The organism is Allobosea sp. GW821-FHT10B12 (assembly GCF_059415545.1).
In genome coordinates, this window is the sequence record NZ_JBWKNL010000002.1 from 779,535 (window position 1) to 894,562 (window position 115,028).

General features: G+C 67.1%; 97 protein-coding genes (2 of these 97 cut by a window edge). 50 read left to right on the forward strand and 47 right to left on the reverse strand.

Annotation, left to right across the window (positions count from 1 at the left end):
* Positions 1–66: the beginning of a UDP-glucuronic acid decarboxylase family protein gene (locus tag AC07O0_RS09030; protein ID WP_494622077.1), read on the reverse strand. Its footprint begins 918 nt before the window's first position; 66 of the gene's 984 nt are visible here — the first part of the coding sequence; its start codon is at positions 64–66; its stop codon lies off the left edge, out of view.
* 423 nt (positions 67–489) lie between these two features.
* On the opposite strand from AC07O0_RS09030, the gene AC07O0_RS09035 reads away from it, so the two are divergent.
* The 7 genes from AC07O0_RS09035 (at position 490) to AC07O0_RS09065 (ending at position 16,893) form a co-directional block, all read left to right on the forward strand.
* Positions 490–1,689, forward strand: a complete 1,200-nt coding sequence (locus AC07O0_RS09035) for a polysaccharide biosynthesis/export family protein (RefSeq protein ID WP_494622079.1) — start codon at positions 490–492, stop codon at positions 1,687–1,689.
* Between the two features lie 35 nt (positions 1,690–1,724).
* Positions 1,725–3,134, forward strand: a complete 1,410-nt coding sequence (locus AC07O0_RS09040) for a mannose-1-phosphate guanylyltransferase/mannose-6-phosphate isomerase (protein WP_494622081.1) — start codon at positions 1,725–1,727, stop codon at positions 3,132–3,134.
* Positions 3,135–3,394: 260 nt separating this feature from the next.
* Entirely contained in the window at positions 3,395–3,634 is a 240-nt protein-coding gene (locus tag AC07O0_RS09045; RefSeq protein WP_494622083.1) for a hypothetical protein, read from the forward strand.
* 3 nt (positions 3,635–3,637) lie between these two features.
* On the forward strand, positions 3,638–4,495 hold the full coding sequence (locus AC07O0_RS09050) for a methyltransferase, TIGR04325 family (RefSeq protein WP_494622085.1): 858 nt from the start codon (positions 3,638–3,640) through the stop codon (positions 4,493–4,495).
* 288 nt (positions 4,496–4,783) lie between these two features.
* Positions 4,784–6,676, forward strand: a complete 1,893-nt coding sequence (locus AC07O0_RS09055) for an amino acid adenylation domain-containing protein (RefSeq protein WP_494622087.1) — start codon at positions 4,784–4,786, stop codon at positions 6,674–6,676.
* The gene (locus AC07O0_RS09060) at positions 6,669–14,630 is read left to right on the forward strand and encodes a hybrid non-ribosomal peptide synthetase/type I polyketide synthase (RefSeq protein WP_494622089.1); all 7,962 of its coding nucleotides are present in this window, start codon (positions 6,669–6,671) and stop codon (positions 14,628–14,630) included. The genes AC07O0_RS09055 and AC07O0_RS09060 overlap by 8 nt, the downstream gene beginning before the upstream one ends.
* A 64-nt stretch (positions 14,631–14,694) precedes the next feature.
* Complete coding sequence (locus tag AC07O0_RS09065; RefSeq protein WP_494622091.1) at positions 14,695–16,893, forward strand: condensation domain-containing protein; 2,199 nt, start codon at positions 14,695–14,697, stop codon at positions 16,891–16,893.
* 26 nt (positions 16,894–16,919) lie between these two features.
* Here the strand turns inward: AC07O0_RS09065 and AC07O0_RS09070 are convergent, their stop codons facing one another.
* Positions 16,920–17,618, reverse strand: coding sequence for a 4'-phosphopantetheinyl transferase family protein (locus tag AC07O0_RS09070; RefSeq protein ID WP_494622093.1), 699 nt, complete (start codon positions 17,616–17,618; stop codon positions 16,920–16,922).
* Complete coding sequence (locus AC07O0_RS09075) at positions 17,615–19,117, reverse strand: lipopolysaccharide biosynthesis protein (RefSeq protein ID WP_494622095.1); 1,503 nt, start codon at positions 19,115–19,117, stop codon at positions 17,615–17,617. The genes AC07O0_RS09070 and AC07O0_RS09075 overlap by 4 nt, the downstream gene beginning before the upstream one ends.
* An 88-nt stretch (positions 19,118–19,205) precedes the next feature.
* On the opposite strand from AC07O0_RS09075, the gene AC07O0_RS09080 reads away from it, so the two are divergent.
* From AC07O0_RS09080 to AC07O0_RS09120, 9 genes are all read left to right on the forward strand, one after another.
* The gene (locus tag AC07O0_RS09080) at positions 19,206–22,067 is read left to right on the forward strand and encodes a right-handed parallel beta-helix repeat-containing protein (protein WP_494622097.1); all 2,862 of its coding nucleotides are present in this window, start codon (positions 19,206–19,208) and stop codon (positions 22,065–22,067) included.
* A 181-nt stretch (positions 22,068–22,248) separates the two neighbouring features.
* On the forward strand, positions 22,249–22,905 hold the full coding sequence (locus AC07O0_RS09085) for a methyltransferase domain-containing protein (protein ID WP_494622099.1): 657 nt from the start codon (positions 22,249–22,251) through the stop codon (positions 22,903–22,905).
* Complete coding sequence (locus AC07O0_RS09090; protein WP_494622101.1) at positions 22,902–23,780, forward strand: glycosyltransferase family 2 protein; 879 nt, start codon at positions 22,902–22,904, stop codon at positions 23,778–23,780. Before AC07O0_RS09085 ends, AC07O0_RS09090 begins: the two co-directional genes overlap by 4 nt.
* A 934-nt stretch (positions 23,781–24,714) precedes the next feature.
* Positions 24,715–25,272 (forward strand): methanogen output domain 1-containing protein, encoded by a 558-nt coding sequence (locus tag AC07O0_RS09095; protein ID WP_494622103.1) that lies wholly within the window; start codon positions 24,715–24,717, stop codon positions 25,270–25,272.
* A complete protein-coding gene (locus AC07O0_RS09100) occupies positions 25,247–26,419 on the forward strand; it encodes a sensor histidine kinase (RefSeq protein ID WP_494622104.1) in 1,173 nt (390 codons plus the stop codon). The genes AC07O0_RS09095 and AC07O0_RS09100 overlap by 26 nt, the downstream gene beginning before the upstream one ends.
* Positions 26,416–27,078: a response regulator transcription factor gene (locus AC07O0_RS09105; RefSeq protein WP_494622106.1), complete on the forward strand. Its 663-nt coding sequence runs from the start codon at positions 26,416–26,418 to the stop codon at positions 27,076–27,078. Before AC07O0_RS09100 ends, AC07O0_RS09105 begins: the two co-directional genes overlap by 4 nt.
* Positions 27,079–27,338: 260 nt before the next feature.
* Entirely contained in the window at positions 27,339–28,019 is a 681-nt protein-coding gene (locus AC07O0_RS09110) for a LuxR C-terminal-related transcriptional regulator (protein WP_494622108.1), read from the forward strand.
* 297 nt (positions 28,020–28,316) lie between these two features.
* Positions 28,317–29,066 carry a LuxR C-terminal-related transcriptional regulator gene (locus AC07O0_RS09115; RefSeq protein ID WP_494622110.1) on the forward strand — a complete coding sequence of 250 codons (750 nt, stop codon included), beginning with the start codon at positions 28,317–28,319 and terminating at the stop codon, positions 29,064–29,066.
* A gap of 31 nt (positions 29,067–29,097) precedes the next feature.
* On the forward strand, positions 29,098–29,910 hold the full coding sequence (locus AC07O0_RS09120; protein ID WP_494622112.1) for a glycosyltransferase family 2 protein: 813 nt from the start codon (positions 29,098–29,100) through the stop codon (positions 29,908–29,910).
* 101 nt (positions 29,911–30,011) lie between these two features.
* Here the strand turns inward: AC07O0_RS09120 and AC07O0_RS09125 are convergent, their stop codons facing one another.
* Complete coding sequence (locus AC07O0_RS09125) at positions 30,012–30,239, reverse strand: hypothetical protein (protein WP_494622114.1); 228 nt, start codon at positions 30,237–30,239, stop codon at positions 30,012–30,014.
* 252 nt (positions 30,240–30,491) lie between these two features.
* Here AC07O0_RS09125 and AC07O0_RS09130 point away from each other — a divergent pair, with 252 nt between their 5' ends.
* Positions 30,492–31,406 (forward strand): alpha/beta fold hydrolase, encoded by a 915-nt coding sequence (locus tag AC07O0_RS09130; RefSeq protein WP_494622116.1) that lies wholly within the window; start codon positions 30,492–30,494, stop codon positions 31,404–31,406.
* A gap of 31 nt (positions 31,407–31,437) precedes the next feature.
* On the opposite strand, the gene AC07O0_RS09135 is transcribed toward AC07O0_RS09130, so the two are convergent.
* The 9 genes from AC07O0_RS09135 to AC07O0_RS09175 all read right to left on the reverse strand — a co-directional run bounded on the left by AC07O0_RS09135 (position 31,438) and on the right by AC07O0_RS09175 (position 40,788).
* Positions 31,438–32,718 carry an aspartate aminotransferase family protein gene (locus tag AC07O0_RS09135; RefSeq protein WP_494622118.1) on the reverse strand — a complete coding sequence of 427 codons (1,281 nt, stop codon included), beginning with the start codon at positions 32,716–32,718 and terminating at the stop codon, positions 31,438–31,440.
* A 24-nt stretch (positions 32,719–32,742) separates the two neighbouring features.
* Positions 32,743–33,804 (reverse strand): phosphotransferase, encoded by a 1,062-nt coding sequence (locus AC07O0_RS09140; RefSeq protein WP_494622120.1) that lies wholly within the window; start codon positions 33,802–33,804, stop codon positions 32,743–32,745.
* Positions 33,801–34,829: a histone deacetylase family protein gene (locus AC07O0_RS09145; protein ID WP_494622122.1), complete on the reverse strand. Its 1,029-nt coding sequence runs from the start codon at positions 34,827–34,829 to the stop codon at positions 33,801–33,803. The genes AC07O0_RS09140 and AC07O0_RS09145 overlap by 4 nt, the downstream gene beginning before the upstream one ends.
* Before the next feature lie 21 nt (positions 34,830–34,850).
* Positions 34,851–35,903, reverse strand: a complete 1,053-nt coding sequence (locus tag AC07O0_RS09150) for an ABC transporter substrate-binding protein (RefSeq protein WP_494622124.1) — start codon at positions 35,901–35,903, stop codon at positions 34,851–34,853.
* A gap of 177 nt (positions 35,904–36,080) precedes the next feature.
* The gene (locus AC07O0_RS09155; protein WP_494622126.1) at positions 36,081–36,923 is read right to left on the reverse strand and encodes an arginase family protein; all 843 of its coding nucleotides are present in this window, start codon (positions 36,921–36,923) and stop codon (positions 36,081–36,083) included.
* Positions 36,920–37,741 carry an ABC transporter permease gene (locus AC07O0_RS09160; RefSeq protein ID WP_494622128.1) on the reverse strand — a complete coding sequence of 274 codons (822 nt, stop codon included), beginning with the start codon at positions 37,739–37,741 and terminating at the stop codon, positions 36,920–36,922. The genes AC07O0_RS09155 and AC07O0_RS09160 overlap by 4 nt, the downstream gene beginning before the upstream one ends.
* A complete protein-coding gene (locus AC07O0_RS09165) occupies positions 37,741–38,640 on the reverse strand; it encodes an ABC transporter permease (RefSeq protein WP_494622130.1) in 900 nt (299 codons plus the stop codon). Before AC07O0_RS09165 ends, AC07O0_RS09160 begins: the two co-directional genes overlap by 1 nt.
* A 10-nt stretch (positions 38,641–38,650) precedes the next feature.
* Positions 38,651–39,736: an ABC transporter ATP-binding protein gene (locus AC07O0_RS09170; RefSeq protein WP_494622132.1), complete on the reverse strand. Its 1,086-nt coding sequence runs from the start codon at positions 39,734–39,736 to the stop codon at positions 38,651–38,653.
* A complete protein-coding gene (locus AC07O0_RS09175; protein ID WP_494622134.1) occupies positions 39,733–40,788 on the reverse strand; it encodes an ABC transporter substrate-binding protein in 1,056 nt (351 codons plus the stop codon). Before AC07O0_RS09175 ends, AC07O0_RS09170 begins: the two co-directional genes overlap by 4 nt.
* Before the next feature lie 284 nt (positions 40,789–41,072).
* On the opposite strand from AC07O0_RS09175, the gene AC07O0_RS09180 reads away from it, so the two are divergent.
* Positions 41,073–41,399, forward strand: coding sequence for a DUF3870 domain-containing protein (locus tag AC07O0_RS09180; RefSeq protein ID WP_092154409.1), 327 nt, complete (start codon positions 41,073–41,075; stop codon positions 41,397–41,399).
* Positions 41,400–41,417: 18 nt separating this feature from the next.
* Here the strand turns inward: AC07O0_RS09180 and AC07O0_RS09185 are convergent, their stop codons facing one another.
* The gene (locus tag AC07O0_RS09185; RefSeq protein ID WP_494622137.1) at positions 41,418–42,809 is read right to left on the reverse strand and encodes an aminotransferase; all 1,392 of its coding nucleotides are present in this window, start codon (positions 42,807–42,809) and stop codon (positions 41,418–41,420) included.
* Between the two features lie 401 nt (positions 42,810–43,210).
* Here AC07O0_RS09185 and AC07O0_RS09190 point away from each other — a divergent pair, with 401 nt between their 5' ends.
* The 14 genes from AC07O0_RS09190 (at position 43,211) to AC07O0_RS09255 (ending at position 58,036) form a co-directional block, all read left to right on the forward strand.
* Complete coding sequence (locus AC07O0_RS09190) at positions 43,211–44,134, forward strand: hydroxymethylglutaryl-CoA lyase (RefSeq protein WP_494622139.1); 924 nt, start codon at positions 43,211–43,213, stop codon at positions 44,132–44,134.
* A gap of 14 nt (positions 44,135–44,148) precedes the next feature.
* Complete coding sequence (locus AC07O0_RS09195; protein WP_494622141.1) at positions 44,149–44,895, forward strand: enoyl-CoA hydratase/isomerase family protein; 747 nt, start codon at positions 44,149–44,151, stop codon at positions 44,893–44,895.
* Positions 44,892–46,046 (forward strand): CaiB/BaiF CoA transferase family protein, encoded by a 1,155-nt coding sequence (locus AC07O0_RS09200; RefSeq protein WP_494622143.1) that lies wholly within the window; start codon positions 44,892–44,894, stop codon positions 46,044–46,046. Before AC07O0_RS09195 ends, AC07O0_RS09200 begins: the two co-directional genes overlap by 4 nt.
* Positions 46,043–46,834 carry an enoyl-CoA hydratase/isomerase family protein gene (locus tag AC07O0_RS09205; protein WP_494622145.1) on the forward strand — a complete coding sequence of 264 codons (792 nt, stop codon included), beginning with the start codon at positions 46,043–46,045 and terminating at the stop codon, positions 46,832–46,834. The genes AC07O0_RS09200 and AC07O0_RS09205 overlap by 4 nt, the downstream gene beginning before the upstream one ends.
* Complete coding sequence (locus AC07O0_RS09210; RefSeq protein ID WP_494622147.1) at positions 46,831–48,468, forward strand: AMP-binding protein; 1,638 nt, start codon at positions 46,831–46,833, stop codon at positions 48,466–48,468. The genes AC07O0_RS09205 and AC07O0_RS09210 overlap by 4 nt, the downstream gene beginning before the upstream one ends.
* Positions 48,465–49,457: an NAD(P)H-dependent flavin oxidoreductase gene (locus AC07O0_RS09215; RefSeq protein WP_494622149.1), complete on the forward strand. Its 993-nt coding sequence runs from the start codon at positions 48,465–48,467 to the stop codon at positions 49,455–49,457. Before AC07O0_RS09210 ends, AC07O0_RS09215 begins: the two co-directional genes overlap by 4 nt.
* A gap of 50 nt (positions 49,458–49,507) precedes the next feature.
* Positions 49,508–50,479: a Bug family tripartite tricarboxylate transporter substrate binding protein gene (locus AC07O0_RS09220; protein WP_494622151.1), complete on the forward strand. Its 972-nt coding sequence runs from the start codon at positions 49,508–49,510 to the stop codon at positions 50,477–50,479.
* A 74-nt stretch (positions 50,480–50,553) separates the two neighbouring features.
* Positions 50,554–51,984, forward strand: a complete 1,431-nt coding sequence (locus tag AC07O0_RS09225) for an NAD-dependent succinate-semialdehyde dehydrogenase (RefSeq protein ID WP_494622153.1) — start codon at positions 50,554–50,556, stop codon at positions 51,982–51,984.
* A gap of 31 nt (positions 51,985–52,015) precedes the next feature.
* Complete coding sequence (locus AC07O0_RS09230; RefSeq protein WP_494622155.1) at positions 52,016–52,411, forward strand: RidA family protein; 396 nt, start codon at positions 52,016–52,018, stop codon at positions 52,409–52,411.
* Between the two features lie 4 nt (positions 52,412–52,415).
* Positions 52,416–53,225 (forward strand): alpha/beta fold hydrolase, encoded by an 810-nt coding sequence (locus AC07O0_RS09235; RefSeq protein ID WP_494622157.1) that lies wholly within the window; start codon positions 52,416–52,418, stop codon positions 53,223–53,225.
* Positions 53,226–53,238: 13 nt separating this feature from the next.
* Positions 53,239–54,339 carry a mandelate racemase/muconate lactonizing enzyme family protein gene (locus AC07O0_RS09240; RefSeq protein ID WP_494622159.1) on the forward strand — a complete coding sequence of 367 codons (1,101 nt, stop codon included), beginning with the start codon at positions 53,239–53,241 and terminating at the stop codon, positions 54,337–54,339.
* A gap of 156 nt (positions 54,340–54,495) precedes the next feature.
* Positions 54,496–56,088, forward strand: a complete 1,593-nt coding sequence (locus tag AC07O0_RS09245; RefSeq protein ID WP_494622161.1) for an ABC transporter substrate-binding protein — start codon at positions 54,496–54,498, stop codon at positions 56,086–56,088.
* A gap of 123 nt (positions 56,089–56,211) precedes the next feature.
* On the forward strand, positions 56,212–57,153 hold the full coding sequence (locus tag AC07O0_RS09250; RefSeq protein WP_454027255.1) for an ABC transporter permease: 942 nt from the start codon (positions 56,212–56,214) through the stop codon (positions 57,151–57,153).
* Between the two features lie 10 nt (positions 57,154–57,163).
* The gene (locus tag AC07O0_RS09255) at positions 57,164–58,036 is read left to right on the forward strand and encodes an ABC transporter permease (RefSeq protein ID WP_494622164.1); all 873 of its coding nucleotides are present in this window, start codon (positions 57,164–57,166) and stop codon (positions 58,034–58,036) included.
* A gap of 34 nt (positions 58,037–58,070) precedes the next feature.
* On the opposite strand, the gene AC07O0_RS09260 is transcribed toward AC07O0_RS09255, so the two are convergent.
* Positions 58,071–59,021 (reverse strand): LysR family transcriptional regulator, encoded by a 951-nt coding sequence (locus AC07O0_RS09260; RefSeq protein ID WP_494622166.1) that lies wholly within the window; start codon positions 59,019–59,021, stop codon positions 58,071–58,073.
* A 141-nt stretch (positions 59,022–59,162) separates the two neighbouring features.
* On the opposite strand from AC07O0_RS09260, the gene AC07O0_RS09265 reads away from it, so the two are divergent.
* The 7 genes from AC07O0_RS09265 to AC07O0_RS09295 all read left to right on the forward strand — a co-directional run bounded on the left by AC07O0_RS09265 (position 59,163) and on the right by AC07O0_RS09295 (position 64,622).
* Positions 59,163–60,131, forward strand: coding sequence for a Bug family tripartite tricarboxylate transporter substrate binding protein (locus tag AC07O0_RS09265; RefSeq protein WP_494622168.1), 969 nt, complete (start codon positions 59,163–59,165; stop codon positions 60,129–60,131).
* A 7-nt stretch (positions 60,132–60,138) separates the two neighbouring features.
* Positions 60,139–60,945 carry an alpha/beta fold hydrolase gene (locus AC07O0_RS09270; protein ID WP_494622170.1) on the forward strand — a complete coding sequence of 269 codons (807 nt, stop codon included), beginning with the start codon at positions 60,139–60,141 and terminating at the stop codon, positions 60,943–60,945.
* A complete protein-coding gene (locus AC07O0_RS09275; RefSeq protein WP_494622172.1) occupies positions 60,938–61,516 on the forward strand; it encodes a hypothetical protein in 579 nt (192 codons plus the stop codon). The genes AC07O0_RS09270 and AC07O0_RS09275 overlap by 8 nt, the downstream gene beginning before the upstream one ends.
* A gap of 26 nt (positions 61,517–61,542) precedes the next feature.
* Positions 61,543–62,091: a carboxymuconolactone decarboxylase family protein gene (locus AC07O0_RS09280; protein ID WP_494622174.1), complete on the forward strand. Its 549-nt coding sequence runs from the start codon at positions 61,543–61,545 to the stop codon at positions 62,089–62,091.
* On the forward strand, positions 62,088–62,903 hold the full coding sequence (locus AC07O0_RS09285) for an SDR family NAD(P)-dependent oxidoreductase (RefSeq protein WP_494622176.1): 816 nt from the start codon (positions 62,088–62,090) through the stop codon (positions 62,901–62,903). The genes AC07O0_RS09280 and AC07O0_RS09285 overlap by 4 nt, the downstream gene beginning before the upstream one ends.
* 14 nt (positions 62,904–62,917) lie before the next feature.
* On the forward strand, positions 62,918–63,793 hold the full coding sequence (locus tag AC07O0_RS09290; RefSeq protein ID WP_494622178.1) for an amidohydrolase family protein: 876 nt from the start codon (positions 62,918–62,920) through the stop codon (positions 63,791–63,793).
* 208 nt (positions 63,794–64,001) lie between these two features.
* Positions 64,002–64,622, forward strand: coding sequence for a pentapeptide repeat-containing protein (locus tag AC07O0_RS09295; protein ID WP_494622180.1), 621 nt, complete (start codon positions 64,002–64,004; stop codon positions 64,620–64,622).
* Between the two features lie 136 nt (positions 64,623–64,758).
* On the opposite strand, the gene AC07O0_RS09300 is transcribed toward AC07O0_RS09295, so the two are convergent.
* Genes AC07O0_RS09300 through mdlC form a run of 3 tightly spaced genes read right to left on the reverse strand, consistent with a single transcriptional unit; the run spans position 64,759 to position 68,902 of the window.
* On the reverse strand, positions 64,759–65,775 hold the full coding sequence (locus AC07O0_RS09300) for a Bug family tripartite tricarboxylate transporter substrate binding protein (protein ID WP_494622182.1): 1,017 nt from the start codon (positions 65,773–65,775) through the stop codon (positions 64,759–64,761).
* A 41-nt stretch (positions 65,776–65,816) separates the two neighbouring features.
* Positions 65,817–67,271, reverse strand: a complete 1,455-nt coding sequence (locus AC07O0_RS09305; RefSeq protein ID WP_494622184.1) for an aldehyde dehydrogenase — start codon at positions 67,269–67,271, stop codon at positions 65,817–65,819.
* Between the two features lie 17 nt (positions 67,272–67,288).
* Entirely contained in the window at positions 67,289–68,902 is a 1,614-nt protein-coding gene (gene mdlC / locus AC07O0_RS09310) for a benzoylformate decarboxylase (protein ID WP_494622186.1), read from the reverse strand.
* Between the two features lie 80 nt (positions 68,903–68,982).
* Between mdlC and AC07O0_RS09315 the strand changes: the two genes are divergently transcribed.
* A complete protein-coding gene (locus AC07O0_RS09315) occupies positions 68,983–69,921 on the forward strand; it encodes a LysR family transcriptional regulator (RefSeq protein ID WP_494622188.1) in 939 nt (312 codons plus the stop codon).
* Positions 69,922–70,004: 83 nt separating this feature from the next.
* Here the strand turns inward: AC07O0_RS09315 and AC07O0_RS09320 are convergent, their stop codons facing one another.
* A complete protein-coding gene (locus tag AC07O0_RS09320; RefSeq protein ID WP_494622190.1) occupies positions 70,005–70,349 on the reverse strand; it encodes an STAS domain-containing protein in 345 nt (114 codons plus the stop codon).
* A 49-nt stretch (positions 70,350–70,398) separates the two neighbouring features.
* Positions 70,399–70,851: an ATP-binding protein gene (locus AC07O0_RS09325; RefSeq protein ID WP_494622192.1), complete on the reverse strand. Its 453-nt coding sequence runs from the start codon at positions 70,849–70,851 to the stop codon at positions 70,399–70,401.
* A gap of 131 nt (positions 70,852–70,982) precedes the next feature.
* On the opposite strand from AC07O0_RS09325, the gene AC07O0_RS09330 reads away from it, so the two are divergent.
* Both AC07O0_RS09330 and AC07O0_RS09335 read left to right on the forward strand, forming a co-directional pair.
* Complete coding sequence (locus tag AC07O0_RS09330; protein ID WP_494622194.1) at positions 70,983–71,435, forward strand: hypothetical protein; 453 nt, start codon at positions 70,983–70,985, stop codon at positions 71,433–71,435.
* The gene (locus AC07O0_RS09335) at positions 71,432–72,208 is read left to right on the forward strand and encodes a MinD/ParA family ATP-binding protein (RefSeq protein WP_494622196.1); all 777 of its coding nucleotides are present in this window, start codon (positions 71,432–71,434) and stop codon (positions 72,206–72,208) included. The genes AC07O0_RS09330 and AC07O0_RS09335 overlap by 4 nt, the downstream gene beginning before the upstream one ends.
* A 6-nt stretch (positions 72,209–72,214) precedes the next feature.
* Here AC07O0_RS09335 and AC07O0_RS09340 read toward each other — a convergent pair whose 3' ends face one another.
* From AC07O0_RS09340 to AC07O0_RS09460, 25 genes are all read right to left on the reverse strand, one after another.
* Positions 72,215–73,561, reverse strand: a complete 1,347-nt coding sequence (locus tag AC07O0_RS09340) for a serine/threonine-protein kinase (RefSeq protein WP_494622198.1) — start codon at positions 73,559–73,561, stop codon at positions 72,215–72,217.
* A 27-nt stretch (positions 73,562–73,588) separates the two neighbouring features.
* Entirely contained in the window at positions 73,589–75,205 is a 1,617-nt protein-coding gene (locus AC07O0_RS09345) for a sigma 54-interacting transcriptional regulator (RefSeq protein WP_494622199.1), read from the reverse strand.
* A gap of 22 nt (positions 75,206–75,227) precedes the next feature.
* Positions 75,228–78,095, reverse strand: a complete 2,868-nt coding sequence (gene tssH, locus AC07O0_RS09350) for a type VI secretion system ATPase TssH (protein ID WP_494622201.1) — start codon at positions 78,093–78,095, stop codon at positions 75,228–75,230.
* Positions 78,096–78,159: 64 nt separating this feature from the next.
* A complete protein-coding gene (locus AC07O0_RS09355; RefSeq protein WP_494622203.1) occupies positions 78,160–78,678 on the reverse strand; it encodes an Hcp family type VI secretion system effector in 519 nt (172 codons plus the stop codon).
* 309 nt (positions 78,679–78,987) lie between these two features.
* Positions 78,988–79,347 carry a hypothetical protein gene (locus tag AC07O0_RS09360; RefSeq protein ID WP_494622205.1) on the reverse strand — a complete coding sequence of 120 codons (360 nt, stop codon included), beginning with the start codon at positions 79,345–79,347 and terminating at the stop codon, positions 78,988–78,990.
* Between the two features lie 20 nt (positions 79,348–79,367).
* On the reverse strand, positions 79,368–80,864 hold the full coding sequence (locus AC07O0_RS09365) for a type VI secretion system Vgr family protein (RefSeq protein WP_494622207.1): 1,497 nt from the start codon (positions 80,862–80,864) through the stop codon (positions 79,368–79,370).
* Positions 80,865–80,899: 35 nt separating this feature from the next.
* Positions 80,900–81,943, reverse strand: a complete 1,044-nt coding sequence (locus tag AC07O0_RS09370) for a serine/threonine-protein kinase (RefSeq protein ID WP_494622209.1) — start codon at positions 81,941–81,943, stop codon at positions 80,900–80,902.
* Complete coding sequence (locus AC07O0_RS09375) at positions 81,940–82,626, reverse strand: PP2C family protein-serine/threonine phosphatase (protein WP_494622211.1); 687 nt, start codon at positions 82,624–82,626, stop codon at positions 81,940–81,942. Before AC07O0_RS09375 ends, AC07O0_RS09370 begins: the two co-directional genes overlap by 4 nt.
* The gene (gene tagF, locus AC07O0_RS09380) at positions 82,623–83,315 is read right to left on the reverse strand and encodes a type VI secretion system-associated protein TagF (protein WP_494622213.1); all 693 of its coding nucleotides are present in this window, start codon (positions 83,313–83,315) and stop codon (positions 82,623–82,625) included. The genes AC07O0_RS09375 and tagF overlap by 4 nt, the downstream gene beginning before the upstream one ends.
* Complete coding sequence (gene tssM / locus AC07O0_RS09385; RefSeq protein WP_494622215.1) at positions 83,312–86,905, reverse strand: type VI secretion system membrane subunit TssM; 3,594 nt, start codon at positions 86,903–86,905, stop codon at positions 83,312–83,314. The genes tagF and tssM overlap by 4 nt, the downstream gene beginning before the upstream one ends.
* Complete coding sequence (gene icmH / locus AC07O0_RS09390) at positions 86,902–87,627, reverse strand: type IVB secretion system protein IcmH/DotU (RefSeq protein ID WP_494622217.1); 726 nt, start codon at positions 87,625–87,627, stop codon at positions 86,902–86,904. The genes tssM and icmH overlap by 4 nt, the downstream gene beginning before the upstream one ends.
* A gap of 284 nt (positions 87,628–87,911) precedes the next feature.
* Positions 87,912–89,246, reverse strand: a complete 1,335-nt coding sequence (gene tssK / locus AC07O0_RS09395) for a type VI secretion system baseplate subunit TssK (RefSeq protein ID WP_494622219.1) — start codon at positions 89,244–89,246, stop codon at positions 87,912–87,914.
* A gap of 55 nt (positions 89,247–89,301) precedes the next feature.
* Positions 89,302–89,832, reverse strand: coding sequence for a type VI secretion system lipoprotein TssJ (gene tssJ / locus AC07O0_RS09400; RefSeq protein ID WP_494622221.1), 531 nt, complete (start codon positions 89,830–89,832; stop codon positions 89,302–89,304).
* Positions 89,829–91,244 carry a type VI secretion system-associated FHA domain protein TagH gene (gene tagH / locus AC07O0_RS09405; protein WP_494622223.1) on the reverse strand — a complete coding sequence of 472 codons (1,416 nt, stop codon included), beginning with the start codon at positions 91,242–91,244 and terminating at the stop codon, positions 89,829–89,831. Before tagH ends, tssJ begins: the two co-directional genes overlap by 4 nt.
* Positions 91,245–91,357: 113 nt before the next feature.
* Entirely contained in the window at positions 91,358–92,338 is a 981-nt protein-coding gene (gene tssG / locus AC07O0_RS09410; protein WP_494622225.1) for a type VI secretion system baseplate subunit TssG, read from the reverse strand.
* Complete coding sequence (tssF, locus tag AC07O0_RS09415; protein ID WP_494622227.1) at positions 92,302–94,050, reverse strand: type VI secretion system baseplate subunit TssF; 1,749 nt, start codon at positions 94,048–94,050, stop codon at positions 92,302–92,304. The genes tssG and tssF overlap by 37 nt, the downstream gene beginning before the upstream one ends.
* A 2-nt stretch (positions 94,051–94,052) precedes the next feature.
* Positions 94,053–94,460: a type VI secretion system baseplate subunit TssE gene (gene tssE / locus AC07O0_RS09420; RefSeq protein WP_494622229.1), complete on the reverse strand. Its 408-nt coding sequence runs from the start codon at positions 94,458–94,460 to the stop codon at positions 94,053–94,055.
* A 61-nt stretch (positions 94,461–94,521) separates the two neighbouring features.
* Positions 94,522–96,006 carry a type VI secretion system contractile sheath large subunit gene (gene tssC / locus AC07O0_RS09425; protein ID WP_494622231.1) on the reverse strand — a complete coding sequence of 495 codons (1,485 nt, stop codon included), beginning with the start codon at positions 96,004–96,006 and terminating at the stop codon, positions 94,522–94,524.
* A gap of 28 nt (positions 96,007–96,034) precedes the next feature.
* The gene (gene tssB, locus AC07O0_RS09430; RefSeq protein ID WP_494622233.1) at positions 96,035–96,538 is read right to left on the reverse strand and encodes a type VI secretion system contractile sheath small subunit; all 504 of its coding nucleotides are present in this window, start codon (positions 96,536–96,538) and stop codon (positions 96,035–96,037) included.
* Between the two features lie 46 nt (positions 96,539–96,584).
* A complete protein-coding gene (gene tssA, locus AC07O0_RS09435; RefSeq protein WP_494622235.1) occupies positions 96,585–98,222 on the reverse strand; it encodes a type VI secretion system protein TssA in 1,638 nt (545 codons plus the stop codon).
* 167 nt (positions 98,223–98,389) lie between these two features.
* The gene (locus tag AC07O0_RS09440; protein ID WP_494622237.1) at positions 98,390–100,051 is read right to left on the reverse strand and encodes a SpoIIE family protein phosphatase; all 1,662 of its coding nucleotides are present in this window, start codon (positions 100,049–100,051) and stop codon (positions 98,390–98,392) included.
* A 112-nt stretch (positions 100,052–100,163) separates the two neighbouring features.
* The gene (locus tag AC07O0_RS09445; RefSeq protein ID WP_494622239.1) at positions 100,164–100,487 is read right to left on the reverse strand and encodes a cupredoxin domain-containing protein; all 324 of its coding nucleotides are present in this window, start codon (positions 100,485–100,487) and stop codon (positions 100,164–100,166) included.
* Positions 100,484–101,632: a cytochrome-c peroxidase gene (locus AC07O0_RS09450; protein WP_494622241.1), complete on the reverse strand. Its 1,149-nt coding sequence runs from the start codon at positions 101,630–101,632 to the stop codon at positions 100,484–100,486. The genes AC07O0_RS09445 and AC07O0_RS09450 overlap by 4 nt, the downstream gene beginning before the upstream one ends.
* A gap of 10 nt (positions 101,633–101,642) precedes the next feature.
* Positions 101,643–102,539, reverse strand: coding sequence for a hypothetical protein (locus AC07O0_RS09455; protein WP_494622243.1), 897 nt, complete (start codon positions 102,537–102,539; stop codon positions 101,643–101,645).
* A 188-nt stretch (positions 102,540–102,727) separates the two neighbouring features.
* Entirely contained in the window at positions 102,728–103,234 is a 507-nt protein-coding gene (locus AC07O0_RS09460; protein ID WP_494622245.1) for a c-type cytochrome, read from the reverse strand.
* Positions 103,235–103,535: 301 nt separating this feature from the next.
* Between AC07O0_RS09460 and AC07O0_RS09465 the strand changes: the two genes are divergently transcribed.
* The 8 genes from AC07O0_RS09465 (at position 103,536) to AC07O0_RS09500 (ending at position 113,404) form a co-directional block, all read left to right on the forward strand.
* Positions 103,536–104,147: an OmpA family protein gene (locus AC07O0_RS09465; protein ID WP_494622247.1), complete on the forward strand. Its 612-nt coding sequence runs from the start codon at positions 103,536–103,538 to the stop codon at positions 104,145–104,147.
* A gap of 63 nt (positions 104,148–104,210) precedes the next feature.
* Positions 104,211–107,153, forward strand: coding sequence for a DUF2169 family type VI secretion system accessory protein (locus AC07O0_RS09470; RefSeq protein ID WP_494622249.1), 2,943 nt, complete (start codon positions 104,211–104,213; stop codon positions 107,151–107,153).
* Positions 107,143–108,210 (forward strand): pentapeptide repeat-containing protein, encoded by a 1,068-nt coding sequence (locus AC07O0_RS09475; protein WP_494622251.1) that lies wholly within the window; start codon positions 107,143–107,145, stop codon positions 108,208–108,210. Before AC07O0_RS09470 ends, AC07O0_RS09475 begins: the two co-directional genes overlap by 11 nt.
* 11 nt (positions 108,211–108,221) lie before the next feature.
* Positions 108,222–108,626, forward strand: a complete 405-nt coding sequence (locus AC07O0_RS09480) for a DUF4150 domain-containing protein (RefSeq protein WP_494622253.1) — start codon at positions 108,222–108,224, stop codon at positions 108,624–108,626.
* Positions 108,627–108,664: 38 nt separating this feature from the next.
* Positions 108,665–110,158, forward strand: coding sequence for a DUF3540 domain-containing protein (locus tag AC07O0_RS09485; protein WP_494622255.1), 1,494 nt, complete (start codon positions 108,665–108,667; stop codon positions 110,156–110,158).
* A 95-nt stretch (positions 110,159–110,253) separates the two neighbouring features.
* Positions 110,254–110,820 carry a DUF3540 domain-containing protein gene (locus AC07O0_RS09490; protein ID WP_494622257.1) on the forward strand — a complete coding sequence of 189 codons (567 nt, stop codon included), beginning with the start codon at positions 110,254–110,256 and terminating at the stop codon, positions 110,818–110,820.
* Positions 110,817–112,601, forward strand: a complete 1,785-nt coding sequence (locus AC07O0_RS09495; protein WP_494622259.1) for a tetratricopeptide repeat protein — start codon at positions 110,817–110,819, stop codon at positions 112,599–112,601. Before AC07O0_RS09490 ends, AC07O0_RS09495 begins: the two co-directional genes overlap by 4 nt.
* 107 nt (positions 112,602–112,708) lie before the next feature.
* Positions 112,709–113,404 (forward strand): transglutaminase-like domain-containing protein, encoded by a 696-nt coding sequence (locus AC07O0_RS09500; protein ID WP_494622261.1) that lies wholly within the window; start codon positions 112,709–112,711, stop codon positions 113,402–113,404.
* A gap of 583 nt (positions 113,405–113,987) precedes the next feature.
* Here AC07O0_RS09500 and AC07O0_RS09505 read toward each other — a convergent pair.
* Together AC07O0_RS09505 and AC07O0_RS09510 are read right to left on the reverse strand one after the other, a co-directional pair.
* Positions 113,988–114,803: an IclR family transcriptional regulator gene (locus AC07O0_RS09505; protein WP_494622263.1), complete on the reverse strand. Its 816-nt coding sequence runs from the start codon at positions 114,801–114,803 to the stop codon at positions 113,988–113,990.
* Between the two features lie 43 nt (positions 114,804–114,846).
* Positions 114,847–115,028 carry the final stretch of a cupin domain-containing protein gene (locus tag AC07O0_RS09510; protein ID WP_494622265.1) on the reverse strand. Its footprint extends 232 nt past the window's final position, so 182 of the gene's 414 nt are visible here — the last part of the coding sequence; its start codon lies beyond the right edge, outside the window; its stop codon occupies positions 114,847–114,849.

Sequence of the window (115,028 nt, forward strand, 5' to 3'; positions counted from 1 at the left end):
CAGGCGCTCACAGAGATGACAGCCGAGGAAGCCGGCGCCGCCTGTGACGAGAATACGCTTCTGCATGTCTGAGCTCCGCCGGATCGTGCACGGAAGGGAGCCGAAAGCTTTGTCGCAAGCGCCGCATTCGCAAAGGGCGCTTTGGGAGGTGAGCGCCCCCGCGGCATCAAGGAAGGGCTACTTCCCTCGCGACGCGAAATGGCGCCCCGACACGAGGACCGCAGCCACGTTCGACAATGGGATTAATCCGGTGGCGACGCCCCTTGGCCCGAATGCCAATGCGGAAAACCGGCCCGGTCCTGACATCCTGCCCGGCATTGCAGCGCCAAACTTCAGGCAGGACGGTCGGAGCTGGCCTTGGACGCGTCAAATCACCCTTCGAACTCTCGCCCCATCTCTGTAGCCCGGACGCTTGCCGTTCGGTCCGGACGCCTCCCGCTCTGGCCGCTTGCCCTGGCATTGATCGCCTCGGCCTTCCTTCTGATCTCGATGGCGTCGGCCGCGGAGCGCGATGCCGCCGACACGCTCTCGATCGGCGACAAGGTCACGATCTCGGTCTTCGGCCAGACGGATCTCTCAGGAGACTTCGTCCTGGACGGCTCGGGGGCGGTCAACATGCCTCTGGCCGGGCGGATCAGGATCGCCGGGCTCACGGCGCTGGAAGCGGAGGCGCGGATCCGCAGCGCGCTGATGGACGGTTATCTCCGCGACGCCGTGGTCAGCCTGCGGGTCGCCGAGCTCAAGCCGGTCTACATCATGGGCGAGGTGCGCTCGCCGGGAACCTATCCGTTCCGGCACGGTCTCAACGTCCTGGGAGCGGTGGCGCTAGCCGGCGGCTACCGCGTCGGCGATGAATCGCTTGCCGTCCTCAAATCCGAGCTCCTCCTCGCCGACGAGCGCGAAAATCTGCTCCACACCTCTCTCCAGACCCTGATGGCAAGGCGCATGCGGCTGGAAGCCGAGCGCGATGGCGTGAAGCAGCTCGTGCCCGATGCGCGAAGCGCCGGCAGCGTCCAGATCCTGGCCGGAGAGCAGGAGATCCTCGACTTCCAGCGCCGGGCACGCGAGGGCGAGCGCGACTTGCTGAGCCAGCAGGTCGCGCGTCTCCAATCCGAAAAGGCCGCTCTGACCGAGCAGGCCCGACTGGTCGAGCGGCAGGTCGAGCTGACGCGCGAGCAGTCGAGCGAATACAATAAGCTGGCGACGACCGGCCATGGCTTGCGTACCGTCCAGGTCGAGCGCGAGCGCGACTATGCCCGCACGCAAGGCGAAGCCGCGCGCCTGCGGGCGGAGCTGGCCAAGAGCGAAACGGCGCTCGGCGAGCTGACGCTGCGGCTACGCGAACTCGACACGACCTATATGCGCCGCGTCGTGCTCGAGCTGCAGGAAACCAGACAGAAGATCCTCGAAGTCGAGCGCAGCCTCCCGGTCGCGCGCGAGATCGCCGAAAGCCGGCGGCGCAGGCTGGTCGCGAGCCAGGGGTCGAGCGCGGCGGCAGATTGGGACATCCAGATCACGCGCCAGGCCGGCCTCACGCCGGTGACGATCCAGGCGAAGTTCGAAACCACTCTGCAGCCGGGCGACATTGTCCAGGTCGCCCCGAAGGCGCGCTCAATCGAGGGCGGCCTCCCCGGAGAAGCGGCAAAGACACCGATGCGCTCGCTGACGGGCCTTGCCAGCCAGCAATGATCGCCGCGCAGCTCCAGCGGAAAGGGTTCCCCCACATGCCTGCGAAGATACGTCCGATCATCATGTGCGGCGGCGCCGGGACGCGGCTGTGGCCGACCTCGCGCAACTCCCTTCCCAAGCAGTTCGCCATGCTGCTCGGCGAGCGCTCCACCTTCCAGGACACGGTCCTGCGCCTGCGCAACAAACTGTTCGACCCACCGCTCGTCCTGACCAACCACAGCCACCGCGTCCTGGCCGAAAAGCAGCTGGCGGAGATCAACGCCGAGGCCGAGATCGTGCTCGAGCCTGAGCGACGTGATTCCGGTCCCGCCATCCTCGCAGGCTGCCTGATCGCGGAAGGCCAGCAGGCGAACAGCGCCGTCCTCGTCGTCGCCTCCGACCATATCGTGACCAACCGCGCCGCCTTCCGCCACGCCGTCGCCAGCGGCCTGCCCGCCGCCCGCGCCGGGCGGCTCGTCACCTTTGGAATCCCGGCGCAACACGCATGCACGGATTATGGCTGGATCGAGCCAGGAATGATGCTCGAAGGAGAGGCGCGATGCGTCGATTGCTTCACCGAAAAACCTGACGGGGGTCGCGCCGCTGACTATCTGCGCCGAGGCTGGTTATGGAACTCCGGCAATTTCCTGTTCGGTGCGCGCAACCTGATCGAGGAGTACCGCGCCTTCGAGCCGGCGACGGTAAGCGCGGTCGAAGCAGCCGTCGCCGGTGGGAGCGACGAGGGCGGCGCCTTCGCGCTGGCGCTGGACGGCTTCGCCAGGGCGCAGAAGCGTTCGATCGACTTCGCCGTCATGGAACGCACTGACCGGGCGGCCGTGGTTGCGATGTCGTGTGGCTGGTCCGACATCGGGAGCTGGGATGCTCTTTGGGCCCTGAGCGATCATGACGGCAGCGGCAATGCTCGCCGCGGCAATGTCGAGCTGGTCGACGCGCATAACTGCCTGGTCTCGACCGATGGGCCGATGACCTCCGTCCTCGGTGTCGAGGATCTGATCGTGGTCGCGAACCGCGACGCGGTGCTGGTCGCCGATCGCAACCGCGCGGCCGAGGTCAAGCAGGTCGTCGAGCTCCTGCGCAGCAAGGGCTGCAGCCAGGCCGAGACGCATGCGAGCGTCCACTGCTCCTGGGGCTCCTATCAGATCGTCGATGCCGGCGATGGCTTCCAGGTGAAGCGCATGGTCGTCGCGCCGAAGGGGCTCCTGGTGCTGCAGAAGCATCGTTTCCGTTCGGAACATTGGGTCGTCGTGCGCGGCACCGCCACCGTGACGGTCGACGAGACCGTCGGTCGTTTCGGCAGGAACGAGCATATTTTCATCCCGCTCGGCGCTGCGCACCGGCTGGAGAACGGTGGCACCGAGCCGCTCGAGCTCATCGAAATCCAGAACGGCAGCTATTTCGGCGAGGACGATGCCATTCGCATCGACGAGGTTCGACAGCACATCTGAAGGCGATGCCGGGAACCGGGCGGAACGGGGAGCGAGGCGCTCCGCCGGCCAAGACGGAGGGGCCCTTGACGAGCTCGGAGAAACATACCCGAGACGATGGCAGCAGCGCACGCATCTCGCCCTCGCTCCCGGCGATCCGGCATTCTGCCTTCGCGAAGCATTGGCTCGCTGTCGACGAGGGAGGCGCGGAGCTGACCAAGGCAGTATTCGGTGCGCCCGCCCGGCGAGCGCTGCCGCGGCCTGCCCCGAACGAGACGCCAATGTCCCGGCCCTCGACGCCCTCTTCGGCCAGCGCGCCCGCCGCCCCGACCCGTTTGCGGGCGACGATGGCCCTCCTGCTGCTCGCCCTGGCCGTACTCTTCGCGCAACCCGCTGCGAGGCTGCTAGGGTTCGCAGCGCGGCCGGAAGCCTCTGGCACAGTCGAAACCTCGCGGCCCAGCAAGACCAGCCCGATCAAGCCAAACGCCCGCCCCCAGGCGAAACGCGCCGGCGAGGCCTGAGCGATGTCCATCATCGCCAGCCTGAAGCAGACTCTGCGCCTGACGGCCCGCCCGGCCTCGGCCAGCTGGCCGGGCGTCGTCGAGCTGCGCCAGAGACTTTACGAAGCCCGCTTTCGCGCCGGCAGATATCACTGCGGCTACAGCGGCAAGTACTCCGGCTTCGATGCTGCCGAGCGCGCGCTGCCGACCGGCCTTTCCGGCTTCGACCATGACGCGATGGCGGACATCGACCATTACACCACCATGGCCGGCGGCATCGAGCCGATGCCGGCGACCGAATATCCGGTCCTGTTCTGGCTGCGCGGCGCGCTCGACGAAGGCGCCCGGACGCTGCTCGATCTGGGCGGCTATGTCGGGCACGCGTTCCGCCAGTACGACCATTACCTCGCCTTTCCGGACGAGTTCCGCTGGACCGCCTTCGACCTTCCACACATCACCCGGGCCGGGCAGGCGCTCGCCGCGCAGCAGCCCACACCGCGCCTGTGCTTCACCAATACGGTCGACGACGGCTGCGGCATGGACATCCTGCTCGCGGCAGGCTCGCTGCAATACCTGCCCGAACACTACCTGCACGAACGGCTGAATGCCTGGCAGAAGCGCCCGCGGCACCTGATCGTCCAGCGCAGGCCGCTCCATGCACAGCACTCCTTCGCGACGATCCAGTCCGTGATCACCCGCACCGGACAGGTTTCGTTCTGCCCCTATAGCGTTCCGGCGCGCACCGGCTTCATCGACGGCCTGGTCGCGCTCGGCTACGAACTCGTGGATTCCTGGGAGAAGCCTCGCAGCCTTGACGTGCCCTTCCATCCGGAGTGCCATGTCGAGACCTATTCGGGGCTCTACTTCCGGCTGAGGCCCTGACGCCCGCGCACCGCGATTCACCAGCATCTCCAGCCCTTTCGGGCATGCCCCGCTCGGCTGGGCGCAGCGAGTGCCGGTCATCTGCGCGCGCTGCGCGGCAATTCTGGCGAGATGGCGTTACTCCACCTGCTCCAATTTTGTCGCGCGGTCTTGGCGCATAGCCTTTCCTGCATGACACAGACGATCGACAGGAAAACCGCCCGCCCGGCTTCGCGTCGTAGCCGGCCTCGGGCGTCCGCCGCTCCCGACTTCGCTGGAGCCGCCCGCTCGCAAATCCCCCGGCGAGAGATGCCACGAACCGCACCATCTGCGCCAACGACCCTGGTCGATCTCTTCGCCGCACAGGTCGCCACCCAGCCGCGCGCCGTCGCGCTCTCCCTGGGGCCCGCCCACCTCTCCTATGCCGAACTCGACGAACGCGCCGAGCGACTGGCGGAGCAGCTGACAGCGATGGGCGCTGGCCCGGGCGCGATCGTCGGGCTCTGCCTGCCGCGTTCGCTCGACCTGATCGTCGCACTGGTCGCGATCCTGAAGAGCGGCGCCGCCTATCTGCCGCTCGACCCGGCCTATCCGGGCGAGCGGCTCGCCTTCATGGTCGAAGATGCCGACGCCGCGATCATCATCACGTCCGGCCATGCCGACTGGCTGCCGCCCGGCCGGCAGCGGCTCCATCCACATCAGCCGTTCGAGGCGGATGCGCTCCACAACCCGCCGGCGCGACGCGCAGCGGCGGCCGGCGACCTCGCCTATGTGATCTACACCTCCGGCTCGACCGGCAAGCCGAAGGGCGTCGCCATCGAGCACGCCGCGGTCACACGCCTCTTCAGCGCTACACAGGGCTGGTTCGGCTTCCGGTCCAGCGACATCTGGACCTTGTTCCATTCCGTCTCGTTCGACTTCTCGGTCTGGGAGATCTGGGGGGCGCTGCTCCACGGCGGGCGTCTCGTGATCGTGCCGGAGAGCACGACACGGGACCCCGCCGCTTTTTTGCGGCTGCTCGCCGACGAAGGCGTCACGGTGCTCAACCAGACACCATCCGCCTTCGCCGCCCTCGACCGTGCCGATCACGACCGCGGCGGGCGCGATCGACTTTCGCTACGACTCGTCATCTTCGGCGGCGAGGCCCTGGACCCGCGCCGCCTCGCGGGCTGGTACCAGCGCCGCGGCGAGCACACGCATCTCGTCAACATGTACGGGATCACGGAAACGACGGTGCATGTCACCTATCGCCCCCTGTCCCCGGCCGAAACCGAGCAGAGATCGAGCCTGATCGGGCGACCGATCCCGGATCTCGAACTCCTGCTGCTCGACGCCGAGACCATGCATCCGGTACCGCGAGGCGAGATCGGGGAGATATTCGTCGCGGGAGCCGGGCTCGCCCGCGGCTACCTGAACCGGCCTGAGCTCAACGCCGCACGCTTCGTGCCGCATCCGGAAAGGCCCGGTGCCCGGCTCTATCGCTCAGGCGATCTCGCCCGCCAGGTCGACAGCGACGATTACGAATATCTCGGCCGGGCCGACCAGCAGGTAAAGATCCGCGGCTTCCGCGTCGAGCTCGGCGAGATCGAGACGGCGCTGATGTCACATCCCGGCATCAGGCAGGCCGCGGTGCTGCTCCGCTGCGATGACGGGCACGAACGGCTCGTCGGCTATCTCGTCGCGGGCGGCACCGAACGCCCCTCGCCTGCGGCGCTGAAGGCCCATCTCAGCGAGACCCTGCCGGAGCATATGGTGCCGGCAGCCTTCGTCTTCGTGCCCGATATCCCGCTGACCGTGAACGGCAAGCTCGACCGTGCTGCGCTGCCGGCGCCCGGCCGCGCGCGGCCGGAAACTGCCGCACCCTATGCTGCGCCCCACACCACGCAGGAGCGGCGGTTTGCGGACGCCGTCGCTGATGTCTTCCAGATCGATATCGTCGGCATCGACGACAATTTCTTCGATCTCGGCGGCAATTCCCTGCTCGTCGCCGAACTCCATAGACGCCTCGTCCGGGACCTGCCTTGGTTCGCCCTGGTCGACCTCTACCGCTACCCGAATGTGCGGGCGCTGGCCGGCCATCTGACGCCGCAAAAGCCCGGCGTGCTCGGCAGCCTCGCCGCGGCGCGCGAGCGCGGACTGCGCTCGCGCGGCCTGCCGGCATCCTTCCCCGACGGCGCGTCGATAGGCGGCTCGCATGACTGATCCCCTTCCCGAGCGCGCCATCGCGATCATTGGCATGGCCGGTCGCTTTCCCGGCGCGCCGAGCGTCGGCACGCTTTGGCAGAACCTGCTGAATGGCGTGGAATCCATCACCACCTTCGCTCCCGCCGAGCTCGAGGATGGCTTCGACGCGGCGACGCGCGCCTTCCCGAACTTTGTTCGAGCCAAGCCAGTGCTCGACGGCGTCGACCAATTCGATGCCCCCTTCTTCGGCATGCTGCCGCGCGAGGCCGCGCTCACCGATCCACAGCAGCGCGTACTGCTGGAATGCGCCTGGGAAGCACTCGAGGATGCCGGCTACGATCCGGCCGTGCCCGGCCAGTGCATCGGTGTCTTCGCCGGCGCCACCGCCAGCACCTATCTGCTGCAGAACCTGCTGCACGACCGCTCGGCGATAGCCGACTACACCTCGGGCTTCCAGGTCGGTAACCTGCCGCTGCTGGTCGGTTCGGCCGCTGATTTCACCGCGACGCGCATCGGCTACAAGCTCGGCCTGACCGGCCCTTGCGTCGCCGTCCAATCGGCCTGCTCGACCTCGCTGCTCGCAGTCGCCCAGGCGGTACAGAACCTGCTCTGCCATGGCTGCGACATGGCGCTGGCGGGTGGCGTCTCGATCACCTTCCCGCAGCGGCGCGGCTATCTCGCCCAGGAAGGCGGCATGGTCTCGACGGACGGCCATTGCCGCCCCTTCGACGCCGGCGCCAACGGCACGGTGTTCGGCAACGGCGCCGGGCTCGTCGTCCTGAAGCGGCTGGAGGATGCCGTTGCCGATCGCGACCAGATCTACGCCGTCATCCGCGGCGTCGGCGTCAACAATGACGGGGCCGGCAAGGTCGGCTTCACGGCGCCGAGCGTCGACGGCCAGGCCGCGGCAATCGCCATGGCTCACGCCGCCGCCGACGTCGATGCACGTTCGATCGGCTATGTCGAATGCCACGGCACTGGCACACCGATGGGCGACCCGATCGAGGTCGCAGGCCTGACCGCCGCCTTCCGCCTGACGACCGAGGATCGCGGCTTCTGCGCGCTCGGCTCGGTCAAATCCAACATCGGCCATCTCGACGCTGCGGCCGGCGTCACCGGGCTGATCAAGGCGTCGCTCGCAGTGAACAGCGGAGTGCTGCCGGCGAGCCTGCACGTGGCGCAGCCGAATCCGGCCCTCGAACTGCCCGACAGCCCGTTCTTCATCGCCGATCACAAGCAGGAATGGTCCGGACAGGACGCTCCACGCCGCGCCGGCGTCAGCGCCTTCGGGGTCGGCGGAACCAATGTCCATCTCGTGCTGGAACAGGCACCTGCGAGCAAAACCTCGGCACCGGCCCGCCGCAACCAGCTCCTGACGCTCTCGGCCCGCAGCACCAAGGCGCTTGGCGAAGCGCGGGACAGGCTCGCGGAGCATCTCGAAGCCCGGCCGGAGCAGAACCTAGCCGACATCGCCTTCACCTTGCAGGCGGGGCGACGGCCCTTCCCGCACCGTCTCGCCGTGGTCGCCAGCGATCATGCCGAAGCCGTTGCCGCTCTGCGCAAGCAGAACGCCGAGCGCGTCACCGCGGTGACGGCGGCTGGCGATCTCGTCTTCATGTTCCCCGGCCAGGGCTCGCAATACCCGCAGATGGCACGCGAGCTCTATGCAAGCGAGCCGGTCTTCCGCCGGACGGTCGATCTGTGCTGCGAGGTGCTGAAACCCGAGCTCGGGCTCGATCTGCGCAGCCTGCTCTATCCGAGCAATGGCGGCGATCCGCAGCGGCTGTCGGCGACGCTGCTCGCGCAACCGGCGATCTTCACGGTCGAATATGCGCTGGCCCAGCTTCTGATGAGCTGGGGTTTGCAGCCCTCCGCCATGATCGGCCACAGCGTCGGCGAGTTCGCCGCCGCCTGCATCGCCGGCGTCTTCTCGCTGGAGGACGCCCTCTCGCTCGTCGCCAGGCGCGGCCGCATGATGCAGGAGTTGCCCGGCGGCGCCATGCTGGCCGTGCGCCTGCCCGATGCCGAAGTCGCGGCGCTGGCACGAGGCGGCGTCAGCGTGGCAGCGATCAACGCGCCCGGCATGAGCGTGCTCGCCGGGCCATTCGAGGCGATCGAGGCGGTAGAAGCGGAGCTCGCGCAGCGCGGGGCGACGCATCGCCGCCTGCAGACCTCGCACGCCTTCCACTCCGGGATGATCGACCCGCTGATCGAGCCCTTCACCGAAGCGGTTGCGGCCATCCGTCTCAAGGCGCCGGAGCTGCCCTATATCTCCGGCGTGACCGGCGACTGGGTCAGCGCCGAACAGACCACCGACCCCGCCTATTGGGCGCGGCATGCGCGCGAGCCCGTGCGTTTTGCCGACGGCATCGCCACGCTGGCGCGCAGCCTTTCGCCCATCCTGCTCGAAGTGGGACCCGGCGCCGCACTGGCGAGTTTCGCGTTGCAAGGTGCTGGTGCGGGCCGGGCCGCCATCTCCTGCCTGCCCGATGCGCAGGGCGATGCCGAAGCTATGCTCGCCGCCGCAATCGGACGCCTCTGGAGCGCCGGCGTCACGCCGGACTGGTCGGCTTATCAGGCCGGCGGCAAGCCACGCCGCGTCGCGCTCCCGACCTACCCGTTCGAACGCAGCCGGCACTGGGTCGACGCACCAGTTGCCTCGGCCGCCACCTCTGTAGCCGCGCCTGCGGCCGCCCCCGTTCAACCTCTTCCCACTCAACCCGAGCAGGAACCGGCCATGGCTCCCCAAGCTGACACCGACATCCCCCTGGGCCGTTCGGAGCTCGGCAGCCGGGTCGCAGCGATCTTCGAGAACCTCTCGGGGCGCTCGTTCGGCGCCGACGAGACGGGCGCAAGCTTCCTCGAGCTCGGCTTCGACTCGCTCTTGCTGACGCAGGCCGCGCAAGGTCTGCAGACGGCCTTCGGCATCCAGATCCGCTTCCGCCAGTTGCTCGACGATCTGCCGAGCGTCGACGACGTCACCCGCCACATCGCCGAGCTTTGCCCGCAGGAAGTGGCGAAGCCGGCCGCGATCGTTCAGGCGGCACCGATCGCTCCTGCGCCCACCGCGCCAGCACCCGTCACGACCGTTCCCGCAGTCAGCATCGCCCAGCCGGTCGGCTCAGGCCTGGACGCGCTGATGCGCGAGCAGCTCGACGCGATGTCGCGCCTGATGGAGCGCCAGCTCCAGGCCATGAGCGGCCAGACTGCAGCGCCGGTCATCGCAACCGCAGCGCCGACCCTAAAGTCATCGCCTGCCCCGCAGCCGCAGCCCGTGCAGCCACAGCCTGCGCCAGCCCCCCAGGCCACGGCGAGCAACGCCACCACCGGTTCGACGGCACGCTTCAAGCCGCTGATCCGCACGGGCAACGAAAGCCTCACCGAGGCCCAGCGCGCCCACATCGCCCGGCTGACCAAGCTCTATGTCGGCAAGACCGCGACCTCGAAGCAGCTCGCCGACCAGCACCGCCCGGTCCTGGCCGACCCGCGCACCGTCTCCGGCTTCGCAGCCGACTGGAAGGAGATGGTCTATCCGATCGTCTCCGCCCGGGCGAAGGGCGCCCGGATCTGGGATGTCGACGGCAATGTCTATATCGACCTCGTCAACGGCTACGGGCAGACCGCCTTCGGCCATGCGCCCGATTTCGTCGTCGAGGCGGTCCAGGCCCAACTGACCGACGGCTTCGCCATCGGGCCGCAATCGCCACTCGCGCACGAGGCCTCGAAGCTGTTCTGCGAATTGACCGGCCATGCCCGCGTCGCCTTCTGCAACACCGGCTCCGAAGCGGTGATGGCGGCGATGCGCGTCGCCCGCACCGTCACCGGCCGCGACCGGATCGTAGCGTTCTCAGGCGCTTATCACGGCCAGTTCGACGAAGTTCTGGTCCGCGGCGTCGGCGAGCAGCACCGGTCCGTGCCCGCAGCTCCCGGCATTCCGGCGGAGGCCGTCGGGCGCATGACCGTGCTGGACTACGGTACCGATGAGAGCCTCGCCTGGCTCCGCGAGCATGCGCATGAGCTCGCCGCGGTCCTGGTCGAACCGGTCCAAAGCCGCCGGCCGGGGTATCTGCCCGTCGCCTTCCTCAAGGAACTGCGCGCCATTACGGAGAAGGCCGGCGCGGCGCTGGTCCTCGACGAGGTCGTCACCGGCTTCCGTGTCCATCCGGCCGGCGTGCAGGCGCTGCTCGGCATCAAGCCGGACCTCGCCACCTATGGCAAAGTCGTCGGCGGTGGCCTGCCGGTCGGCCTCTTGGCGGGCACGCCGCGCTTCATGGACGCGCTCGACGGCGGCGCCTGGCGCTTCGGCGACGACAGCGTGCCCGAGGTCGGCGTCACCTTCTTCGCCGGCACCTTCGTCCGACACCCGCTGGCGCTGGCGGCAACGGTCGCGGTGCTCCGGCACATCAAGGAGAAGGGGCCGGCGCTGACCGAAGCGCTGACGCAGCGCATGCAAGGTCTCGTCGAGGCGCTGCGGCGCGCCTTCGCGAGAGTCGGCTGGGACGTGCCTATCGAGAGCTATGGCAGCGTCGCCTATTTCGAACCCGGCCGCGACCACCGGCTCGGCAGCCTGCTACACTACCATCTGCGGGCCCGCGGCATCTTCATCCAGGAGCACTATCCCTGCTTCCTGACGACCCAGCATGGCGATGCCGAGATCGCGGCGATCATCGCCGCCTTCGAGGACAGCCTCGACGTGATGCGCCGGGACGGCATGCTGCCCGGAACGGCCGCCGAGAGCCTCCCGCCGGATACGCCCGCTGCGCCATCGGAGATCGAGCTTCCACTGACCGAGGCCCAGACCGAGATCTGGCTGTCGGATCAGACCGGCCCAGAAGCCAGCGCCGCCTTCAACGAATCCGTCAGCCTGACACTCGACGGCGACATCGATGCACTGCGCCTTGCCGAGACCGTCAGGCAGGTCGCGGCGAGGCACGCGATCCTTCATGCGCGGTTCTCCGCAGATGGCGAGACGATGCAGCTCCCGCCCTCGGGGATGTTCCCCGTCGCGATCAGCGACCTACGCAGCGAGCCCGACCCGCAGGCCGCTCTCCAGGCAAGGATCGAGGCCTATGCCAGCCGCCCCTATGACCTCGTGCAGGGACCGGTGGCCGAAGCCGAGATCATTCGGCTCGCCGAGCAGAAGCATGTGCTGATCCTGTCGGCGCATCACATCGTCTGCGATGGCTGGTCGACCAACATCCTGCTCGACGAGATCGCCACGGCTTATCGCTCCGGCGTCGACGGGCTGCCGGCAGCGTTGCCCTTCGCGGACTATGCCACGGCAACCCGTGAGGACCCGCGCACGGAAGAGGCCGCGGCCTACTGGGCCGGCATGTTCGCAGAGCTTCCCGCCCCGCTCGAACTGCCGACCGACCGGCCACGGCAGGCGCCGCGCAGCTTCAATGGCGGCACGCGCACGAGCTTCATCGAGGCTGAGCTCTACCGCAAGGTGAAGGCAGCGGGCGCGCAGCGCCGACGCACGCTCTTCGCCACGCTCTTTGCCGCCTTCCAGGTGCTGCTGCTGCGGCTATCGAGCCAGCGCGACCTCGTCATCGGCGTTCCCGCCGCCGGGCAGTCTTTGCTCGAAGGGCCCTCGCCCGTCGGCCATTGCGTCAATTTCCTGCCGATCCGCGGCGGGATCGATCCGGCCGAGCCGTTTTCGACCCATCTCGACAAAATTGGGCGTACCGTCCTCGACGCCTATGACCATCAGAGCTTCACGCTCGGTGCACTGCTGAAGCGGCTACGCGTCCCGCCGGTGTCCGGGCGGCTGCCGCTTGTCGAAGTGCAGTTCAATCTCGAACGGCTGGCCGGCAATCTCGACTTCGGCCCAGGAGTCAAAGCGAGTGCCGAGCCGAACCCGAAAGCCTTCTCGACCTTCGATCTCTACTTCAACATCGGCGAATCCGAGGATGGCTTGCGGATCGACTGCTGCTACGGCGCCGATATTTTCGACGCGGCGACGATCGATCGTTGGCTCGGCCACTATCGCACGCTGCTCGCCGCCTTCGTCGCCAATCCCGAGATGGTCATCGCGGCGATGCCGCTGATCGAGGGCGAGGAGCGCCAACGGCTCGTCTCCGAGATCAACGACACGCAGGTCGCGCTGCACAGCGAAGACGGTACGATCCAGGCTTTCGAACGCCAGGTCCAGCAGCAGCCTGAGGCGATCGCCGTCTCATGCGGCGACCAGCAGCTCTCCTATGCCGCGCTCAACGCCTGGGCCGACCGGATCGCGGCCGAGCTGACGGCGCGCGTCGACGCCCCCGAAAGCCGCGTCGGCCTGCTGATCGAACGCTCGCCGGCACTGGTCGCCGGCATGCTGGGCGCGCTCAAGGCCGGCTTCCCCTATGTGCCGCTCGATCCTGTGATGCCGAAGGCGCGCATCCAGCGGATCCTGCGCGATTCCGAAGCTGTCGCCCTGCTGACCGCGGGCCCGCTCGACCCGGCCATCGTCGAGCCGGATGAGAGTGTCATGCTGATCGATGTCGACCAGACCACGGCGAACCTCGCCGGGATCAGGACGGCGGCGATCACGCCTGACCAGCTCGCCTATGTGATCTACACCTCCGGCTCGACCGGCGCGCCAAAGGGCGTCGAGGTCACCGATGGCGGGCTGTCGAACCTTTTGTTCGCGATGGCGCGCGAGCCCGGCTTCTCCAGCTCCGACACGATGCTCGCCATCACGACGGTGACCTTCGACATCGCGGCGCTGGAATTGCTGCTGCCGCTGATCCAGGGCGGCCGCGTCGCGATCGCGACCGCGGACGAAGCAAGGGACGGCGCCGAGCTGCTGGCGCGGCTGCAGCAGAGCGAAGCGAGCGTGCTGCAGGCGACGCCGATGACCTGGCGCCTGCTGCTCGAAGCCGGCTTCCGGTCGCAGCCGGGCCTGCGCATGCTCTGCGGCGGCGAAGCCCTGCCGCTCGACCTCGCACGCAAGCTGCTCGAAGGCGGCGGCGAACTCTGGAACATGTACGGGCCGACCGAGACCACGATCTGGTCCTCCGTCGCCCGCATCCAGCCGGAGGACGAGGTCGTCACGATCGGCCTGCCGATCGCCAACACGCAGTTCTACGTCGTCGACGGCAACAACGAGCCTGTCGGCATCGGCATCCCCGGCGAACTCCTGATCGGCGGTGCCGGCCTGGCGCGAGGCTATGCCAATAATCCAAAGCTCACTGCGAAGAGCTTCATCGACAATCCGATCGACCCCGGCACGAGCGCGAAGGCCTACCGTACCGGCGACCGCGCCAAATATCTCCCCGACGGACGTATCGTGCATCTCGGGCGGCTCGACCATCAGGTGAAGCTACGTGGTTTCCGGATCGAGCCTGGCGAGATCGAGGCCGTTCTTGCCCGCAAGACCGGCATCGTCTCGGCCGTGATCCTGCGCGAGGACATGCCCGGCGAGCCGCGGCTGGTCTGCTACTATGTCACTGGAACGGAAAGCCCGCCGCCGAGCGAATTGCGGGCCGCGCTGGCGCAGGAGCTACCGGACTACATGGTTCCGACCGCCTGGGTCGGCCTGCCGGCCCTGCCGCTGAACCAGAGCGGCAAGCTCGACCGCGCCGCGCTGCCGGCGCCGGACGCCCAGAGCGCGGCGCCCAAGCCTGACAAGGCAGCCGACAAGGCCAAGCCGCGAACGCCCGTCGAAGAGACGCTGATCCGCATCTGGAGCGAGGTGCTGCGGCGCGAGGATATCGATGTCGACGACGACCTGTTCGATCTCGGCGCCGATTCCCTCAGCATCTTCCAGATCACCAGCCGTGCTCGCCGCGAAGGCCTCAAGGTCGCCGCCCGGGACTTTTTCCGGAATCGGACGATCGCGGCCGTCGCGGCAGCGCTTCCCGATGGGGCCGTCCCTGAAACGCCTGCCCCGGCCGCGACGTTCTGGAAGCGGCCCTGGCGACGCCAGCGCGATGGGGAACAACAGGGCGAGCCGAGTGCCATCTCGCAGCGCGAGAGAAGGTGAACGAGCCATGGCGAACCAGTTCACGCGCGAACCTGAACCGCAACTTCGCGAGCCGGACCTTATCGTGTTGACGGCAAGATGCTCATCGGCGCAGGAGCGCTATTGGGAGATCGACAGCAAGGATCCCGGCACGCCGGTGCTCAACATCGCCGTCAAATGGCGGATCCGGGGGCATCTGGATGCTTCGCTGGCGCAGGAGGCGTTCCAGGCGATCCTGAACCGTCATGAATCCTTGCGGACGGCGATCCGGCTGGAAGATGGCCGCCCCGTTCAGGCGATCGCCGAGCAGGTTCCGTTCAAGTTGCCGGAGATCGACCTGTCTGGCCTGCCCGAGGCGGACCGGACCAGGGAAGCCGATCGCATCGCGCAGAGCGAGGCGTGCACGCGCTTCGACCTCGCCGAAGCACCGCTGCTGCGGGCGACGCTGCTGCGCAAGAGCCGCGCGGAAGCTGTCATCCTGGTCGTCGCCCACCACATCGTGAGCGACGGCTGGTCGATGGGTATCATCGCCAAGGATTTTGTCGCGGCCTATCAGGCGCTCGGCCGCGGCCGCGAACCGGTTCTCTCCGCGCTTCCTCTCCAATATTCCGACTTCGCCGAGGGGAGCGATGACGGCATGGCCGGCGGCCCGCTCGCGCGGGAGGAAGCCTATTGGCAGCGCCAACTCGCCGATCTGCCCATCGTCGAAGTGCCGGCCGATCGCCAGCGCCCCGCGACACGGAGTACGAATGGAGCCTCGCTCTCGCGATTACTCCCCCGCGCCCTGACCACCGGGCTCGCCGATCTGGCGCGCAAGGAAGGTACGACCTTCTTTTCAGCTGCTTATGCCGTTCTCCTGACCTTGATCCGGCAACGCACCGGCGCCTCCGACCTCGTGCTCAGCACGCAGATGGCGAACCGGGACGATGTCGAGCTGGAGGCGATCGTCGGCCCCTTCGTCAACACGCTCGTACTGCGCACCAGGGTCTCCGAGGAGCAGAGTTTCCTCGATCTTTGCCAGGCTGCCCGCGACACGTTCGAGGAGGCCGTCGATCATCATCTATGGCCGTTCGGCCGGCTTGTGCCGCTCTTGCCGAGCGGTGGCGATGCCAGCCGCCCACCGATCTCGATCAACTTCATCGTCCAGCGCGCCTTCATCGGCGAACTCGCCAATGACAGCTTCCAACTCTCGGGAATTCCTTCGCCCCTGCCCGGCGCGCTCTACGATCTCAACTTCATCCTGGTCGAGCGGGAGGAGGGCTGGCGCCTGACCTGCGAATATCATCGCGACCTTTATGACGAGGCGACTGCGAGCGAGCTGGCGGCGCAGTTCGAAAGCCTGGCGGAAGCCCTCGTCGCCAACCCGGCTGCGCGCTTGCCCCGGCCGGCGCCCAGCTCGCTGCCGATCGCGTCCCCGCTCTGGCTGCCGGCCACTCCAGCTCTGCCGCCGGTGATCGACGCGACAGCGCTGCGCCGGACCTGGCTGCAGCAGACCGGCACGCAGCCGACCCTGTTCGCGCTGAACCACACCGCCCATAACCTGCGTCTCTATCGGCCATTGTCGCATGAACTCGGCCCTGACCAGCCTTTCGTGGCGCTGCAATTGCTCGACCCGCTGGTGAACGGAGCGGCACCCGCCTCGATCGAACAGCTGGCGGCGGCCTATTGCGAGGCGATCATCGCGACCAGGCCGGACAGCCGCTATCGGATCGCCGGTTTCTGCCGCTCCGGCGTGATCGCCGTGGAAGTCGCGAAGCAACTGGAAGCGAGCGGCAAGCAAGTCGATCTGGTGGCGCTGATCGATTGCTGGGCGCCCGGCTACTTCCTGCGGCAGCCCTATGGCGCACGCCTGTGGTTCAGGCTGAAACGCGCCGGCCGCTTCGCCCGACGCTTCTGGCAGGCCGGTCCACGCAGCTTCGTGACTCGCATGTCGTTCTGGCTGCAATCGACTGCCGCCATCCGGCAGGCAAAACGCCTGTTCTTCTGGCGCCCGGCCGAGGAAGCGGCCGACGAAGCCGATTTCTGGCGGACGACCGACGAACTCGAGGCCCTGGTTCAGCGCTATGCGCTGCCAACCTATGACGGGCGCGTCCTGATCTTCCGGAGCGGGGCGATCCCACCCGGCTGGCCGCCGGATGCCACCCTCGGCTGGGCGGGCCATCTTGCGCCGGATACGCCCTGCTTCGCCGTCGACGGCGAAGGTCATGAAGGCGCATTCTCCGAAGCCGGATCACGGACGATGGCCGAACGGATCGTCGAGGCCACAGGCCAGGCGCGGCATTGACCGACAGCTCTTGTCGCCGGCAAGAGCTATGGCCGCGCCATCCAGACGGCAGACCAGCCACGATGCCGTGCGGCCAGCGTGCCGCAATAGCCCGGCGCGGGCTCCAGATCGGCCAGCTGCCAGAGATCGGCCTCGGCCGGATCGGACTCGACGGCAAGAAGCCGCGCCTTGAGCGGATCTAGCGAGACTTCGAAGCTCGATGGCGAGCCATTGAGGCCGACGCCGATCGCCTTCAGGCAGGCTTCCTTGCGTGTCCAGCAGCGGATGAACGTTTCCTCGCGCAGCGCCGGCCTGAGGGCCGCGAGCATTGCGAACTCCCGCGGCGCGAGACACGCTGCCAAGAGATCGGCCGAAACCGGCCGGATGCGCTCGATATCGATGCCGACCTGCATGCCGTCCGCCACCGCGACGATCGCGAGGTCGCCGGAATGACTGAGATTGAAGGCGATGGGCCGCGCTTTGTACTCGTTGGCAAGAAACGGCTTGCCGAAAGCCGTCTCGCCAAAGCGAAGCTGCGGCGGCGGAATGGGGATGTAGAGGGCCAGGACGCGTCGCAGCCAATTCCGCGCCACGATGAATGAGGCTCGTGCCTTCCTGTCATGAAAGCGGTCGGCGCGGGCGCACTCCTCCTCGGACAGAATCCCGCGTCGGCCTGCCGCCTCTGCCGCGCGAAGATCGACGCGGCAGCACCAGAGATGCACCTGAGATGGCGGCAGCGGCATCATGGCGCCGGCGCCGTCATCATGCGGCCACTGGCCGGCGCGACGGGCGGGTTCGCCAGCAGACCCGGGATCCGAAGTGCAAGCAATACCAGGACGATGAGAGCGGCGAGCTCCGACAGAAGGGTCACCGCGATCAACCCAGCCACGCCGAAAGTGAGCGCAGCCGGATAAACCGCGAGCAAGCTGAAGGAGCCTCCGACGAGCGTCGCCAGGAAAACCGGCCGCGTGCGCTCTAGCGCCCGAAAGGAACAGCCGAGGACCAGGCTCAGCAGCGCCATCGGGAAGGCGAAGGAGTACCAGACGATGACCCAGTCGAACTCAAGGATCTCGCCGCCATAGAGCTGGTGCAGCAGCCAAGGGCCAAACAGGCCGAGGCCAAGAACCGCCATGGCGCCGATAGAGCCGGCGAACAGCATGGCGCGGGCAAGGGTCCGGTGGAGACCTTGCATGCCGCCCTCCGCCAACGCCTTCCCGGCCAAGGGCGGGACGATGTTCTCCAGCGCCTCGCGCACCACGTTGAGGACGGCGAGCAGGCTCTGCGCTGCCCTGAGGGCGCCAAGCACTTTCGGCCCGAAGAGACCAGCCGTCACCAGGAGCCCGCTATAACTGAGCACCCACTGCACCGACCCGGTCAGGACAAGCCATCGCGCCGACCGCCATTGCCGCATGGTGATGCTGGTCAGGACCTGCCGCCGCCACAGCAGAGGCCCCGACATGCGCAGACCGCAGGCCGTGGAAATCGCAGCCGCTCCGGCGACGGCCCATAGGGCATTCTCGACGCTCATCAATCCGACCTGCCAGAGCGTCGCGAGCGCTCCGAGCCTTAGAAGCTGGTTGATCACATCGATCAGCAGGATCCCGGCGGGCTGCCGGCGGGCAAACAGATACCGCCTCAGAAAGTCCTGCGTCAGATACGAGGCCGCAGCCATGGCGCCCGGGAGTGCGACTTCGGCAAGGGGCGACGGCGCGCCCGCAGCAAGCCTCAGCACGACGAAGACCCCGATGGTCGCGACGACGACGTAACCCGCCTGGTGGAGGAAGACGACGGTGTAATAGGCCTCGGCCTCGGCCCCCTGCTCCTTGGTACCGATGCTCATCATCGGACTGACGATCAGGCCGAGCTGCAGGCTCATTGCGAAATAGAGCGCGAGCCAGACCATCGTGTAGAGCCCGAAGGCTTCGAGGCCCAGCGCTCGCGCCAGCAGGATGGTCGTCAGGAAGTTGCAGGCGCTGGACAGCGCCTGATCGCCGAATGACAGCGCCGGACCGCGCATCGAGCGCAGACGCATTCCCATGCCTGCCCACGCCTTGCCGCCGGGTCCGTCCTGTCGCGGGAGGCCGAACACCCAGCCAACCTTGCCCGAGCGCCGCATGTCGTGGAGCCTCCACGGGCAATCGCCCAGCCACATCTTCACCGACCGAAGTCTAGCGTCGCCGTCCCGCCCACTACGCTGGGCATCGGGACTGCCCAGAAGGAGGTGGGCCGGCCGCCTCGCCGGCATGGCTACCTCGGATGCCCATCCTGTCTGGGCTTGGCCGAAGGCTAGTCTCCTCACGCGACGGCACGTGCAGCGCAGACCGAGGGTGGCGGTGAGAGGAATATCGGAAGCACCGACTGACGTTGCTGCCGACCGGCGGGCAACCGACCGCTATCTGCCGATCCTGGCGCTCGGCTTTGCCGGATATGTCGTCTTCGGCAAGAGCTTCGCCTATCTCGGCCTGCCACCGCTCTTCGTGGGCGAGATCCTGTTCGCACTCGGGCTGCTCGCCTTCTTCGCCTCGGGCTGCGCGACCGCGCTGCTCACCACCGTGCCGGCCATTATCGCAGCCCTGCTCATGGGCTGGGTTCTGCTACGGACGCTGCAGGGCGTCGGCGCTTATGGGGTCGACGCGCTGCGCGACGGCGCGGTCGCGCTCTATGCCGGCTTCGCCTTCATCGTTGCCGCATTGGTGATCGAGCGCCCGATCCGAATCGCCCAGATCGTCGGCTATTTCAGGGTGCATGCGCGCGTGCTCATCCCGATCGCGATCGTCCTCTATCTCATCGCGCGCTTCTTCGGCTCCTCAATCCCCAAGCTGCCCGGCCAGAATGTCGAGGTGATCTCGGTGCGCTCCGGAGAGCTCGCGGCACATCTCTGCGGCGCGCTCGTGCTCGTTCTGGTCGGCCTTTGCAAGGTCAGCCGGACCTGGCTCTTCGGTGCGCTCGGCGCGGCCCTGCTCATCGCCAGCCAGAGCCGCGGCGGCATGCTGGCCTTGCTGGTCCCATTGGTCCTGGCCATGGTTCTGACCGGACAGATCGGTCGCCTCGCCGCCATCAGCGGCGGCCTCGCGCTCGTGATGCTCCTGGCCTATTCGGTCGATTTCGAGATCGACCTGCCCCGAGGCGAGCGCCCCATCAGCGCGGTCGCCGTCGTCGAGAATCTCGCCAGCGTCGCCAAATCGAGCGACGCCAACAATCTCGACGGTACCAAGCTATGGCGGCTAAGCTGGTGGCAAGCCATTCGCGACTACACCGTTCACGGCCCTTATTTCTGGACCGGCAAGGGCTTCGGCATGAACCTGGCTGAGGCGGACGGGTTCGTCGTCGGTCTCGAACGCGGCGGGCCGACCGTACGCAGTCCGCATAGCGTGCACATGACCTATCTCGCCCGGGGAGGCGTGCCGGGGCTCGCCCTCTGGCTCCTGACCATCGGCAGCTGGAGCGTGGCGCTGCTGCGCGCCGCCCACCTCGCCTGGCGACGCGGCGACCTCGACTGGGGACGCTACTTCGTCTTCCTGGTCTGCTACCTCGCCTCGATCGTCATCGACGCATCCTTCGACGTCGCGCTCGAGGGGCCGATGCTGGGCATTCCCTTCTGGATCCTGTTCGGGATCGGGATTGGCTCGCTGATGGTCTACCGCGCCTGGCATCTCGTCGATGCACCCGCCCGCTTCGCGCGCATGGCGCGCAGCGGCGCGCGCATCGTCGGTGCGGCTCTCCTCGGGGTGATGGCGCTGCTGGACAGCCCTGCCTCCGAAGCCACCGAGAAGGCCCCCTGCCCGCCCGGCTCGATCCTCGTCCCGGTCGGCGCATCCATTCAGGTCCTCGTCGACAAGGCTCCCCCCGGAGCGACCTTCTGCATCGCGGCCGGTGTTCACCGAGCCCAGCAGATCGCGCCGAAGGACAGGCAATCCTTCGTCGGCCAGCCCGGCGCCATACTCAGCGGCGCCGAGCCGGTCACCGACCTTCGCAGGCAGGGAGCCTTCTGGGTGACCGCCACGCCGAAGCTTGCGGTCAGGCCGTTCGGCACCTGCCTGCCCCATCGCGCCCGCTGCAACGATCCGGTGCGCTTCTTTCTCGACGGCCAACCGCTGGAGCCGGTAGCTGATCGCGCCGATCTACTACCCGGAAATGTCTATTCCGACGCAGCAACCGGACTGAGCTATCTTGCGGACGATCCGCGCGGCCGTACCCTGGAAAGGATGCGGCAGCCCTATGCCTTCAACAACGCTGGCGCCCGTGGTGTCATCGTCAAAGGCCTGACCGTCGAGAAATATGCGACGCCGGCCCAGCAGGGCGCGATCTTCGGCGACGAGAACCTGCGCGCCACCGACTGGCTGATCGAAGACAACGAGGTTCGCTTCAACAGCGGATCGGGAATCGCGACCGGCGACAGGAGCATCGTCCGGCGCAACAAGGTTCATCACAACGGCCAGCTCGGGATCTCGCCCAACGGCAGCGATGTCCTGATCGAGGGGAACGAGATCTACGAGAACAACATCTACGGCTTCGATGCCGGGTGGGAAGCCGGCGGCGTCAAGGCGGGCAAGGTCGCGCGGCTGACGCTGCGCGGCAACCATGTCCACGACAATTACGGTTCGGGACTCTGGTGCGATGTCGACTGCCGCGACGTCCTGTTCGAGAACAATCTCGTCGAGCGCAATTCGGACGCCGGAATCTTCTACGAGATCAGCTTCGACGCCATCATCCGCAACAATACCGTTCGCCTGAACGGAACCGGGCGCGGCGGCCAGCAGGGCAGCTTCTGGGTCTGGGGCGCGGGCATCCAGATCGCCGCGTCGGAAGGCGTGCGCGTCTACGGCAACACGGTCACTGTGGCCAAGGGCAGCAGCGGGATCGTCATCGTCGATCAGGGCCGCGAGCGGGTCGATCAACCCAAGCTGGGAAGCTCGGGAAAGCTGCTCTACCGGACGGCCCGCAACACAGTCCATGACAACGAGGTCGTCTACGAGGGCGACACCGGCCTGTCCGGCGGGGCGAGCGATGTTCCGGCTGCAACCCCGAACTTTGGAATCATCGAAACGGGTAGCAACCAGTTCGATCGCAACACCTATGTGCTGCGCCGGCCAACCGACGCGCCCCTCTTCATATGGGGGCATGAGCCGATCTCCTACGAAAGGTTCCGCAGCCTCGGCCAGGAGGCCAACGGCCGGATCGTGCAGCCCGACTAGAGCATTTTTCGCCGCGCAAGGCGGCTTCACGTCACTCGCAACCCCGTCTCGGCCGGCCGCGTGCCCAGACGGCTTAGCCCGCAAGCCCTAGATGCTCAGTCCTCGGACCAATGCTCCGCCTGAGCGCTCATCGCTAGGATCGCGTCTCCAGAACCGCGTGGCGTCGCGAGGCCCGAAACGCATGAACATGATTCCGCGCTCGTTCCGCCGCTCCCAGTTCCGCGAGGAACGGTTCAAGACCTATGTCCGCCCGATCATCGATGCCGTGGTCAGCAAGCGGGGATCGTGCCGGATACTCGACCTGGGGGGAGACGCCGACTACTGGCAGTTCGACCTGCCGCCTTCGGGGGTGGAGATCTGGCTCCTGAACATCGAAGCCAAGCCCCCCTCGCCGGATCCGCGCTTTCATGTCGTCCAGGGCGATGCGCGCGACGTCAGTGCGTTCGGCGACGGGAGCTTCGACTTCGTCCACTCCAATTCGCTGATCGAACATGTCGGCCGCTGGGCCGATATGAAGCGCGTCGCAGCCGAGATCAGACGGCTTGCTCCGAGCTACTATGTGCAGACACCGAACTTCTGGTTTCCGCTCGATCCGCACAGCAATGCACCGATGATGCACTGGCTACCGCAGCCGCTGCAGCGGCGGATGGTATCGAGCAGGGCGCGCGGCTTCTATGCGAAGGCCGCCTCCCTCGACCAAGCCATGCAGATCGTGGAAGGCACCTCGATGCTCGACCGGGCTCAGTTCGCGGAGCTCTTTCCCGACGCGGAGATCTTGACCGAGAATGTCCTGTTCCTCCCCAAATCGCTGATCGCCATCAGGACCCAGGAGACGTGAAGCGGCAGGAAACCATGCAACGGGATTTCGCGTTCCTGGCTCTGGCCAAGGATTGCGCCCGTACCGTCCCGCGTTTTCTCGACTTCCTCGACAGGCTTCGGGACAACGGTATCAGCGTCTGCGCATTCGTCGGCGAGAACGGTTCGCGCGACGCAACGCGCGCGCTGCTTCGACAGGCGGCGGAACAGGGGAAGGTCATCTTGGTTCCAACCCCGTTCATGGCGGACGAGCCTGAACGATTGAGACGGATGGCGCTGGGCCGGGAACGGCTCAAAGCCGAACTCGAAGCATCGGTCATCGAACCCCGCTTCGTCTGCGTTCTCGATATCGACAACGTCCTCGCCACGCCACCATCGGTATCCGCCCTCCTCGCCGCCGCCTCGAAACTCGACCGGCCAGGCGTTGTCGGCGTGTCGGCCACGTCCCGCCCACACTACTACGACCTCCTGGCATTCGAGGACGAGCATCGATCATTCGAAACACTTCTCGATGACCTAGCGGAAAGCAGGACCGACATCTTCAAGTACTATCGCTTCTTCCGTTCCCGCATCTATCCGCACCAGCGCGCCCTGACGGAGGACCGGGAGATCGCGTGCGCCTCGAGCTTCAACGGCCTGTGTCTCTATCGCGCCGGCACCTATCGCCTCGGCAGCTATCTCCAGGAGGGTCCGAGCATCTGCGAGCACCTGGCCTTCAACCGCCACCTCGCCGCCCGGACCGGAGGGGCGATGCTGATCGACCCCGGTCTGGTGCTCAGCACACCTGCAGACCATGCCCAGCAGAGTTTCCTGCCATTTGCGTGGCGACGGCTTAAAAAGCTGGCCGATAAGCCGTTTCACCGCCGGGTTCGCCGATCTGATCCAATCGCTTCGTGATCGGTGGATGTGAACAGCCATTCACAAAAATGCGGAGGCATTGCACTAATTCGGCACTTCGACGCGCCCCAGCACCGAAACGGCCAACCTAGTCGAGCCGATCACCACTATCTTGGCGAGAATGCTGCCATCTCGAATACCAGCGCGATCACAAGTTCAAAATGGAACAATCCGCCTCGCCTGCCACGCGCTTTGGTGCAAGCGCTAGCATCACACGCATGCAATTGGTACTCTTGACATGGAAAATTGTAGAAATGAAGCTTCCGATATTTTTAAGCTGCATCGACTAAAATTCACTATACTACACGCTCATGCAATCTATTTGCCCTTTTGCGATCCCGATCTGGATTCATCGCGCCCTCGAATCGGCCGACCCGCGGCAGAAGATACAACCTATATTAGAATTGCCGTTGTAAAAAATCCAACCGATACAGGTCTACTCAGATTTTGGCAGACAGCCCTCCAACAAGCTGTTATTATCAATTTGAAGATACGCCTTCCGAGCCTTGGTATCGATTTAAATCTACCCCACCGGCTTCGCCTACGGCCAGCCTTGAATATCCTTTAACTTGCCCGCTTGAGGCAAGAGCCGTCGACAATCTCGCGGCACACCCAGTCTTCACTCAAATGTGATAACAAAAAACGTAAATTTAAATTTTTTATAATCGATTATTTTTTTTAATTATGGAATGCTGATGCAGCGTTAATGTTTCTACAACGGATATAGGCCTTCTGAATTTAAATATTATTCTCATCTTCAGATGAATTTAAATTTATAAAATCCAAAACCGACGACGAACCAAAGCACGAAGCCCGGAACTAATTGAATAGCACTCACGACGAAGGAGGCTGACTTTTCCTCAAGGTGAACCATCTCAACACACCCCACGGGCGCCTCTATTGGACGGCGCCCTGTTTAGGAGGGTCAGCCATCGTGACTCCGCCCGTCAATAACCCGACATTGCCGAGCATCGGCTCGCTCGACATCGATTTCGACCATCACGGTCTTTTCAGCACGTTACTCGCCGACATGGTCGATTTGCTGGAGACGATCGCGGGTGTTGAAGATGCGTGCGCCTATGTCAGCAGCATCGCCGCACGACTGGGCGCAGATATCGAGAAGCAGTACAAGACAGCTCTTGGTGTCCAGAATCTCAGCCGCAATCAGTTGATCGGCATTCTGCTCGACCTGAAGAACCGAGCCGGCGGAGCATTCTCCCTCATCGAGGAAGACGATGACCAGGTCGTGTTCGGCAATTGCGCGTGCCCTCTTGGAAACGCCGCTACGAATCATCCATCCCTTTGCATGCTGACCTCGAACATCTTCGGCCGGATGGCCGCCAACGCGGTTGGGTACGCTGCCGTCGATCTCGAGCAAACAATCGCCAGGGGCGATGGTGCGTGCCGCGTGGTTCTGCATCTGAAGCGAACCGAGCTGGGCCCGGATACGAGGGAATATTTCCGCGATGATGCATCTGCAGCTTCGGCATGAGCTAGACCTCGAAGCCTATGTTGAGCCGTCGATCATTGCCCTCAGCGACGGAAGCGTCCACGCGCGCAATCGTGCCGCGAGCCAGGTGCTCAATCCCGGGGATACGACCTCGTCTTTGATCGAGATGTGCGCGAGCCGAGGCGAGGCTTTGCGGACCTATCTTCTCGCCTGCTCGGGCTCGCGCCAGCCATTGATCGAAAGAGTCAGCTTTGACGGGCCTGATGGCGCCGTCGACTATCGCTGCTTCGGCAATGTCCTGGTCCCACGGCGCCGAAGCCGGCCGGCCACGCTCCTGCTGCGACTGTTTCCTCTCCTCGACGCGCGCTTCTCGGCAGCTGCGGAGCGGATGAGGCGCCTGACCGCCGAGCGGCAGCGCCGCCTTGCCATGCAGCAATACGACGAACTGCGCAGCGATCGCTTCAGGCTGGTCGAGCAATATTGCTTCGTCGCCGAAGCGCTGCGCGTCGTGGAGGCACGGACGCACGAGCTTCAGGACGAGCTCAGCCACATCCGAGCCGACGAGCGCGAGCGCATAGCACAAGATTTGCACGACCATGCCGGACAGGAGATGGTCCTGGTCCTCATGGAGCTGAGAAGGTTGCGAGAAGGCACGAAAGGGCTGGCGAGAAAGCGTCTCGACGAGATTGTCGAACATGTCGCCGACGTCGGGCGCAAGATCCACCATGCCGTTGTCGGCGGCCGGCCACGCCTCATCGAAGAACTCGGCTTCAGCCGCGCCATCGAGACCATGGCCGCCTCGTTCGCCGCGGATGGGAGACTTGACCTCTCGTTCAGAACGAAGGGAGCTGAACCCGCGCGGCTACCCATCGCCGTCGAGGGCGCGCTGTATCGGGTGGCGCGGGAAGCGCTGACGAACATTCTCAAACACGCACTCGGTGCACGGAAGCTCGATCTCACCCTGGAATTCGCGGGCGAGTCGATCGCGCTCACGATCGCCGATGACGGAGCCGGTATTCGGCCAGCGGCAACGCATCCGGGCAACAGCGACGGCCTCGGACTCCGCGGAATGCGCCAACGCATGGACGATATCGGCGGGACAATGGAGATCGGCCCGCGTGCCGGCAAGGGCACAGCGGTCACCGCTGTTGCTCCTCTGGCCTACGAGCCGCAGCGGAGCCCTGGTTGACGACGGCGCGCATCATACTGGTCGATGATCATCCCGTCGTGCTGGCGGGCTTGCAGGCACTCGTGCTCGGCTTGCCCGATCTGGAGTTGGTGGGGCAAGCGACCTGCGCGTCCGAGGCGCTGATCCTCATGCGCAGCCAGCGCCCCGACATTGCCGTCCTCGACATGGGTCTGCCCGGCATGAGCGGCATGGCACTGGCCGAACGCATCCTCGAGGAGAAGCCCGACACCCAGATCGTAATGCTCACCCATTACGAGGAGCCGAATTATGTCCAGAAGGCGCTGAGGATCGGTATTCGCGGCTATGTGCTCAAGGCTTCTGCGAGCGAGAAGGTGGCGCAGGCGATCAGGACGGTTCTGAGCGGCGGTGTCTACATCGACTCGGAGCTGGAAGATTTCCGTTCGGAATGGATCCGCAAGCTTTGCCCAAACCCTGGCTTGTCTCCTGCGGCGGCAAACGGAACGCTGACCTACCGCGAAATGCAGGTCCTGCGCCTGGCCGCTGTCGGCCACTCCAACAAGGAGATCGCGCGGCGCGTCGGCCTCGGCATCAAATCCGTCGAGACCTACCGCTACCGAGCCTGCAAGAAATTGATGCTGCACTCGCGTCTCGACATCATCAGGTACGGCGCCAGCCATGGCTGGATTCTCGACGTCTGAGAGACCTGACTAAGCCATCGGTGCTCTCAACTGTCGCAGCTGGCCCCTGTGCGGAGTACTCAACTTGGCTTGAGCGAAACAACAATGGCCACGCGCCAAGCAACCGCATCTCCCGAAGAGCGTCGCGACTTGGAAGACCGTTCCCGCTACGACAGATTCCGGGGATAGGAGCCTATATCCGGCACCGCCTGCGACCGGGCGACGTCTACCAATGCGGCTGCGTCTCCCAATTGCAAAGGCGACAGAGCGGCGGCGCGAACATGATCAGGATCCTCGTTGCCGACGAACATGCGCTCTACCGCACCGGTCTGCGCACCATTCTGCAGGCAGCACTGCCACAAGCCGAGATCCTCGAAGCTGCAGATTTCGACGGGCTGATGCGTAGCCTGATGGAAGACCAGCCAATTCATCTTGTACTGGTCAGCCTCGGCCTGACGGGGTCCTCTGATCCACAGATCATCTGGGACTTCAAGCGAGCCTCGACAACGACACGCTATGTCGTGATCTCGAGCAACGGCACCTTCGACCAGGTTCTCCACTACGTCGCCGAGGGATTCCACGGCTTCATTTCGAAACTGCAGCGTGACGACGAGATCGTCGAAGCGGTCAAGGAGACCCTCGCCGGGCGTCTTGCGATACCGCGCGGCCTCACTCCGTTCGGCTCCGCCACCGATGCTTATCGCTCTCGCGAAACGCCGCAGCGCCGTATCGGCTCGCAGCAGGACCCGTTCGGGCTGACGCGCCGGCAGAAGGACGTGCTGGCGCTGCTGGCAGATGGACTCTCGAACCGGGAAATCGCCCAAGCGCTTCATATCGCGGAACCGACGGCGAAGATCCATGTCTCCGCCCTGATGCGTACCCTCAATGTACGTAACCGGACCGAAGCGGCGGTGTTGGCGAAGGATCTCATTCGAATTCTTAAAGTCGATCCTACAACCTGAAGTATTATACCGAGGGCGATATCAAGCTTCCGGGGTCATCGCATGCTTTCGCGTGTAAGGTTTCCCCTGACAGGATCGTAATTTTCCTGACAAGACGAACACATCCGAATGAACTAATTATTAACCATCGAGCCGAGGGTGCGGCATCCCTCGTCGTCACGCGATGCCCACAAGTGATTAGTCTGCACGTATTTCGTCCAGGCTCTCACCAACCAACAAAAAATCACCGACAGCGAAAGCCTATGCCTCCTGTTGCATCCGCGACATCAGTCTTGTTTTGAGTAAAGGGGAGTAACAATGGCTGACATTATCGAGACCGCCGTGCTGAGCGACAACGCCCTGCTCCGCGAAGGTATCACCCAATTGCTGGATGGTGCGCGCTTCCGGGTTAGTCAGAGATCGACCAGCCTCGATTTCCAAGGCTGCGAAGACCAGAAGACACCTGACCTTTTCATCGTCGTGATCGACGACATGTCCTGCTCCATCGTCGGCGACATCCGGAGGCAGTTCAAGAGCGCCAAGATCGTCGCGCTCGCTCTCCGCGACAGCCGCGAACTGATGCGCCGCGCCATGCAGCTCGGAGCGGTCGGCTATCTCGTCGAGTCCGTATCCGCGCAAGATCTCATCACCTCGCTGGAAGTCGTCATCGCCAACGGCGCCGTGTTTCCTCCCGATCTGCTGTCGCAGCTCGCCGAAGTCGCGGTCGAACCGCAGCGCCTCCTTCAGGGCGTCCAGCGCAGGGCCGACGGCTCGCCGTTCCAGGGCCTTTCGGCCCGGGAGGTCAGCATACTCGAAGGGCTGATGCTGGGTGAATCCAACAAGGTGATCGCACGCAAGCTGGAGATCGCCGAGGCCACCGTGAAGGTCCATGTCAAGGCGATCCTGCGGAAGGTGCGGGTCAGGAACCGCACCCAGGCAGCCATGTGGGCCATGCAGAACTCCGTGACCCGGATTCCGGTGGTCGAGGACTCCGTCTCGGTTGAGGACGAGCCCTTGCCGATGATGGCAGCAAGGCCGGAAATCGCGAACTCACCCCGGCTTTCCTGAACCGATTGGCCTCAGCGGCGGAGCTGCTCCCATGATCGTGACCATCGTGACCCCGACGCTGAACGCCGTCGACTATCTGAAGGAATGCATCGAGTCCGCGCGCCGCAATGCGACGCGCGGCATCGAGATAGAGCACGTGATCGTCGACGGCGGCAGCAGCGATGGAACCGTCGAGCTCGCCCGGAGCTACGGGTTGCGCGTGATGCAGGGCAAGGACAGCGGCATCTTCGACGCCATCAACAAGGGCTCATTCAACTCCTCGGGTGAGTTGCTGGGCTTTCTCGGCGCCGACGATGTCATGCTCCCGGGTGCGGCCGCGGCTGTCGTCGACGCCTACCGCGCAAGCCGCCGGCGTTGGGTCGTCGGCGCCATCCGCTGGATCGACTCAGGCGGGCACAGCCTCGGCGGGCTTGCGGCCCCTCCGAACTGGATGACGCCCGCCATGCTAGTCTGCCTGGGCTGGAACCCGATCATGCACATGGCGACCTATTTCTCCCGGACCTTTTTCGAGGAGCTGGGCGGCTTCGATATCGCCTACAGGGACGCTGGCGATTACGACATGTTCTGCCGGGCCCTGACGCAGGAACCCTATGGCCGGATCGCGCGGCCGATCGCCTGCTTCCGGCGCACCGGCGTCAACAACAGCGCGATCCACGGCAGCCGCACCGCCGCCGAATGCGCCAGGATCTACGCACAGCATGGCCCCTCGTCGCAGACCGAGCGGCTGTTCTGGCGCCTTCTGCTGAAGACCTATTTCAATCTCGGCAATCCGGACTGGCTGCTGTCAAAGATGGCGGATTCGACGCGCACGACGCTGAAGCTCCAGCCGAAAGCGCATTTCTGATCGTTTCCCGACCGAGGCGCGAGCCCTGCCCGACAGCACAGCGCGACCGGCGAGAGGCGGGTCAGGCTGCCGGGCTGGTGCGCCTGAGCAATCGAGACGGGTCAACGCAGCGCGGGCAGGAAATCTCGCTTGCTGCGGAAAAGCCAACGGCATGCCTGTGCCGCCAGCAAGGCACTGGCGATGACTGGCCAGGCCGCGCTTACCAGCACAATCACGGCGATGTCCTTGGCGGTAAGAGCGGAGCGTTCGGCTTCGAGCGCCGAACTAAGAGCGATCAGACTTGCGACCACAAGATGGATCGCCATGACGATGACGAGCGCAATGGTCATCTGCAATCGCCCTCAGCGTATCGTCCGCTAGCCATTCATCGCCCCAGATTAGAACCGCGGCAACCTCGATCAATGACGAATGAAGATATTGCCGGGGCCATTTGGGTTAGTGCTCGGAGCGGCGAGAAAGCGCGGCACAAGAGCCCCGGAGTCGGGTGACTAGCCTGCGCTGCTTCTAGCGCAGGGGCCGCCTCTCGACGCTCGCAACCTAACTTCCACCCGCGCGTTTTCATGCCAGCAAGGAATCCTGGCATGAATTCACCCCAGCAACAGCAACTGCGGCTTTCCGGTGGAACCGACCTGTCCTTCATCACGGCAGGTGATGCGGCTGATCCTGCGCTGCTGCTCCTGCATGGCTTTCCGAGCTCGTCACGCACCTTCGCAGGCGTCATTCCGAGGTTGGCGCGCGCCAGTTACGTGATCGCGCCCGACTTGCCCGGTTACGGCCGATCGGCTCCCTTGCCTGTGCCAACTTTCGATGCGTTCGGCGCTGCGATCCAGGAGTTGCTGGACCATCTCGCGATCGGGCACCGCTTCATCTATCTGCATGACTGGGGAGCGCCCGTCGGCCTCGATATCGCCATGCGATCGCCCGAACAGGTCTCCGGCCTCATCATTCAGAATGCCAACGCCCATCGCACAGGCTTCGGGCCACTATGGGAAACGACGTTCGCGTTCTGGGCAAACCCCACCGCAGAGAGTGAAGCCAAGGCGACGTCGCACCTGACCTTCGAATTCACGCGCGAGCAATATGCCGGTGGACTACCGGAGGACGTCGCCGCCACGATCAAGGGCGAGCCCTGGATCGAGGACTGGCGCGTGATGAATTTGCCCGGCCGCATGGAAACGCAACGCGCGCTGATCGCCGACTACGCCAACGTCGTCGCCCGATTCGACGCCATCGCCGAATACCTCAAAGGATGGCAGCCACCTGCGCTGATGCTATGGGGGCGTCACGAGCCCTATTTCGAGCTCGCCGAGACGCTGTCGTGGATGGAGGATCTCCCGCGCATGGAGGCCCACATCTTGGACGGCAGCCATTTTCTGCTGGAAACGCATGCCGAGCCAGCACTCTACTTCATGCTGGACTTCCTGAAGCGAACGCAGAAGCGCGACGCGCGTCCCAAGGATGGCGACCTTGTCGCCGACCGTCCAAGCGGCATGTAGCCGTGCGGCGGGTTCGCTGAAGGCGCTACCTTCAGCCCGGCGTCGCTCGGAGCGCAAGCCCGAGAGCCTCCACAAGCCGGTCGGCATTGTCCCGGGAGAAGACCATGGGCGGCCGGATCTTGAGCAGATTGCGGCCGGCGCCGGTGATGCCGACGAGGACGCCCTGCTGCAGAAGCTCCTCGATGAGTGCCCGCGCGACATCAGGCGCCGGCGCCTGGCTCACGCGATCCCTGACGATCTCGACGCCGACGAACAGGCCGGTGCCCCGGACATCCCCGATGCGCTCGTCGGTTTCCATCAATCCTGCAAGCCGGCCGCGCAGATAGGCCCCGACCTGCAGCGCGTTCTCCTGCAGCCCCTCGTCGCGCAGCACGTCGAGCACGGCGATGCCCGCCGCGGCGACGACCTGATTGCCGCCGAAGGTATTGAAATAGCGCTCCGTCCTGAGGAAGCCCTCGACCAGCTCGTGACGGGTGATGACGACGGCAAGCGGCAGCCCGTTGCCCATAGGCTTGGCCATGGTGACGATATCCGGGGTGATCCCGGCATGCTGGAAGCCCCAGAAATGCGTGCCGGTGCGCCCGAGCGCCGACTGGACTTCGTCCGCGATGATCAGCGCGCCGGACTTGCGGACCTCGGTGATCGCCTCGTCGAGATAGCCGGCGGGCGGGCTGTAGAGGCCGTCGCTGGCGAAGACCGGGCAGGCGAAAAGCGCGGCTGGCCGGTGCCCGCGCTCGACGAGGCCGGCAATCGCCCGGCGATACTGCTCGGCATACCGCGAAGCCGTCAGCTTCGGCGTTTGATCACCGATGCCGCGATGCTCGGGTGCGGGCACGGTCGCGACCCAGCCCTGCTGGCGCTCGGCAGGAATGGTCGAGGAATCGAGCGCGCCGATGATCGTCGAATTGCCGTGGAAGGCGGAGCGGGTGATCAGCGCGCCGCTACCGCCGGAATTGGCCATGGCAATCCGCCAGGCGAGCTCGTTCGCCTCGGTCCCCGAGCAGACGAACATGCAGACCTTGAGCGGGTCGGGCATGGTCTGCGCGAGGCGCTCGGCATAGTTGACGATCAGCTCGCTGGGATAGCGGGTGTTGGAGTTGAAGGTCGCGAGCTGGCGGCTCGCCGCCTCGACCACGCGCGGATGGCAATGGCCGACATGCGGGACGTTGTTGTAGGCGTCGAGATAGCGCTTGCCGCCCTGGTCGGTCACCCAGACGCCCTCGCCGCGTACCGGCACGAACGGGGCCTGGTAGAATTGCTTGTACATCGGCCCGAGCAGGCGGGCGCGGCGTTCCATCAGCGTGTCGTACATGGCGGGCTTCTTTCCGGGGAGACCTCAATGAGTGCCGAGGCCGGCGGCCTCGGCGAGGCGAGCGTGGAGTTCGGCCGGGGGCAGCGCATCGCAGCGGGCGAGCGCTTCCCAGCCGAAGCGGCTGACATCGTCGCGATAGGAGGTGGTCGCGGCGGGGTTGGCCTGGCGGCGCCAGGAGACGATGAGCTCGCGGGTCACGAGCCGCGCCTGAATCAGAACCGGCAGCACCGCGATCTCGTTCGCTTCGAGCGGCAAGACCCGGGCATAGCCCTTCACCACCTGTGCCATCGCGCCCAGCGGATCGGCCTCGCGGTAGAGCAGATGCGCGGCGGCGATCGCGACCTCGGCAACGCGGATCGTCCGGATCATGTCGCCGAAATCGATGATGCCGGAGACCGAACCACCCTGCGGCCGGAGCAGCAGGTTGTTCTGGTTGAGGTCGTTGTGGATGACCTGCCGGGGCAGCGCCGGCAGAAGCGGCGCGACGGTCGCAGCGAAGCGGTCGAGCACGCGCTCCGCCAGAGCCTTGCGCTGGTCGGTATCGAGGAAGGCGATCTTCTCGCGCAAGCTGGCGAAGTGGACGAGGTCCCAGATGAAGGCCCGGTTCGCTCCGGGATGTTCGAAATCGGCCAGCGCGCGATCGAGTCGCGCCGCCAGCATGCCGATCTCGACCCGCTGGGCTCGCGACAAGGTGCTGCCGAGCGCAGGTTCGCCCGGCAGATAGGTCAGGACGCGCAGCAGATAGCGCTGGCCACCACGCTCATGCGCCACGATCGTGCTGCCATCGCGTGCGGCGACGACGCGCGGCACCGGCAGGGCCGGATCGGTCCGCGCCAGATGGGTGAGCGCCGCGTTCTGGAAGGCGAGTTCCTCCGCACTGTCGGAGTCGCCGCAGATCTTGAAGACGACGTCGCGGCCATCCGCGCAGGCGACATGAAGGTTGAGGTCGCGCTCACCGCTGATCCGCGCGAACGAACCGCTGATCCCGAAATGCTCGCGCAGCATCCCGGCCAGTTCGTCGCCGGCGAACTGCGGCAGCGGCGCCATCAGCGCATCGTCCAGCGCAGGCATGGCAAGGCCGCTCACGCCATCGCCTCCTGGAAGCCGGTCAGGAACGCCGCGAGATTGTCGCCCAGCACCGGCGAGGGATAGCCGCCCTCCTGGATGATCACGGTCGGTCGCCGCAAGCTCGCCAGGCTCTCGCCCATGCGCCGGAAGCCTTCCGTCGTCACGGCGGTGCAGGCAAAGGGGTCGGCCACCGAGGGGTCGAGGCCGAGCGCGATTACCAGGACATCGGGAGAGAAGGCCTTCGCCTGTTCGACCGCTTGCCGGACGGCAGCGAGATAGACCTCGTCGTCGGCCCGCTCCGGCACCGGCAGGTTGAGGTTGAAGCCCTCCCCCTCTCCCGCACCGATCTCGTCGGCATAGCCGGCATAGAACGGATAGACCGTCGCCGGGTCGGCATGGACCGAGATGGTCTGGACATCGGCGCGATCATAGAACAGTTGCTGCGTACCGTTGCCATGATGAACGTCGACATCGAGGATGGTGACGCGCGAGGCGTGATCGCGCGCCAATGTCGCCGCCAGCGCCGTGTTGTTGAGGAAGCAGTAGCCGCAGGCCTGATCGCGATAGGCGTGGTGCCCCGGCGGCCGGCACAGCGCATAGGCCGCCCGCTCGCCGTTCAGCACCCGCGCCGTTGCATCGATCGCGGTCGCACCACTGGCGAGGATTGCCAACCAGCTGTCGGCGAGCAGCACGCTCGCCGCGTCGGCGATGTAGTAGCCGGCCCGCCCCAAAAGGTCCTGCGGCAGCCGGCGCATATAGGCGTTGGGATGCAGGCTCGGGCGCAGTTCCTCGCTCGCCGGGAAGCGCTGCTTCCATGCGGCGAAGCCGGTTTCGAGGAAGTCGAGATAGTCGGCGTCGTGAACGCGCCGGATCAGCGCTAGGTCCGCCGGTCCCGGCTCGACCACCGCCTCGGTGCAGCTCTCGGCGGCCGCGAGCAGGACACGCGCCCGATCCGGCACCTCCAGCGCCGAGGTGAGCGCGCCACCCGAAAGCCGGGTGCGCACATGATGACCGTACTGGTCGGGATGGAAGATCGTCTTCATCTCAGGCAGTCCTCAAGAGGCTCACTTCGCGATCAGCGCCTGGTAGCGCTCCTGCACGCGGGCGATGTTGTCGGCCCACCAGGCGGGCTGGAGCGGCGCCTGGCGATCCTTGTTCTGCGGCGAGGAATTGGCCTTCGCCAGCGCTTCGGCTGAGAACTGCTTCACCGCGAAGGCACGCTCGTTGATCGGCCCGTAATAGGGCAGCAGATCGGGGATGTTCGCCTGGATCTCGGGCGTGACCATCTGCGCGATCATGCGCTGGGCGGCGGCGGCATTGGCGGCCCCCTTGGGGATGCCGAAGCAGCCGAAGCCGAGCAGGGCCTGGTCATAGGTGAAGTCGACCGGTGCGCCGTCGGCGAGCACGCTGGCGACCCGGCTGCCCCAGATCACGATCATGTCGACCTCGCCATCCTTCAGGAGCTGCGCGGCCTGGGCGCCCGATTGCCAGAACACGTCGATCGAGGGCTTCAGCTTCGCCAGCGAGGCCAGGGCCCTGTCGGCATCGAGCGGATAGAGCTTGTCCTTGTCGACCCCGTCGGCGAGGAGGGCGACCTCCATGCTCTCCTGAGGATAGATGTGCATGGCCCGCCGGCCGGGGAACGCCTTCGGATCCCAGAAGTCCTTCCAGCTGCGCGGCGGCTTGTCCTTGTACTTGTCCTTCTGCCAGGCCAGCACGGTCGAGACATAGTTGCTGCCGATATAGGCTGTCCCCCGCGCCTGCGGTGCGATGCCGGTGATGTCGATCTTCGAATAGTCGAGCGGCTCGAACAGCCCTTCGCTTTGGCCTCGGGCGCAGTCGGCCTCGCCAAGCTGGACAATGTCCCAGCCGGGCTTGCCGGACTGGACCTGCACCCTGACGCTGGCGAGCCCGCTATGGCTCTCCTCGCGCACGCGCACACCGAGCGTCTTGCCGGCCGGATCGAACAGCGCCTTGCGGACGCTGCCCTGATATTGCCCGCCGAAGCCGGCGAAGGTGACCGAGTCCTGCGCCATGGCGATCTGTGCCGAGCCGACCAGCACCGCGGCGGCGAATGCGAAGCGCGACATCGTCATGCCCAATGAAAACTGCGTCATGTCTCTCCTCCCCACGTGAAAACGGCGCCGCGCACGCAGACTGGCTGTCCGCATGCCGGCGCCGGTTCATCCGCTTGTTCGTGTCCGTCCTTGCGGGAAGGACACCGCGAAATGCCTTGCGACGTCGATGAAAAAGGCGGGTTCGGCTAGGCGCCCTATGCAAGGGCGCTCGGCCGGCTAGCTGGTCTCACATGCGATCACCATGACCGGACAATTCAGGGCGCCGGAAAGCTTGCGCGTCGCAGCGGCAGGGCCCGACATCGCCAGGCGATCGAACGGCGCGGATAGTCCCGCTTCGATGTCGACCACGACCGCACCGGGCGAGAAACGCCGGATCGCCTCGCACGCTTCGGCCAGCGCAGCATCGGCTGCCTTCTCGTCAGCCTCGCTCCCAAGGACGAGGTTGAGATTGGCGCCAGCGGCGTCCTCGCCGCCGTGCTCGTCGGCATAGCCGGTGTAGAAGGGATAGCGCTGGGCCGGGTCGCCATGAACCGAGACGCAGAGCACGTCGGCGCGCGACAGGAAGATCGACTGGATGCCGTTGGCGTGATGCTCGCCGAGGCTGAGCACCGCGACGCGCGGCAGGCTCTCGCGCAGGAAGGAGGCCGCGATCGCCGCATGATTGAGGTGACAACCATGCGCCGCGCGCCCGGCATAGGCGTGGCGCCCGCTCCCGGCACAGCGGGTGACGACCTGCCGCTCGCCCGCTGCGATCCGCAAGGCGCCAGCCATGACGTCTCGTGCATCCATGAAGGCGTCCGGCCAAGTCGAGGGCGAAACCGCCGTCAGCGCATCCGCGAGATAGAATCCAGCGCGCGCCTCGATATGCGCGGGTAGGCGCATCCGGTCGCAACCGGGATGCAGCGTCGCCCTGATCTCGGCGTCCGGCTTCTCCAATGGCGCGAAGCGCAGGAATTCCAGATAAGAGGCTTCGTGCACGCCCTGGATCGCGTATTGGCAGAGTGAGTCCAGCTCAGCGGCGTCCCCGTCGTCGCGCTTCGAAACAGATCTGGCAGTCATCGCGCTGCTCCCTTCTCCGGCCGCTTCGCGATCTGGACGATGAGCAGGAGCACGATCGAGGCGACGACGAGCACCGAGGAGACCGCCGCGACCAGCGGGTCGACCTGATCGCGGATGTTGGCGAACATCCGGCGCGGCAGCGTCGAGTTTTCGCCGCTGGAGATGTAGAGCGCGATCACCACCTCGTCGAAGGCGGCGACGAAGGCGAACAGCGCCCCGGCCGCGATCGAGCTCTTGATCTGCGGCACGGTCACGGTGAGGAACGCCTTCAGCCGGGTCGCGCCGAGGCTGCGGGCCGCCCGCTCCAGATTGCCGTCGAAGGATTGCAGCCCGCTCGACACCGTCACCAGCACGAAGGGCAGCGCCAGCATGATGCCGACGAGCACGAGGCCGGTCACCGTGTTGTTGAGCCCGAGCTTGGCGAAGACGAAGAACACGCCGATCGCGACCAGGATGTTCGGCACGATCATCGGCAGCAGGAAGGACATGCGCAGCGGCTTGGTCAGCCGCTCCGGCATCTGCGAGAGCCCGTAAGCCGCCGCGGTGCCGATCGGCGTCGCGATCAGCGTCGTCAGCCCGGCGACCCGGAGCGAGAGCCAGAGCGCATCCATCCATTCGCTGGAGTCGAAGAACTCGCGATACCAGCGCAGGCTCCAGGCCCGCGGCGGGAACTCGAGATAGTTCGAGGCCGAGAACGACATCGGCACGATCAGCACGCAAGGCACGATCAGGAAGATGAAGATCAATGCGCAGAGGCCGTAGAGCCAGAGCCTCTGATAATGCCTGATCTGCGTGGCGCTGGCGGCGGCGGTCAGCATCAGCGGCCCCCATAGAGCTTGTCGACGCGGAACACCTTGTTCAGCGCGGCGAGGATAGCGATGGTCACGACGAGCAGCAGCACGCCGAGCGCGCTGGCCGCGCCCCAGTTGCTGTAGGTCGAGACATTGGTGGCGATCTGCATCGACCACATGCTGACCCGCCCGCCGCCGAGCAAGGCCGGGGTCAAATAGAAGCCGAGGCTCAGGATGAAGACGAGCACGGTGCCGGCGAAGAGGCCGGGGCGGCTGAGCGGGAAGAATACATCCCAGAACGCCTGCATCGGCGAGGCGCCGCAACTCGACGCCGCCTTGAGATAGTCGGTGTCGATGGTCTTCATGCTGGAATAGAGCGGCAGGATCATGAAAGGCAGCAGCACGTGCAGCATGCCGATCGTCGTGCCGATGAAGTTGTTCACCAGCGGGATCGGCTCGTTGATGATGCCGAGGCCGACGAGCCAGCTATTGATCAGCCCGCGTCGTTGCAGCAGCACGAGCCAGGCATAGGTGCGCACCAGCACCGAGGTCCAGAACGGCAGGATCACGAAGATCATGCAGATCGCCGCCGCCCGCGGGCTGAGCTGCGAGAGCAGATAGGCGACGGGATAGCCGAGCAGGATCGAGCCGAGCGTCACGATCCCGGCGATCTGGAAGGTCGTCACGAAGGTGATGACATAGACCGGCTGCGCCAGCCGGACATAGTTCTCCAGCGAGACGCCGCCATCCTTGCCGATGAAGGAGAGGATGAAGAGCCAGCCGACCGGGACGATCAGCAGGAGCCCGATGACGACGAGCCCGGGCACGGCAAGAAGCGCAAAGGACCAGGCCTCGCGCCGCTCGGCGCGGGCAAAATAGGACGCATCGGCAGCGCCTGGCCCAGCCGCCGCGATCAAACCGGTCATGGATCGCGCCTCAGACATCGCCGCTGACCAGGATGCTGTCATTGCGGTGGACGTTGATGTGGATCGGCTGGCCGGGGGTCGGCACGAGCCCGCGATTGGCCTCCTGCGGCACCAGCCGCACCGCGATGTTCTGGCCGTCCGGGAAGCCCGCGATCACCAGCAGGCTGTCGCCCTGGAAGATCGTCTCGCGCGCCACGGCGGAGAAGGAATTGACCTCGGCTCCCGGGGCGGCGACCGGGCCGATCGCCAGCTTTTCCGGCCGCAGCGCCAGCCAGCTCTCCCGAGAGTTGGCTGTCGATCCCGCCGCATGGTCGGGAAGGCGCAAGGGGGTGCCGAAGACGCTGGCGCCGCCGCCTGCCCTGAGCTCGACCGGCAGGAAGGTCGTTTCCCCTACGAAATCGGCGACGAAGCGCGTCCTTGGCCGGTCATAGATCGCGCGCGGCGTGTCGAACTGGATCAGCGCGCCGTTGTTGATCACGGCGATCCGGTCCGACATGGTCAGCGCCTCGCGCTGATCATGTGTCACGAACACCGTCGTCGTGTGCAGGCGCTCATGCAGATGGCGCAGCTCGATCTGCATCTGCTCGCGTAGTTTCTTGTCGAGCGCCGAAAGCGATTCGTCCATCAGCAAGATGCGCGGCTCGAAGACGATCGCACGCGCCAGGGCGACGCGCTGCTTCTGCCCACCCGAGAGCTTGTCGACGGGACGATCGATGAACTGGCTCAACCTGACCATGTCGAGCGCGCCGCGCACTTTGGTCTCGATCTCGCTTCGCGAGAGCCGCCGGAGCTTGAGCGGATAGGCGACGTTCTCGAACACGTTCATATGCGGGAACAGCGCGTAGTTCTGGAAGACGAGGCCGATCTCGCGCTGGTGCGGTGGCCTGGTCAGCAATTCCTCGCCCGCGACCAGGATGCTGCCGCTGGTCGGGGTGACGAAGCCGGCCAGCACCTGCAGCAGCGTCGTCTTGCCCGAGCCGGACGGGCCGAGCAGCGTGACGAATTCGCCGGGCGCGATATCGAGATTGATGTCCTTGAGAGCCTCGAACGAACCGAACTTCTTCGAGAGTCCCCGGATCGAAACCGGCACCTTCATTGCAGGATCGCCGATTTGAAGGCCTCTTCCGCCTTGTCGCCGTTCTTGGCCCACCAGGCGGCGTCGATCAGCGCCTGCTTGCCGGCGTTCTGTGGCGAGGAGTTGGTCTTGGCGAGCTGTTCCGGCGTGAACTTGCGGATCTCATAGGCCTTGGCGTTGACCGGGCCGTAATTGTCCATCTTCTCGATGATGTTGGCCTGGATCTCGGGCGAGACCATCGCCAATGCGAGCTCCTTCGCCTTGGCGGCGTTCTTCGCGCCCTTGGGGACGGCGATGCAGCCATAGCCGAGCAGGCCCTGGTCGTAGGTGAACTGGACGGCGCTGCCGTCCTCGATCACCGGCGAGACGCGGCTGCCATAGATCGCGATCAGGTCGACCTCGCCGTCCTTGATCAGCTGCGTCGACTGGGCGCCCGTGGTCCAGAACACGCCGATCTGCGGCTTGAGGCGCTTGATCGCAGCGAGCGCGCGCTCGACGTCGAGCGGGTAGAGCTTGTCCTTGGCGACGCCGTCGGCGAGCAGCGCGATCTCCAGCGTCTCCTGGGCGAGGCCGGAGACGGCGCGGCGCCCCGGGAACGCCTTTGCGTCCCAGAAATCGGCCCAGGACTTCGGCGGCTGCTTCACCTTGTCGGTGCGCCAGGCCAGGACCACGGAATAATAGTTGGTCGCGACCCAGCTCTTGCCGCGCGCCGTGGCCGGGACCGAGGCATCATCGAGCTTCGAGAGGTCGAGCAGCTCGAACAGCCCCTCGCTCTCGCCGCGGGCGCATTCATCACCGCCGAGATGGACGAGGTCCCAGGCCGGCGCGCCCGACTGGACCTGCACCCGGATCGAAGGCAGGTCGCCATGCGTCTCGCTGCGGATCTTGACGCCGAGTTTCTGCGCGGCGGGATTGACCAGCGCCGCGTCAAAGCCCTTGCGCATCGCGCCGCCATAGCCGGCGACCGTCACGGTCTCCTGCGCGGTTGCGGCAACGGGGAGCATCGCGGAAATCGCCGCGCCGACGATCGCGGCGATCTGCCCGCGCCTCGCGCTGTCATTCTTGTCGGTCATGGCCAACCCCTCGGATTTTGTTTTGCGCCGAGGTGACCGAAACAAAAAAACCGGCGCTTTCGCCCCAGCCCTTGCGGGCCCGGAGAAAAAGCGCCGGTTCGAATTGTTCCCCTGGAGGCCCGTCACAGGGAGGGCCGCCCAGCACAAATCACCTAGCCCATTTAGTACGCGCCGGATTTTCACCCCTGTCAACCGTCGTCCTGCACCTGTCTTTTCAGCCCTTGCCAGCAGGCAGGCGAGTGTGAGAGCCGTCTGGCCAAGCAAGCACGAAACAGGGGAACGTCATGTCGGATGTCAGGACAGTGCTGGTGAGCGGCTATTCCGCCGCTCCCAAGGGCACCAGCATGTTCGAGGAGTTCAAGCATGCCGGCGTCGTGCTCGAGATCGACCCGGCGACGAACGTCATCGTCGCGGTCGACGCCACCTTCGTGACGCAACTCGCCCGCTCGTTCTATTCGCGCCTGATCGTCGGCTACGACGTCAGCAACGGCATGGCGCCGCTGGAACGGCTGATCTCCACGGCCGTGCACACGCCGTCGCGCGAGGCGCTGATCGTCGCCACGCGCGCCGCCGTGCAGCGCTATTTCCAGATCCGCGACAATCGCGGGTAAAGGCGGGACCGGCCGCCCTCAGGCGGCCTTGTCCAGCGCAATGCCCTTCGTCGTCAGCAGATCGAGCCCGAGGTCGAGCGCTTTGGTGAAGCGGTCGACTGCGTCGTCTATGCCCTCAGGCGTGATGATCAGCGGCGGCGTTATGATCAGCGTGTCGCCGAGCGCCCGCACGATCAGGCCGTTCTCGAAGGCGAGACGCTGGATCTCCAGGCCGAATTTCAGCGAGGGCTCGAAGGCTTGCCGCGTCGCCTTGGAGCGAACGAGCTCGATCCCCCACATCAGGCCGACGCCGCGGACCTCGCCGACGAGCGGATGGTCGAGCAGGGCCTTGAGGCGCCCTTCCAGCTGAGCTCCCAGCACCTGGGCGCCGGTGATCAAGCCGCGCTCCTCGTAGAGCGTCAGCGCCTCCAGGCCGACGGCGCAGGCGATCGGATGGCCGCCATAGGTGTAGCCATGGCCGAACACGCCGATCTTGTCGCCCTGCTCCTTCATCGCCTGGTAGATCGGCTCCGACAGCAGCAGCGCCGAGAGCGGCTGATAGGCCGCGGTCAGCGCCTTGGCGCTGCTGATCATGTCGGGCTTGAGGTCGTATGTCTGCGTGCCCCACCAGTTACCGGTGCGCCCGAAGCCGGTGATGACCTCGTCGACGACGAAGAGGACCTCGTATTTCCTGAGGATCGCCTGGACCTTCTCGTAATAGCCCTTCGGCGGCACGACGCAGCCGCCCGTGCCCATCACCGGCTCGGCGAAGAAGGCCGCGACCGTCTCCGGCCCTTCCGCCAGGATCAGGTCCTCGATCTCCTTTGCCAAGCGCGTCGCGAAGGCTTCCTCGCTCTCGCCCGGCAAGCCTTCCCGGTAGAAATGCGGGCAGGTAACATGCAGGAAGCCGTCGAGCGGCAGGTTGAAGTCGCGATGGATATGCGGGAGGCCGGTCAGGCTGGCGCTGGCGATCGAGGTGCCGTGATAGGCACGCTTGCGGGCGATGATCTTGCGCTTCTGCGGCTTGCCGATCGCGTGGAAATAATACCAGGCCAGCTTCACCGCGGTATCGTTGGCTTCCGAACCCGAGCTCTGGAACAGCACCTTCGACATCGGCACCGGCGCGATCTCGATCAGGCGCTCGGAGAGTGCGATCGCCGGCTCCGAAGTCCGGTGCGCGAAGTTCTGGTAGTAGGGCAGTGCCGCGAACTGCTTCGCCGCCGCCTCGGCCAGCCGGTTCTCGCTGAAGCCGAGCGCCGCGCACCACAGGCCGGCCATGGCTTCGAGATAGCGGTTGCCGGCGTCGTCATAGACGTGGAAGCCCTCGCCGCGGGAGATGATCGTCGGGCCGATCTTCTCGTGCAGCGAGAAATTCGTCTGCGGGTGGAGCTGGTAGGCGATGTCTCTGGCGTGATTGGAATTGGCGGTCATGGCGCACCTCGCATGCCGGCTCAAGGCAGCCAAAAACCGCCTCGCGTCCGCGCAAAATTTTCGGGAAGAGCCGGTTCGATCGCTTGTCTGGACAGCCGCTGAAGCAGCCCATCGCCAATCGCCTGACAGCGCGAAAATGCCTGCGGGCACAGTGGTTGTCAAACGGGATGGCGCGCATCCGCCATGCCCTGGCGAGGGAGGAACAGGCCGCTCGTATGCCGGTGAACACCCCAAATTTCGCCACTTGACGGCGCGCCGGACACGGGCATAGACCTGAAAGCAGCTAGGAGATTTGTGCCCCGACGCCCTTCAAGGCAGCGGGACCACAGCAAATCGGACCGGCACACGCAGGAGCGGAAACCCCGCTCGTCCGTGTGCCGGTTTTTTTTTGGACTGACGCCATGACCGATGCGGTTGTCATCTGCGAATGCTTTGCCCGCGACGGGCTGCAGCATGAGCCTGTCTTCCTGCCGAGCGAGCAGAAGATCGCGCTGATCGACGCCTTCACCGCCGTCGGCTTCCAGCGGATCGAGGCGACCTCCTATTCCAATCCCAAGGTCGTGCCGGCCTTTGCCGACGCCAGCGACGTGCTCGCCGGCATCCGGCGCAAGGACGGGGTTTTCTACAAGGCGACCTGCCCCAATCCACGCGCCGTCGCCCGCGCCGCCGCCGATTCTGAATCCGGCTATGGACCGAACGAGATCAGTCTGCTGGTCTCGGCAACGGAGGCGCACAGCGAGCGCAACCTGAAGAGCTCGCGGGCCGAACAATGGGCCAATGTCGAGGCGATGGTCGCCGCCGCGCAGGGCCGTTTCCGCCTGATCGGCACGATCTCGGTCGCCTTCGGCTGCCCGTTCGAGGGACAGGTCGACGCCAGCACCATCATCGCCGACGCCAAGCGGTTCGCAGCCCTCGGCGTGCGCCATGTGACGCTCGGCGACACCACCGGCCTCGCCACGCCGCGCACCACCAAGGCGTTGTTCCAAGCAGTCGCGGCGGCGGTGCCCGAGCTGACGCTGATCGCGCATTTCCACAACACCCGCGGCACCGGCCTCGCCAATTGCGTCGCCGCCCATGAGGCCGGCATCCACAATTTCGACAGCGCCTTTGGCGGCATCGGCGGCCACCCGGCCCAACTCGTCTATGGCGGCGGCTTCACCGGCAATGTCGCGACCGAGGACCTCGTCAACATGTTCGAGGCGATGGGCGTGCCGACCGGCCTCGACCTCACCGCCCTGATCGAGACCGCGCATCGCTGCGAGGAAGTCCTCGGTCGCCAGCTCCATTCGATGGTCGCCCGCTCCGGGCTCGGCCTCGTCGCCTGATCCAAAGAGGAACCATGTCCCAGACCCCTGCCCCGCTGCTCGTCGAGACCCGTGGCGCCGTCCGCATCCTGACGATGAACCGGCCCGACAAGCTCAACGCCCTCGACACGGCGCTGACGCAGGCGCTGTTCGACGCGCTGCTCGCCGCTCAAGCGGACGAGGCGATTAGGGCCGTCGTCCTGGCCGGCGCCGGGCGCGGCTTCTGCGCCGGTGCCGACCTCAAGGAATTCGCAGACCTCACCCCGGCCAATCAGAAGGCGGTGATCGCCCGCGCCGACCTGACGACGCGGCTGCACATGCTGCTGCCGGGCCTGTCGAAGCCGATCGTCGCCGCCGTCCAGGGCGTCGCGGTCGGCGGCGGCGCCGGCACCGCGATCGGCTGCGACATGGTCGTCGCCGGCAGCGACCTGAAATTCGGCTACCCCGAGCTGCGCCACAGCATCGTTCCCGCCATCGTGATGACGAGCCTGCAGCGCGCTGTTGGCCGCAAGCTCGCCTTCGAACTGGTCAGCACCGGGCGAATGGTCGGCGCCGAGGAGGCGCTGCAGCTCGGCTTCGTCAACAAGGTCGTGGCGCCGGAGGATGTGCTGGCCGAGGCTATCGCCATCGCCGAAGGCTGGGCCAAGGTGAAGCCGGTCGCGATGGAGGCGACCAAGCGATTGTTCTACCGCGTCGCCGAATTGCCCTTCGAGGCGGCGATGGCGGCCGGGCGCGACATCAATGCGCTGATGCGCAGCTTCCGCGACGGGGACGGCGCATGAGACCGCTCGACGGCATCACCATCGTCGACTTCTCGCGCGTCCTCGCCGGGCCGATGGCGACGATGATCCTGGCCGAGATGGGCGCCAGGGTGATCAAGGTCGAGCGTCCCGGCACGGGCGATGAATCCCGGCAATGGGAGCCGCGTATCGGCGAGGAGAGCGCCTATTTCTTCGCCTTCAACCGCGGCAAGGAATCGATCGTCCTCGATCTGAAGACGCCGGCCGGCCGCGCCGCGGCAAGAACGCTCGCGCTCCAGGCCGATGTCGTCCTCGAGAACTTCCTGCCCGGCCAGATGGACAAGATGGGGCTGGGCTATGCCGAGCTCTCCCAAGAGAAGCCGAGGCTCGTCTACGTCTCCAATACCGGCTTCGGCCAGAACGGCCCCTATCGCGACCGCGTCGGCTACGACACCATCTTCCAGGCGCTGAGCGGCGTGATGGCGCTGACCGGCCACCCGGACGGCCCGCCCGCCAAGGTCGGCGTGCCGATGGCGGACCTGACCGCGGGGCTCTGGAACGCCGTCGCCATCCTGACCGGGCTGGTCGGCCGCGCCAGCAGCGGCAAGGGCTGCCATGTCGACCTCTCGATGCTGGATACCCAGATCAGCCTGCTGACCATCGCCGCGGCGCGCCTCTTTGCGCTGGGCGAGGATCCGCAGCGCACCGGCACCGAGCATCCCGGCCGCGTCCCCTCCGCCGCCTTCGCCTGCGCCGGCGACGAGTGGCTCCATATCAGCGGCAGCGACCAGCATTGGCAGGCGATCTGCTCGGTCCTGCGCCTCGACGAACTCGCTGCCGATGCAGCGCTCGCCCGCAATGCCGAGCGGGTGAGACAGCGCGAGCGGGTGATGGCGGCGATGCGCGAAGCCCTGGCCGGGCGCAAGCGCGCCGGTGTCGCCGAGGCCCTGCGCGCAGCCGGCGTCCCGGCCGGCGAGGTCAACACGGTCGCGCAGGCTCTGGCCGATCCACATGTCCAGGCGCGCGGCATGGTGGCGGAGTTCCGGCACCCGACGGCGGGCACCTTCCCGGCCCTGCGCAATCCGCTGCGCTTCACCGGCTATGACGCCCCGTCCCTCGGCACCCCGCCGCTCCACGGCGCCGACAGCGCCGCCCTCGCCGCCGAATTCGGCCTGAAGGAGATCGGCGCATGAGTGGGACTCTTCTATTCGGAATGACCTTCGAGCGCCTGGCGGTCGCCGCCGACGGCCCGATCCTGCGGGTGACGCTGAACCGCCCGGAAGCGCGCAATGCGCTCGACCTGACGATGTGCCGCGAATTGCGTGCCGTGTTCGAGGCGATCGAGGCCGATCCGGCGATCCGCATCGTCCGTGTCGATGGCGCCGGCCCGGTGTTCTGTGCCGGAGCCGACCTCAAGGAGCGCAAGGGCAAGGACGAGATCTGGGTTCGGCAGCGCCGGCTCGCCTCCTTCGCCGCCTATGACGCGATCGAGCGTTCGAGCAAGGCCGTGGTCTGCGTCGTCGACGGGCCGGTCGTCGGCTCCGGCGGCGAGATCGCCATGGCCTGCGATTTCATCATCGCGTCCGAGCGCACCAGCTTCACCTTCCCGGAAGCGCATTGGGGCACGGTCGGCGCGACGCAGCGCCTGCAACGCGTCGTCGGCAAAAGGCTGGCGAAGGAGCTGCTGTTCACGGCGCGGCGCTGGCCGGTCGAAGAGGCCCTGGCTGCGGGCCTCGTCAACCGCATCGTCGCGCCGGACGCGCTCGAAGCGACCGTCGCGGAACTGCTCGCTGAGATCGCCAAGGTGCCGGCGCTGGCACTGACCCTCGCCAAGCAATCGATCGAGCTCGGCGAGAAGACCGACCTCGCCACCGGCATCCGCATCGAGCTCGCCGCGATCGAGCGCGCGCTCGCCGATACCGAATGGCGCAAGGGCCTCGAAGCCTTCGCCGAACGCGACGCACAGGGAAAGAGCTCATGAGCGCCAGCGAGCTGCCATCCGATCTGTTCGGCTGCGCCGACACCTTGCCGGAGGCACTGGCGCGGGCCGTGCGCCTGGCCGGCCAGGAGGAGGCTGTCGTCTGCAATGGCGAGCGCATCAGCTATGCCGCCCTCGCCGCGCGGGTCGACGACGTTGCGACCGCGCTCGCCGCGCATGGCGTTCGCAAGGGCGATCATGTCGGCATCTGCCTCGGCAACAGCATCCCCTGGATCGTGCTGTTCCACGCCATCGCACGGCTCGGCGCCGTCACCGTGCCGGTCAACACCAGGCTGAAGGCGGAGGAGATCGCCTACACGCTGCGGCAGTCGGACGTCTCGCTGCTGTTCATGACCCACCGGCTGCTCAAGATCGATTTCGTCGAGATTCTCAGGCAGATCTGCCCGGCGGTCGATACGAAGTTGCCTGACCCGGCACTGCCGAAGCTGACCCGCGTCGTCATTCTCGGCGAGATCGTTCCGGCAGGCGCGACCAGCTTCACCGATTTCCTCAAAGCAGGCGCCGGCCAGCCCGTACCGCAGCCCGTACCGACAGCGGACGATCCGCTGCTGATCCAGTACACCTCCGGCACCACCTCCTTCCCGAAGGGGGCGGTGCTGACCCATCGCAACATGACCTGGGACGCCTATTCCGCCGGCCGCTTCTTCGGCCTGCGCTCGGGCGAGCGCTATTTCAGCCCGCGCCCCTTCTTCCATGTCGCCGGCAGCACGCTCGCGGTCATTGCTTCGCTCCAGCATCTCGCCTGCCTCGTCAGCTGCGAGCGCTACGAGCCGGGCGATGCCTTGCGCTTGATGGAGGAGGAGCGCTGCACGCTGATGTCGGGCAACGACACCATCTTCCTGATGCTGCTCGACCATCCCGACCTGCCCCAGCGCAAGCTCTCCTTGCGCGGCGGCTGGGCGGCGGCGACGCCCTCGGTGATGGAGCGCATCGCGCGCCAGCTCGGCGCGACCGAGATGGCGGTCTGCTACGGCCAGTCGGAAGCCTCCCCGAACATCTGCACCGCGGCCTGGTGGGACCCGCTCGCCGACCGGATCGCCGGCTGGATGCGCATCCATCCCGGCGTCGAGGTCGAGATCCGTGCGACCGAGGACGGCCCTGAGCCCGGCCCGGGAGAGGTCGGCGAGATCTATGCGCGCGGCTGGAACGTGATGCAGGGCTATTACGCCAAGCCCGAGGAAACCCGCGCCGTCCTCAGCGAAGACGGCTGGCTGCGCACCGGCGATCTCGGCCGCCTCTCGCCCGATGGCCGCCTCGCCTTCGTCGGCCGGGCCAAGGACATCATCCGGGTCGGCGGCGAGAACGTCGCCTCGGCCGATATCGAGAACGTGCTGCATCGCCATCCCGGCATCCAGCAGGCGCAGGTCGTCGGTGTGCCCGACAAGCGCCTGATCGAGGTTCCCGCCGCCTTCGTGATCCTCGCCAGCGGCACCTCGCTGGCGCCCGACGAGATCATCGCCTGGAGCAAGGAGCACCTCGCCGGCTTCAAGGTGCCGCGCTATGTCGAGATCGTCGAGAGCTTCGACCAGATCGGCATGACCGCGAGCTCCAAGGTCCAGAAGAACAAGCTCGCCGCCCATGCGCGCCAGCTCTTCGGCCTCGAGGCGGTGGCATGAACACGCGCATCGAGACACGCTTCACCCGGCTGGTCGGCATCGACCTGCCGATCGTGCAGGCCGGGATGAGCTGGGCCTCGTCCTGCGCTGCGCTGCCGGCGGCCGTGTCAGGCGCGGGCGGACTCGGCGTCATCGCCGCCGGGCCGATGCGGCGCGACGACCTCAAGGCTGCGATCGCCGGCGTGCGAGCCGAGACGGACCGGCCCTTCGCCGTCAACGTCCCGCTCTATCGCAAGGAGGTCGACGACATCCTTGCCTTGCTCGTCGACGAGCGCGTCCCGGTCATCATCGCCTCACAGGGCGGGCCGGACCGTTATCTCGACCGCTTCAAAGCGATCGGCACGCTCTGCCTGCATGTCGTCGCCTCAGACGTCCATGCCGCCAAGGCGGCGGCCAAGGGCGTCGACGGCCTCGTCGTGGTCGGCGGCGAGGCGGGCGGCCACCCGCCGCCGGAACTGGTCTCGACCTTGGTGATCGGCCGCGCCGTGGCGAAAACGGTGCCCGAGCTGCCGATCGTGCTGGGCGGCGGCATCGCCGACGGCCAGGGACTCGCAGCGGCACTGGCGCTTGGCGCCGATGCCGCGCAGCTCGGCACCCGCTTCATGGCGACGCCGGAGGCGCGCCTGCATGAGGATTACCGTAGCCGCGTCGTCGCGGCCTCGGTCTCCGACACCTTGGTGGTCGGCCGCGGCTTCGGCATGATCCGCGTGCTGCGCAACCGCTTCGCCGAGGCGATGGCGGTAGCCGAGCGCGCCGGGCGTCCCGACGAAGAGCGGCGCGAACTCTTCCAGCGCGCCTCGCTCAAGCTCGCCGCCTTCGACGGCGACATCGAGGGCGGCAAGGTCGAGGCCGGGCAGAGCGCCGGACTGATCGACGACATCATCCCGGCCGGCGAGCTCGTGGCGCGGATCGCCGGGGAATACCGGGCGACGCTCGCGCGGCTTCCTGCAGCCGAATCCCTACGCGAACCCGCCTTGCAGCCTTCGTGACCATCCGCGCCGCCAGAGCCGGAAAAACCATAAACGGGAGGAGGATCGACATGGACAGGCGTACATTCATGGCGACCGCCGGGGCAGCGATGCTGGTCCCGCGCGGAGCTGTTGCGCAGGGTTATCCCGTCAGGCCGATCCGCCTGATCGTGACCTTCGCGGCTGGTGGCCCGGCCGATCTCTTCGCCCGTGCCCTCGCCAGCGGGATGAGCGCCCGGCTCGGCCAGCAGGTCGTTATCGACAACCGCCCCGGCGGGGCGGCCGGGCTGCCGGCGATCGATGCGATCGCGAAGGCCGGGCCGGACGGTTATCAGATCGCTCTCGCCGGCGCGGCGGCGCTCTCGACCGTGCCGTTCATGATCCCGAAAATGCCGTTCGACTGGGAGACCAGCCTGACGCCGCTCACGCTGGTGTCGCGCGTTCCGGAGGTCATCACCACCAACGCCAAGCTCGGCCTCAAGAGCCTCGCCGACCTCGTCGCCTACGCGAAGAAGAACCCGGGCAAGGTCAATTTCGGCTCCGCCGGGCTCGGCAGCATCACCCATCTCGCCAGCGAGCTGTTCAAGGCGGAAGCGGCTGTCGACATCACCCATGTGCCCTATCGCGGCGCCGCCCCGGCAGTGAACGACCTGATCGCCGGCCATATCGACATGGTCACGGCCGATATCCCGGTGCTCTTGCCGCAGATCCAGGCTGGCAGCGTCAATGCCCTCGCGGTCACCACGGATAAGCGCATCAAGGCCCTGCCGGATGTACCGACCACCGCCGAGGCCGGCTTTCCCAGGGTCGTCTCCGACAATTGGTACGGGCTGGTCGGCCCGGCCGGAATGCCGGCGGAGGTGTCGAGCCGGATCCACGCCGCCGCCCTGGCGACGCTGCGCTCGGACGAGTTGCTCAGGCAGTTCGAGAGCCAGGAGGCGATCTCCTCGCCGACCTCGCCGGAGGAGTTCGTCGCCTTCATCAAGGCCGAGCGGGCGAAATGGGGCCCGCTGATCGCCTCGATCGGGGTCAAGCTCGAATAGCGCCCGCACCTCTCCCCGGCAAACGACCGGGCCGCACAGCTGCGGCCCCAAGCTTCCAACGCAGGACATCGATCATGCTCGACAAGCCCCTTCTCATCGCCGGCAGCTGGCGCGCGCCATCCGGCTCCCGCACCGGCAACGTCGTCGATCCCGCCACCGGCGCGGTCATCGGCAAGCTCGGCTTTGCCGAGGCGGCCGATGTCGATGCCGCCCTGGAGGCCGCGCGGAAGGGCTTCGCCACCTGGCGCGCCATGACCGCGCTCGAACGCTCACGCATCCTGCATCGCGCCGCAGCATTGGTCCGCGAGCGCGCCGAGGTGATGGCGCAGCATATGACCCGCGAGCAAGGCAAGCCGCTGGCCGAGGCGCGCGGCGAAGCCGGCACGGCGCCCGAGCATATCGAGTGGTATGCCGAGGAAGGCCGGCGCGCCTATGGCCGGGTGATCCCCTCGCGCATCCCCGGCGCACGCCAGATCGTGATCAAGGAGCCGGTCGGCCCGGTCGCGGCCTTCAGCCCCTGGAATTTCCCGCTCGCCCAGCTCGTCCGCAAGATCGCCGGAGCGCTGGCCGCCGGCTGCACGATCATCGCCAAGCCGCCGGAAGAGGCGCCCTCGGCCTGCATCGAGCTCGCGAAGTGCTTCCAGGAGGCTGGCCTGCCCGAAGGCGCTCTCAACATCCTGTTCGGCGTGCCCGCCGAAATCTCGGAACGGCTGATCGCCTCGCCGGTGATCCGCAAGGTCTCGTTCACCGGCTCGGTCCCGGTCGGCAAGCATCTCGGCGCGCTGGCGGGCGCGCAGGCAAAGCGCGCCACCATGGAGCTCGGCGGCCATGCCCCCTTCATCGTCTGCGACGATGTCGATCTCGACGCGGTGGTGAAGCTCGGCGTCGGCCTGAAATTCCGCAATGCCGGCCAGGTCTGCGCCTCGCCGACGCGCTTCTATGTGCAGGACGCCGTCTATGACGGTTTCCGCGCCGCCTTCACCGAAGCGGCGAAAGCAGTCAAGGTCGGCCCCGGCGCTGCGGATGGCACGCAGATGGGCCCGCTCGCCAATGCCCGAAGGCTCGATGCGCTGCAGGATTTCGTCGCCGACGCCGTCCAGCACGGTGCCAGGCTCGAAACCGGCGGCCGCCGCATCGGCAATGAGGGCTTCTTCTTCGAGCCGACCGTTCTCTCCGACGTGCCCGACGCCGCCCGCATCATGCGCGACGAGCCGTTCGGGCCGGTGGCGGCGCTGGTGCGGGTCGGCTCGGTCGAGGAGGCGATCGAGCGCTCGAACGCCCTGCCCTTTGGCCTCGCCGCCTTCGCCTTCACCCGCTCGACCAAGCGCGCCGCGCAATTCGCCGACGGGCTCGACAGCGGCATGGTCTCGATCAACCATTTCGGCCTCGCCGCGGCCGAGACCCCGTTCGGCGGCATCAAGGATTCCGGCTATGGCAGCGAAGGCGGCACGGAGGGGCTCGAAGCCTATCTCTCGACCAAGTTCGTCAGCCAGGTCGGCGCCTGAGCCCTTCCGCTTCCAACTGCACGAGACGACCATGACCACGCTTCAGCACAACCCGGCCTCGATCGCGCCGCCCGCCCGCAATCTCTATTCGCATGGGGTCGAGACCCGCGGTCCGGGCCGCCAGCTCTTCATCGCCGGACAGGTCGGCGTCCGGCCCGACGGCTCGATCCCCGAAGCGTTCGACGACCAGGTCCGGCAGATGATGGACAATATCGGCGCCGTCCTCGCCTCAGCCGGCATGGGCTTCGACGACATCGTCAAGATCACCGCCTATTGCCGCAGCGCCGAGGAGATCATCGGCTATGCCGGCATCCGCAACGGCTACTTCTCCGACAAGCCGCCAGCGACCACCGCCTTCGTGGTCGGCGGCCTCGCCAACCCCGCCTGGCTGATCGAGGCCGATGCGATCGCCTTCAAGGCGGACTGAATCGGTGAACGCCGCCCTTCCCTCAGGCCGCCCGCGGCAGGAAACCTTAGTCGATGTCGGCGACGGCGTCCGGCTATGGGTCTGGGATACGGGCGGCGATGGCCCCGCCATCATCCTGCTGCACGCCTCGGCCGGCAGCGGCGAGTGCTGGGACCAGCAATGGCCGGTCTTCGCGGAAGCCGGCTATCGCGTCATCGGCTATTCCCGGCGCGGGCATTTCGGCTCCGACGAGGGCCACGAGGCGGCGACGACGCCGGCCTCGACCGACTTGCTCCGGCTGGTCGATGGGCTCGGGCTCGACCGCTTCCACCTGATCGGCACTGCGGCCGGCGGCATGGTCGCGACCGATTTCGCGGTGTCGCATCCGCAGCGCCTGCTCAGCTTCGTCATCTCCAGCAGCATCGTCGGGCTGGTCGACGACGATTATCAGGCGATACTGCAGCGACTATTGCCGCCCGAGTTCGAGCAGCTCCCCCATGATTTCCGCGAGCTCGGCCCGTCCTACCGGGCGCAATGCCCGGAGGGTCTCGCGTGCTGGAACGCGATGCTGGCGCGCTCTGGCGTCGAGCGTGTGCCCTTGCGCTTCGCCAATCGCGTCCGCTGGGCCGACCTGCACCGGTTCGACTTTCCCACGCTCGTCCTGACCGGCGATGCCGATCTCTACGCGCCGCCGGCCAATGCGCGCCTGATCGCCAGCCGGATCCCCGGCGCGCGTCTGACCATCCTGCCCGATTCCGGCCATTCGCCCTGGTGGGAAGTGCCGGAGCTCTACAACCGCGAAATCATGAACTTTCTCGGCTCCGTGAGCCGCTAGGAGCACCTTGACCATGGCTATCCCTTCCACCGAGGTCGACCGGATCGTCGCCGTCGAGGTCAGGCGCTGCGTCCAGCCGCAGCAGGATCCGGCCTGGCGCTTCGCACTGGGCGGCATTCCGCGCCTCGACGGGCTGATCGTGAGCTTGCGCGCAGCGTCCGGCCTCGTTGGCGAAGGGCATGTCGAGGCGATGGCCTTCTATGCCGACGATCTCGCCGGCTCGGAGGCCGCGATCGAGGTGCTGTGCGCCACCCTGCTAGGTGCCGATCCCCTGCACTATGCTGAGACGCGGGATCGACTCGACAAAACCCTGTCCGGGCACGAGGCGGTCAAGGCGGGTATCGACAGCGCACTCCATGAGCTGGCGGCGCGGACCCTGCGCGTGCCGCTGCATGTGCTGTTCGGTGGAGCCCGGCGAAGCAGCGTCGAGCTCCAGCGCATCCTGCCGCTCAAGGATCCGCAGGGCATGGCCGCCGATGCCGCAAGGCTCGCGGGCTTGGGCTATCGCTGCCTGAAGGTGAAGGTCGATGGCGATGCCGACCTTGCCGAGGCGCGCGTGAAAGCCGTGCGCGAGAGCGTGGGTCCTGCCGTCAGGCTCTCCGCCGACGCCAACCAGAGCTATACGCCGAAGGCCGCGCTGCGCATGATCGAGCGCATCGCCCGCCATGGCGTCGATCTCGTCGAGCAGCCGGTCCCTGCCCCGGACCTTGCCGGACTGGCCTTCGTCTCGCAGCGCAGCCCGATCGCGGTCGAGGCCGATGAAGCCATCCGCTCGCTGCGCGACGTCGTCACGCTGATCGCGGACGGCGCCTGCGACAGCTTCAACCTGAAAAGCTCGGTGCTCGGCGGGCTCGGCAGGGTCTTCATCGCCGCGCAGATCTGCGAAGCGGCAGGGCGCGCCTACCGGGTCGGAACTGCCTACGGCCCCCGCCTCGTCGCGGCGCAATGCCTGCATCTGGCCGCAGCGCTGCCCTCCTTCCACTACCCCGTCGAATTCGCCGAGTTCGATCATCTGCTGGACGATCCCTTCAGCGGACTGGAAGCTGTGGAGGGCCGGCTCACTCTACCGCAAGGTGTCGGCTCCGGATTGTCGCAACTATCGGAGAATGCTTGACATTCCGGAGGCATGGCCTCAGGCTTCAAAGATTAGGCGGTTGGCGATAGCGAGGGTCTCAATCCTCGTTATATCGAGCCTTCCTCACCGACACAGGTCGATCAAACGCCGTAGAGCGCGCGACCCGTGATCTCGTTCAGGTGAGGAGCTCAGACAATGAACATCCGGACAAATTTTGCCCGTGCCGTGCGCGCCGCAGGCGTCGTGATCGCGGCCGGCGTGGCGACGACCGTCTTCGCGCAGGACAAGGACACATTTCGCTTCGCCGCGGCGACCGATATCCGTGTCATCGATCCGGTCTGGTCGCTGGAATACAACAGCCGCAACCACGGCTATCTCGTCTACGACACGCTGTTCGCCTTCGACTCGAAATTCCAGGTCAGGCCACAAATGGTTGATACCTGGACGGTTTCGGACGATAAGCTGCGCTATGCCTTCAAGCTGCGCCCGGGCCTGAGCTGGCATGACGGCACACCCGTCACCGCCGCCGACTGCGTCGCCTCGATCAAGCGCTGGGGCCAGCGCGACTCCATCGGCCAGGCGCTGATCGCCGCCGCCGGCGAGATCAAGGCGACCGGGACCGACAGCTTCGAGATCGTCCTGAAGGAGCCGTTCGGCCATGTGCTCTCGGCGCTGGCCAAGACCGGCTCGCCGGTGCCGTTCATGATGCCCGAGCGCATCGCCAGGACCAGCGGCTTCGAGCAGATCAAGGAGGTGATCGGCTCCGGCCCGTTCATGTTCGCGCGCGACGAATGGATGCCCGGCGACAAGGCGGTCTACAAGAAATTCAAGGGCTACAGGCCGCGCTCCGAGCCTGCGGACTTCATGTCCGGCGGCAAGATCGCCAAGGTTGAGCGCATGGAGTGGGTGTTCATTCCCAATGGCGCGACCGCTGCCGCAGCCCTGATGGCCGGCGAGGTCGACTGGCTCGAGCATCCGCCCTCCGACCTGCTGCCGACCCTGCAAAAGGAGAAGGACATAACCGTCCGCGCCGTCGATCCCTTCGGCATGCAGACGATGATCCGCTTCAACCATATCCATCCGCCCTTCGACAACGAGAAGGTCCGGCGCGCCGTGCTGCAGACGATCGAGCAGGGCGAATATCTGCGCGTCCTCAGCGACGACAAGCGCAGCTGGGAGCCCTGCCGCAGCTTCTATTTCTGCGGCACCCGCTTCGGCCAGGACCTCGCGCCCGAGCGGCTGCTGTTCAAGAAGAACCTCGACGAAGCGAAGAAGACGCTCGCCGCCTCCGGCTACAAGGGCGAAAAGGTCGTGCTGCTCGACGCCGTCGACGACACGATCCTGCATCCGATCACCGTCGTGCTCTTCGACAACCTCAAGGCGATCGGCATGAATGTCGAGCTCAGGGCGACGGATGGCGCCACCATCTTCGCCCTGATGCTGAAGCAGGAGCCAATCGCCCAGGGCGGCTGGAACATCGGTCCGCAATATGCCGACAGCACCAACTACTCGGTGCCCTTCCTCAACAACGCCCTGCGCGCCGGCGGTGTCGGCAAGGCCTCGATCGGCTGGCCGAAGAACGAGGCGATAGAGACGCTCCGGACAGCTTTCCTCAAGGCGCCGGAAGGTGAGCAAGGCGCAATCGCCGACAAGATCCAGCAGGAGGCTTACACCGCCTCGATCTACGGACTGACCGGCCAGTACAAGCAGCTCACCGCCTATCGCCGGAATGTCGAAGGCCTGATCGATTCACCGATCCCGCTGTTCTGGAACGTCAGCAAGAAGTGAGCGGTCGGCGGCGCGTGCCCTCGGCATGCGTCGCCTCCCATCTCCAGCGACCATATATCGCGCCGGCAGCCTGCAGGGTCGGCGGCGCGGGACATGACCCGCCCTGAGGAACGGAAAACACCGATGCTCGGCTACATCCTCAAGCGCCTGCTCGCGACCATCCCGGTGATGGCGACTGTCGCGGTCATCGTCTTCATGCTGCTGCATCTGACGCCGGGCGACCCGGCCGCGCTGATCGGCGGCGACCTCGCCACGCCCGAGGACCTGCGCCGCATCCGCGAGCAGCTCGGCCTGGAGCGCCCGATCGCCGAGCAGTTCCTCAGCTGGCTCTGGCAGGTCCTGCAGGGCGATCTCGGGACCTCGCTGTTCAACCAGATGCCGGTGTCGCAACTGATCGCGCAGCGGATCGAGCCGACCCTGATCATCGGCCTGACGATCATGACCTTCGCGGTGATCGTCGCGATCCCGCTCGGCGTGATCGCTGCCTGGAAGGCCGGCAGCTGGATCGACCAGCTGATCATGACGCTCGCGGTCATCGCCTTCTCGATGCCGATCTTCCTGATCGGCTACCTCCTGATCTTCAAGTTCTCGGTCGAGCTGAAATGGTTCCCGGTCCGTGGCTACCAGCCGATGTCGGCGGGACCGGCGAAGTTCTTCCCGCATATCGTGCTGCCGAGCCTGACCGTCAGTTTCATCTACATCGCCCTGCTGACGCGGATGACCCGCGCGACGGTCCTCGACGTGCTGAACCAGGACTATATGCGCACCGCCCGCGCCAAGGGCATGGCGACGCCCCGCATCCTCGCCGTACACGCGCTGAAGAACGCCGCCGTGCCGATCGTCACCATGGTCGGCATCGGGCTCTCCTCGCTGCTCGGCGGCATCGTCGTCACCGAGACCGTCTTCGCCATCCCCGGCATGGGGCGCCTGATGATCGACGCGATCATCAGGCGCGATTTCCCGATCCTGCAGGGGGTCATCCTCGTGCTCTCGGCGCTTTACGTGCTGATCAACCTCCTGATCGACCTGTCCTATTCGCTGTTCGATCCGCGCATCCGATATTGAGGACGAGCCCATGAGCATCGCCATAGAGGCCCCTCGCAAGAGCGCCCGCACCCGGACATTGACCTATTGGCTCCGGCGCTATCCACTCTTCCTCCTCGGCTGTACCGGGCTAGCGGCGATCATCCTGCTCGCTCTGTTCGCGCCGCTGATCGCAACGCATGATCCGGTCGCCATCAATCCGGGCGCCCGGTTGCGCCCGCCCAGCGATGCCTGGCTGTTCGGGTCCGATCCGTTCGGCCGCGACGTCTTCAGCCGTGTCATCTGGGGCGGGCGGGTCTCGCTCACGGTCGGCATCGGCGTCGCCGCCTTGTCGGTCTGCCTCGGTCTCGCCATCGGCATGGTCGCGGGCTTCAACCGGGTCGCGGATGCGGTCCTGATGCGGATCATGGACGGGATGATGGCGATCCCCGGCATCCTGCTCGCCGTCGCGCTCGTCGCCATCGTCAAGCCCAGCATCACCACGGTCGTGGTGGCGATCGCGATCCCCGAGGTTCCGCGCGTCGTGCGCCTCGTCCGTTCGGTCGTGCTGAGCATCCGAGAGCAGCCCTATATCGAGGCGGCGCGCCTCAGCGGCGTGCGCTTTCCCGGCCTGCTGATCAGGCACGTCCTGCCGAACACGATCGCCCCGCTGATCGTGCAGGCGAGCTTCGTCTGCGCCTCGGCGATCCTGTCGGAAGCCTATCTCAGCTTCCTCGGCCTCGGCATCCCGCCGACCACGCCGACCTGGGGCAGCGTGATCTCGGAGGGGCGCAATGTCGTGCAGCTCGCCTTCTGGGTCGTGCTCTATCCGAGCCTGTTCCTTGGAGCGACCGTGCTGTTCATCAACCTGATCGGCGACGGCCTGCGCGACATGCTCGACCCACGCCTGGCGCGAACATTGTGAGGGCGGCCGATAACGAGCTGGGACATGAGGCCTCTCAGGACATCGCAGCCTTCGCATCGAGGATGGTTGCTTCGGGCCACGCGCCACTCTCGCACAGCTCGCTCAACAGCCGACGCAGCTCGAGCGCGACATGGCGCTTCATCGGTTCGCTCAGCGCCGCCTTTGTCGCGACGAGCGACATCACCGCGAAGACGGGCGGGCTGTCGATCACGCGCCGGCTCAGCTCGCCGCGCCTGATCTCCTCCTCCACCGAGGCGTGCGAAAGGATGGTATAGCCCTGCCCGTCCCGGACCAGCGCCTTGGTCAGCGCGACGCTGTCGACCTCGGCCCTAATGACGAGCCTGACCTCGTGACGGGCCGCCATCTCTTCCAGCACCCGGCGGTTGTTGTGAGGCAGACTCGGCATGATCAGCGGCAGGCCGGCGATGTCGCGCAGCCGGATCGGCTCGTCGGCGCGATCGGCCGACGCGTCCGCCGGCGGGCCAACCAGCACCGCCCGTTCGCGCAGGAGAGGCACGATCTCCAGCCCGTCGACCGGCGTCGCATTGTAGGTGACGCCGAGATCGATGCGGCCGCCGATCAGCCATTCCTGGATGAGCGAGCTCACGCCGTCACGCAGACTGAGCACGACCTGCGGATAGGCCTGGCGGATGCGGGCTGCCAGCGGCGGCCCGATGCGCAGCGCCGCAGCCGGTGGCAGGCCCAGCGCGACCTTGCCCCGCAGCGGATAGTGCTGGCGGGCTTCGTGCCGGATCAGCCCGATCAGATGCTCGATTTCTTCAGCCTTCTGCAGGATTGAGGCGCCGAATGCGGTCAGGCGCACGCCGCGGCCATGGCGGCTGAACAAGGGCTGGCCGAGCTCGTCCTCGATCTCGCGGATGCGTCGGCTCAGTGCCGGCTGCGCCACGCGCAACTCCTCGGCGGCGCGGCTGAAGCTGCCGAGCCGAGCCGTGACCGCGAAGTATCTGAGCTTGCGCGAGTCCATCGCTTCTCCGAAAGCAGGCGCATCAAGCTATGCCATATCGGCATCGAAGCCTATCGCAAGACGATTTTTGTCATAGGAGGCTTGCCCAGCGATAGTGCGCGGAAGCGAGCAGCCAGACGCTCGCGCCTCAGGGAGATCCTCATGCGATTGCTGCTCACCGCGGCCCTGCTCGCCACATCGCTGCTTTTGCCCATGGCGGCTAATGCGCAGGATTTCCCGAGCAAGCCGATCCGGCTCGTCGTGCCGTTCGCGGCGGGCGGCCCCGCCGACACGATCGCACGCGCCGTCGCCGAGAAGATGCAGGGGATCGTCAAGCAGCCAGTGGTGATCGACAATCGGGCTGGGGCGGGCGGCGCCGTCGGGACCAAGGCGGTCGCGCAGGCCGAGCCGGATGGCTACACGATCGGCATCAGCACCGCAGGCGCGCTGGCGATCAGCGTCAGCATGCAGGAGGCGATCGGCTACGACCCTCGCAAGGATCTGCAGGCGCTGACGCTGGCGGCCAGCGTTCCCGAGCTTCTGGTCGTCGGCAAGAACGTTCCGGTGAAGACACTGCCGGAACTGCTTGCCCTGGCAAAAGCCAAGCCGAATTCCCTGAACTACGCATCGTCCGGCGCCGGCAGCATGCCGCATCTCGCCGGCGAACTGCTCAAGCAGTACGGCAAGGTCGAGATGGCGCATGTGCGCTATCGCGGCGCGGCGCCGGCCGTCACCGACCTGCTGGCGGGACAGGTCGACCTGATGTTCATGGATATCGCAGTGCTGCTGCCGCATGTCCAAGCCGGCACTATCAGGGCTGTTGCAATCGGCTCGGCCAGGCGCTCGGACAGCCTGCCGGACCTGCCGACCACCGCCGAGCTCGGCCTTCCCAAGGTCGTTGCGGATAATTGGTACGGCATCGTCGCTCCGCCCAGGACGCCTCAGCCGATCGTCCAGAAGCTGCATGCCGTACTCGTCGAAGCGCTGCGATCGCCCGAGGTGAAGGAGAAGCTCGCACTCCAGGGCGCTGTCGTCGTCGGCAACACGCCGGATGAGTTCACCGCCTATATCCGCAGCGAGATCGACAAATGGGCCGAGGTCGTGAAGGCCGCGGGCGTCAAGCCGAACTGAGACGATGATGCCGCTCGCCGCGAAGGCGCAGGCCGTGAACGCTCGTGTCGCGGGCGCTGGCACGCCGCTCGTCCTCATCCATGAGCTCGGCGGATCGCTCGACAGCTTCGAGTTGCTCATACCGCATCTGACGGGATCCTACCGGGTGCTGGCCTATGACCAGAGCGGCTGCGGCATGACCGCGCCGGCGCAGATGCCGGTCACGCTGGCAAACGGGGCCGACCTCGTGCTTGACCTGATCGCCGATACCTTCGGACGCGAGCCCTGTCGGCTCGTCGGCGTTGCGGCCGGGGCCGCCATCGCCGTCACCGCCGCTCTCCTGCGTCCCGAAGCAGTCGCTGCCCTCGCTCTTTGCGCCCCGGCACTGGCTGTTTCCGCCGAGCGCCGGGCCTATCTCGAGGAACGAGGCGCGCGGGCGCGTGCCGAGGGCATGGCTTCGATCGCGGAGGCGAGCCTGCAGCGCTCTTACCCGCCCGCCTTGCGCCAGGACGACGCGGCGTTCGCGCGTTATCGGAACCGCTTTCTCGCGACCAATCCCGCGAGCTATGCGGCGGCCAATCTCGCCCTCGCCGAGGGCGGTATCGTCGAGCGCCTCCCCGGGATTACGCGGCCCTGCCTCTTCCTGGCCGGCCGCCATGACGAGCTGCGGCCACCGGCGGAGGTTGAAAGGCTCTCACGCAGCATTGCCGGCTCCGAGTTCGCGGTGCTCGAGAGCGGGCACATCATGCCGATGCAGGCTCCAGCCGAAATGGCTGAGCGGCTTCTCGCCTTCTTCGGGAAGCTGCCGCGAGAGGAAAGGCACAGCCATGGCTAAGGGCCTGCTGCTCGTGATGATAGAGCCTCCGGCGACGCTGGAGGAGGAATTCCACGACTGGTACGACAGCGAGCATCTGCCGCAGCGGCTCGCCTTGCCGGGCTTCGAGTCCGGCTCGCGCTGGGTCTGCCTGTCCGGCTGGCCGCGTTGGCTGGCGATCTATGACCTGACCTCGACTGCTGCGCTCGATGGTGCAGCCTATGCCGCGGTGTCCGGTGCGAATTCGACGCCGTGGAGTCGGCGCATCCTGCCGCGAACGCTCGGGCGCCAACGCATCGTCGCCGAGCAGATCCATCCGGGCGAGGCACTCGCTCCCGCACCCGAGACGATCTGCCGTCTGGGCCTGGCACACTATGCGACGCGTTCAGGCGATGCATTGCCGAGACTGCGGGAGGCGGCCGGCCGGGCGGAAGGTCTGCGCCAGCTACGGCTCTTCGACGACGGAACGTCCACCTGGGTGCTGGCCGCCTTCGCGCGGCCAGTCGAGACGGCAGACCTCGCCTCGCTGTTCGCAACCGGTAGCGCTGCGCCGACCCTCGTCAATCTCTATGCGCCCTACCGGCGCGCCTGACCGATCGACAAGGAGACAACGCGCCCATGCGGATCAGCACCGTCGAACCCGAAACGATGACGCCGGAGCAGAAGCGCACTGCCGAGGAGGCTGCATCCGGCAAGCGCGGCCGCATGCCGGCACCGCTCAGGGCCTGGATCCACAGCCCCGAATTCGGCGCCCGTGCCCAGCGCCTCGGCGAGTTCCTGCGCTACGACACCAGCCTCGGCCCGGCATTGTCCGAACTCGCCATCCTGGTGACAGCGCGGCACTGGACCTCGCATTACGAATGGTTCGTGCACAAGCGCGAGGCGCTGAAGGCCGGACTCGACCCCGCCGTGATCGCGGCAATCGCTGAGCGCCGGGAGCCTGCTTTCGCCGACGGACGCGCCAGGGCTGTCTACGATTATGCAATGGCGCTGATTGAGACCCATGTCGTGCCCCTGCCGGTCCATGAGGCAGCGGTGGCCACGCTCGGCGAGGCCGGCACCGTCGAGCTCGTCGGCATGCTCGGCTATTACGCGCTCGTCTCGATGACCCTCAACGCCTTCGAGATCGGCCTGCCGGAAGGCGAAACTCCGGAGCTCGCACCATGACCACGCCGTCACGACAGGGCCGGCTCGCCGGCAAGGTCGCGTTCATCACCGGCGCCGGCTGCGTCGGGCCCGGCTGGGGCAATGGGCGTGCCGCCGCCGTGCTCTTCGCCCGCGAGGGCGCCAAGGTCTTCGCCGTCGACCTCAAGGCCGAGACGATGGCGGAGACGGTGGCACGCGTCGAAGAAGAAGGCGGCATGATCGCCACCCATCTCTGCGACGCGACCGACGGCGCGCAGGTCGAGGCAGCGGTCCGCGCCTGCGTCGCGCGCTTCGGCACGATCGACGTCCTCGTCAACAATGTCGGCGGTTCGGCAGCAGGCGGCGCGGTGGCGTTGAGCGAGGAGCGCTGGCGCGCCCAGCTCGATTTCAACCTGACCAGCGTCTTCCTGGCTTGCAAGCATGTCATCCCGGTGATGGAAGCCGTAGGCGGCGGGGTGATCGTCAACACGGCCTCGACCTCGGGCCTGCGCTGGACCGGCTCGGCCCAGGTCGCCTACGCCTCGGCCAAGGCGGCAATCATCCAGTTCTCGCGCGTCACGGCGGTCGAATATGCGCCCAAGCGCATCCGTGTGAACACCGTCGTCCCCGGTCAGATGCACACGCCGATGGTCGAGACCCGCCTCGCCGGCCAACGCACCGGCGGTGATATCGAGACTCTGCTGGCGGCGCGGCAGGCGCGCATCCCGCTCGGCTTCATGGGCGATGGCCGCGATACTGCTTACGCGGCCCTGTTCCTCGCCTCGGACGAGGCACGCTTCGTCACCGGCACCGAACTCGTCGTCGACGGCGGCATGACCGCGCGTTGCGACTGAAGAAGGCACGAACCATGTCCCTGCGACCTGACGGCCCGACGCCGAACCCCGATCCGCGCAAACCCGGCTTCGCCCTGCCGGCCGGCGCCTGCGACAGCCATTGCCATATCTTCGGTCCGTTCGCGCGCTTCCCGTTGCCCGATGGGCGCAGTTTCACGCCGAACGAAGCGCCCGAAGCGGCGCTGCGGTCGCTGCACGATCGTCTTGGGTTCGCACGCGCGGTGATCGTCCAGAGCCAGGGGCATGGCTTCGATCACGGGCCGGTTCTTGCCGCGCTGCGCGAGAATCCGAAGCGCTATCGCGGTGTGGCCCTGATCCGACCGACCGACACCGAGAAGATGATCGCGGAATTCGACGCGGCCGGCTTCTGTGGCGCGCGCTTCAGCTTTCTTGCCCATCTTGGCGGCGCCCCGGATCTCACGGCCGTGCAAGAGGTGATCGCCAAGGTGAAGCCGTTCGGCTGGCATATCGCCATCCACGTGACCGGGCATGACGTCACCCGCTATACGGACTTCATCCGCGCCATTGAGGCAACCGTGGTCATCGACCATATGGCCCGCCCGCCTGTAGCCGAAGGCGCCGATGGCCCGGCGATCACGGCGCTGCGCAGTCTGCTCGACAAAGGCAACATCTGGGTCAAGATCAGCGGCGCCGATCGCCTCTCGGCCGAAGGCCCACCCTATCGCGATGCGCTGGCGATCCCGGCGAGCCTCGTCCGCCATGCGCCGGAACGCGTCGTCTGGGGCAGCGACTGGCCGCATGTGAACCTGCACGGCCCGATGCCCGACGACGGCGAGCTTGTCGATCTGCTCGGCGAAATCGTTCCCGATGAGCGCGTGCGCAACCGCATCCTGGTGGATAACCCGGCCGAGCTGTTCGGCTTTCGGTAAGCCGCGGGTATTCAGCCTGTCGAACACGATGCCGATCGACAAGTGGCCCGAGAGAGCCACAAGCGCGTATGCTCCGGAGCTACACCCATTCAGGGAGGCGGCATGGCGAAGGACACCCCCGAGAACAAGCACTTGCCCCGGCCTCCACTGCGACCCGGCCTGGTCCTTCCGCCTTCCGCGGACAGGCGCCTTTCGGCATGAGCGGCTGATGGTGGAACGAAAATACGGTGAACCGGCACCGAAAACCGTCGAAACGATCGCGGGCGCGGACTGGTACGGCCAGGAAATCCAGCGGCAGCGCTATCAAAACACGCTGTTTGTCGATCTCGATCTGACGGAAGCGCGGAATATCGGCAGCGTTTTCGACGCCTGCACGTTTCGGCGCGCGCGCTTCAGCACCTCCACGCACCATGGCGGGGCCTTCGTGAACTGCACCTTCGTCTCGTGCAACTTCTTCGACAGCACATTCATCGAATGCAAGTTCATCGGAAGCCTGTTCGATGGCTGCCAGTTCGACAACATGCGGGTCACGGACGGAGACTGGTCTTTCGCTGGACTGCCTGGAGCCGATCTGCGCCGCGCCTCCTTCGACCGAACCCGGTTGCGGGAGGCGGACCTGACGGGAGCCCAATGCCAGGGCAGTTCGATACGAGATGTCGATTTGTCGGGCTCATGGCTCCATGGCGCAGATTTCTCACGCTGTGATCTGCGCGGAAGCGATCTGAGCGCGATCGAGCCGGAGCATGTCCGGCTGAAGGACGCGATCATCACGATCGACCAGACCATCATCATCGCCGAAGCACTCGGGCTCGATGTGCGCAGAAAATGATGGACGCGCAGCATGGCCTGCTGCACTGCCGCCTGCGAGAGCCTTGCGACGCTCGCCAGCCCGCCCAGGACGAGACCAGCGAATAGCCGGTTGAGGACGATCTCACTGTGCCGGCAGCCGCTGAGTGGCGAGGCGCTCAGCCGTCCTGCGCCTTGATCCCGGCGTCGCGGATCAACTTGCCCCAGCGGTCTGTTTCCTCGCGCATATAGCGGGCCAGCGCATCCGGCGTCGATGCGACGACACGGCCGCCGAGCTCTTCGATCCGGGTCTTCACCGTTTCGTGCCGCAGCGCGGCCTGCACGTCGGCCGAGACTTGTGCGACGATCTCGGGCGGCGTCTTGCCCGGCAGGAAGAGTGCGAACCAGGAACCGACATCGAAGCCCGGCAGGGTGTCGCCGATCGGCGGCACCTCTGGCAGCGTCGGGACACGTTCCTGCGTCGAGACGCCGATGGCGCGGATCGTGCCGCCGCGTATCTGGCTGATCGAGACGGTCACCGTGTCGAACATGACGTCGATGCGCCCACCCATCAGGTCCTGCATGGCGGGTGCCGCGCCGCGATAGGGGACGTGGGTCATCTCGATGCCGGCGGCGCGCTTGAACAGCTCGCCAATCAGATGCAGCGAGGAACCGACCCCCGCCGAGCCGAAATTCAGCGTGCCGGGCTTCGCCTTCGCCATGGCGATGAAGTCGCCGACCGTGCGCGCGCTGGAGCCCGGGGGCACCACCATCACATTGGGAATGACGGTCGCGAGCGACAGCGGAGCGAAGTCGGCGAGCGGGTCGAAGGGCAGCTTCCCGAAGAGAAAGCGGTTCACCGTGATCGCACTCGATGTGATCAGGAGATGGTGCCCGTCAGGCTCGGAGCGAGCCACGTCGGCCGAGCCGATGTTGGAACTCGCGCCCGGCTTGTTGTCGATATAGACCTGCTGCTGCCACATCGCGCTCAAGCGCTCGCCGAGCACGCGGGCGATGATGTCGTTGGCCCCGCCGGCGGCGAAGGGCACCACCAGCCGCACGCTCTTGCTCGGACGCCAGCTCGCGGCGCCGGCGGACGCCGGATGAAGCAGCGCCGCGCCGGTCAGCGCCAGCATCTGCCGACGGGTCGGGGGCGAGCCGCACGGCGTGGTCATCGAGCCTTGCCCAGACGTCATGACTTGTCCTCCCTCGGCTTGGATCGCGCTCTTCGGCGCGTCTAGAATGGGTAGTGGCGCGGCGCGGTCTGCAGCGTCAGCCAGCGCAGTTCGGTGAAGGCCTCGATGCCGGCGCGCCCGCCGAAACGGCCATAGCCGCTGTTCTTGACGCCGCCGAACGGCATCTGCGCCTCGTCATGCACGGTGGGGCCGTTGACATGGCAGATGCCGGATTCGATCCGGGCCGCGACGCGCCAGCCGCGCGCCGTATCGCCGGTGAAGACGGCGGCCGAGAGGCCATAGGGGTTGTCGTTGGCGCAGGCGATCGCGGCCTCCTCGCCGTCGACGCGCACGATCGCCTTGACCGGGCCGAAGCTCTCCTCGCCATAGATCCGCATCGCCGGGGTGACATGGTCGAGCAGCGTCGCCGGGAACAAAGTCGTCTCCGCCTTGCCGCCGCAGACGAGCGTCGCGCCCTTGGCGAGCGCGTCGTCGATCAGGGCGTTGCAGCGCTCGACCGCCTTCATGTCGACGACCGAGCCGAGCACCACCGGCCCCTTTCGGGGATCGCCGAGCGGCAGGCTCGTTGCCTTTGCGGCAAGCCGCCTGACGAAGTCGTCGGCGATCTTGCTATCGACCACGATACGTTCGGTCGACATGCAGATCTGGCCGGAATTGGCGAAGGCGCCAAAGGCGATGCCGGCGACAGCCGCGTCGAGATCGGCATCGTCGAGGACGAGTGCCGGCGCCTTGCCGCCGAGCTCGAGCACCACCGGCTTCAGATGCTCGGCGCAGAGCTTGGCGATGATCCGGCCGACATGGGTCGAGCCGGTGAAGTTGACCCGCCGCACCGCCGGGTGCGCCACCATTGCCGCGACGACCTCAGCGGCGTCCTCAGGTGCATTGGTGACGAAGTTGACGACGCCTTCCGGAAGGCCCGCCTCCTGCAGCGCCGCGATGATCAGCCCATGGGTGCGCGGGCAGAGCTCCGAGCCCTTCAGCACGACGGTGTTGCCGCAGGCGAGGGGCACCGCGACGGCGCGGGTGGCGAGGATGACCGGGGCGTTCCACGGCGCCATGCCGAGCACGACGCCGGCCGGCTGGCGCACCGCCAAGGCGAGGCTGCCCGGCACATTGGAGGGGATGACCTCGCCGCTGATCTGCGTCGTCAGCGCCGCGGCCTCGATCAGCATGTCGGCGGCGAGATGGACGTTGAAGCCGGCCCAGATGGCGGAGGCGCCGGTCTCGGCCGACATCGCCGCTGCAAAATCGGCGGCGCGGGCTTCGAGCGCATGCGCGCCCTTGACCAGCAATTCGCGACGCTTCGCGGGGGGCGTCTGCGACCAGGCCGGGAAGGCGCGGGCAGCGGCGTCCACTGCCAAGCGGGCATCGTCGGGCGTCGCCGCGGCGGCGCGGCTGGCGATGGAGCCGTCGAGCGGATTGCGGCGCTCGAAGACGCGCCCGCCTGTCGCGGCAACCGCCTTGCCGTTGATCAGAAGGTTGATGGTGTCGGTCATCTCTCGATCCTCGAAGCTCAGGCGATCACGATGTCGATCAGGTTCGGGCCGGGCGCGGCGAAGGCGGCGCGCAGGCGCGGGGCGAGATCCTCGGGACGCTCGACCCGCTCGCCCGGCACGCCCTGTCCACCAGCCAATTGCGTGAAATCGAGGCCCGGCAGTTCGGTCCCGGCCGGCTTGTCGTTCGGCGCGTAGCCGAAGACCGGTGCGAAATCCTGCAGCGCCGCATAGCGGCGATTGTTGACGATCAGGAAGGTGATCGGCAGGTCGAGCTGCGCGGCGCTGTAGAGCGCCTGGATCGAATAGAGGCTGGAGCCGTCGCCGATCAGCGCGATCACCCGTCCCGGCAGCTTCAGGCGCTGGCGGGCCAGTGCGATGCCGACCGCCGCCGGCATGCTGTGGCCGAGCCCGCCGCTCGCCATGGTGTAGAAGCTGTCGGCGCCATTCATCGGCAGATAGGTCTGGATGGTCGAGCGAGTGCTCGGCGCCTCCTCGACCACGACGTCGTCGGCATGACGTTCCCGGTCGATCACCGACAGCGCGTAGGCGGCCGACATCGGGACGCCGGGCGATGGGATCGGGGGCGCGGGGCGGGACAGCGCCGCCTCGCGCCCGGCGTGGGGAGCGCTCGCGGCGAGGAGCGCGCGCACTCCCAGGTCGGGGCTGGCGATGACGCTGTCGCCGACGGGCGCCCAGGCCGCCTGCTGCGGATCGTCGACGATCTGCGCGAGCCCAACTCCCGGCGGGACATGCGGCCCGTTGCCCTCGACATGATAGGTGAAGGCCGGCGCGCCCAGCACCAGGATGAAGTCGTGCGGCGCGAGGCGCTCGACGATCTTCTCGCGCATTGCCGGCAGGAAGCCGCAGAACTGAGGATGGCGCTCGGGGAAGCCGCAGCGCGCGCACATCGGTGGGACATAGACCGAGGCCTGATGGCGTTCGGCCAGTGCGACGACATCGTCAACAGCCTGATCACGGGCGACGCCCGCGCCGACGACGAAGGCCGGCCGCTTGCTGGCGTTGAGGCGCTCGGCGATCGCAGCGATTGCGTCCGGCGCCGGCGCCAGCGCCCGGCTGACCCGGCGCGGCAGGACGAACTCGCCCGGCTGGTCCCAGTCATCCGCCGGGATCGAGATGAAGACCGGGCCGCGCGGCGGCTGCATGGCGATGTGATAGGCCCGCGCCAGGGCAAGCGGCAGGTCGGCGCCGCGCGCCGGCTCGATCGCCCATTTGACGTAAGGCTTGGGCAATTCGGTCGCCTGCACCGAGGCGAGGAAAGGATCGAAGGGCAGGATCGAGCGGGCCTGCTGGCCGGCGGTGATCAGCAGCGGCGTCTGGTTCTTGAAGGCGGTGAAGATGTTGCCCATGGCGTGGCCGACACCGGCGGCCGAGTGCAGGTTGACCAGCGCCGCATTGCGCGTCGCCTGGGCATAGCCGTCGGCCATCCCGACCACGACCGCTTCCTGCAGGCCGAGCACATAGCGGAAGTCCTCGGGATACTCCCGGAACATCGGCAGTTCGGTCGAGCCGGGATTGCCGAAGACGGTGTCGATCCCAAGCTGGCGCAGCAGATCCAGCACGGCTTCACGGACGCTTGGGCGGGCTGAGGATGATGTGTTGTCGGCTCGCATGCGCGTCCCTCGGATCGGAGGGCACTGTGACGACGCACTGACCATTGCTCAATTAGATGAAGCAACTAAGTCTTATTCGTATGGCGAATATCGATTCCATCGACCTGAACCTGCTGAGGCTGTTCGACGCGGTCTACCGCACTCGCAATGTCAGCCGTGCGGCCGAGGAGCTCGGCCTCTCGCAACCTGCGACGAGCCAGGCCCTGACCCGCCTGCGTCTGCTGTTGCGCGACCCGCTGTTCGAGCGCGTCGCCGGCGGCGTCAGGCCGACGGCCCGCTCCGAGCGTCTGGCACATTCGGTCCAGGCTGGCCTCGCGCTGCTGGAAGCCGGCCTCAGCGAAGGCGAGAACTTCGAGCCCGCCACGACGGATGCCGAGCTGCGCCTGCATCTCAGCGATATCGGCGAAGGGCGCTTCCTGCCGCCGCTGATGACCACCTTCCGCGAGATCGCGCCGAACCTGCGCATTGTCGCGCGCGCCTGGCCACATGAGGCGATCTCGGAGGCGCTGGACAACGGCCAGCTGCATTTCGCGCTCGGCTTCCTGCCGACGGTCGGCGGCAGCGCCCATGCGGAGATGCTGAGCGACCGCTACCAGGTCTTCGTCCGCGCCGACCACCCGGTGACGCGCCAGGCTGTCGACGGCGCGCTCAGCGCGGAAGCCATCGCGAAGCTCGACTTCGTCGCCGTCAGATCGCACGCCCAGACGGAGCGGATGCTGGAGATGCTGCATCTCGATCCGCGCATCCGCCTGGTCGTCTCCAGCTTCATGGCACTGCCGCCGATCATCCGCGCCACCGATCTCGCCGTGCTGATGCCGCGCCAGATCGGCCTCGGCCTCGAGCCGATCGGCGCCTTTGCCTTGCTCGAGCCGGCCCTGCCGCAGCGCGATTTCAGCGTGGCGCTGCATTGGAGCCGGCGTCACGCCCAGAACGCCATGCTGCGCTGGGCCCGAGAGGTCATATTGGGTCTGTTTGCTCGCGCCGGCCGATCCAGCGCCGCCGAAAGGACGGACTGCTAGGCTCGCCATCTCGATCATGACATCGCCAGAGCGACACCGCCCCGCATGGCTTCCGATCAGAGGCGAACCCGCGCCGAAGATTGCTATCGCGAGGCCTCTTGCTCATACATCGCGATGGCATCGTCACGGCTCTCGCAGACCGTGAGGATCTGCAGGAAGCCGCTGATCGCGAAAACCTCCTTCACCGATGGAGTAAGGCCGGCGAGGACGACCCGGCCGCCGATCTCGCGCATGCGCTTGGCGACGACGAGGAAGACGCGCAGGCCGGCGCTGGAGACGTAAGTCAGCCCCGAGCAGTCGAGCACGAGGCGCGTGGCGCCGTCCCGGATCTCGGCCACGATCGCGGCTTCGGTCTCGGCTGCGTTGATGCTGTCGAGCCGGCCCGTGAGCGACAGGACGCGCATCTCGCCGATGGTCTGCGACTCCATCATGAGCCGTTGCTCTCCTGTGGCGGCGGGTCAGGCCGGAACTGTTCGGTCAAGAGTGGGCGCCGTTGGCCGTCACCGGCTCCGGCGGCAAGAGAAGCGTCAGCGTGATGACGTTGCGGTCGTCGTCGCGGCGATAGTCGACCTCGTCGATCAGCGTGCGGACGAAATGGATACCGAGGCCGCCGATCTTGCGGTCCTCCAGTGCGGCGGCCGTATCGGGCTCGGTCACCGAAAGCGGGTCGAAAGCGGCGGCGCTGTCGATCAGCTTGACCACGACGCGGTCGTCATGGCGGCGCATCTCGATGTCGATCACGCCATCCTTCTGCTCGGCATAGCCATAGGCGATGACGTTGGTGATCAGCTCGTCCAGCGCCAGGTTGAGCTTGAAGATCATCGGCTGCGGCAGCTGCAGCGAGTCGGCGAGATATTCGATCGCATCGGCGAGACGCCGAATTTCATGCGTGTCGCTGCGAAGGACGACATGGATACCGCGCGCCAGCATTCAACGCCCTTCGATCGGCGATTGTCATTCGCCTGTGACGCTAGGGCCCGATTGCGAAACTACGTTGACATTGCCGTAAGGCAACCGCGCCTTCCTCTTTCTGTCATCGATGCCGCTCTACTGTGCCTGCCATGGATGCCCACAGCCTCGCCTCCCCCGACCTCTTCGCCCGGCGCCTGCGCGATCTCTGCGGCGAGCTTGCGCGCGGCGACTACGACAATATCGACAGCCTGTTCGCCATGACGGCCGATGCCGAGGCGCCGGAGACGGTGCGCGAGCTCGCCGAAGCCTTCGGCAGCATGGCGGTTCAGATCGAAGCGCGCGAGTTCCGGCTCGGCGAGATGCTGGCGGAGCTCAAGGAGGCCAATCGCCGGCTCGAGGATGCCAACCGCAACATCGCCAGCGAGAACGCCGACCTCAAGACACAGGTGCAGCGCCTCGCCATCGAGATCGACCAGACGCGCAAGGAGCGCGAGGTCGCGGCCATCGTCGAGACCGACTACTTCAGGGAGCTGCAGGAGCGGGCCCAGGCGATGCGGCAGCGGCACGGGGCCGGTGGCCCGGACAAGGGCGAGCGGGCATGACCATCATCGTCTCGACCCATTCCTACCGGGGCGGCACCGGCAAATCCAACACCACGGCGAACATCGCCGCCCAGCTGGCGCTGCGCGGACGGCGTGTCGCCATCGTCGACACCGATATCCAGTCGCCGGGCATCCACGTCTTGTTCGGGCTGGAGCCCGATCGGCTGCGCTACACGCTCAACGATTATCTGTGGGGGCGCTGCCGCGTCGAGGAAGCCGCCCATGACGTGACCGACCGGATCGCCGAGACGACCGCCGGCGCCGCCGGCGGAGCCGTCATGCTGGTGCCGTCGAGCGTGCGGCCCGGCGAGATCGCGCGAGTCGTCAAGGAAGGCTACGACGTCAACCTGCTGAATGACGGCTTCCAGGATCTATCCCGCGCACTGGCGCTCGACTACCTGCTGATCGACACGCATCCCGGCGTCAACGAGGAGACGCTGCTCTCGATCGCGATCTCGGACACGCTGCTGCTCGTACTGCGGCCCGACCATCAGGATTATCAGGGCACCGCCGTGACGCTCGACCTCGCCCGGCGCCTCGGCGTGCCGCAGCTCCTGCTGATCGTCAACAAGGTGCTGCCCTCGCTCGATTTCCGCCAGCTCTCCGACCGGATCGCCAGCACCTATCGCGTGCCGGTCGCGGCGGTGCTGCCGCTCAGCGAGGACATGGTCAGGCTCGGCAGTGGCGGGCTGTTTTCGTTGCTCGCGCCGAGCTCGGCCTATGCCGACGGCATCGCCGCCATCACCGCCCTGGTCGACAGCGGCGAGCGCTAGAACTGCTCAGCCGAGCAGCGCCCTCGCGAAAGTCGCAGCGTCCGCCGGGCGCTGCTCGCGTTCGAAGGCGAGCGCTGTCGTCACGGCCAGCCAAACCTTGTCCTCGACATCGACGGGCCTCGTCGGCGAGAGACCCCGTTCCCGCGCTTCGATCGCCGCCTTGCCGTCGAAGGGGTGGCGGCCGGCAAGCAATTCGTAGGTGATGCAGCCGAGCGCATAGGCGTCGTCGTCGGTGCGGCGCTCGGCCGTCTCGATCATTTGCGGGCTGGCATAGGCCATGGTCAGCCCGCCGAGCGAGGTCGGATCGAAGCCGCCGTCGCGGGCGGCGCTGGCAATGCCGAAATCGAGCAGTTTCACGCCACCCGCCGTCAGGAACACGTTCGCCGGCTTGATGTCGGCATGGACCACGCCGCGGCCATGCGCATGGGCGAGGCCGGCGCAAAGGCCTTCCAGGATCTCCCTGCCCTCCTCCCAGCCGACAGCGGTCGCGCCGGCGCGGGCAATGCGCTGGTCGAGCGGCTCGCCCTCGAGCAATTCCATGACGATGAAGAGATGGCCGCCATCGCGCTCGAAATCATGGATCGTCACGATGTTCGGATGAGCCAACTCTTGGGCTCGGCGCGCCTCCGCCTCGATCGTGCGCAGCGCTTCCGGATGATGACGGAAATCGCCGCCGAGCAGTTTCAGCGCGACATAGGGCTGGTGGCGCATCGCCTCGAGCCGGCGTCGGTCGACGGCGCGATAGACCGTCCCCATCCCGCCCCGGCCGATCTCGGCATCGAGGATGAAGCGATCCTTCAGCATGGTGCCGATCCCGATCTGGCGCGTCTCGCGCCTTGGATCGAGATCGAAACGGCGGGCGCGACCGGCCTCGGCATTGCTGGCGTCGCGCCGGAAGCGCAGGCTCCGGAAATCGGCCAAGCTGGCATCGAGCCCCGCATCCGAACGGGTCTCTCCGCTACGGTTGCGGCCGCGCAGGCCGGCGAAATCGCCGATCAGCGCGTTGACCACGACCTCGTCGACCTTGTCGCGGATCGTGCCGACCGCCGGCAGGGCAACGGCCGGTTCAGGCGCGACCGGGCGCGGCGGCGCAAGCGGGACGGTCGGCGGATCGAGGCTGGCGTCTCCTGGCGCAGCGCCTTGCGAGTTGCCACCGAGCTCGCCGGCGAGGAGGGCCGCGAGATCGGCAGGCAGGCGCCCCTCATTCGCCCAGCTTTCCAGCCGCGCCAGCACCGGCAGCGCCGTGCCGTCGCCGAGGACGAGGCTCTTCAGCGCCGCGACGAGCCGCTCGAACGGCATCCTGCCCGAGACGAAGGCGGTAAGGGCGCGGTCGGCCTCATCCGCCTTATCCATCGCTACATCCTCTTGCCCCTGCCCTGCTCATGGCGTCCTGATGGCGTAGCGCTGCAGCTTCTCGACCAGGCTGCGGCGCGAGATCTGCAGCAGGCGCGCGGCCCGGCTCTGGTTCCAGCCGGCTTCGCGCAGGCGATTCTCGATGACAATCGCCTCGTATTGCCGCACGGCCGAGCGCAGGCTGGTGCCGCCCTCGGCCGCTGGCGTCTGCACGATGATATCGGGTGCGGCCTTGGCGAGATGGGCCGGGAGGTGCTTCAGGTCGATGCGCTCGTCGCCGTCGATCAGGAGTGCGGCGCGCTCGGCCATGTTCTTGAGCTCGCGGACATTGCCGGGATAGCGCCAGCGGCAGAGCGCATCGAGCGCGCGCGGCGTCAGCGAAAACCCCTCGCGGCCATGCACCTGCGCGATGCGCCTGAGGAAGAAATCGATCAGCAGCGGAATGTCGGAAGGCCGCTCGCGCAATGGCGGGATCGTCACCGGGAAGACGCTGAGCCGGTAATAGAGATCTTCGCGGAAGCTGCCCTGCGCGATCTTCTGCGGCAGATCGAGATTGGTCGCGGCAATGATGCGGACATCGACCTTTTCCAGACGGGTGTCGCCGAGGCGGCGCACCGAGCCCTCCTCGAGCAGGCGCAGGATCTTCGCCTGTAGCGGCAGCGGCATGTCGCCGATCTCGTCGAGGAAGAGCGTGCCGCCATTGGCCTCGTGCACCAGCCCCTTCTTGTCGGCGAGCGCGCCGGAGAAGGCACCCTTGCGGTGGCCGAAGAGCTCGCTCTCCAGCAGCGTCTCGGGCAAAGCCGCACAGTTCTGCGCGACGAAGGGCCGGTCCCGGCGCTTGCCGAGGCGATGGACCGCATTGGCGAAGACGTCCTTGCCCGTGCCGGTCTCGCCGAGCATCAGGACCGCCACCGACGAGGAGGCGGCGCGACGTGCCAGGTCGAGCGCCGCCTGGAAGGCCGGGCTCTCGCCGACGACCTGCTCCTCGCGCGGCGCGGTCATCACCTTGAGCCGCGAATTCTCGCGGGCGAGATCGGCGTTGCGCCGGTCGAGCTGGCGGATCAGCTCGCGATTCTCCTCGAACAATCGGGCATTGGCCATCGCGACCGCGGCATGGGCGGCGAAGGAACCGACGACGCGCTCGAAAGCCTTGGGCAACGCCCCGATTTCTCCACCGGGGGTCAATTGAACATTGATCAATTGGAGCACGCCGAGGGTCACGCCCTCGACGTTCCAGAGCGGCGCGACGACGAAAGAGCGGGTGCGATAGCCGGTGCGCTCGTCCTGCTCGCGCAGCCGCACGAAATCGAAGCCGCTATAGTCATAGACATCGGCGAGATTGACGATCTTGCCGGTGACCGCCGCGAAGACATTGGCGTCGCGCAGGTTGAATGCGTTCCCCTCGGCATAGACCGGGATCTCGCCGGAGAGCGCCGCAGCATCGGGCGCGACGTCGTTCTGGCCGACGAGGCCGTGCAGATGCCGGCCAGTCCGGTCGAGGACGAGCACGCGTCCGCCCTCGGCGCGCGTCAGGCGGCGCGCCGAGTTGACCACGGCCCCGAGCAGGGCCTCGAGGCGACGCTCGGTGGCGAGCGTCGTGGTCAGCTCGATCAGCTCCTCGGCGACCGAGAGGGGGTCGTGCATGGGGCGGGCTCGCGCAACACCGTCACTCGGCCGCCTGCGCCACCGGCTCTGACGAGCCCGGCACCGTGAAGCGGTAGGCGAAGTCACCCTCCGGCCCGATGTCGACCGAGAGGCTTTCGGGCGCATGCTCCTCGCCCATGCGGCCGATGATCTCGGTCGCGATCTCCGGCAGCAGCGTGCGGTTGACGATGTGGTCGATATTGCGCGCGCCGGTATCGACATCGGTGCAGCGGGCGGTGATCGCCTCGACGACGGCGTCCGAATAGTGGAACGCCATCTTCTGGCTCTCGCGCAAGCGCTTGCCAACCTTGTTGAGCTTCAGCCTGACGATCTCGCTCAGCACATCCGGCATCAGCGGATAGAACGGCACGATCTGCATGCGCGCCAGCAGCGCCGGCTTGAAGTGGCGCGACAGGCTCGGGCGGATCGCTTCGGTCAGCTCGGCGGTCGACGGCTTTTCCTCCTGCGTGCCCATCGCCGTGATGATGTCGGTGGCGAGGTTCGAGGTGAGGATGATCACCGTGTTCTTGAAGTCGATGATCCGGCCTTCGCCATCGGCGAGCGTGCCCTTGTCGAAGACCTGGTAGAACAGGTTCAGCACCTCCGGATCGGCCTTCTCACACTCGTCGAGCAACACGACCGAATAGGGGCGCTGGCGCACGGCCTCGGTGAGCAGCCCGCCCTCGCCATAGCCGACATAGCCGGCCGGGGCGCCGACGAGCTTGGAGACGGTGTGCTTCTCCTGAAACTCCGACATGTTGATGGTAACGAGGAAGCGCTCGCCGCCGAAGAGCAGATCGGCGAGCTGTGTCGCCAGCTCGGTCTTGCCGACGCCGGAGGTGCCGACGAAGAGGAAGACGCCCATGGGCTGGCCGGGATTGTTGACCCCGGCCTTGGCGGCGCGCATGCCCTCGTCCAGCGCCGCGACGGCGTGGTCCTGGCCCTTGATGCGCTGGCGGAGGTTCGCGGCCATGCCGAGGATGGCGGCGGCCTCGTCCTTGACCATGCTGCCGACCGGGATGCCGGTCCAGTCGGAGATCACCTGGCCGACGGCGTCGGCGGTGACCTCGTAATGGATCATCGCGGTCTTGCCGCGGGTCCTGTCCAGCTCGGCGACGGCCTGCTGCAGCTCCTGCTCGGCCGCCTGGCGCGACGTGCCGGCCTCATCGGCCTCGTCCTCGTCGCGGTCGTCATCATCATCGTCGTCGCCATCGTCATTGTCGGCGGCCTTGGCTTCGAGCGCCGCAATGCCGTCCGGTCCAAGTCCGAGCTCGCGGCGCAGCGCGACGATGCGGTCGACCAGCGCCTTCTCGCGCTCCCATTGCGCGATCGCCTCGATCTTTGCGGCCTCGATCCCGGCGATCTCCTCCTCGATCTCGGCGATGCGCGGATTGTCCTTGCCGAGGGTGGTCCGGTCGCGCTCCAGCGCGGCGAGTTCGCGGCGCAGCGTCGCGATGCGGCGCTCCTGGTCGTCGATGCCGGCCGGCTTGCTGGAGAGCGAGAGCTTCACCCGGGCGCAGGCGGTGTCGAGCACGTCGACCGCCTTGTCGGGCAGTTGCCGGCCGGAAATGTAGCGGGCCGAGAGATTGGCGGCGGCGGCAACGGCATCGTCGCGGACATAGACGCCGTGGCTTTTCTCGTAAGCCGCGCGCAGGCCGCGCACGATGGTGATCGCCTCCGACGGCGAGGGCTCGTCGAGCTTGACCAGCTGGAAGCGCCGCGCCAGCGCCGGATCCTTCTCGAAATACTTCTTGTACTCCGACCAGGTCGTGGCCGCGACAGTGCGCAGCTCGCCGCGGGCGAGCGCCGGCTTCAGCAGATTGGCGGCGTCGCCGCCGCCAGCCGAGGCGCCGGCGCCGACCAGCATATGCGCCTCGTCGATAAAGAGCACGATCGGCTTGGGCGAGGCCTTGACCTCGTCGATGATGCCCTTGAGCCGGTTCTCGAACTCGCCTTTGACGCCGGCGCCGGCCTGCAGCATGCCGAGGTCGAGGCTGAGCAATTCGACATTCTTGAGAAAGTCCGGGACATCACCCTCGGCCATCTTGAGCGCGAGGCCCTCGACCACCGCTGTCTTGCCGACGCCGGGATCACCGACGCAGATCGGGTTGTTCTTGCGGCGCCGGCCGAGGATGTCGATCATCTGCCGGATCTCGCGGTCGCGGCCGAAAACGGGATCGATCTTGCCCTTGCGGGCCTGCTCGGTGAAGTTGATGGTGAAGCGGGCGAGCGCGCCGTCGGGCGGCAGGGCGCCATTGCCGGCCTGGCCCGGGGCCGCACCCGGCGTCGCGGCGGGAACCGTCGGCTCCTCGGCCGAGGGCGCGACGATGTCGCGGAACTTCGCCTTGAGCTCGGCGAGCGGGATCGCCCGCACCGCCTCGAACCAGTCGGCCATCGCATAGCGACTGGGGTTGGCGAGGAGGGCCGCGACGATCGACCCGGAGCGGATCTGCTGCTGGCCGAGCTCGATCGAGCTGATCAGCCAGGCATCGGTCAGGAGTTCGATCAGCCCCGGCGAGAAGACGGGCCGGCCGGTATTGCCGGTCTTGAGGGTTTCGGTGGCGCGCTGCAGGCCGCGTTTCAGGCCGGAGGCGTCGAGCCCGAACTGCTTCAGGATGATGCCGAGGTCGCGCTGCTCGTCCTCCGACATCACCAGCAGCAGATGCTCGACCGCCACTTCATAGTGGCCGCGGCCGACGCTGTGGCCGGCGGCCGTCTCCAGCGCGCGCTTGACGTAAGGGTTCAGCCGCCCGAGCAGCTGCTTGAGATCGACCTGGACCATGGTGGAACGCCCCCTGCCTGGCGCCTGGCGCCGGATGTCGCGCCGGGCTTTGGGCCCGGTCTGCGCGATGGCGTAACTCAGCGCGTCGAGGTGACTGGCCGATGACATCTACGTCACCGTAGCGTTGCAAAAGCCGCCGCGCAGAGGCTGCGCGGCGGCCGAATTCGCCTGATCAGGCGGACTGCCAGGAATCCTCACCCTCGGTCGAGGCCTTGGTGTGCTTCCAGGTCACCTTCTCATAGGTGAAGGACCAGTCTTCCATCGGGCGCAGATGGTCGTTCGCCTGGGCGACAGTCAGCGGCAGATAGGACTTGCCTTCGCAAAGCTTGGCGTTTTCCCATTTGAACTCGAAGAACTCCTCGGGCTCGCCGAGGCCGGCGGTGTCCGGACGGTAGAACTTGCAGACGATCTCGGTCAGCGTCTCGCCCTTGGCCAGCGCCTGCCAGAGCAGCGGCGAGGAGCGGTCCATCAGCTTGGTGAAGGTGACCGGCTGGTGGACGCGGGCGCCGGAGGTGAAGCCCGACTTCGGATCGCGCGGGTTGATCACCCCGCTGGTGAAGGCGAGCACGGTGATCTCGTTGCCGTGCTTGTCGTATTTGGCGCCGGCGCCGGCGCTCTTGATGGTGCTGGCCTCGCTGGAGATGTCCCCCTGCTTCTGGCCCTTGATGGTCATGTAGGCGTCGAGTGCCATTGTTCTCTTCCCTGGAAATTCGTTGCTCCGGCTTGAGCCGGCGCCTCAGCTCGGCAAGGGCCGTACCAGGCGACAAAAATCGCCTATCCACTTGAGAAGATTTGTATAAACTCGTTTGCGTCACTGACGTGACTGCGCAGTTTCCTGCGCGCATTCGGCTAACTGCGCAGGTGCGCGCTCACCGCGATCGGCCCGCCACTGCCGATGGGAAGCCCGCGATGCTCGCCACAGCGCAGCAACGCGGCGCGATGCAGCGCTGTGGCGACCAGATTTGGACAAAAGGGTAGTGAATTCAGCCGGGCTGCGGCTCTAGGCGCTCGTGCGCCCCACGGCTTCCAGCCGGCTGTCGCAGGCGAGGACGGCGCGCGTCACCAGATCGACGACGAGATCGGCACTAACGCGATAGCCCATGTCGCCGGCGACAAGCTCGCCGCTGACATGGATGCCGGCGCAGGCGCGGCGCTCGCGCTCTGTTTGTGCAGCCGGGCTCGCCGACAGCCTGATCCGCACCGGCCGGCCATCCGGCAGCATAGCCTCGCGCCAGCTCTCGCCCGGCACGGTGACGAGATGGAAGCCGAACGCCTCGCCGGGGAAAACCTGGGTGCGCACCGCCTCGTGAACGAGCGCGGCGAGCGGATCGAGTTCGCGGGTCGGTGCTTGCCAGATCATCGCAGGAAACGGCCCGACGCTCAGCTCGCCGAGCCGTCGTTCATCTCGAACAGCGTGCCTGACGGCGAGCGGAAGCGGTTAAGCGTGCGATTGCGCTTGGAGACGACATTCGGGGTCAGCGGGTTCGGGACGGCGCCGACGATGATAGGCCGGTCGATGTCGCCGTTGACGCAGCTGAGGATGACCTCGGTGCCCTTCAGCAGCGGGAAATGCATGCCGGTGTCGGACGGGCCGGCATAGGGCTCGGCCTTGCGCAGGAACTCGCTCGCCTTGCCCTCGGCGCTGTCCCCTTCGTCATAGCGCAGGCGCACCTTGTAGCGCCCCTGGGTATCGACCTCGGCGCGCGTGCCGTCGGCCTCGCCGTCGACGAAGGCGTTGAACAGCCCGGCCGCCATTGGCCGCGGCGTGCGCCGCTCGGGCCGGAACGGCACGGAGAGCGGGATCGCCTCGAAGCGGTTGGCATAGGGCGCGCCGGCAACGGCTTCGCCGGTGCCATAGCCGACCGGAGCCGGCGTCGAGACCTCGTGCTCGACCGAGATGACGAGATAGCGGTCGTCGAGCGAAGGATGCCCGCTCAGGCTGAAGAACATGCCCGGCCGCAGCTGCGGCGCATTGCTGACGCCACGGAAGACCTTGGCCCGGCAGGCGATCTCCTCGGCCCGGACCTTGGCGAGCTGGTCGCCCTCGTCAGGTTCGAGGAAGTGCTGGCCGTATTCGATGATGGTGCCGGTCTTGCCGCCTTCGACCTCGGCGCGGGCGCGCAGCAGCAGTGCCGGCTTCTCCGGATTGTACTCGCGCAGCACCACCGATTTCGTCACCGGCCGGGCGACGAAGCCGAACGAGGTCACCGCCGCCTGGGAGGTGGTGATCGCGTCATGGCCATGGCGGTAAGGCAGCGATTTTGCCTCGATGAAGGCGACATTGCTGTCGCCGAACACCGCGGTCTCGCCATCATCGCCCTGCTTGAAGAAATAGAAGATGCCGTTGCCCTCGCACCAGCGCGACAGGAAGGAAAGATCGGTTTCGTTGTACTGCACGATGAACTCGCGCTCGCGGTAGCTCGCGGCGAGGTTGAGCTCGTGCTCGATGGTGATGTGGCCGTGATTGGCCGCCAGCGAGCCCTCGAGCTCCTTCTGGATGATGTCCTTGACCGAGACCTTGCTGGTCGAGCCATAGACCTGGTTCTGGCGGCTGAGCTCGAGCATCCTGAGGCGCGGCGCGATCACCAGGGCGTAGAGATGGCCCTGGTCGCCGAGCGGATCGTCGGCGGCGAACTCGACGACGACGCCGTGCACCGCGAGCTCGCCGGCTTCGGTGTTCAGCGTCAGCTTGGCCCGCTCGCCGACGACGTCCTCAGGACTGATCGCCTTGTCCGAGCGGAACGCCACCCGGTAGGCGTAAGGCTCCGAGATCGCCTCGCGGCCGGTGACCCGCTCGACATGCAGGCCGTCCTTGATGCCCCCGCTGGCGAGGCTGAGCGCGATCGTGGTGTCGTGACTGGCGGGTCGGTCGAGCATGGCACGTCGCGTCCGGTAAGGGGAACGAGGTGACGCTAGGGCGGGGCGTTGACAGGTTTACGACGGTTGAGGCGTTCGAGCAGGCTTTGAGCCTGACCGAGCAAGGCGCGGCGGTGGTCCGAAAGCCGCGGCCGCAGGATGCGCCCGGCGAAATCGATGGCGCTGCCCGGGCGCGTCCCTGCCTCCCAATCGAAGCCGCGCCGCAGCGCGACCCAGCGGCCGCCGCGAAAGCCGGGCGGCGAGGCCGGGATGAGCCCTTCCGCCATCGCCGCCGCGGCCGAACGACCGTCGAAAGGATGCTTTCCGGCGACCATCACATAGGTCAGCACGGCGAAGGAGAAGATGTCGTCGCGCGGGTCGGGCGCTTGCCCGGCGAGCGCTGCGGGCGAGGCATAGGCCGGCGTGACCGCACGCAGCCGCTTGAGGAAGAAGCCGGTCTCGTCTTCGGACGGGCGGTGATCGGGCGGCAGCAAGGGCTGCGCCGTGCCGAAATCGATCAGCTTCACATGGCCGTCCTGGGTGATGAAGACATTGCCCGGCTTCAAATCGCCATGGACCATGTCGGCGGCGTGCACGGCGGCGAGCCCGGCGCCGAGCTCGGTGACGATGCGCAGAGCCAGCCGGCGCTCGAGCGCCCTGCCCTCGCGCTCCTGCAGCACCTGCGCCAGCGTCTTGCCACGCAGCAATTCCATGACGAGGAAGTGCAGCGGCCCCTCGCGGTCAAAATCATGCACCTTGACGACATTGGGATGGCGCATCGCCAGCAGCCGCCGGCCCTCGCGATGCAGCAGGGTCGCGGCATCGTCATGATAGCCGTCGCCGATATCGGTGACCTTGAGCGCGACCTCGGGATCGAGCGCCCGCGCCCGCCGGCGGACATGGTCGACTGCCCGGTAGACGGTGCTCATGCCGCCGCGCCCGACCACCTCGATCAGCTCAAAGCGGCCGCGCAGCAGCGTGCCGAGCGGAGCCGGCAGCGCCCGTTCGGCTGATTGTGGCGGCGAGGCCGCAGGCAAGGTCGCGGCTTGCGCCTCGCGCGCTTCGGCCGCGCGCCGACGCCGTCTGCGCCGGACCTTCACAGCCGCCTCGCGATCACGGCGGTGATGTCGTCGCGGCCGCCATTGGCGACGGCACGGGCGACGAGCCGCTCGGCGAGGCCCGCCAGCGGCTGCGCCAGCAAGTCGCCGATCTCGGCATCGGCGAGCGCCTTGTTGAGGCCGTCGCTGCACAGGAGCAGCGTGTCGCCGGGCAGCGTCGGCGTCACGCAGCGCGCGATCGGCAGATAGGCGGCCGAGCCGACCGCTCGGGTCAGGACATGGCCAGCACCGGGCCCATGCCCGAGCACATGATCCTCGGTCAGCTGGGCGAGAGCGTCGTCGCGCCGGCGATAGACGCGGCTGTCGCCGGCCCAGAGGCAGACGAGCATGCCCTCGCCGACGAGCGCCACCACCACGGTCGAGCCGACGATGTCGCCCTCGGCCGAACGCGCCGCATGCTCGCGCAGCGCATCGTTGATCGCCGTTATCCCCTCCTCGGCCAGTGCGACGCGCATGGTCAGCGCCGCCTGCGGCTCCGAGACGGCAGCGAGCATCCGGGTGATCGATTGGCTGGCGAGCTCGCCATCGGCATGGCCGCCCATACCGTCGGCGACAGCGAACAGCCCCGCTTCCGGCAAGGCTGCATAGCTGTCCTGGTTGACGTCATGGCGCGGGCCCTGCCGCGTCGCGACCGAAACCTCCCAGACTTCTCCCACGAGGCTCATGCGCCTTGCCGCGTGCTCGCGGCGCGCCAGCCATGACGCGACCAGTCGCCGGAGAAGAAGCCGGCGCAGGCGGTGGGGTCAGGAAGCCCTTCGCAGCGCAGTGCCGTCGCCGGCCGTGCATTCCAGCGGCCGTGCCACCAATGGCTGGCCCCGTCCTGCGCCGGGCTGTCGGCGGCACCGAGCGACAGGCGCTCCGCTTCGCTGTCGACCACGAGCCGGCCGCTGCCCGGCCCGATCCAGAGGCTGGCCGCAGCGCGCTGGGTGTCGAGCCGGCGGCGCAGGTTGACGAGCGCGTCGGGCAGCGAACGCTCGGTCGCGATCAGGTCGAGCACCACGACCTCGAACAGATCGAGCAGGCCCTCGCTCGCAGCGAAACCGGCGCCATCTTCCACCGGAAGCTCGAGCGCCAGCGTCAGCGGGTAGTGGCGCCGGACGCGGTCGACCGAGCTGGCGAAAACGCCGATCCAGCCGCCGGCGCCGATCAGGCCAGGCGCGAGCCTAAAGCGCCAGGGCGGGCTGAGCAGATAGGCATCGTCCCAGCGCGCACTAAGCGCCTGGCGGCTTGCGGTCAGCATTGCCAGCAGCCAGGCTTCCCATGGCGAGACGAAGCGGCCGGGCAGCCCGTGCTGCACGAAATCGCCGGCCCAGGGCACCTTGCCGAACAGGCCGAAGGCCGGCGCTTCGCTCACAGCGAATCCGGGCAGCGGAAGGCGCGCAGGGCGCCGAGATTGAACGGGTTGTTCACGCTCGCCGCCCGCAGCTGGTAGACGACGCGGGCGTTCTCATCGCCGGTCACGGTGATGCTGAACTGGTCGGCCCCGCCGCGCGCTGCGAGCGAGGCGGCATCGACCATGCGCAGCAGCGCCCAGGCGCCGGTGCGCTCGACGCGGGTGTCCTTGCCGTTGAGGTCGGTCAGCGTGACCGCGACCGTGCTGGCATCGGTCTTGGTCGGCCATTCCAGATCGTAGGCGCGCTGCGCCTCATGGCGGTAGACGATGTCCTTGCCGTCGAGCGCCAGCGTCGCACGCAGCAGTTTTGGATCGAGGAAGCTCGGCCGCAGGCTGAACTTCAGCGAGGGCGCGGAGCCCGATCCGGCGAAGAAGGCGTTGCGGATCGCCCGCGCCCGGTAGAACTGCGCCAGCGCCTCGCGCTTCAGCGGCAGCGCCGCGCCGTCGACAGTGATCGGCGCGTAGCCGTTGCGCTGCTCCGTGACGAAGGGCGCGAGATGCTTCTGGAAGAACTCGTCGAGCAGGCCGCCGGGCCGGAACATGTCGCTGAAATCGCGCAGCGAGACCTCGTCTTTGGCGCTGGCGAAGAGCGGATAGCGCTGGTCGAGCGCCGCCTGGCATTGTGGCAGCACGTCCCGGCGCCAGGCCTGGTTGACGTAATCGAGGGAGTCGCCAACCACCGAGGAGGCGCTGAGGCTCGCCACCGCCCGCATGATGCCGCGCACCGGCTCCGGCCGCAGCGCCGAATCCGCCCGCAGCTGGCCGAGCGCGTCCGCGCCGGAATTGCCGCGCCGGGCGACAGCCTGATAGGCCGCCTGGCGCGGATCGGGCGCGTTCGAGACGTTGCTGAGCGCGCCATAGGCGCCGCTGAACAATTCGCGGATACGCCCCATCGGCGGCTGCGCGCCGCCCGGCGCTGCAACCAGCTCGACCAGCGGACGGAACGGCGCCGCGATCGTCGCGCCGGGCCAGGGCCCCTCCCCGAGCGCGGCGGTGGCGGCGGCGTTCGCCGCACTGCTCGCCGCCGCGGCGATGAGTCCACCGGCCGCCGTGCCGGCCGGTCCGGGCATAGCAGCGGTCGTCCCAGCCGGGGCTCCTGGCTGGGAATCGCCGGGCAAGGGCAATTCGGTGTTGGTGCGGACGATGCCGATCAACCGTTCGAGCGGCGAGTTGGCGGCGGCCAACGCCTGCACGGCCGAGAGCGCCTGCTGGGTTTCGGCGAAGGGCACGAGCCGTGCCGCCGTGATCGCGCCCTGCCAGGAACGGATGTAGTCCGCGACATAGCGGTCCATCACCTCGCGGGTGCCGGTCTGGACCACGCCCGAGCCGGCCGCTTCGCCGCCGGTGACCCAATCGATCCCGAGTTCCTCGCGGATCAGGATCGGCAATCGCGGCAGCACGAAATCGTAGAAGCCTTCGCGGGTAAAAGCGGCGGGGATGACCGAGACCGCGTTGTTGCCAGTGCGGCCGAGACCGAAATCGAGCACGCCGGCACCGATCGCAGTGGAGAGATCGATCGAGCGCAGGCGCGAGTTCTGCGAGGCCTCGCGCAGCAACCGGGCATAGACCTGCTCGCTGCGCGGCGTCCGCATCAGCCGCGCCCGGGTCGCGTCGATGATGCGCCGGTCGGTCGGCAGCGGCTGCGGCAGCAGGGCGACGAGTTCGTCAAAATGCCGTCCGAGCTCGGCCGCCCGGATCTGGTCGACCGGGAAGGCGAGCTGCGCCTCCTCACGTGCGGCGCGCTGGATGACGCTGCGGTCGAAACGCTCAGTGTCGCTCAGCATCAGATAGCTGCGCAACAGATTGCGCACAGCTTCATTCTCAGCGCCGATCTGCGAGAGGCCGGTCAGTCGCTCCGATAGCCGCGTCGCGAAGGCCGGGTAGAGCCGGCCGACGATGAGGCGCTCGCGCAGTTCCGCCGCCGCCGGCGCGAGCGAGGGCGTGGCACTCAACCCGAAACCGTCGAGCCAGCCGAAGATGCCGCCCTGCCCGCTCGCTTCGCGCACCTCGTCGGCCGCCTGCAGCACCGGCAGCAGCGTCGCCGGCGTTGCCCGCGCCGGCACGGCCGCCAGCCGCGTCTCGACTGGCACGAGCGCCTGGTTGGTGGCGGCTATCCTCGCCTGGCTGCGGCTCGCAGCGCCCCACCAGAGCACGCCGAGGCCGATCACCAGCGCCGCCGCCACGGCGTAGCCGATGTTCTGGGCCCGCACGAGGCTGCGCTCGAGCTTGCGGTCGACCCCGACCAGCCCCTGCTCCTCGAACACCACATCGGTCAGCAACCGGTTGACGAAGAAGGCCTTGCCCTGCCCCGAGAACGGCGCGCGCTGGGCGCTGGTCAGGCCGAAGCTGCGCCCGAACGCCGCGAGCACGCGGTCGATCGGCGTGCCTTCCTGCGTGCCGCTGGTGAAGTAGACGCCGCGCAAGCGCGACTGCGTCTCGAACTTGCTCTGCTTGAAGATCTCGTGGACGAAGCTCGCAAGGTCCTTCCGGAGCCCGGCGAACTCCTTCGGGAAGAGATAGATGCGCCCGCGCCGGTTGAGGCCGCGTTCGGCATGGGCGCGCTCGCGCATGACCTGGTCGAGCCGCTCGGCGAGCTCGCGCAGGTTCTGGTCGAGCAGCTCGGTCAGACGCGTCGCCAGATTGGCGTCGGGCGGAAAGGTCATGCCCCAGACCTGCGCGCGCCCGGTCTCGTTCAGCCCGTCGAAGAACTCGGAGAACCCCGGGATCAGGTCGCATTTGGTGATCAAGAGATAGGTCGGCAGCTCGACGCCGAAGGTCTTGGTCAGTTCCTGCAGGCGGGCGCGCAATGCCGCGACATGGCGCTTACGCTCGACCTCGTTCTGCAGGAGGATGTCGGACAGGCTGATCGCCAGGATGACGCCGTTGAGCGGCCGGCGTCCGCGATGGGTCTTGAGCAAATCGAGGAAGCCGCGCCAGGCCGCCCCGTCGACAGCGGCATTCGACTCATGGGTGGTGTAGCGGCCGGCGGTGTCGATCAGCACGCCTTGATCGGTGAACCACCAGTCGCAATGGCGGGTACCGCCCAGCCCGGCGACGGGATCGGCCCCGAGCGTGCGCGCCAGTGGGAAGTCGAGCCCGGAATTCTTCAGGATCGTCGTCTTGCCGGAGCCGGGCGGGCCGATGATGACGTACCAGGGCAGTTCAAACAGATAGGCATCGCCCTTGCGCCCGGCGAAGATCGTCTCCTTGAGGGTCGTCAGCGCCCCCTCGAAGCGCTCGCGGATGATCTCGATCTCGTCGGTCCCGCCGGAATCGGCCATGGCCGCGAGCCCGCCGGTGTCGAGCAGCGACTTGATCATCCGGGCGTTGGCGCGCCGCGCCAGATAGAGGCGCAGCAGCGAGACGCCGATCAGCCCGGCGAGCAACAGGATGATCGCGCTCGTGCGCGCCTCCACCGAGACCAGCGGCGCCCAGCCGAAGAGCGAGAGATAGGGTCCGCCGGCCCAGATCACCACACAGAGCGCGACCACGCCGAAGACGGTGACGAGCCCGCGCAACGACAGGAAGCCGAGCAGATAGGAGCGGATCATGGCCGCACCACCCCGGAGGCGATCGTGTTCTGGAGTGCCTGCATGCGCTCGACGACCGGCGCGACCTCGACCGCAAGGCGGTAGCGATGGAAGCTGTACATCGTCACCAGCAGGAAGCCGGCGGCAGCGAAGACGATCCAGAGCGGAAAGAAGCTCCGCAGCGCCTTCTCGGCGCCGACGCCCTGCCAGTGCGCGGAGAGTTCCGAGGGTGGTGGCGGCAGATTGCGACCGACGAGCTGGCCGACCTCGTCGCGCAGATCGGCGAGCCGCTCGCGGCCATTGTCGAGCACGCGATGCATGCCCTCGAAGCCGAGCAGCAGGACGAAATCGATCAGCTTGAGCAAGGCGATGTTCTTGCGCGGATCGGTCTTCACCCGGTCGAGGATGGCGAAGACCTTCTCGCCGCCCCAGGTCTCATTGTGGAAGCGGTTGAGCAGTGAGCTGGTGCTCCAGTCGCTGGCGGCGCCCCAGGGCGTCGTCATCACCGTCTCGTCGATCAGCGAGCACAGCACATAGCGCGCGGCCTGGACATCACCGGCGGCCGCGCCGTTCCTGACCGCCGCCTCCTCGAATTTGTGGATCTGCTCGATCACCTCGCTGCGCAATTGCGCGACATCGGCGAAGTCGACGGCGTCACGCAGTTGCGCCACCAGCGCCAGCAACGGGTTGGCGGCGGCGACCAGCGCATCGGAGCCGTCGGCGATGCCGGTACTGGCCTGCAATGCTGCTGGAGGAGCCTCGCGCGTCGCAGCTGATGCGCTGCGCCGTGCGTGTGGCTTTGGTGGTTCAGACCGCGGGATGAGCGACGGAGCGGGTGAGGATGATGTGAACCCGCTCGCTCGCGCTGCGGGTGGCGGAGCGAAGGTCGGGGGCGCAACAGGCTGCCGCGGCGGCGCGAACGGCGTCGTCGGCGGGTCGTGGAGCGCCGGTCCGGCCGGCCGCGGCTGCGCCAGGCCGACCGGCCTGTGCCCGACGACGGTCGGCGGATCGAAGCTGTGATCGCTGCTCACGCGCGCTTCCCGCGAATGGCCCAGAATTCGAGACGCAGATCGGGATGGTCGCCGCTGACATGCAGGGCGAAGGCGGCCGAGCGCGTCAGATTGCGCCAGAGCTCGACGCTCTGGTCGAGCTCGAAATAGACGCCGCCCTGCAGGAAGGGCAGTTCGCGCGGCGCCACCGGCAGCGCCGTCAGCGGGATGCCGGGCAGCTGCAGGTTGACGAGATCGCGGATCTGCTCGACCGAGCCGATCTTCATCGAGATCGGCAATTGGCTGCGCAGCGTCTCGGTCGGCACGCTCGCCAGCGCGATCAGGACGAAGCGGGCATCCTGGAACAGGGTGCGATCACTGATCGTCGAGAGGCGGATACCGTAGCCGCGATCCTGCAAGGGCAACGCGATCGCATTGCGTTCGATCACCACCGCCAGGAGCTGACGGAGCTGGTCGAGCACCAGCCCGAACGAGGCATCGAGATCGAGATGATCGTAGGCCGGGAAATCGGCGCTGCGCCGGCGCGAGACCGAGAAAGTCGAGAGCTGGCCGGCGAGCGCCAGAGCCGCGCGATAGACCTGCTCGGGATGCAAGCCGGGCGTCGCCGCGAAATGGTCGAAGACGGCCTCCTGGCCATTGACGATCGACAGCACAACGAGATCGACGAGCCCACCGCTCTCCGCCGCGGCCGGACCGGCGGCGGATTGCCCGGCGAGCGCCTCCGCCCGGCTGCGCAGCAGCGAGCGGATTTCGCTGACGATGCGGACGAGGCGCTGCGAGGCCTGGAAGTCGAGGCAGGGCGGAACGTAGTTCTCGTCGAGCAGCACGGCTCCGGTCGCATCGACCTCGCGGATCCGCGCGATCGGCAGTGTGACGAGATCGTCCTCGGCTTCCCCTTCAAGCAGAAGCCGCGCCGAGAGCCGCCCGACCCTGAGGCTGACCGAGGCGCGGTCCGGGGCGGTCACGTCGCGCACCGCCTGCTCGGCCGCCTCATAGCGCCGGCTTCGGCCGCCGTCGCCGATCTCGGCGCCGTCTAGCGGGCGTAGCGCCACGGCGAGCTTCACCAGCGCATTCTTGGTGTTGGGGGGAACCGCCCGTGCCTCGATCGCGATGCCGCCGGCCGTGTCGATCACTGTCCCGTCGGGCATCACGGCAGCGACGGACTGGACGACGATGCGGCCGAGCGGCAGCAATTCAGCCCCGAGCGTCAGCTTGCGCAGGCCCCATGCGAAGGCAGCGAGCGCAATGGCGCGCCCTTCGACCACGTGCTCGATCCAGCGATCATATTGCTGGAAGTGCTGCGGGCGGATCAGCATGCCCTCGGACCAGAGCGGTTTGCTCACCAGCGTCATCGAGGGCGGCTCCGGAAGAGTTCTGCGGACGGGGCGAAGGCCGGCATGGGCGACCTCAGATCAGGCCGAAATTGCGGGAGGCGCGCTGCAGCTCAATTCTCACGGCCAGGGCACGCACGGTGATCAGGAAGGCGTTGTCGCGGTCCGGCACGATGTCGACCAGCGAGCGCCATTGCGCGACCTCGATCTGGCGAAAGCCGGCGATCACGCCGATATGCTTGGCTTCGGCCGGCGACTCGCGCTTGAAGGAGCTCTTCTCTCCCGGCTTGACCTCGAGTTCGCGCTTGGAGACGAGATCGGCGCCCAGCTTGGCCGAGTCGCTGTCGAGCAGTTCGAAGAAGCTCGCCTGCTCGAAGGCGTTCTTGGTCTTGAGCTCATAGACGCGCAGCACGATCGGCGACGGATCGCCATTCGCGTTGACGTTGATCTCCTGATCGGCCTCGATCCCGAATTCGAGCGAGGTCGTCTTGGCTGCCGGCGGCCCGGAGGAACAAGCAGCGATGAGCGGCGCGCTGGCGCCGACCGCAAGGCCCGCAAGCAGCGACCGGCGGGTCGGCAGCAACAGCGATGGTGTGACCGGTCTCACGCCTTCGCCCCCGGCCTGCGGGCGGAAGCGCGCCCCAATTCGTCGGAGACGAGCGTGCGGATCGTGCGGTCGAGATCGCCGGCGAGTTCGCCATGCAATTCGGCATAGCGCTCCCAAAGGCGGCTCCGGTCCGGCTTGCGGCCGAGCAAACCGGGTTCGGCTTCGGATTCGAGCTTTGCCGGCGCCAACCGGTCGAGCAGCTCGCGGATGCTGGTCTGCATCGCCGAGGCGAGCGCGACCTCATGCGCATGCATGTCGGCGAAACACTGCTTCACCGCCATGTCGAGCGGCAGGAAGCCGGGCGCGCCTTCGACCACGACCCGGCGCAGCGCTTCGTCGCCATGGGAAAAGAACTTGAACGGATTGTTCTCCTGCGGCGCGAGCCGCGTTTGATCCAAGCGGAACTCGTCCTTCATCGACTTGCGGGCCGAGAGCATCGAGACGAGCCCGCCCGCCGCCTGGCGCAGCGCGCCGCCAAGCTCTTCCAGCAGACGCGCGCGCGCCTCCGGCGGGATGCGCGCCGGGTCGATCCCGATCCCGGACCAGAAGGCCGCGGCATCGCCGGAGTTCGAAGCCGCCGATGCTCCTGGCAGAGCGACATCGGCCATCGGTCGAGATGGGGCGGAGGGCCGTGTGCCCGGCTCCTGTGGCGTCAGATCGATCGAGGCGGCCCGCGCCATGGCGCGCTGGCGCAGCAAAGCGAGCGGATCGACCGCCGCGGCGGGCGCCGGCTGTGGTGCGACTGGCGCGACGGGAGGCATTGCCATGACTGGGGCTGACGACGGCACGGCTCGCGCGGGCATCGCGACGGGCGGCGTTGGCGCGCCCTGCGGCCTTGCCGGGGCAAGGTCGCTGAAGTCGAAATCGTCCGGAATCAGGCCCGGTAGTTGCGTTGGCTGGCGCTCAGCCGCCGCCGGTATCGAAGCGGGCCTGGCGGGCGCAGGCGCCGCCAGCTCCAGGCCCATCGGGATGGCTGGCGCCGCGACGGGAATAGGCTGCATTGGCAGCGGCGGAACAGGTGCGGAAGGCAGCGGAGCCACGGGCGCCGTTGATACTGCCGCGACCGGCATCGGTGCAGGTACCGGCTCCTCACGCAGGATCGCGACGGAGATGATGTAATCGGCGAGGTAGATCGTATCGCCATTGCTCAGAGGCGCGCTCTGCTCGCGCCCGAGCGGCGCATCGACCGCGTTGAGATACACGCCGTTCGTGCTGGTGTCGGTGATCAGGAAGCCGCGGCCGTTATGCGAGATGCGCGCATGCCGGGCCGAGAGCGTGTTGCGCTCGTCGGGCAGCATCCAGTCGCAGCTGGCGCTGCGCCCGAGCGTGCCGCCGGCTTCGCCGAAGATATGCGTAGACCGATCGCCGAGCGTGCTGCGTTGCAGCCCGAGCACGGTCAGCAGCAGTCTCATCTTACCCCCGGCCCCACATCAACGCATGCCCCGCCGACCGGTCGGGCCGGCTCTTGGCGCTGCTGGCGCAAGGTTGGGCGAGGCGAACAACAATCATGTGACGCAAGTGGATCTCAGATGACGAATTCGACTGGGGCGGCCGGATCGGCATCGAGCCAGCCCGACCAGCCGAGCCTCGACACGCCGAGCTGGAAGGGGCGCGCCTCGCCCGGCGCCAGCACGAAGGCAATGTCCCAGTCCAGCGGCTCGCGGATCGAGAGGCGGATCAATTCGGTCAGCGTGGCGTGATCCGGCCCGCCCGGCAGCAATCGGTCGCACTGCGCCGCGCTTAGTGGCCCGAGCCGCAGGCGGAACTTGCCCGTGACATCGCGCATGCTCTCGCCCGCGACCGTATCGATGCCGAATTCCAGTCCCGGAGCGCCGAGGCGCCATTGCGCCTCCTCCGGGATGCGGATCTCGCGCGGCACGAACTCCTCGATCGCGCAAGGCACGCCGAAATAATGGCTGACCACGCCAGCGACGACCGAGGCGGAGCGGCTGTGTAGCGCCAGCACGCCGGCATAGGGCAGGAGCAGCGTCCGCGCCGGCCGTTCGCCCTCCTGCGCGACGCCGAACATGCCGAAGAGCGCAGCAACCGCACCGGAGATCGGATCGGTCGCGCCCGGCTCATAGCGATGCTGGTGGCGGTAATGCTTCCAGATCCGGAAGAGCAGCCCGAGCAGGCGATGGTTGAAGAAGTCGGAGAAATCGCGCAGCGCCCCGCCATCCTCGGCGAAGACGATCCGCTCGGTGAAGGCCGGCGGCAGCGGCGAGGACGGACCGTGCAGACCGAAAAGATTGGCGGTGACGACGATGGGCTCGCCGACGCGCTCGGGCAATTCGATCGCCGCGACCTCCTCGGCCGGAAAGCCGAGCGTCGGATTGGCACGGAAGCGCACGGCTTCGCGTCGCGGCGAACCGGACGAACCGATGCCGCCCGGCTGCGGGAAAGCTTCTTCCAGCTGAAGGCAGAGGGCGTTGAACTGGACCGTCGCGGCGTCGAGCGCCGCGACGGCGCTCAGGTCGCGCTCGTCGTGCCGGCTCGCGGCGTCCATTTGTACTCCACCTTACTCTCAGCGCCCTGGATGGCGAAGCGGTGCAGGCTGTTGAGGCTGGCATAGACCGCGAAGAAGCGCTCCAGCACCGCCCCGAACAGATAGAGCTCGGCCTCGCCGCCGATCTTGCTCTCGGCCACAGCCAGCCTGATGCTGCGGATGCGGACAGGCTGTCCGCGCAGCACGCCGTCCTCGATGCCGCTCTCGAAGGTCTCCAGCCCTTCCAGCAGCAGTTCCAGTCGGCGACGCGCCTGCGCATCGTGCACGGCGCGGAAGTCGTAGCTCGCGATCAACGTCCGCAGCGCCCCGACATCGACGAGCGAGCCGTAATTGCGCGAGAGGTTCGAGATCAGCCGCCAGAGCAGGTTCTCGCCGATCGGCGGCGGCGTATGCGGCGTAACCCCCATCACATTGGCGAAGCTGACAGTCGCCGGCGTCTCCGAGGTCGGCTGGTCGATCGCGCCGACGGGGAGCCGCTCGGCCAGAGCGCCGTTCGAGCAGGTCAAGCCGATCGAAATCACCTCGGCCGGCGGGGCCGCGGCCCGCTCCAGCCGCGAGACGAAGGACAAGTAATGGTCGACGCCGCGGCCGACCACGGCCGGACGCAGGCGTTCGCGATAGAATAGCTTGCTCTCGGCCTCGCCGGGCAGATCGTGGCGGAAAGCTTCGAAGGGCTCGTAGACGATGCGCTCGGCCCGGCCCTGCAGATAGCCGGTGACCTTGTCGATCGCGTAGATCGCCGCCCCTGCCCGGCCGCCGGCGACGATGCGGTATTCGCTGCGCGAGCGGTCGATGCGCAGGGGATGCGCCTCGTGGGCGAAGAGATTGACCACCGGCGTGCAGTTCAGCCGGACATGGCCCTCCGCCACCCGGACCTGATCCGGAAAGGGCCGCGAGAACTCGAAGGCGAAGGTCGCGGCCTTGCCCGACAAGCCGGCCAGCGCTTCCAGCCCGGTGACGTCGACGAACAGGAACTTGGCCGGAAAGGCGAGATATTCCTGCAAATGCCGGAAGCCGATGAAGGCGTTCGAGGGATAGGGCAGCACGCCCTCCCCGTCCTCGAAGCCGACCGGCCGGATCGCGCTCGCGGGCAAGTTTACGCTCTCGCCGGCATCGCTGGTCACGGTGATCGAGCGGAGATGGCGCGACAGCCAGAGCAGGAGCGTGCGCCCGACCTGCGGCTCGCGCTCGGTGTTGAAGAACAGCCGCAGGCGCCCGCCTTGCAGGCCCTGCAGCGTGCCACGCCCGGCAGCTTGCAAGGTGAGTGCGAGGCGCGCCGTGGTCGGCCGGTTCTCGCTCTCGGTGCGCGTGATCGAGAACGGCAGCACCTCGACCGGATAGCAGGTGCGGAAGCGGCAGGAGACGCCGTCGACCGGACGCGAGGCCAGAGCGATACCCGCCGGAACACGCGTCACGCCGGGCCCGCCGCCGGCTGCCGCCTCGAAGGCGACGACGCTCATCGGCGGGATCGGGCGCAGATAATGCGGCCAGACCAGCCGGATCAGCCCGTCGACGAGCTCCGGCATCTCGTCTTCGAGCTTCTGGCGCAGGCGCGCGACGGTGAAGGCGAAGCCTTCCAGCAGCCGCTCGACATCCGGGTCGCTCGCCTCGCGCGACAGGAAGCCGGCGAGCTTGGGATTGGCCCGGGCGAACTCCTGGCCGAGCTCGCGCAGATAGGAGAGTTCGTCTTCGTAATGGGCGTTCAGCGACATCGTCAGCTCCGCAGCCGCATCTGGCGGTCGTTGCCGAGCACTGTGTCGAAGCGCATCGCCTCACCGTTCTCGCCATCGATCAGGACGGCGCTGACCGAGAAGGCGAACTCGCCTGGCGCCTCCGTCGGCATCGGCTTGACCAGCACCTCGCGCAGCCGCGGCTCGAAGGTTTCGAGCTGCGCCTTCACGGTCCGCGCGATCGCCGGAATGGTCTCGGACGCCTCGCGCGAGATGTCGTTGAGATCGGGCATGCCGAAATCCGGCCGAGTCTCGCAGCAGCCCTGGCGCGCGTTAAGAATGCGCCTGACATTAGCCAGCACGCTGTCGGACAGGCTCAGAGCCGGCGTTGCATCCGGCGAACCGGCGCCGGGGTCGCGCGCGGTTTCCAATCGTTCGAACAGGCTCGCCACGGGCGTCTCATGGATCGCAGCCGCCCCGTCTCCGATCGGAGGCGGGGCGGAGCAGGATGCGTCACTGCTTGTCGAGCTTGCCCTTCAGCGAGAGCGTGAAATCGGCGCCCATGTACTTGAAGTGCGGCACGACCGACATGGCGACGCGGTACCAGCCCGGCTCGCCCTCGACGTCCTCGACCCGGATCTCGGCCTTGCGCAGCGGCCGGCGCGCCCGGACCTCCGGCGAGGGATTGTCCTGGTCGGCGACATACTGGCTGATCCACTTGCCGAGCTCTTCCTGGAGCTCCTCGCGGCTCTTCCAGGAGCCGATGTTCTCGCGCTGCAGCACCTTGATGTAGTGCGCCAGGCGATTGATCATGAACATGTAGGGCAGTTGCGTGCCGAGCTTGTAGTTCAGCTCCGCCTGCTTGGCCTCCGGCGTGTTGCCGAAGAATTTCGGCTTCTGCACCGAGTTCGCCGAGAAGAAGGCGGCGTTGTCGCTGCCCTTGCGCATCGTCAGCGCGATGAAGCCCTGCTCGGCGAGCTCGTATTCGCGCCGGTCGGTGACCAGCACCTCGGTCGGGACCTTGGACTGGAGCTGGCCCATCGACTCGAAATTATGGACCGGCAGGTTCTCGACCGCGCCGCCCGATTGCGGACCGATGATGTTCGGGCACCAACGATACTGCGCGAAGGACTCGGTCAGGCGCGTCGCGAAGGTGTAGGCGGCATTGCCCCAGAGATAGTTGTCAGTCTCGCCAGCGCTCTTCTCCTCATAGTTGAAGGCCTTCACCGGGACCGTGTCCGAGCCGTAGGGGATGCGCAGCAGGAAGCGCGGCACCGTCAGGCCGAGATAGCGGGCGTCCTCGCTCTCGCGGAAGGCGTTCCACTTGGCATAGCGCGGCCCCTCGAAGATCGATTCCAGATCCTTGAGGTTGGCGATGTCCTCATACTTTTCGACGCCGAACATCTGCGGCCCGGCCGAGGCGATCATCGGCGCATGCGAGATGGCGCCGACGCTCGACATGAACTGCATCAGCTTGACGTCCTGCGGGCCGGCGGAGAACTCGTAATTGGAGATCACCGCACCATAGGGCTTGCCGCCGAACTGGCCGAACTCGGCCGAGTAGATGTGCTTGTAGAGGCCGGACTTCACGACTTCCGGGCTGTCCTCGAAATCGGCGAGGAGCTCGTCCTTCGAGCAGTTGAGCAGCTCGATGCGGATGTTCTGGCGGAAATCGGTGCGGTCGACGACGAATTTCAGCCCGCGCCAGGCCGATTCCAGCTTCTGGAACGACTCGTCGTGCAGGATCTCGTCGAGCTGGGCCGAGAGCTTGCCGTCGATCGCCGCGATCATCTGGTCGATGACGGCATTGTTGACCTTCTCGTCCTTGCGCGCCGGCAGCATCAGTTCAGAGATGAAGGCGGCGACGCCGCGGCGGGCGACGTCGTAGCCCTCGTCGTTCGGCTGGATCTTGGTCTCGCCGAGGATCTGGTCGAGCAGCGACAATTCGGTCGTGACGACCGAAGAATCCTGGGCGACCTCGAGTTGCTGATTGCTCATGGTTGCGGGTCCTGTCGTGCTGATTTGATCAGGGGGTCTTGCCGTCGACGGAGCCGGTCAGCTCGCGCAGCAGCTTCTCGCGGGCCGCATCGTCCTCGAGCACGCCCTGGATCGCCTTGCGGAAGGCCGGGACGTTGCCGAGCGGGCCCTTCATCGCGACCAGCGCCTCGCGCAGCTCCATCAGCTTGCGCAATTCCGGCACCTGGCGAGCCACCGCATCCGGCTCGAAATCCTTCAGCTTGTTGAAGGAGAGCGAGGCGCGGACATCAGGTGCATCGTCGGCTTCGTCGAGCTTGTTGGCGACGGCGACATCGAGCTTGAGCTCATGGCCCTTCAGCACGTCGTCGAAATTGTCCTTGTTGATGTCGGCCAGCCCACGCTCCTCGACCGGGCGGTCGTCGGCGCGGCCGGTGAAGTCGCCGACCATCAGCAGCTTCAGCGGCAGCTCGACCTCTTCCTTCACATTGCCGGTTGCGGGCTTGAACTTGATGTTGACGCGCTCCTTCGGAGCGACCGAGACTTCCTTCGACATGACGTGCTCCCCAGCGTGGTGAAACTTGGTCTTCAGATGGAGCCGGTCACCGGAACAGGCGCGCGGCGGTTGCAAGGTCGAGCCGGACGAGGCGCTGGCGCGTCTCGTCGAGGCCGATGCGGCGCCGGTCCTCGGCGACGAGGCGAGCGGCATCGGCGTGGGTCAGTGCCCGAAAGCGCAGCTCCGCCACCTGAGCGGCGAGCTGCGGCTCCCAGTTCTCGAGATCGTGCGTCTTGAGCAGGTTCTCGAGATGGTCGAGCAGCGGCAGCGCCGCTGCGATCAGGCCGACATCGAGGCAGAAACGCGCCTGGGCGATTTGGCGCAGGACGCGATTGCGCCCGCCGATCTCGCCGCGGGTCAGCGAAGCCAGGAGGTCGACCGCTTCCGGCGCCTTGCCGGCTGCGATCAGCATTCGCGCCTCGCCGAGCGCCCGGTCGAGCCCGTCGGCGTCGCCTGAAGCAGCGCCACCTCCGCCGCCATTCTCCTCGATCCAGCCGCGGGTCGCCGGGTCGACGAAGGGCTTGCCGTCGCCAAAGCTGAAATTCATCAGATCGGGGAAGCGGCGGAACAGCATGTTCATCGCCCCCCCGACCGCAGCGGCCGCGTCGGCGTGATCGGGGCCCATGCCCTTCAGGATTTCGGCGGTGAGGCGGTGCCCCTCGAACCAGAACGGGGCACTCCAGACCAGCTCGTTCAGCGCCTTCAGCGCCTCCTGGTTCTGGCCGGCCTGGCGCTGCGCCTGAACGGCAGCCGCCTCCTCCACCGGTGGCATGGCGCCGGTGCGGCCGCCCTCGTTCGGCGGCAATTGCCGGATCCGCCACCAGGAAGCGACGCGCGACAACAGGTAAGCGCGAGCATCGGCCGTGCTGCGGCCGATCAGGCCAGCGGAGAGGCTGCGCAGCGCCTCGGGCAGGGTATCGATCGTCGAGAGGTCGAGCGCTGCCGACACAGCCGGTGCCGGCGCTGCGGCCTGAGTCTGGGCGGGCGGTGCAGGCGTGGCGGCCGAAGCCGGCGCGGGCGCCTCGGCAGCGCGCGCGGTGGCCTGCGCCTCCTGCTCGGCCCGGGCAGCGGCTTCCGCCTCCGCTTGCTGTCGCTTCTGCTCCGCGTCCGCCAAAGCACGGCGCGCGGCGTCGCGATGCGGTCGCAGCGCACGCACGAGATCGCCGAGCGCGACCTGCTCCTTGCGCAATTTCTCGCCGGCGAGCGTATCGATCTCGGTCAGCGTGTCATAGGCGTAGAGCACCGCCGGCCAGTCACCCTCTCCGGCTTCGCCTTCGCAGAGCGGGGCGGTGCGGCCGACCAGCCATTCCAGCGCACCGACCCGAGCACGCTCGCGGGCGGCCGGCGGCTGCATGCCGTCCCAATGCTCGGCGATCATCCCGCGCAGGATGCCGAGCCCGACGGCGAGGCCGTGATAGCGCTCCTCGCGGCAGAGCGCATGCGCCAGCCAGGCGCCGACGAGGAGATCCTTGCCGCGCGTCTCCAGCACGGCGGTCGAGAGCCGCGCGACCTCGCGCCAGTTCACCGCGAGCGGGCCGTCGGTCTCGAGCTTGCGGACCTCGTTCTCCAGCTCCTCGAATTCGGACGAGCTGCGCGGCTCCGAGCCGGCAGGCGCCGCCTCGGACACGGGCGATGCGCCGCTCGCGATCCGCGGATCAAAAAATGTGGAACTGGACTCTGACATCGACGCTCGCAGCGGCGACCATTGTGTATCTGGCCCCGCTGACGTTGATGACGCCCGTTATTGAAGCTTCGATGACTTTGATATGACCGTGCGACTATGGCACCCGAAACCGATCAACAGGCTGCTATGACTTACTTAAACGCAGCGAAGACAAAGCCAGCTCAATATTAGACGGCTTTCATTGCCCATGCGGTGCCGGCATCTTCGACCCGCTTGATCGTTTCGAGCTCGACCGACTCGGGTGGGCCTTTGTAGCGGACGACCAGATAGGTGATGTCGTCATGCTGCGGGGCATCGCCGACGAAACGGCTGACGGCGTCGGTGACGTTGGAGACCACGATATCGAGCGAGTGGCGATGACTCTCGCTCAGCGAGGCGACCAGGCGGTCGACCGTGAACTCGCGGCCCTCGGTGTCCATCGCCTCGGAGATGCCGTCGGTATAGAGGAAGAGCGTGTCGCCCTTGTCCAGCCTGAGGCTGCCCTGCTCATAGGAGAAGCCGGGCATGATGCCCATGGCGATGCCGCCGGTGATCGGCAATTCGGCGACCTCACCGCTCTCGCGCACCACGATCGGCGGATTGTGTCCGCCATTGGCGTAGCTCAGCTCGCCGGTGCGCAGGTTGAGAATGCCGTAGAAGACAGTGACGAACATATCGAGCGGATTCTGCTCGCACAGAATCGAGTTGGTCTCGGCCAGGCAATCGCCGGCCGAGCGGCCCTCACGCGCGCTGGATTGGAGCACCGTGCGCGAGATCGCCATGAAGAAGGCGGCCGGGACGCCCTTGCCCGAGACATCGGCGATCACGAGGCCGATCTCGTCCTCGCCGATCACGAAGAAGTCGTAGAAGTCGCCGCCCAATTCGCGCGCCGGCCGCATGATCGCCCGGCCGGAATAGCTCGGATGCTTCGGCATGCGCTGCGGCAGCATCGCGCCCTGCAGCGAGCGGGCGATGTCGAGCTCGGTCTCCATCCGCTTGTGCTGCTTCTCGAGCAGTTCGTTCTTGGTTTCGAGGTCGCGCGTGCGCTCGTGGACGAGCCCTTCGAGCTCCTCCTCGCGCCGCTGCACGTCGACCGCCATCTTCTGGAAGACGCGCGCGAGCGAGCCGAGCTCGTTGCGCTGGCCAGCGACGGCCTCGATCGAGCGCGGCTCGAACTTGCGGCGCTCGACATCACGCGCCGCGAAGGTCAGCGCTGCGATCGGCGTCGCGATCTGGCGTGCGACCAGGAAGGCAATGACGATCAGGAACGGTACCGCCGCCGCCACCGCGATGGCGACGAGCGTGGTCGTGCGCTGCGTCTCTTCGAGGGCGTTCAGCTCCTGATCGGCGAGCCGGTCGAGAAAGGCGGTCAGCGTCGAGAGCGCGTCGCGCATCGCCGCTTCATTGCGGCCGTCCTCCTCGTAGAGCCGCGCCGCCTTCTCCGCGTCGCCGGCCTTCCAGGACTCGAAGATCTCGGTCGCGACCCGGCGCGACTGGTCGAGCGCGGCGATGAAGGAGGTGACCGCTTCGCGGACGCCCTCATTGGTGATCGACCGGAACACGTCGATGCTGGTGTCGGCGAGCTTCTGGTCGATGACGTTGAAGGCCGCATCGGCCCTGGAGACGTCGTCCTTGCTGGTGTTCGCGTTGATGCCGCGCACGAAGGTCCGGCTCTGCTCGAACAATACGACCAGGGTCGAGACGTTCTTGTTGACGAGCAGAGCGTTGTTGAAGATCGAATGGCTGGCGCTCGACATGGTCGCGACGCCATAGACCGCTGCGGCAGCGACGATCGCCGCGATCAGGATGCCGAGTGCGGCGAGCCCGTAAAGCTTGCGTTTGACGGTCATTTTCAACGCTCGGGCCTCGTGCCGCTCGCCGGGACGCAGCGAGACGGCATATCGGAGCATGGGCATGTGACAGTTGCGCGCCAGCCGCGGGCGGACGCGCCGGCGGCCTTCGTCACTCGACCTCGATCGTCATCCGCATCGCAGGATGGATGGCGCAGCGGACCTCGACCTTGCCGGCTTTCGGGAAGGCGACCCTGGTGCTCGCGCCCGGGCGCTGCGCCTTGAGATCGAAGCTGTTTGCCGGGCTCTCGGAGAAGACATTATGCGTGCCGGTGTCGTCGTTGACGAAGACGACCTCGTCGCCGGCCTTGATCGTCAGCGCGCGCGGATTGAACTGCTGACCCTTCTGGGTGACCCGCAGCTCGGCCGCCTGAACCGACGAAACCACAGCGCCGGCGCAAGCCAGCGCGGCAAGAACTATGAGGAAGCGCTTCATTGGATACTGGCCTCCGGATCGGCATTGGTCTGGGCGGATGTCGCGGAGCCCGAGAGCGAGCGCATGAAGGCGACGAGGTCGCTCTTCTCCTGCGCACTCAGCCCGAGCGGGAACATGTCGGGCGACAGGCTGGGCCGACGCACGCCGCCGCGATCGTAGTGCTCGATCACCGCTTCGAGGGTGCCGATCGAGCCGTCGTGCATATAGGGCGCGCGCTCGGCGACGCCACGCAGGGTCGGCGTCTTGAAGGCGAAGGCGAGGCTTTCGATCTGCGGCTTGATCCGGCCGCGGCCACGATCGCCGGTGTCCTTCAGGCCGATGTCGCGGAAGCCTTCGTCGGTGAAGCGCCAGCCGGAATGGCAGGCGACGCAATTGGCCTTGCCGTTGAAGAGCTTGAAGCCGCGCAATTCCGCCGGGGTCAGCGCCCGCTCGTCGCCTTTGACCCAGCGGTCGAAGCGGGTTGCCGGCGAGCGCAGGGTGTTCATATAGCCCGCCAGCGCATCAGAGACCGTCTCGGGTGTCGGGCCGACATCGGGATAGACGCGCTGGAAATCAGCCGAGAACTCCGGCGAGAAGGCGAGGCGCTGCACCATCGCATCGAGCGACAGGCCCATGATGTCGGGCGAGGCGATCGGCCCGCTGACCATGCCGGCGAGTGAATCCTGGCGGCCGTCCCAGAGGAAGGCACTGGCCCAGGCCATGTCGTAGAGCGTCTGCGAGCGCCGCGTCATCGGCCGGCCATTATCGGCGATCGGCTTCGCCTTGCGATCGGCCCAGGCGGCGTTCGGCAGATGGCAGCTGACGCAGGCGATGCGGCGATTGCCCGACAATTCGGTGCTGTTGAAGAGTTTTTGGCCGAGCGCGACCACCGGCGCCGAGGCGCGCGCGCCATCGGGCAATTCGGCCGGCCGGCGATACCTCGCGCGCAGGCCGGGATTGTCGAGCGGACGCGCGGCCGCCCTGGCCTTCTGCTCGGCCTGCTCCGCCGTAAGAGACGCGCTGTCGCCATCGAGGCTCGCCGGACTCTCGATCAGCGGCTCGATGGTCGAGCAGCCGGCGAGCAAGATCGTCGCGACACCGGCCAGCAGCCGCCAGCCGCGCAGGCCCGGAGACGCTCGCCCGATCGCGGCGGCCGGTCGCACCATCGATGTCTCGCTACGCCAGGCTGCCATAGGCCAGACCGTGTGCGCCGTAATACATCAGGAAGAAGAGCAGGAGGGCGCCGACATAGGTCGCGGCCTGCTCCAGCCCGCCGATCCGGTAGGAGCGGATGCCGCTCTGCACGGCGTGGTTGATCGTCGTGTTGCCCTCGATCACGGCGACGCCGAGCGCGGCGATGATCATCAGATGGCCGACCGCATCGACCTTGCCGAAGTCGATGATGGCGGCGAGGAAGATGCCGAGGAGCATTGCGGCGACCAGGCGCTGGCTGAGCATGCCGAACAGGAGCAGGAAGGCGGCGACGAACTCTACGAAACCCGCCAGCATGACATAGATGTGATGGTTGATGCCGAGCGTGATGCGCTCGTGCTGGGCGAGCAGCGGCAGCGTCCAGGACGCATAGGCCCATTTTTCCGCCGAGGCCCAGAGCAGCGTCTGCGCCATGGCGGCGTAGAGAATCGACAGGGCGTAGGGCTTGAGCCGCGCCAGCCGCAGCGAATGGATGATCAGATAGGCGGCGATGCCGAGAAAGAGCGGATAGTCCATCAGATGGAAGCCGCCATATTGCGCGACCGCAAGGCCATAGAGCACGACGATCCCGAAGCCGGCGATGAAGGTCGTGCGCCACCAGATCGTGCAGAGGGCCAGGAAGAGCTGGAACCAGGAGACGGCCTGGCTGTCGGTCTTCAGCTCGGGCGTGAGCAGGATGCCGCCGAGCAGCCAGAGACAGAGCAGGAAGGCACCGAGGCCGACGCGCATGATCCCAGGCGCGATCGCCTTGAGTGGCTCGAACAGGGCATCGACGGCATCTTCGACGCCGCCGGCGCTCATCGCGCGATCAGCGACGAAGACGGTCGCGATCAGGAGGATCGACAGCAAAAGGGCGATCACGAAAGGGATCGAGAACACCTCCCAGAGCGCGGCCGGCGGAACGGCGACATTGTATGGCGCGAACCATTTGACATGCGCCTGTGCGGTCCCCGCCGAGGCGCAGAGGGCCGCCAACACAAACAAAGCAGGCGCAGGCCGAACCGTTCGCCGCCGGAACCAGGCGCCTGCCGCTGGAGGAAAGGATCGCGTCAAAGCCCGGCCTTCGCGGAAACCTGGGTTTCAGCCGGCGTGCAGACGGCCTGGAAGGTCCAGTCGGCGCCGGCACGGCGCTTGAGTTCTTCGTCCGGCCACCAGGACATGACGTAAGCCAGCACCGAGACGATCTCCTGATCCGAAAGGATGCTGCGGAAGGCCGGCATGGCGATGCGGCCATCGGCCGTGCGCGCGCCGGCCGCGACGCGGAAGAACAGGTCCGCATCGCTGTGATTGGACGCATGGCCGCTCTCGTTCAGCGCCGGTGCCGATTGCGGATCGTTGCGCCATCCGGCCGCGCCTCCGAGAAAGGTGCCGTGACAGCTCGCGCAGTTGGCGCGGTAGAGTGCAAAGCCCGCCTCCCGCTCGGCATGGCTGGCGGGCTGGGCGATACGGAACTCGGCTGGACGCAGGCTCTGCCGCAGCAGGAGCGAGCCTGCGGCGAAGAGGAAGACGACGCCTGCGATTACGAAGACCGCAGGCAGCACCGACGAGAAGGCCATAGCACCCGCCGCAGACGGCTCGGCGATCGGAGACGCTTCAGCCTCTCCGTTCAAGCGCACAGGCGTCTCATCGCCCAGGACCTTCGTCACGGACGGTCTCTCGTCAGCGGCCGGGAAATCACTCCGGCACGTCTAGAGCGGAATTCTGACAGTATTGTTTCAATATGTCGGCTAATTACTTCGCTATACGTTTTTTCAAATATAGGCAGATTCAGTGCCGCTGCGTCCTCACAATAACCGGGCCGTCATCGTCCTGTCGTCACCGGCATCGTGTTCTGTCGCGTCGACATGAGGGGGAGCAATGGCGGCGAGCACGCAGGTCAGATCGAAATTCGTCCAGATCGGCCTCTACAGCGCCGCGATCATCGCGGGGCTGGCGGTGCTCGCCATGCTGTTGCCATGGCTGCTGCCGGCGCCAAAACCGACCCAGCCGGTCGTGGCGCAGCCCGCCCCGGCGCCCGCACCACGCCCCGGGCAGCTCGAACGGATCCGGGCCGCTTTGGCCGAGGAGATCAAGGCGGGCTCGATCACGGTCGACCCCTTCGGCGGCTGGGTCGCGATCCGGGTCGGCAATCTCATCACCTTCGCCTCGGGCCAGGCCACCGCCCTGCCCGGCTTCGTGCCGGTGGCGCGCCGCATCGCCGGCGTGATCGACGGCGAAAAGGGCTCAGTGCGCATCGTCGGCCATACCGACGACCAGGCGGTCACGGCCGGCGGCCCCTTCCGCGACAACCAGGCGCTCTCAGTCGCACGCGCCGAGGCCGTCGCAGCGCTGATCCGGCCGGCCTTGCGCGAAGGCGGGCGCCTTGCGGTCGACGGGCGCGGCTCGGCCGAGGCGATCGCCGACAATGCCAGCATCGAGGGGCGCGCCCGCAACCGGCGCGTCGAGATCCTGATCACCCGCGAACCCTGAGCAACGTCGTCAGCCTGTCGTCTACCCGCCCTAGCGTCACCTGCGAGCCACCAAGACAGCTTCATGCCGACGATCATCAAACCACGAAAGCTCGGCATCCTGACCAAGGTCGAGCGCCGCGGCAGCTCGGCGACGCTGGTCGTCTCGGCGCTGGGGCTGTTCTCTCTGCTCGAGCCCAGCGATTTCGAAACCGACACCGCGCTCTGGCCGATGGCGATGGAACAGATGCCGGCGGGCACGATCTTCGACGCGGCGATGCCCAAGCCCTGCGGCGAGGTCCTCGTCGCCGGCTTCGCCAGGGCGCCCGGCGGAGAACCGGTTCCAGCGCTTTCGCTCGACATTGCGCTCGGCGCGGTCCGCAAGCGCGTCGCCGTGTTCGGCGACCGGGTCTGGCGCCAGACCGCGGGCGGGCCCGTCTTCGAGCCGCCCAAGCCCTTTGCCGAGATGCCGCTCGTTCCCGAGCGCTGCTTCGGCGGCCCCAGCCACCCGGTCAACCCGCTCGGACGCGGAGCGGAGGCGGCCGGCCGCGTCGATGCAGGCGAGATCGTCCTGCTGCCGAACATCGAGCGGGCCGAGCGGCTGATCCGCACTGCCGAGGACGCCCCCGAGCCAATACGCCTCGGCCCGATCGATCCGGCGCATCCGTCCCGCCGAGCGCTGGCCGGCACCTATGACGATCACTGGCTGAAGCATGGTTTCCCGGGGCTCGCCGCGGATGCCGATCCGCGCCTGTTCTGCGTCGCGACGCCGGATCAGCGCGTCGAAGGCTATTTCTCCGGACAGGAGCCTTACCGGCTCGCAGGCTTCTCGGCAGAGCATCCGGTGATCGAGGGCGCTTTGCCGGGCATGCGCGTGCGCATCTTCATCGCGCGCAGCGACGGTCTCTTCGAGCTGCCGAACGTGCTCGATACCGCCTGGCTCTTCCCCAGCGCCCACAAGGGCGTGCTGATCTATCGCGGCGCCTGCCCCGTCGCCGACATCGACGGCGACGACGTGACCCATGTCATGCTCGCCTATGAGCGCCTCGCCGACGAACCGCGCTCCGTCGAGCATTACGTCGAAGCCTTCCGGCTGCGCAGCGATCCGGCCGAGAAGACCAAATATGTGCTCGCCGACGCGGCGCTCTCGCCCCTCCCCGACCCCGCCGCGCTGGAGCGACGCCGGCTTGCCCGCATGGCCCATCACGAGCGCCAGCGCGAGCGGACCGAGAAGGCGCAGCGGCTCGTGCTGCGCGACGCGCTCGACCGGGCCGGCCTGCCCGCCGCCTTCATGCCGAACCTGCCGCCGGCCGAACCGCCGCCGGCCTGGATGCCCTCGCCAGAGGAGATCGCCAGCGGCGAGATCGACTTTGCCGCCCTGTTCGAAGGCACGCAGCAGCTCCAGGCGCAGATGGACGAACGCGGTCGCGAGCTGGAAGCCCAGGCCCATGCCATGGCGAGCCGCGGCGAACGCTTCCGCCAGACCGGAGAGCTCGGCGAACTCGACGCCCTGCTCGCCGAACTCGACCTGCCTGAACAACCTAACCTCGCTGCGATCGCCCTGCCGCCGGACTTCAAGCTGCCGCCCAGCACGGTCGATCCGGAAGCGTCGCTGCGCGAGGCGCTACAGCGCTTCCACAGCGGGCTTGGCACAGCGCTTCTTGCCCCCGCGCGCGACGGCCTCGCCGGAGCGCAGGCGGCTCAGCGCGACGATCTCGACCCGGAGGCGATGGCTGCCGACAAGGGAGAGCGATCGGCGATCCAGTTGCCTGCCGAAACGGAAGCGGCGAGCGACAAGCTCAGACGCGCCTTCCCCGATCTGGCGCCGCCAGGACAATCGCTCGACGAGCTTCTCGGCACGCTGCTGGCGGGCGACATCTTGCCGGCCTCCACGGAATCCGCCGACCCGAAGGCGCAGCTCGCCCGGGCGAGCGCGCAGCTCGACCAGCTCGAGCCGCAACTCGGCGAAGCCATGGCGACGATGCGCCGCGTCGCCCCGCAGCCGATCCATCCGATCACACCGTTGCCGCCGGGCGCGGCACTGCGCTTCGGCCAGGCGATCGCAGCGGCGAAGGCGGAGGGCCTCGCCGGCCGCGACATGGCCGGCGCCGACCTTTCCGGCCAGGATTTCAGCGGCCTCGACCTGAGCGGCGCCTTCTTCGAGCAATGCGACCTGCGCGGCGCGCGCTTCCTCGGCGCCAACTGTATCGGCGCGGTCTTCGCCGGCGCCGACCTGCGCGAGGCCGATTTCTCGCAGGCCAATCTGCTGGAGGCCAATTTCGGCGCGGCCGACGCCCGCGGCGCCCGCTTTGCGGGAGCCGATCTGCGCCGGGCACAATGGCTGAAGAGCCAGGTCGCGCGATGTGACTTCGCCGGCGCGCAGCTGGAACAGGCCAACTTCATCGAGACCGATCTGGCGGACGTCTCCTTCGCCGGTGCCCGGCTCGACCGGGTCACGATCCTCCGCTCGGACATGGCACGGGTCATCCTGGCCGATGCGGTCATGGAAAGCTGTGCGCTGGTCGAGGTCAGGGCGGAGGGGCTCGACGCTCGCAGGCTCAAGGCCTTCAAGCTCTCGGCGGTGAAGCTGGAGGCGGCGGGCGCCGATTTCTCCGGGGCGCATCTGCAGCAAAGCGGCTTTCACGCGGGCTGCGATCTCACCGGTGCACGCTTCGACGGCGCCGTCGGCATGAACGGCTCCTTCCGGGGCGCCAGGCTGATCCGCGCCAGCTTCGCACGGGCGAGCTTCAACCGGGTCGATTTCGGCGAGGCCGATCTCAGCGAGGCCGATCTCGCCCTCGCCTCGCTCAAGCAGGCCTCGCTTGGCAAGGCGATCCTGCTGCGGGCGGACCTCTTCGGCGCCAACCTGTTCAACGCCCAGGCGCGCCGCGCCCATCTCGACGGCGCCCGGCTGCTACGGGCCAATCTCTATGGCTGCGATCTCTCGGACGCCTCGCTCGTCGGCGCCGACCTGACGCAGGCGCTGCTCGACAAGACCCTGTTCGGGACGCCCGCCGATGCGCCGTGAGGATTTGCTTGAGCGCGTCGAACTCGGCCTGCCGGTCGAAGGCGCCTCCTTCGCCGGAGCGGATTTCGGCGGCATAACGCTGGATGGCGCGATCCTGATCGGCTGCGACTTCTCCGGTGCCCGCTTTCGCGAGGCGCGGCTGAAGCGATGCCAGCTCGTCCAGTGCCGTTTCGAGCGGGCGGATTTCAGCGGCGCGGACTTCGACACGGTGCAATGGCCGCGCTCCGGCTTGACCGCCTCGTCCTTCGCCCGCGCGACGCTGCGCGATTGCCAGTTCGCCGAAGCCGACGCGACCGAGGCCGATGTCACTGGCGCGAAACTGGTCAGCACGAGCTTCGCCCGGGTCGATCTCTCCCGAGCCTGTTTCGCCGGGGCCGAGCTGACGACGGTCGCACTGATCGAATGCGCCCTCGCCGGCACCGACCTGTCGGATGCGACGATCCGCGGCCTGACGCTGGTCAAGGGCGATCTGCGAACCGCCATCCTCGATGGTACCGACATCGATACGATGTTCGCCATGGAGGCGGATCTGTCGGCTCGTGACCTGCGCAAGGTCCGGCTGTCGCGCATCAACCTGATGAAGGCGCGCCTCGCCGGCTGCAATCTTCAAGGCGTCGATCTCTCGCAGAGCCTGTTCCTCGAAGCCGATCTCTCGCACGCCGATCTGTCGGGAGCAAAGTTGCCGATGGCGCTGATGGTCGGCGCCGATCTCACCGCGGCGAAACTGGTTGGCGCCGATCTCACCAGCGCGAATTTCTGCGAGGCGAAGCTCGCCGGCGCCGACCTCTCCGACGCAAGGCTAAGCAACGCACTGTTCGAACGCGCCGACTGCGCCGCGGCTCGCTTCGAGCGCACTTTGCTCGACTATGCGCAATTCCCCTATGCCCGGCTCGACGGCGCCTCCTTCATCGCGGCGCGCTTCCATCGCACCAGCCTTCACGCCGTCTCGGCCGAAGGCACGCTGTTCCAGCATGCGACCGGTTCGACCCTTCCGACCGATCCACAGCGCGCCGCGGCCGATCTCTACGATCCGGCGCGCGTCGCGGCCCTGGCCTGAGGAGGCACGCGATGGTCTTCGTCAACTCCTCCGGACCGATCCCAGCCGTCGACTTCGCCTTTCCCGATGTCTGCCTGACGCCGGCGGTCGTGCCGATCCCGGTGCCCTATCCGAACCTCGCCCTCGCACCGACGGCGATCCCGACGCAGCTCACCACCTTCCTAACCTGCATGCCGGCGCATAACCTCCTGACCACCAAGCCGATGAGCCTCGGCGACCAGCCCGGCGTCCTGCTCGGCGTCGCCTCGGGCTTCGTCATGGGGCCGGTGAAGCACGCGATGGGCTCGGTCACGATGTTCCTCGGCGGCCCGCCGGCCACGAAGATGCTCAACCCGACCATGCAGAACGGCATGAGCCCGAACATCGTCGGCGTCACGCTCGCCCCCAGCCAGGTCACCACGATCTGCCTGTCCTGAGACAACGGCCGCATTTCTGATCGCACGGGAGAGCACCGATGATGCCCGCCGCAACCACCTCGACCCCGACCTCCGGCATCATGCCGGCGTTGCGCCCGGCGACGGTGGTCGCCCGCACCGGTGACCGGCTGCTTCTCCGGAGCGAGACTGGCGAGGTTCCGGCCTGCGTCGCCCTCTCCTGCCCGCTTGCGCCGAAGATCGGCGACGAGGTCCTGGCCTGGGCTTGCGGCGAACGCTGGCACATCCTCGCCGTGCTAGGCCGGAGCGCACAGCCGGAACGGCGTAGCCGTCCGCATGGCCTGGAAGGCACAATCGACGGCGAGGCGAAGCCGTTGCCGCCGGTGCCGTATTACGAGGACGCCTCGGTCACCGAAGGCGAGGCCGCGGCCGGCCGGCCCTATACCCGCATCGACGTGCCGCTGAAGCCCGACGAATTCGGCAGCGGCACCTATCTGCGCCTCGGCGCCTATGTCGAGGGCGAGGAGGGCTCGATGATGCCCGACCTCTCGCTGTCCAAGAGCACCGCCTCGAACACGACCAAGACCGAGCCGAGCCCGGACCTGTCGCTGACCGCGCTGCTCAGCGGCAAGAACCCCTATGTCACCGTGGCCGAGACGGCCAACGAGGCCAAGGCGAGCGACGCGACCAATGCCGATGGCAGCGTCAAGCAGGGCTATCTGAAGCGCGGCGACAAGTTCGTGAAGAACAAGGCCGGCCAGATGGAACTGATGACCATCTCGACCAAGGCGACGACGACCACCTCCTCCGGCGACGGCTTCCTCGGCAAGACCGATTCCGACGTCAACCTCTCCGTCGGCGGCGGCATGCTGGTCGACATCGTCAAGGGCCAGACCACCAACGTCTCGGACGGCGACATCAAGTTCACCGCGCCTGCCGGCGTCTTCGCCGTGAACGCGCTCTCCGGCGTCTCGATCACCGCCGGCACGCCCGACGCGCCGGCCAACATCTCCCTGCTCGCCTATGGCTATGTGAAGAACGAGGCCAAGGGGCCGCTCTCGGAATGGCTCTACTCCACCTCCGAGAAGAAGACCTATGGCACCGCCAAGGAGTGGTTCTACGGCGAGAAGTACACGGAATTCCACGGCTACGAGGAGAAGAAGTTCTTCGGCGTGTCGACCAGCTATTTCCTCGGCGACCAGATCTCGACCAACCTGGCCGCGCGCATCAACATGACGCTGGCGGCGACGCTGACGCTCGCGCTCGGTGTGGAGTTTCGCCTCAACGCTGCGATCGATCTCAAGATCAATCTCGCCATCGACATGAACATCATCATCGGCGTCGCCTTCAAGGGCGTCATCGGCTTCGACACGAAGGCGGTGCTCGGCTCGGACTTCAAATACGTCAACGGCCTGGACTTCAAATGGGTCGGCGTCGACGGCAAGAAATTCGGCCTGGAAGTGAAGAATGCCGACATGACCGCCTATCTCAAAGCGGTCTCGGTGGGGGCAAAGTCAGTTAACGTCAACAAAGTTGATACCAAAGTTGAAGTTGGTTTCCTTTTCAGATCATGAGTCAAACTTTGCACAGCCTCTTCACGACGGCCAAAGCGTCAGCAGGCGTGAGCTCCGCGCCTTTCCGCGAGGCGGGTCAACTGGATTCCGCGCGCGTGCTATCGATCGCCGGAGAACGCATTCTCATTCAAGGCGAGGCGGGCGCGCGCGAAGCCTTGCGCGCTTTCTCCTGCCTGATCCGGCCGCAAGCCGATGACGAGGTCTTGATCGTCGCGTCCGGCGAGCGCGTCTTCGTTCTCGCGGTTCTCACCCGCGCCGGACTCGGCGACGCAACGCTCGCCTTGCCGGACCCGGCCGCGAGCCTTGCCATCGCGGCGCCGAGCATCGCTCTCAATGCCTCGGTCCGGCTCGGGCTCGACGCGCCGGAAGTGACCGTGACCAGCCGGCGCTTCCATCTGGTCACCGACGTGCTGACGCAGATCTCGCGGCTGGCCTCCGTCGTCGGCGACGCCCTGACGACCGTGGTCGGGCGGCAGTCGACCGTGGCGCAGCGCATCGAGGTGACCTCGCAGGAGCGCAACACCGCGATCGCCGGCATCGACGCTGAGCGCATCGGCACGCATCTCTCGCAGACCGAGCTCACCACGGTCAGCGCCACCGTCGAGACGCACCTGGCGCGCGACGATATCCGCCTCGACGCCAAGCGCGTGACGATCGGATGAGCGTGCCGGCAGCCGCCATCAGCCATGCGAGCAGGGTGCGGGCCGGGCTGAAGCGCCTCTCGGAAGGCCGCGCCGACGAGGCCGAGGCGATCCTGCGCGAAGCGCTCGCGGCCCGGCCGGACGATCCCTGGGTGCTGAACGGGCTCGGCGGCGCCGCGCTGCTGCGGCGCGACACGGCGGCAGCGGAAAGGCTGATCGGTGCCGCCGCGAGATTATTGCCGGGCGAGCCCGAGATCCTCGCCAATCTCGCAGCCCTGCACACCGAATGCGATCGCCTCGACGACGCCGAAACCTGCCTCGACGAGGCGGTCCGTCTCGCCCCCCGCCATGCCGGCATCAGGGAGCGCCGGGCCGAGCTTCTCCTGGCGCAGCGGCACCCCTCGCAAGCAGCCGCCGAGGCCCAGCAGGCGCTGGAATGCGATCCCGAGCGGCCGCGCGCCTGGCTTCTGCGCGGGCTTTGCGCGCTCGCCGCCTCGGACCGGCCGCTCGCCATCGCCTGCTTTGACGAGGCCGTCGCCCTCGACGAGGCCTGCATCGAGGCCTGGCACAACCTCGCTGAGGCCCATGCCTCGCTCGGCAATGAGGCGGTCGCAATCGACAGCGCCGAGCGGGCCTATCTCCGCGCTCCATCGGATCCGGTGCATATCGTCACCCTGGCGCGGCTCCTTGCCGCGCGCGATCCCGGCCGTTCGGGCGACCTGATCCGGCGCGCGCTCGCCCTCGCACCGGGCTTCCTGCAGGCGCTGGAACTGCAGGCGCTGACCGCGACGGATGATGCGACGGTCCGGCAGGCCTTTGCCGCACTGGCCGCAGCGGCGCGCGAGAACGGAACACACAGCGGCCCCGCCTTGCTCGCTCTGGCGCGGGCGCTGGCCGGCGCAGGGCGTTTCCCGGAGGCGCTGCTGGCAAGCGAGCGGGTGGTGGCGATGCAGCTTCCCGAGGCCCGCCCGCTCCGACATGCCTGCCTGTTCGCGCTCGGACGTTTCGACGAAGCCTATGGCGACTTGCCGGAGCCTCGCCAGGGGATCGACGCGGTGATCATCCCGCCCGACATGCCGCTCGGCGAGGTCGTCTTCGCGCTGCGCCTGCTGCCGGCGCTGACAGCTCGAGCCGGCCGGGAACTGCCGCTGCTGGCGCCGGCCGCCCTGCATCCATTCCTGGCGCCGCTCGCGCCGGTCCCCCCGCATCAGGAAGGCACGGGCATCTCGCAGCCACTCGTTCTCGCCGAGGCGATGGCGCATCTGCGCGCCGATCCCGCCACGCTCGCCATGGCAGCGCCCTACATCGCAGTCGAGCCCGGCCGCGCCCAACTCTGGCGGGATGCGGTCGCCGCATTGCCCGGCCCGCGCATCGGCGTCGCCTGGTCGGCTCATCTCCCCGGAATGGGGCTGGAGGACCTCCTGGCCATTGCCAAGCCGTTCGGCACGGTGGTGAGCTTGGCGATGGGCGCAGCGCGGGACGAGCTCGCGCGTGCGCCCGATGTCATCGATGCCGGCCATCGGATCGCCGGGCCGGAAGACCTTGCCGCCGCCATCGCCGCACTCGACCTGGTGCTGGCGCCGGATTGCCTTGCCCTGCACCTCGCCGGCGCGCTCGGCCGGCCGGGTATCGCGCTGCTGCCGCGCGCGCCGCACTGGATCTGGCAGGAAGAGGCGAGACGGGCGAGATTCTATCCGTCGCTGACGCCCTACCAGGCCAATCCAATGTCGGATACGGCCGCCTCCCGCGCGGAACTCGAGCGGCTCCTGCGCATGCGTCTCGCCGCCGAAGCGGAAGCATGACGTCGGGAGCTCGCCCGCCAGCCGAGCAGGTGCAGCTGACACTCGATCTCGTCTACGCCTTCGATCGGCCGGCGCATCATCTCGATATCGAGCTTCGGGTGCGGCCCTTGCTCGCCGCCGGGGCCGATCTCCCGCCCATCCGTCTCGCCAGCGAGCCGGACGCTCGCTTCGAGCCGCCGGAAGTCGACAGAAACGGCGGCGTCGTCGACAGGCTGACGCTCGCCGGACCGGTCTCTCGCCTGCGCCTCAATGCCAGCTTCGATCGTCCCGTATATCCTGATACAGCCTTGCCTGCTCTTGCTCCGACTGCAGCGGATCTTGCGCTGGAAGGGCTGGTGGATGCGACTGGTTCCACGCTTTGGCCGCGGGTCCTCGCCCATTTCCGCGACAGCTGGCGCTACAGCGACGATCCGCGCGACCAGCCACAGACTCTGCAGGAAATCGCGCAGCGACGGACGGGCTCCTGCGAAGCGATCGCGCGTCTCGCCGTCGAGGTCATCCGGGCTCGGGGCATTCCGGCCCGCTTCGTTGGCGGCTACCGCCTCACCGGCTCGCATAGCGATGTGCGCCCGGTTCGCCGCCATGCCTGGATCGCGATCTGGGAGGGCGCGCGCTGGCGCATGCTTGACCCGCTCGCTCAATCTGGAACGGGAGATTGCCTGATACCGACGGCATTCGCCAGCCGGCTTCCGGAAATCGCGACGATTCAAGGCAGCTTCAAGGGCGCGGGAGCAGCCAGGCTGACTGTCTCAGCTCATGCCAAGCGACATATAACGACGATCGAAAACGGCCACTCACCGTGACTGTTATCGGCGCTCGGTTCGGAGCCGAACCTACGCTGATGCCACCGATTGCCTCCCTATTCCCACTCAATTGTTTAAAAACCATATAACTCATTGATGTTACTGACAAATATTTTCTGCCGTCGAGAAAATTCCGACACTGGGACCGTTAAAAAGTTACGGCTTTGATTTTAAAGAGAAAATCGTCAAAAAAATATTTTTGAGGCTTCGCCGACTATCGGGGCCAGCCCGTTGTTTTTTGATCGCACAGCGTTCAGCGATATGCCCGGCGGCGCCTCGGAAAGTACCGTCAGTAAGCCATATCACGCCTAGAAGACCGATGCCATCGGGTCTCTGCGCCGGCTGCATTGGGTAGTAGGCCCAGAGTTCTATGCGCAACCTTCAAATTAAAGGCGCCGCTTCAACCGTTGCGAACGTTGGCGGCAACGCCCGAAGCGCGGGAAGAAGCTGCCTATTTCTATCACATCATCAAGCGTAGCTTGAGCAGGTTGAGTTCTCGGGCGGCGGCGCTCTCGCCGCTGGTGTTCGCGACACGGCGTGCAGCCCAGTACGCGGACGTGAGCTTTCGCTCACACTCCGAGTGTCAGCGCAAATCGGCCGCCATGCGCGCCGCGCATCGTGTCACGGCTGCGATCCAGTCCCGCTGCTGATCGATCGGGCTCGTCAAAAGCGCGGAGATGGTCGAGATGCCGACGGAGGCGATCACCTCTTTGTTCTCGCTCAGGACCGGGGCCGCGATGCAAGCGAGGGGCGCCCGCCCCTCGGCTCGGTCGAAGGCCACGCCTGCGGCACGGATATCAATGCTTTCCGCCTCCAGGGCCTGCCGGTCGCCGAGCGTGGAGGGCGTATACCGAATATAGTCGATCTCCTCGCTCAGCTTCGCCCGCTCCGGCTCTGGGAGGAAAGCATAGATCGATTTGCCGATCGCCGAGCAGTAGAGGGCCTCAAGCTCGCCCGGTGACTGCTGTACCGCAATCGGCCCCGAAGCCATGTTGACCTTGACCAGAACGGCCTTGCCCTGGTCGAGGATTCCCAGATGGGAGGTCTGCCCCGTGGCATCCGTCAGCTCCTGAAGGAACGGCTTGGCCCGTTCCGTCAACTGTTCGGCCAGGGATGGGCGGCGAGCGAGCTTCTCAAGCGCATCTCCCAGGGAATAGGCTTTCAACGCCTCGTGCTTGCGCAGGAACCCCTCTGCCTCGAGACTTTGGAGTAGCCGCAGCGCCACGCTGCGCTCGAGCCCGAAAGCCTGGGCGACGTCGCGCAGCCTCACAAGGTCCGGCTGCTGCGCCACGAACTTCAGGATGCGCAAGCCTCGGGCAAGCGTCTGCAGCGGCGCGTCGCCGCGGTCTGCTCGCCAGGCGGCTTTCCCGCGAGGCTCATTCGGCGTGATGTCATCCAAATCCACGCTCCGTTGCTACACTATTCGCAACGAATTGTAAGCCTCACGCCGTCGCGAGCGGCGGGTTGAGGCCGCCCAGCATTTCGACGGTGACGAAAACGAGCTCGCTTTCGCCGGTGTTCTCGAGGTCGTGGAGCATCGACCCACCCAGTTCGAAGTGAAAATGCCTCGTATCGCCGGCGCGATAGTCCATCTCACGCACGGCACCGTCCTCAAAGCGCGATC

Excerpts from the sequence above, each read along its gene's own strand:
- AC07O0_RS09035 (WP_494622079.1), top strand. The coding sequence starts at position 490 with ATGGCGTCGGCCGCGGAGCGCGATGCCGCCGACACGCTCTCGATCGGC.
- AC07O0_RS09040 (WP_494622081.1), top strand. The coding sequence starts at position 1,725 with ATGCCTGCGAAGATACGTCCGATCATCATGTGCGGCGGCGCCGGGACG.
- AC07O0_RS09045 (WP_494622083.1), top strand. The coding sequence starts at position 3,395 with ATGTCCCGGCCCTCGACGCCCTCTTCGGCCAGCGCGCCCGCCGCCCCG.
- AC07O0_RS09050 (WP_494622085.1), top strand. The coding sequence starts at position 3,638 with ATGTCCATCATCGCCAGCCTGAAGCAGACTCTGCGCCTGACGGCCCGC.
- AC07O0_RS09055 (WP_494622087.1), top strand. The coding sequence starts at position 4,784 with ATGCCACGAACCGCACCATCTGCGCCAACGACCCTGGTCGATCTCTTC.
- AC07O0_RS09060 (WP_494622089.1), top strand. The coding sequence starts at position 6,669 with ATGACTGATCCCCTTCCCGAGCGCGCCATCGCGATCATTGGCATGGCC.
- AC07O0_RS09070 (WP_494622093.1), bottom strand. The coding sequence starts at position 17,618 with ATGATGCCGCTGCCGCCATCTCAGGTGCATCTCTGGTGCTGCCGCGTC.
- AC07O0_RS09075 (WP_494622095.1), bottom strand. The coding sequence starts at position 19,117 with ATGCCGGCGAGGCGGCCGGCCCACCTCCTTCTGGGCAGTCCCGATGCC.
- AC07O0_RS09085 (WP_494622099.1), top strand. The coding sequence starts at position 22,249 with ATGAACATGATTCCGCGCTCGTTCCGCCGCTCCCAGTTCCGCGAGGAA.
- AC07O0_RS09100 (WP_494622104.1), top strand. The coding sequence starts at position 25,247 with ATGATGCATCTGCAGCTTCGGCATGAGCTAGACCTCGAAGCCTATGTT.
- AC07O0_RS09110 (WP_494622108.1), top strand. The coding sequence starts at position 27,339 with ATGATCAGGATCCTCGTTGCCGACGAACATGCGCTCTACCGCACCGGT.
- AC07O0_RS09115 (WP_494622110.1), top strand. The coding sequence starts at position 28,317 with ATGGCTGACATTATCGAGACCGCCGTGCTGAGCGACAACGCCCTGCTC.
- AC07O0_RS09120 (WP_494622112.1), top strand. The coding sequence starts at position 29,098 with ATGATCGTGACCATCGTGACCCCGACGCTGAACGCCGTCGACTATCTG.
- AC07O0_RS09125 (WP_494622114.1), bottom strand. The coding sequence starts at position 30,239 with ATGACCATTGCGCTCGTCATCGTCATGGCGATCCATCTTGTGGTCGCA.
- AC07O0_RS09130 (WP_494622116.1), top strand. The coding sequence starts at position 30,492 with ATGAATTCACCCCAGCAACAGCAACTGCGGCTTTCCGGTGGAACCGAC.
- AC07O0_RS09135 (WP_494622118.1), bottom strand. The coding sequence starts at position 32,718 with ATGTACGACACGCTGATGGAACGCCGCGCCCGCCTGCTCGGGCCGATG.
- AC07O0_RS09145 (WP_494622122.1), bottom strand. The coding sequence starts at position 34,829 with ATGAAGACGATCTTCCATCCCGACCAGTACGGTCATCATGTGCGCACC.
- AC07O0_RS09150 (WP_494622124.1), bottom strand. The coding sequence starts at position 35,903 with ATGACGCAGTTTTCATTGGGCATGACGATGTCGCGCTTCGCATTCGCC.
- AC07O0_RS09155 (WP_494622126.1), bottom strand. The coding sequence starts at position 36,923 with ATGACTGCCAGATCTGTTTCGAAGCGCGACGACGGGGACGCCGCTGAG.
- AC07O0_RS09160 (WP_494622128.1), bottom strand. The coding sequence starts at position 37,741 with ATGCTGACCGCCGCCGCCAGCGCCACGCAGATCAGGCATTATCAGAGG.
- AC07O0_RS09165 (WP_494622130.1), bottom strand. The coding sequence starts at position 38,640 with ATGACCGGTTTGATCGCGGCGGCTGGGCCAGGCGCTGCCGATGCGTCC.
- AC07O0_RS09170 (WP_494622132.1), bottom strand. The coding sequence starts at position 39,736 with ATGAAGGTGCCGGTTTCGATCCGGGGACTCTCGAAGAAGTTCGGTTCG.
- AC07O0_RS09175 (WP_494622134.1), bottom strand. The coding sequence starts at position 40,788 with ATGACCGACAAGAATGACAGCGCGAGGCGCGGGCAGATCGCCGCGATC.
- AC07O0_RS09180 (WP_092154409.1), top strand. The coding sequence starts at position 41,073 with ATGTCGGATGTCAGGACAGTGCTGGTGAGCGGCTATTCCGCCGCTCCC.
- AC07O0_RS09185 (WP_494622137.1), bottom strand. The coding sequence starts at position 42,809 with ATGACCGCCAATTCCAATCACGCCAGAGACATCGCCTACCAGCTCCAC.
- AC07O0_RS09190 (WP_494622139.1), top strand. The coding sequence starts at position 43,211 with ATGACCGATGCGGTTGTCATCTGCGAATGCTTTGCCCGCGACGGGCTG.
- AC07O0_RS09195 (WP_494622141.1), top strand. The coding sequence starts at position 44,149 with ATGTCCCAGACCCCTGCCCCGCTGCTCGTCGAGACCCGTGGCGCCGTC.
- AC07O0_RS09200 (WP_494622143.1), top strand. The coding sequence starts at position 44,892 with ATGAGACCGCTCGACGGCATCACCATCGTCGACTTCTCGCGCGTCCTC.
- AC07O0_RS09205 (WP_494622145.1), top strand. The coding sequence starts at position 46,043 with ATGAGTGGGACTCTTCTATTCGGAATGACCTTCGAGCGCCTGGCGGTC.
- AC07O0_RS09210 (WP_494622147.1), top strand. The coding sequence starts at position 46,831 with ATGAGCGCCAGCGAGCTGCCATCCGATCTGTTCGGCTGCGCCGACACC.
- AC07O0_RS09215 (WP_494622149.1), top strand. The coding sequence starts at position 48,465 with ATGAACACGCGCATCGAGACACGCTTCACCCGGCTGGTCGGCATCGAC.
- AC07O0_RS09220 (WP_494622151.1), top strand. The coding sequence starts at position 49,508 with ATGGACAGGCGTACATTCATGGCGACCGCCGGGGCAGCGATGCTGGTC.
- AC07O0_RS09225 (WP_494622153.1), top strand. The coding sequence starts at position 50,554 with ATGCTCGACAAGCCCCTTCTCATCGCCGGCAGCTGGCGCGCGCCATCC.
- AC07O0_RS09230 (WP_494622155.1), top strand. The coding sequence starts at position 52,016 with ATGACCACGCTTCAGCACAACCCGGCCTCGATCGCGCCGCCCGCCCGC.
- AC07O0_RS09240 (WP_494622159.1), top strand. The coding sequence starts at position 53,239 with ATGGCTATCCCTTCCACCGAGGTCGACCGGATCGTCGCCGTCGAGGTC.
- AC07O0_RS09245 (WP_494622161.1), top strand. The coding sequence starts at position 54,496 with ATGAACATCCGGACAAATTTTGCCCGTGCCGTGCGCGCCGCAGGCGTC.
- AC07O0_RS09250 (WP_454027255.1), top strand. The coding sequence starts at position 56,212 with ATGCTCGGCTACATCCTCAAGCGCCTGCTCGCGACCATCCCGGTGATG.
- AC07O0_RS09255 (WP_494622164.1), top strand. The coding sequence starts at position 57,164 with ATGAGCATCGCCATAGAGGCCCCTCGCAAGAGCGCCCGCACCCGGACA.
- AC07O0_RS09260 (WP_494622166.1), bottom strand. The coding sequence starts at position 59,021 with ATGGACTCGCGCAAGCTCAGATACTTCGCGGTCACGGCTCGGCTCGGC.
- AC07O0_RS09265 (WP_494622168.1), top strand. The coding sequence starts at position 59,163 with ATGCGATTGCTGCTCACCGCGGCCCTGCTCGCCACATCGCTGCTTTTG.
- AC07O0_RS09270 (WP_494622170.1), top strand. The coding sequence starts at position 60,139 with ATGCCGCTCGCCGCGAAGGCGCAGGCCGTGAACGCTCGTGTCGCGGGC.
- AC07O0_RS09275 (WP_494622172.1), top strand. The coding sequence starts at position 60,938 with ATGGCTAAGGGCCTGCTGCTCGTGATGATAGAGCCTCCGGCGACGCTG.
- AC07O0_RS09280 (WP_494622174.1), top strand. The coding sequence starts at position 61,543 with ATGCGGATCAGCACCGTCGAACCCGAAACGATGACGCCGGAGCAGAAG.
- AC07O0_RS09285 (WP_494622176.1), top strand. The coding sequence starts at position 62,088 with ATGACCACGCCGTCACGACAGGGCCGGCTCGCCGGCAAGGTCGCGTTC.
- AC07O0_RS09290 (WP_494622178.1), top strand. The coding sequence starts at position 62,918 with ATGTCCCTGCGACCTGACGGCCCGACGCCGAACCCCGATCCGCGCAAA.
- AC07O0_RS09295 (WP_494622180.1), top strand. The coding sequence starts at position 64,002 with ATGGTGGAACGAAAATACGGTGAACCGGCACCGAAAACCGTCGAAACG.
- AC07O0_RS09300 (WP_494622182.1), bottom strand. The coding sequence starts at position 65,775 with ATGACGTCTGGGCAAGGCTCGATGACCACGCCGTGCGGCTCGCCCCCG.
- AC07O0_RS09305 (WP_494622184.1), bottom strand. The coding sequence starts at position 67,271 with ATGACCGACACCATCAACCTTCTGATCAACGGCAAGGCGGTTGCCGCG.
- mdlC (WP_494622186.1), bottom strand. The coding sequence starts at position 68,902 with ATGCGAGCCGACAACACATCATCCTCAGCCCGCCCAAGCGTCCGTGAA.
- AC07O0_RS09315 (WP_494622188.1), top strand. The coding sequence starts at position 68,983 with ATGGCGAATATCGATTCCATCGACCTGAACCTGCTGAGGCTGTTCGAC.
- AC07O0_RS09320 (WP_494622190.1), bottom strand. The coding sequence starts at position 70,349 with ATGGAGTCGCAGACCATCGGCGAGATGCGCGTCCTGTCGCTCACGGGC.
- AC07O0_RS09325 (WP_494622192.1), bottom strand. The coding sequence starts at position 70,851 with ATGCTGGCGCGCGGTATCCATGTCGTCCTTCGCAGCGACACGCATGAA.
- AC07O0_RS09330 (WP_494622194.1), top strand. The coding sequence starts at position 70,983 with ATGGATGCCCACAGCCTCGCCTCCCCCGACCTCTTCGCCCGGCGCCTG.
- AC07O0_RS09335 (WP_494622196.1), top strand. The coding sequence starts at position 71,432 with ATGACCATCATCGTCTCGACCCATTCCTACCGGGGCGGCACCGGCAAA.
- AC07O0_RS09340 (WP_494622198.1), bottom strand. The coding sequence starts at position 73,561 with ATGGATAAGGCGGATGAGGCCGACCGCGCCCTTACCGCCTTCGTCTCG.
- AC07O0_RS09345 (WP_494622199.1), bottom strand. The coding sequence starts at position 75,205 with ATGCACGACCCCCTCTCGGTCGCCGAGGAGCTGATCGAGCTGACCACG.
- tssH (WP_494622201.1), bottom strand. The coding sequence starts at position 78,095 with ATGTCATCGGCCAGTCACCTCGACGCGCTGAGTTACGCCATCGCGCAG.
- AC07O0_RS09355 (WP_494622203.1), bottom strand. The coding sequence starts at position 78,678 with ATGGCACTCGACGCCTACATGACCATCAAGGGCCAGAAGCAGGGGGAC.
- AC07O0_RS09360 (WP_494622205.1), bottom strand. The coding sequence starts at position 79,347 with ATGATCTGGCAAGCACCGACCCGCGAACTCGATCCGCTCGCCGCGCTC.
- AC07O0_RS09365 (WP_494622207.1), bottom strand. The coding sequence starts at position 80,864 with ATGCTCGACCGACCCGCCAGTCACGACACCACGATCGCGCTCAGCCTC.
- AC07O0_RS09375 (WP_494622211.1), bottom strand. The coding sequence starts at position 82,626 with ATGAGCCTCGTGGGAGAAGTCTGGGAGGTTTCGGTCGCGACGCGGCAG.
- tssM (WP_494622215.1), bottom strand. The coding sequence starts at position 86,905 with ATGATCCGCTCCTATCTGCTCGGCTTCCTGTCGTTGCGCGGGCTCGTC.
- tssK (WP_494622219.1), bottom strand. The coding sequence starts at position 89,246 with ATGACGCTGGTGAGCAAACCGCTCTGGTCCGAGGGCATGCTGATCCGC.
- tagH (WP_494622223.1), bottom strand. The coding sequence starts at position 91,244 with ATGAGACTGCTGCTGACCGTGCTCGGGCTGCAACGCAGCACGCTCGGC.
- tssG (WP_494622225.1), bottom strand. The coding sequence starts at position 92,338 with ATGGACGCCGCGAGCCGGCACGACGAGCGCGACCTGAGCGCCGTCGCG.
- tssF (WP_494622227.1), bottom strand. The coding sequence starts at position 94,050 with ATGTCGCTGAACGCCCATTACGAAGACGAACTCTCCTATCTGCGCGAG.
- tssC (WP_494622231.1), bottom strand. The coding sequence starts at position 96,006 with ATGAGCAATCAGCAACTCGAGGTCGCCCAGGATTCTTCGGTCGTCACG.
- tssB (WP_494622233.1), bottom strand. The coding sequence starts at position 96,538 with ATGTCGAAGGAAGTCTCGGTCGCTCCGAAGGAGCGCGTCAACATCAAG.
- tssA (WP_494622235.1), bottom strand. The coding sequence starts at position 98,222 with ATGTCAGAGTCCAGTTCCACATTTTTTGATCCGCGGATCGCGAGCGGC.
- AC07O0_RS09440 (WP_494622237.1), bottom strand. The coding sequence starts at position 100,051 with ATGACCGTCAAACGCAAGCTTTACGGGCTCGCCGCACTCGGCATCCTG.
- AC07O0_RS09445 (WP_494622239.1), bottom strand. The coding sequence starts at position 100,487 with ATGAAGCGCTTCCTCATAGTTCTTGCCGCGCTGGCTTGCGCCGGCGCT.
- AC07O0_RS09450 (WP_494622241.1), bottom strand. The coding sequence starts at position 101,632 with ATGGTGCGACCGGCCGCCGCGATCGGGCGAGCGTCTCCGGGCCTGCGC.
- AC07O0_RS09460 (WP_494622245.1), bottom strand. The coding sequence starts at position 103,234 with ATGGCCTTCTCGTCGGTGCTGCCTGCGGTCTTCGTAATCGCAGGCGTC.
- AC07O0_RS09465 (WP_494622247.1), top strand. The coding sequence starts at position 103,536 with ATGGCGGCGAGCACGCAGGTCAGATCGAAATTCGTCCAGATCGGCCTC.
- AC07O0_RS09470 (WP_494622249.1), top strand. The coding sequence starts at position 104,211 with ATGCCGACGATCATCAAACCACGAAAGCTCGGCATCCTGACCAAGGTC.
- AC07O0_RS09475 (WP_494622251.1), top strand. The coding sequence starts at position 107,143 with ATGCGCCGTGAGGATTTGCTTGAGCGCGTCGAACTCGGCCTGCCGGTC.
- AC07O0_RS09480 (WP_494622253.1), top strand. The coding sequence starts at position 108,222 with ATGGTCTTCGTCAACTCCTCCGGACCGATCCCAGCCGTCGACTTCGCC.
- AC07O0_RS09485 (WP_494622255.1), top strand. The coding sequence starts at position 108,665 with ATGATGCCCGCCGCAACCACCTCGACCCCGACCTCCGGCATCATGCCG.
- AC07O0_RS09495 (WP_494622259.1), top strand. The coding sequence starts at position 110,817 with ATGAGCGTGCCGGCAGCCGCCATCAGCCATGCGAGCAGGGTGCGGGCC.